Here is a 115343-nt window from a genome sequence, read left to right as displayed (position 1 = left end):
GACGCTGATGTACTTCAGGCCGGCCCTCAGGTCGGCGTCGTTGCGCATCCGGATGACCAGGGGGAACTCGGCCAGCGCGGTGGTGTCGAACAGGCCCGTGGTGTACAGGAGCTGCACGCCCAGGGCGTCCGACACCGCCCGCTGCAGCTCCAGCAGGTACGTGGCGTTGGCGCGGCCGATGGGGTTGTCGAGGAACAGCGTGCCGGCGTGCCGGTGCTTGTCGCGGCCCCGGTCGTTCGAGCGCAGGGCGGCCATCGTGCAGTACAGGGCGATGGCGGCGGTGAGGAGCTGGCCGCCGGAGAAGACGTCGCCCATCTGCCCGACGGGGACGCGCTCGGCGCGCAGCACCGCGTCCGGCTTGAGGATCTCGACGGCGACGCCCTTGGGCTGCAGGGCCGCGGCGACACCGCGCAGCAGCAGGGACATGCCGTCCCGCCGGAGGTCGGAGTTCTTCTTCACGGCGGCGCGGGTGGCCTCGTCGACGACCTCGCCGAGCCGCTCGGTGAGCACGGCCTGGTCGGGCTCCTCGAAGCGGATGCGGAGGAACTCCTGCCCCGACCACTCGCCGAGGCCCTCCGGCAGCCGGGAGAGCCGCTGGGCGGAGCGCAGGGTGGCCAGGGCGGACTCGACCAGTCCGCGCAGCCGGTCCACGATCGAGTCGCGGTTGCGCTCCAGTTGCTCCAGCTCGTCGGTCAGGACGCGGAGCCGGGGGGCGAAGGCGTCCGCCCACTTCTGGGCGTGCTCGGGCAGCGCGGAGGCGGGCAGTTCGCGGATCTGCTGGCGTGCCGGGGTGCGGACCTGTTCGTAGCGCGTGGAGTTGGCGTGTCTGACGAGGATGTCGCTGGCCTCGCGGACGGCCGCCTCGGCGGCGGACAGGTCGGCGGCGCAGCCGCGCAGGGAGCGGCGGGCCTCGGCGGCCGCCTGCCGGGCCTCCTCCGGGCTGCCTGGGTACGGCTCGGTCTCCTCCTGGTCCTCCTCCGTGGTGTGCTCGCGCAGCAGGTCGCGGAGCATGGCCGCGATCTCGTCGAAGCCGCTCGCCGCGTCCTCGGCGGCGCGGTGCGCGTCGAGGAGTTCCGCGTGCGCCTCGCGGGCCTGGTCGAGCGCCTCGGTGCGGGAGGCGAGTTCGGCCGTGGCGGTGCGCAGCAGGGTCTGCGCGTGCTCGGCGTTGCGCGGCCGGAGTTCCTCGGGCAGGTCGGTGTGAGCCTCGCCGTCCTCGGGTGCCAGCCGTTCGGCCTCGCCGCGCAGCCGGCCGAGCTGCTCGCTGGCGCTGGACATCCGCGTCTCCAGGAGCTGCACCAGCTCCTCGGCGCGGGCGGCGGCGGCCTGGCGGCTGGGGCCGTCGGATCCGTCGGGGGATTCGAGGAGCTGCTCCGCGCGCGTGCGGACCTTGTTGCTCAGCCGGTCCAGCTCGGCGCGGGCCGCGCTCTCGTCGCTCTCGGCGCGGGCCTGTTCGGCCCTCAGGTCGGCTCCCACGCCGACCTTCTCGTACACCTGGGACGCGGCCCGGTAGGCCTCGCGCAGGGCGGGCAGGGAGGCTTTCGGGGCCTGGGCGTCGTCCTCGGGCACGTCGTCGGGGGCGCCCGCGATCTCGGAACGCTCGGCGCGCAGGGCGCGGGCGGTGCGGCGGGCGTCGTCGGCGGCCCGCTGGGCGGCGCGCCGGTCCTCGTCGGCGGCTCGGGCCCGCTCCAGGCAGGCCTGGGCGCCCGCCTCGGACTCCGCCGCCTCGTCGGCCAGTTCGCGCAGCTTGACCTGCCAGCCGGCCCGCTCGCGCAGCCGGAAGGCGAGTCCGGCGAGCGCGTCGGCGGAGCGGCGGGCCTTCTGGGCGGCCTCCTGCCGCTCGTCGCGGACCCGGGCGGCCTCGGCGGCGGCCTCGTCGGCCTCGGCCCGCACGGTGCGCGCCTCGGCCAGTTCGGCCTCGGACTCCTCGGCGAACGCGCGTGCCTCCTGTGCGGTGCGGGCCAGTTCGGCCAGCCGCCCGGCGGGGCAGCCGGTGCGCCAGGAGGCGAGCCGGGCGGCCAGCTCGCGGTCCTTGCCGAGCCGGGCGGCGAGCCTGCGGATCTCCTCGTCGCGCTCGGTCGCCCGGGCGCGCAGGGCCTGCCGCTCCTCGTCGGCGGCGTGCTCGTCGTGCATGGCGGGGTTCGGCGGGACGAGGAAGACGTCGCCGCCGTCGGTGTCCGGGGCGGGTGTCGGTGCGAGCAGGGCGGCGGCGGTGCCGACCGCCACGGCGGAGCGCGGCAGCAGCGCCGCGTCGCTCAGGGCCTGACGGGCGCGTGCGTGGGAGTCCGGGTCGGTGATGATCACGCCGTCGACGAGTTCGGGCCGGGCGGCCAGCACGCGCGCGTGGTCGGCCGGGTCGACGGCCTGGGCGAGGTAGCGCCAGCCGGGCAGCGCCGGGATGCCGTGCTCGCCGAGGAACTCGACCGTGGCCAGCACGTCCGGGCCGGGCGGCAGCAGCCCGCCGTCGCCGAGCGCGCCGAGGATGCGGGAGTCGTCGGCCGCGGCCGTACGCAGCTCGAACAGCTGGCGTTCCGCGGAGGAGACGGCATCGTCGAGCAGGTCGCGCAGGTCGTCGGCGCAGCGGTCGAGCTCCTCGGGGCTGAGCCCCTGCTCGCCGGGGCCGGACGGGGCGGGCGGTTCGCTGCCGGTGGCGTGGCGGGGCTGCGGGATGCCCGGGCGGGCCTCGGGGGTCAGACCGAGCAGGTCGGCCAGCCGCTCCTCCGCCGCCAGCGCCTCGGCGGTGCGGCGCTCGGCGTCGTACGACCGCTCCGCCGCCGTCGCCGCGTCGGCCGCGCGGGCCGCGGTCAGTTCCGCGCGGGTCTCGGTGGCGGCGGCCTCGCGCGCGTGCTCCGTGGCGCGGTGGGAGGCCTCACGGGCCGAGTCCCAGGCCGCGACGGCGGTCTTCTCGGCGTCGCTGGCGGCGAGGGCCGCGCGGGCCGGGTCGGCGTCCGGCGCGCTGTCGTCGAGCCAGCCGGCCCGGACCGCCTCGGCGGTCTCCTGCTCGACCTCGGCGAGGCGCTGCTTGAGGTGCCCGATCTCACTGCGGGCGCGCTGGGCCTGCGTGGCGGCGGCGGTGGAGTCGCGGTAGGCCGCGTCGCTGACCTCCTGGAGGGCGGCGGACCGCTCCTCCTCCTCGTTGGCCCGGTGCTCGGCCTTCTCCGCGGCGGCGTGCAGCGCCCGTACGAGGTCGACGGCGGCCCGTGAACGGGCGGCCAGGGCGGGGGCGGCGTCCCGCTCCGCCTCCTGGATGGCCGCCGAGACGCGGGTGACCCGGTCGGCGGCGGCGCGGTGGCGCAGGACGGCCTCGGCGGCCTGCCAGGCGGCGTACAGCGTGCGGGCGTCGGCGAGTTCGCGCTTCTGGGCGGCGGCGGACTTCTCGGCGGCGGCGAGCGCCAGGGAGGCGTGCCGGTAGGCGAGTTCGGCGGCGATGAGCGCGCTGCGCTCGCGGGCCGCCTCGGCGTGTGTGACCGCGTACGCGGCGGCGGTGACCCGCTGGGCCAGGTCGGCGGCCCGGACCCGCTCCCGCACTCCGCGCGCGGACAGCCTGCGGGCCAGGGTCCGGGTGCGGCGCTCGGCCCCGGCGTGGATGTCCCGCGCGCGGGAGCGGGCCCCGGCGGCTTCGACGATGCGCCCGAGCAGGTCGACGGACCCGGCGGTGAAGTCGCGTTCGGCCATCAGCTCGGCCCGTCGGCCCAGCTTGTTGCCGAAGCCGCTGACCAGGTCGGCGAGCCCGTCGGTGTCGCGGGTGTCGGTTACGGCGCGCAGCAGCAGGTCGGTGAAGTCGGCGTCCTTCTTGACCGCGAAGAGGCCGGCGGCCTCACCCTCGTCGGCGTTCATCTCGCGCTGATAGCGGAAGAGTTCGGGGTCCAGGCCCAGGTCGCCGAGGTGCTCGATCCAGCGGTCGTGGATCTCCTCCCAGTGCACCTCCAGGTGCGGGTAGGTCCGGCCCGCCTCCGTGAGCGCGTCACGGAAGCCCTTCATGGTGCGCCGCCGCCCGCGGGCGCCCGACTGGCCCTCGGCGGGGGGCCGCACGGCGGTGGACTCGGCGACGGGCAGGTTGTCGAGGCTCAGCCCGGGCCCCGGCCGGAAGGAGTACCAGGCCTCGGCGAACTTCCGCGGGTCGTTGGAGACCTGCCGGCCGCGCCACTCGCTGACCTTGCCGACGACGACGCACTCGCCGGTCAGCACGTGCTGCCACTCCAGCGCGACGTGCCCGCAGTCGTCGGCGAGCAGGAACTTGCGCAGCACGCCGGAGCTGGCGCCGCCGAGGGTGTTGCGGTGGCCCGGCAGCATCACCGAGAAGATCAGCTTGAGCAGCACCGACTTGCCGCCGCCGTTCTCCAGGAAGAGCACGCCGGCGGGCGCGGGACGGCGCGGCGGGCCGACGGGCTCCTCCTCGAAGAACTCCGCCTGCGTGGGCGCGGGGTCGGGCACGATCTCGCCCACGCCCCGCAGGTCGAGCACGGTGTCGGCGTAGCGCGCACCGGCGGGCCCGATGGAGTAGAGGCGGACGCGGGACAGCTCGTACATGGCGGACTCTCGTATGGCTTCGTGAAGTGGGGGGTCAGGAGGAGTGGAAGGGCAGCCCGGCGTCGGCGACCAGGTCCAGGGCGTCGCCGTCCTCGGGGGGCAGCAGCGTCGCGGTGCCGTCGGTGACCGGGACGACGCCCAGCTCCAGCAGCTCGGCCAGGGCGGCGCTGCCGGCCATGTCGCGCACCTGGAGCTGGTAGCGGGCGGTCGTGCGGTACGTGCCGCCGTTGTCGTCGCCGGTGCGCTGCAGGAAGCCGGAGTCGGTGAGGAACGCGACGGCCTTGGCGACGATGCCGGTGGTCGAGCCGGCGAGCCGGCGGGCGTCCTTCGTGGCGCCGGTCGCGCTGCGCCGCACCCAGATCCGCCAGGCGGCCTCCAGGCCGGGCGCGTCGGTGGCCGGGTCGGTGTTCTCGCCCTGCTCGGCGGCGCGCTCCTCCAGGCGGCGGCAGGCCTGGCGCACGAAGGCGTCGACGCCGTTGACGGTGACCCGGCCGATGTAGCCGTCGTCGGCGAGGTCCTCGGGGCGCGGGAACGCCATGGCGGCGACGGCGAGATGGGCCAGTCCGTGCAGGAACCGGTCGCCGCCGTCGGCGGAGGTGCGACGCGCGTAGTCGCCCATGCGGACGGCGAACACGGAGTCCTCGGCGGCGGTCACGGCCATGCCCGCGCGCGGGGACACCTCCAGCACGATCAGGCCCAGTCCGGTCGCCACGGCGTCGGCGAGCCGCGCGAACGGCGGGTCCTCGCGGTAGCGCCGCAGCAGGTCGGCGTACTCCTGGTCGCGGGCGGGCTGCAGTTTGGGCTGGAGTCCGAAGGACACGAGCCGGGCCGCGTCGGCGGCGTCGGCGGGAGTGACGGCGGCGGTGACAGCGGGGGCCGCCGTGTCCGGCTCGCTCCACTCGACATGCTCGCTCACGGTCGGGACTCCTTGTGCCACTCGTACTGACTCATGCTGCTTCCGTCCGGTCCGCGGCCATCCCCGCCGCGTCCAGCAGGGCGGTGCCGACGATCAGGTCCGCGCCGCCGAACTCCGGGTCGTCGAGCTCGGTCCCGTCGTCCACGGCGAACAGCAGCTTCTGCTCGCCCTGGCGGTAGGCCGTGCCGACCGGCGGGCTGGCCGCGTGCACCGCCAGCAGCGCCACCAGGTACGGCAGCTCGGGGTCCTGCCGGCGCGCCTGTGCCAGCAGCCCCGACAGCCGGCGCGGGGCGTCCGCGGGCAGGTCGAGCAGCTCCTGCGCCGCCGCCATCTGCTCCTCGCTGAACCGGCTGTCGTCCGGGGTGGCGATGAGGTCCGGCTCGGGCATCTCGGCGCCCAGGTGCTCCCGCTCCACCGGCGGCGTCAGCAGGATGTCGACGAGGTCCGCGACCCGGACGGACACCGGTGTGCGCAGCCCGGTCCCGCGGCCGAAGAACGCGTCCGTGACCCGTACCGCCTGTTCCAGCGGCAGGGGCAGGACGGGCGAGAGGAGATGGCCGTAGAGGTCCGTCCCCGAGGTGGTCGTCGGTGTCGCGAAGGCCTGGCGGTCCTGCTCGGCGCGGAACAGCGGCCCGGCCTCCAGCAGCCGGGACTGCAGCTGGGTGTGGCGGCGGATGCAGTCCTTGACGATGTCGACCAGCTCGGCGGCGCGGCGCTTGTGCTCGGGGTCCTCGGACTCGTCGCGCGCCTTGCGGATGTTGGTGAGGATCGCGTTCTCGTGGCGGTAGCGGTCGGCCACGTGCTCCAGGGCCTCGGCGATCATGTCGGGCACGGCCGTGAGCCAGTCCACCGCGCGGACGTTGCGCCGGGTGGCGTCCAGGGCCCTGCGGAGGGTCTCCGAGTACTGCACGGTGCGGTAGCGGGCCTGCTCGGCCGCGAGCTGGGCGTCGGCGAGCCGGCCGCGGCTGATCAGCACCTCCAGCTTGACCTCGGCGGCGATCTGCGCGCTGGTGACGTCCGTGTCGAGGGCGCCGACGAGGACGTTGACCGCCTCGTCCGTCGTGCGCAGGTACACCGTGCCGCCGGGGCCGGGGACCTCCTCGATGAGCTTGAAGTCGTAGTCACGGCGCACATAGGTGCCGTCCGCGCCGAACGTGCCGTACACCGCGCGGAAGCCGCGGTCGACACTGCCCACGTTGATCAGGTTCTCCAGGACCCAGCGGGCCACGCGCTCGTGCTCGGCGGCGGGGCGCTGCGGGGCCTGGGCGGCGATGCGCGGGACGAGCCGGGCGACGATCTGGTCGTGGTCCGCGCCCGTGTCGAAGTCCATGTTGAGGGTGACGAGGTCGATGGCCGCGAGCGCGACCTCCGCCATGCCGTACACCGAGTACTCACCCGCGAGGTTGGCCTTGCGCACGTCCAGGTCGTGCAGCGGCGCGGTGCAGGCGAGCGCGCGCAGGCGCCGCGCCAGGCCCTCGTCGGCGGCCGGCCCCGGTGCGGGGCGCGGCCCCGCGCTGAGCTGGGGCGGAACGCTGTCCGTGGATGCAGGCGAAGTCACGGTGCACAGACTAGGTCCTGGGTCCGACATCGACCCAAACGGCGCGGTACGCCTCCGGGCCGCCCCGTCTCAGCCGTCCTCGCCCACCCGCCGACGGTAGACCTCCACGACCCGTTCCAGCGAGTCGTCGAGGTAACCGGCGAGGAGGTTCTCGGCCTCTTCGCGGTCTCCGCCCTGAAGCGCCTGAAGTATCGCGACATTTCGCGCGATGTACGGCTCGTGCAGCCGTTCCGGCTCGTCCACCACGTGGAAGGCCAGCCGCAGTTCGGCGAAAACGCTGCGCATCAGCTCGGCCGTGCGCTCGCTCCCGGCCAGCGCCACCAGTTCCCGGTGGAAGTGGATGTTGGCCGTACCCACACCCTTCCAGTCACCTTCGCGGGCCGCCCGGCGCCCCTCCTCCACGGCACCCGCGAGCCCGTCGAGCCCGTACGGCGGCTCGCCCAGGCCGCGCACCACGGCGCACTCCACCAGCCGGCGGGTGCGGTAGATGTCCTCGACGTCCTCCACGGTCAGGACCCGGACGAAGACGCCCCGGTTCAGCTCGTGGACGAGCAGCCGCTCGTGTGTGAGCAGCCGGAACGCCTCGCGCAGCGTGTTGCGGGAGACTCCGAGCGCACCGCCGATGCTGTCCTCCGACAGCCGGGTGCCGGGCGGGAAGTACCCCTCCGCGATGCGGCTCCTGAGGATGTCCGCGACCCGTTCCGCGGTGCTGGTGCGCCCCAGCAGGGCCCGGTCGTCGGCGAGGTCCTTCAGCTGCTCTGCCATGCCGGAATTCAATCGCAGATCCCAAGAACGAACCAACATGGGTATTGAGGGATCGTTGAACAATCCTCTACGGTGCTACGCACGGCGCCGCCTCCGCTCCAACGGCGCCGCACCGCTTCCGCACGGCACGGCTCCTTCCAGCACCCTCCGTCCTCCCTCTGCGAGGTGCCCATGAGCACGACCCCTCCACCGCCGGCGCTGACCGACGACACACGCCCCGCGCACGCCGAACACGCCTCGGACGACGGGGCGTTCGGCTGGCTGAGGGCCCTGGGCCCGCGTGGCCGCCGCGCGTTCGCCGGCGCCTTCGGCGGCTATGCCCTGGACTCGTACGACTACTTCACACTGCCGCTGAGCATGGTCGCGCTGTCGGCGTACTTCGGCCTGAACAGCGGTCAGACCGGCCTCTTCACGACGGTCACGCTGGTGGTCTCCGCGGTCGGCGGCGCCCTCGCGGGCATGCTCGCGGACCGCATCGGCCGTGTGAAGGCGCTGATGCTCACGGTCATCACCTACGCGGTCTTCACGGTCGCCTGCGGCTTCGCGCCCAACTACGAGACACTGCTGGTCTTCCGGGCCCTGCAGGGCCTCGGCTTCGGCGGCGAGTGGGCGGTCGGCGCGATCCTGGTCGCCGAGTACGCGAGCGCGAAGAACCGGGGCCGTACGCTCGGCGTGATCCAGAGCTCCTGGGCCGTGGGCTGGGGCCTGGCCGCGCTCGTCTACACCCTCGTCTTCACCGTGGCCGACGACGACCTGGCCTGGCGCATCATGTTCTGGACCGGGGCGCTGCCCGCGCTGCTCGTGATCTGGGTCCGGCGCAGCGTGCACGACGCGCCCGAGGCCGCCGCGGCGCGCGAACAGAGCGCGGAGAAGGGCTCGTTCAAGGCCATCTTCAAGCCCGGCCTGCTGCGGGTCACGATCTTCGCCGGGCTGCTGTCGACCGGTGTCCAGGGCGGCTACTACACGCTCGCCACCTGGGTGCCGACGTACCTCAAGACCGAGCGCGACCTGTCGGTCGTCGGCACCGGCGGCTACCTGACGTTCCTCATCTCGGGCGCCTTCATCGGGTACCTGACCGGCGGCTACCTCACCGACAAGCTCGGCAGGCGGCGCAACATCTGGCTCTTCGCGCTGCTGTCGGCGATCTGCATCGTGGCGTACGCGAACATACCGAGCGGCGCCAACACCCTGGTGCTGGTGCTCGGTTTCCCGCTCGGGTTCTGCATGTCGGCCATCTTCAGCGGTTTCGGCTCCTACCTGAGCGAGCTGTACCCGACGGCCGTGCGCGGCACCGGCCAGGGCTTCACCTACAACACCGGGCGCGCGGTGGGTGCCGTGTTCCCGACGACGGTCGGCTTCCTGGCGGACAGCTGGGGCGTGGGCGGCGCGCTGGTCTTCGGGGCGATCGGCTACGGCATCGCGGCGCTGGCCCTGCTCGGGCTGCCGGAGACCCGCGGCAAGGAACTGACGTGAGCCGCGCGGGCACCGAGGACCGCCCCGTGGTCCTCACCGACGAGCACGCGCGCGCGTGGAGCCCGCGAACGGCCCGCGCCCGCTTCCGCGACGGCCTCACCGGCCCCACCGCCGGGGTCGCGGCGGGCCACACCCAGGTCAACCTGATCTCCGTGCCCGCCGACTGGGCCTACGACATGCTGCTGTTCTGCCAGCGCAACCCCAAGCCGTGCCCGGTCCTCGACGTCACCGACGCCGGTTCCTTCTCGACCGTCCTCGCCGAGGGCGCGGACCTGCGCACCGACCTGCCGCGCTACCGGGTGTGGCGGGACGGCGAGCTGGTGGACGAGCCGACGGACGTGCGCGCCCACTGGCGGGACGACCTGGTGTCGTTCCTGATCGGCTGCAGCTTCACCTTCGAGTGGGCGCTGGGCGAGGCGGGCGTGCCGATCCGCCACGTCGAACAGGGCCGCAACGTCCCGATGTACGTGACGAGCCGGCAGTGCCGTCCGGCGGGGCGGCTGCACGGGCCGCTGGTGGTGTCGATGCGGCCGGTGCCGCCCCGGCACCTGTCGGCGGCCATCCGGGAGAGCAGTCTGCTGCCGGCGGTGCACGGCAGCCCCGTACACTGCGGCGACCCCGCGGGCCTCGGCATCGGCGAGCTCGACCGCCCCGACTTCGGCGACCCGGTGGTCGCAGAAGCCGACGACATCCCGGTGTTCTGGGCGTGCGGAGTGACCCCGCAGGCGGCCGTCATGGCCTCGCGTCCGCCGTTCGCCCTCACCCACGCCCCGGGGCAGATGTTCCTCACCGACGCCCGCGACGAGCAGTACCGCGTGGCCTGACAGGAGACACGACCGTGACCTCGATCGACCTCAACGCCGACCTCGGCGAGGGCTTCGGCCGCTGGCAACTCACCGACGACGAACGGCTGCTGTCCGTCGTCACCAGCGCCAACGTGGCGTGCGGCTTCCACGCCGGGGACGCGGCCACCATGCGCCGGGTGTGCGAGCTGGCGGCCGAGCGCGGGGTCCGGATCGGCGCCCAGGTGTCCTACCGGGACCTGGCCGGGTTCGGCCGGCGCGCGATGGACGTGCCGCCGGCCGAGCTGACGGCCGAAGTGGCCTATCAGGTCGGCGCGCTGGAGGTGTTCGCCCGCGCGGCCGGTGCCCGCGTGTCCTACGTCAAACCGCACGGCGCGCTCTACAACCGGGTCGTGCACGACGAGGAGCAGGCCGCCGCGGTGGTCGACGGCGTGCTCCTCGCGGACGCCGCCCTGCCCGTGCTCGGCCTGCCCGGCTCGCGCCTGCTGGAGCTGGCCGGGAAGGCCGGGCTGCCCGTCGTCGGCGAGGCGTTCGCGGACCGCGCGTACACCGACGCGGGCACGCTCGTCCCCCGCACGCAGGAGGGCGCCGTGGTCACCGACCCCGACGCCGTCGTGGAGCGGTCCCTGGGCCTGGCCCGCTCCGGCGAGGTCGTCTCCCGCTCGGGGGCGCGCGTCGAGGTGCGCGCGCGGTCCCTGTGCCTGCACGGCGACACACCGGGCGCGGTGGATCTGGCGCGCCGGGTGCGCGAGCGGCTGGAGGCCTCGGGGGTCCGGGTGGAGGCCTTCACATGAGGGTCCTGCCCGTCGGCGAGGACGCCCTGCTCGTCGAGGTCTCCTCGGGCGAGGAGGCGCAGGCCCTGCACGCGGAGCTGCTGCGGCGCCGCGCGGAGGGCTCGCTCACGGCCCGCGAGATCGTCCCGGCGGCCCGTACGGTCCTCCTCGACGGCCTCGACTCCCCCGCCCGGCTGGCGGCCGAACTGACCGCCGCCGACCTGCCGCCCGCCCCTCCCCGCGCGCGTGAGGTGGTCGAGATCCCCGTGCGCTACGACGGCCCGGACCTGGCCGACGTCGCCGCGCACTGGGGCGTGCCGGAGCGGGAGGTGGCCCGCGTCCACGCGCGGACCGAGTTCCGGGTCGCCTTCTGCGGCTTCGCTCCCGGCTTCGGCTACCTCACCGGCCTGCCGCCCCGCTACGACGTCCCCCGCCGGTCCACCCCGCGCACGGCCGTGCCGGCCGGCTCGGTGGCGCTGGCCGGCCCCTACACGGGCGTGTACCCGCGCTCGTCGCCGGGCGGCTGGCAGCTGATCGGCACGACCGACGCCGTGCTGTGGGACCACGCGCGCGTGCCGGCCGCTCTGCTGTCCCCCGGCACGTGCGTGCGGTTCGTCCCCGAGGCGGGCGCATGACGGACCGCGCGCTGGCCGTCGTACGGGCCGGGGCCCTGACCACCGTGCAGGACCGGGGGCGCCCGGGGCACGCCCACCTCGGGGTGCCGCTTTCCGGGGCGCTGGACCGTCCCGCCGCTGACCTCGTCAACCGGCTGACCGGGAATCCGCCCGGCGCGGCCGTGCTGGAGACGACCCTCGACGGCTGTGCCGTGCGCCCTCGTTCCACCGTCACCGTGGCGGTGGCGGGCGCGCCCTGCCGGGTCACCCTGGACGGCCGGCCGGTCGCCTGGGGCGCTCCGGTGCGCGTGCCGGCCGGGGCGCTGCTGGACGTGGGCCCGGCCCTGTCGGGCGTACGGGCCTATGTGGGGGTCTCCGGGGGCATCGCCGTCGAGCCGGTCCTCGGCAGCCGCTCGACCGATCTGCTGTCGGGGCTGGGCCCGGCCCCGCTCACGGACGGCACGGTGCTGCCGCTGGGCCGGCCGGGCGTGGCGCACGCGCGCGTGGACGTCGCCCCGCAGCCCGCGCCTCCGGCCGAGCTGGTGCTGCGGGTGACGCTCGGCCCGCGCGACGGCTGGTTCACCCCCGGGGCCGTCCGCACCTTCGTCTCCCGCTCCTACCGGGTGTCTTCGTCGAGCAACCGGATCGGGCTGCGCACGGAGGGACCCGCCCTGGAGCGCGCCCGGCCGGGTGAACTCCCCAGTGAGGGCATGGTGCTGGGAGCCGTCCAGGTGCCGCCCGACGGCAGGCCGGTGGTGTTCCTGGCGGACCATCCGACCACCGGGGGCTACCCGGTGATCGCGGTGGTCCGCCCCGCCGACCTGCCGGCCGCCGCCCAGGCGGTTCCCGGCACACCGGTGCGGTTCGTGGCCGTACGCCGCCGCTAGCCCGGGCCGCGCCGGCACGCCGGGCGGCCGGGCGTCACGCGGTGGCGGAACCGGTCAGGCCACGCCCTGCCGCTCCGCCACCGGCAGGGCGGTGAGGGCGGCCGAGACGGCGGCGGAGGCCCGCAGGTCGAGCCGGGCGCTGGTTCCCCGGGCGCGGTGGCGGAGTTCGTCGACGGCGAGGGCGAGGAGCTGGGGCAGCAGGTCGGTGCAGCGGCGGGCGACCCAGCCGGTGCCGGCCGTGGCCAGCCACCACAGGCTCGCCGCCCTGCCCGGGGCGGGGGACTCCGGCTCGGGCGACGGCGCGGGCCCGGTCGCGAGGCCGTGCGCGGCCAGCAGCGTGTGGAAGCGCAGGGCGAGTTGCCGGTGTCCCCGCTCCGCGGGGTGCAGCCGGTCCGCGCTCCACATCGCCCGGTCGGTGATCCAGTCGCCCGCGCAGGCGTGCAGATGCAGGGCCCCGTACCGCTCGGACAGCGCGTGCACCACCGTGTTGACCGCGCGTTGCCGCCGGGCCAGCGGACGGGCCAGCGGCCCCGGCAGCCCGAGCATGGTGCCCGGATCGGGCAGGCAGGCGGTGAGCAGGATCGCGCCCTGCCCGGTGAGCGCCGCGTAGACCCGGTCGAGCCGGGCGGCCACGGCCCGGATGTCGAAGGTGCAGCGCAGGGTGTCGTTGACGCCGACGACCACGGACGCCAGGCCGGGCCGCAGCTCCAGCGCGACGGGCAGCTGCCGCTCCAGCACGTCCCCGGTCTGCGCCCCGCTCACCGCGAGGTTGGTGAAGCCGGCCCGCCGCTCGGCGAGGCCGTCCGCGAGCAGCGCCGCCCATCCGCGCCACACCCCGTCACCGGCGGGGTCCCCGACGCCCTCGGTGAGGGAGTCACCGAGGGCCACGAAGCGCGGGGGCACGCCGGACCGCACAGGTTCCCGCGAGCCCAGGGCTCTCATCCCACACCCCCGGGCACGGACGGGCGCGCGGGCCGCACGGGAACAGCCGCGTCGTGGGCGGCGAGGAACGCGTCGACCGCCGCGTCCCAGCCGAAGCCCTCCGCACGCGCGCGTGCCGCCTCGCGCCGGTCCGCCTCCGGGCGTCGCAGCAGCAGGTCCACGGCGTCCGCGAAGGCCTCGCCGTGGTCCGCCGCGGCCGCCCCGGCCGAGCCGATCACCTCCGGCAGCGCGGAGGACGCGCTCGCCACCACGGGCGTACCGCACGCCATCGCCTCCAGCGCGGCGAGCCCGAAGGTCTCGGCGGGCCCCGGTGCCAGGGCCACGTCGGCGGACGCCTGGAGCGCGCCGAGCCGTGCCCGGTCGCGGACATGGCCGAGGAAGGTGACCGGCAGGGCCCGCTCGCGCGCCCGCTGGACGAGGCGGGCCCGCAGCGGACCGTCCCCGGCCACCACCAGCACCACCCGGCGTCCGCGCCGCCGCAGCGCCTCCAGGGTGTCCAGGGCCGTGCCGGGCCGCTTCTCCACGGACAGCCGCGAGCACATCACCAGCAGCGTCTCGTCCACGCGCGCGTGCCGTGCCCGCACCCGCGGATCACGCAGCCCCGGGTGCCGCTGCACCAGGTCCACACCCAGCGGGGCGCGTACCACGTTGCGCGCCCCGATCCGCACGAACTCCCGCTCGGCGAACTCGGTGGTGCACACCACGCGCGCGTACGCGTGCGCGGTACGGACGTTGAGGGCGTCGGCGGCGCGCCGGGCGGCCCCCTCGGGCAGGCCCCAGGTGCGCAGCACGCCGTCCGCGGTCTCGTGGGAGACCATCACCGCCGGGATCCGGGCGCGCCGCGCCCAGGTGCCGGTCCACCTCAGGGTCGTACGGTCGGACACCTCAAGCCGGTCGGGCGCGAGTTCCTCCAGCAGCCGGGCCACGCGCCGTCTGTCGGCGAGGACGCGGTAGCCGCCCGTGCCGGGCAGCAGCGGCCCGGGCAGGGTGATCACCCGCCCTTGCTCGGTCTCCTGGTCGGTCAGCCGCTCACCGGGGACGACCAGCACGGGCTCGTGCCCGGCCGCCGTGAAGCCCTTGCCGAGTTCGCGCAGCGCGGTGCGCAGCCCGCCGGACGCCGGCGCGACGAAGTTCGCGAGCCGGACGATCCGCAGCGACGGACCGTCGCCGCCCCGCACGCCGGCCCCGCCGCTGTTGCCGCCGCCCGCGCTCACGCAGGCCCCGCCGCTGTTGCCGCCGCCCGCGCTCACGCCGCCACCGCCGTCCGGCGCCCGGCGAGCACCTTCGCGTAGTGCCCGATCAGCTGGTCGCCGACGGCGGCCCAGGTGCGCCCCTCGACCATGGCGCGTCCGGCGGCCCCGAAGGCGGCCCGCAGCCCGGGCCCGGCGGCCAGGGCGCGCACCGCCTCGCGCACGGCGTCCGCGTCGCGCGGCGGCACCAGCAGCCCGGTGTGCCCGTGCGCGACCAGGTCCAGCGGTCCGCCCGCGGCGGGCGCCACCACGGGCAGGCCGCTGGCCATGGCTTCCTGAACGGTCTGGCAGAAGGTCTCGAAGGGGCCGGTGTGCACGAACAGGTCGAGCGAGGCGAAGACCCGGGCGAGGTCGTCACCGGTGCGCCGGCCCAGGAAGAGGGCGCCCGGCAGTGCCTGCTCCAGGGCGGGCCGGCTGGGGCCGTCGCCGACGATCACCAGGCGTACGCCCTCCAGCCCTGCGGCACCGGCGAGCAGCTCGACCTGCTTCTCGGGGGCGAGTCTGCCGACGTAGCCGACGATCAGCTCACCGTCCGGCGCGAGGGCGCGGCGCAGGGCCTCGTCGCGGCGGCCGGGCCGGAAGCGTTCGGTGTCGACGCCGCGCGGCCACAGCTCCACCCGGGGCACACCGTGCGCCCGGAGGTCGTGCAGGGCCGCGCTGGACGGGGCGAGCGTGAGGTCGGCGGCACCGTGCACGGAGCGGATGCGCCGCCAGGCGGCGGCCTCCCCGGCACCCATGTAGGTACGGGCGTATCCGGCCAGGTCGGTCTGGTACACGGCGACGGCGGGGACACCGAGCCGGGCCGCCGCGGCCATGCCGCGCACGCCGAGGACGAAGGGACTGGCGAGGTGGACGACGTCGGCGCGATGCTCGGCGATCGTGGCGGCCAGGCGGCGGCTGGGCAGGGCGACGCGGACCTGGGGGTAGCCGGGGAGCGGGAGGGAGGGGACGTGGACGACGGGGCAGGGGGCGCCCGCGTCGGCGCTGCTGCCGGTCGGGGGTCCCCCCTGCTTGAGCGAAGCCGAAAGCTCGGGGGAGGGGGCCGGGGCGACGACGACGGGGGCGTGACCGCGGTCGACGAGATGCCGGGCGGTCTGGAGCGCGCAGTGAGCCACGCCGTTCACGTCGGGGGGAAAGGATTCGGTCACGATGACGACACGCATACCGGTGTTGTCGCCGTGCCGGACGTGGACGCGTCAACGTCGATCTTTCCGGACGAGGAACGTCCCATGAGCGTTCCGAGGCGCACCCGCGCAGGTCAGGCGGTGTCCACGCCCTCCTGACCGGCCAGTCGCCCCCTGTTCACCTCGGCGGCCCGGATCCGCCCCGGCAGCATCGCGCAGGGGGTCACACCGCGGTCTCCCCGGGCCCGATCCGGCTGCGTACGGCCGTCTGCACCTCGTCCTCCTCGGCCGGGTCGGCGGCGAGCCGGCGCAGTCGCTCGACGACGCGGGCGTCTCCGGTCTCGGCGTGCCGGGCGGCGAGTTCGCGGGTGGTCTCCTCGCAGTCCCACAGGCACTCGACGGCGAAGCCGGTGGCGAAGGAGGGGTCGGTGGCGGCGAGGGCGCGTGCGGCCCGGCCGCGCAGGTGGGAGGAGGCGGTCTCGCGGTAGACGTGGCGCAGGACGGGGGCCGCGCAGGCGATGCCGAGCCGTCCGGTGCCGTCGACGAGGGTCCACAGGGTCTGCGCGTCGGGGCCCTCGCCCCGTACGGCCTCGCGGAGCGCGGCGAGGACAAGGTCGCGATCCCGCGCCCCGCCCCGGCAGGCGAGGACGCGTCCGGCGGCGGCGCCGAGCGCGTCGGGGCGCCGGGCCCAGCCGCGGGCCCGGTCGACGGCGGCGAGGGAGCGCATCCGTTCGAAGGCGTCGACGGCGGCGTCCACGACGACGGTCGAGCCGGTGGCCACGGCGCCCTCGATCAGGTCGAGGGCGGCGGGATCGCCCGCGTCGGCGAGGTAGCGCAGGGCCGTGCAGCGGGCTCCGTCGGTGCCGTCCTGGGCGGCCCGGACGATCTCGGCCCGGTCCTCGGGGCCCGCGACGGCGGTGAGACATCGGGCCGCCGGCACATGGAGCGCGGCGCCCCGGTCGAAGCCCTGCTGGGCCCATTCGAAGACGGCCCGCACGCTCCACCCGGGGCGGGGTCCGGCCGGCCGCATCTGCCGCTGCCAGCGGTCGAAACAGCCGGTCTCATGAGCGGCACGCACGCGCGTGGCCACCGATGGGCGCGGATCCTCGGCCCACAACCGCCACGGGCGGGGCTCGAAGGCGTCCCGGACGGCCGCGGCCAGCTCGGCGTCGCCCTCCGGACCGGCCGGGAAGCGGGCGAGCACGGGGGCGGCGAGGGCACGCAGGCCCGCGTCGTCGTCCCGCAGGGCCAGTTCGTCGAGGGCCCAGGCCCAGTTGGAGCCGTGGGCGGCGTACCTGCGCAGCAGTTCGAGCGCGTCCCGCCTGCCGTAGGAGGCGAGGTGCCCGAGGACGGCGAGGGCGAGTCCGGTGCGCGACTCGTCCGTGTCGAGGACGTCCTGGGCGTCGAAGAGATGGGCCTCGACCTCGTCCAGCTCGCCGTTCAGGTCGAGGTAGAGGCGGGCGTAGTAGAGGGAGCGGTTCTCCACCTGCCAGTCGTGGCGGGGATCGCGCAGCACGCAGTGGTTCAGCGCCGCGAGCGCCTCGGGACGCGGGGCGGTGAGCGCGTGCAGCGTGCCGTCGCCGCGGCCCCGCTGGAGCAGGCCGAGCAGCGTACCGCTGGGCGCTATGACCGGATCGAACATGGGAAACAGCCTCACATCAAGCGTCGACGCAACCGGGGACGTGAACTACCTGGCCGCGCGACAACACGTCGGAGTGCCCGCCGTTTCCTGCTTGCTGTAGACCATCTTCCTCTGCCTCTCGTCGGTGGCCCTTGCGGACCGCGTCACGGTCCGCGCGGTGCGGCAACACCTGCCCAACCATCACGTCCGTGAACCACGTCGTCATGATGACCCGGCGCTTCCGTCTGCCGCGACCGAAATTTCGGCGGCCCTGTACCGCCTCCCCCGTTGTGTGTGTCGTTGCAGGTCAGACCGGTCGGCTCAGTTCCCGCCGAACAGTTCGAGCAGTTCCGTCCGGCCGAACATCCGGGCCGTGTCGACGGCCGACGGCGTGCCGGCGGACGGGTCGGCGCCGCCTTCCAGGAGGGCCTTGATCACGTCCGTCTCGCCCTTGAAGACGGCTCCGGCGAGCGGGGTCTGGCCGCGGTCGTTCACCCGGTCGGCCTCGGCGCCGCGGGCGAGCAGCGCCCGTACCGCCTCGGAGTGGCCGTGATAGGCGGCGAGCATCACGAGCGAGTCGCCGCGGTCGTTGGTGAGGTCGGCGGGGACACCCGCGTCGACGTACGCCACGAGTTCCCCGGTCCGTCCCCGCCGGGCCAGATCGAAGATCCTGGTCGCCAGCTCCACGACCTCGGGGTCGGGGACTTCGGTCATCGTCCGGACCGCCTCTCCAGTGCGCGTCAGTCGGGTGCGTACGCCTGCGGGTGGCGCAGCCGTACGAGTGAATCGCCAGGGTACTGGCTCGCGCCGCACATGACCCGATGTGCCCGAGGTAAAGATCACCGCAGACCCGGCGAAGCGCAACAGCCCAGCTCAACCCGGGTCAGGGACCGCTCCGCCGACTGGGGGAAATCGTCCAGTTTTAACCCAGTTGCACCTTTTATCGTATGGATACATCCTGTGAGCCTGGAAGTACTCATGGTGACTGTCCCCGCAAACCAGGAGAACTCAAATGATCCTCTCGATCTCAGGCGTGGTCCTGCTCGGCATCGTCGTCTTCATCTTCTTCCGCAAGGACGGCCTGAAGGCCTCGCACGCGGTGGTGGCGATGCTCTTCGGCTTCTACCTGGCGAGCACGGCCATCGCCCCGAGCATCAAGGCGGGCGGCGAGAGCCTGGCGAGCCTCCTCGGCGGCATCAAGTTCTGACGACCCCCCACCCCGTACGCATCCCGCCCACAGGCACCTTCTGGAGGCAGCAGTGGCCCGGCGCCCCCTCCCCCGCATCCTGAGCAACGGCAGCGCGCAGCTCGCCCGGAGCCGGGAGCTGGCCCGGACGGCCGCCGACGGCGCCACGGACGTCCTCCACCCGCTGATCACGATCGCGCGGGGTCTGCGCCGGCTGGCAGCGGCCGGACGGCGCAGATGGACCGAGACCCCGAAGGAGAAACGGGGGGCGCTGCTGTTCCTGGCGGCCTCCGTGATCCTGGTCGTGGCGCTGGTGCCGTACGGGCCGCTGCTCGCCGCCATCACCCTGATGGCGGCGGCGGCCTGGCAGGGCCGGGACCGCTCCCCGGGGGCGTCCGACGGGCCCGACGAGCCGCAGACCGAGCGCCTGAAGTCCCTGTACGAGGCGCTCGTGCCGTACTTCTCCTCCGCCGACGACCCGGAGCCGCTGTACGCCCACGGGGGCGCGTGGGACAAGGTCTTCCCCACCTACTCCTTCGACGGCGGCGGCCGCGTCTCCCACCTCGTGGTCCGCTACCCGGCGTACTTCACCGACGGCGAGGCCGAGGCCCGGACCCGGATCGAGCACCTCCTCGTGGCCAAGTCGGGCCGGGGCCGCGAGTACCACTTCGTCTGGGACGAGGAGGGCAACCAGCTGACGGCCGACGTCCTGCCGCCGCTCCCCGTCGACATCACCGCCCAGCGTTTCGTCACCACCCCCGGCGAGACGGTCCTCGGCTTCACCGACGCGACCCGGGTCCGCCGCACGCTGCCCCTCACCCACGGGGGCCGGCAGCGCGACGTGCCCCCGGTCGTCTGGCGCACGGGTCTGCGCTCCACCGAGCCGCACCTGCTCGCCCTCGGCCAGCCCGGCAGCGGCACCTCCACCCTGCTGCGGTCGATCGCCCTGCAGGCCCTCCAGCACGGCGACGTGGTGATCGTCGACGGCGGCGGCACCGGCGAGTACGCCTGCCTCACCGGCCGGGACGGCGTCCTGGCGGTCGAGTGCGGGCTCGCCGGGGCGACGGCGAGCCTGGAGTGGGCCGCGACCGAGACGGAGCGCCGTCTCATCGCCGCGAACCGGGCCCACCAGGCGGGCCACCCGCCGCCCGACGACACCAAGCGCCCGCTGTGGATCCTGCTGGACCGCCCCACCGCGTTCACCCACCTGGCCGCCGCGGCCGAGGAGGACCGCAAGGATCCGCAGGCGCTCCTCCAGGTCCCCCTCCGGCACGGCCGCCCGGCCAACGTGACGGTGGTGGTGGCCGACCAGCTGGACAGCCTCGAATCACTCAGCGAACCGGTACGCCGCCACACGCGGGCGCGCGTGCTGCTCGGCCCGGCGACGGCGGGCCAGATCGAGTCGGTCCTGGGCGCGCCCCCGCACACCACCCCCGTCGACGAGGTCCCGCCCGGCCGCGGCTACGCCCGCCTGGGCACGGGCCCGGTCCACCGCGTCCAGGTCCCCGCCACCCCGAACCCCTACGACGACGCGACGCCCGACGCCCACCGCGAGGCGGTGCTGGCCCTCCTGCCGCCGCGCACGACCCCGGCGGACGGCGAGACGGTCCCGGACCCGGCACCGGCGTCGGCTGCGGCATCGGCGGACCTGGAAGCGGAACCGGAGGAGGCGCTCACCGAGACTCCGGAGGAGGCGCTCACCGAGACGTCGGAGGCGGCACAGGCACCGGATCCCGACCGTGGTCCGGAACCGGTCCTGACCAAGGACCCCCTGCCGGACCCGGCGCCGGTCCTGACCGAGGAGCCCTTCCCGGACCCCGCGCCGGTCCTCGCCAAGGAGCCCCTCCCGGACCCCGCGCCGGTCCTGACCAAAGAGCCCCGCCCCGACCCGGTACCGGTCCTCACGAGGGAGCCCCTGCCCGACCCGGTGCCGGTGCTCACCAAGCCGACGGAAGCGAAGTCGAACTAACCAGGGCAACGTGGCCCGGATCGCCTAACCGCCGGACGTCCTCAGGCCACGAACGAGCGCGGCGCCTCCGCGCCGCCCACCCCGCCGCTCTCCACCAGCGAGGCCGCCGCGGCCAGCCGCACCGCCGCCTCCTCGGCCACCGCCCCGCCCACGGTGAACGGCAGCCGCACGTATCCCTCGAACGCCCCGTCCACCCCGAACCGCGGCCCGGACGGCACCCGCACGCCCACACGCTCCCCCGCCTCCGCGAGCCGCGACCCGGAGAGGCCCCCGGTGCGCACCCACAGCGTCAGGCCGCCCCGGGGCACCTCGAACTCCCACCCGGGCAGCGCCCGGCGCACAGCGGCGACCAGCTCGTCGCGGTTCTGCCGCGCCTGCTCCCGCCGCACCTCCACGGCCTGCTCCCATCCGCCGGTGCCGAAAAGCCAGTTGACGGCCAGCTGCTCCAGCACCGGCGTGCCGAGGTCGGCGTAGGCGCGCGCCGCGACCAGGGAGCGGATCACGTCGGGCGCGGCCCGCACCCAGCCGATCCGCATGCCGGCCCAGAACGCCTTGCTCGCCGACCCGACCGTGATCACGGTGGACCCGGCCGGGTCGAAGGCGCACACCGGCCGCGGCATCCGCACGTCCGGGTCGAGCCACAGCTCGGTCATCGTCTCGTCGGCGATCAGCACGGTCCCCGCGGACCGCGCCGAGTCCACCAGCCGCCGCCGCTGGTCCTCGTCGGCGAGCGCGCCGGTGGGGTTGTGGAAGTCGGCGACGACGTACGCGATGCGCGGCGCGGCGTCGCGCAGCACCTGCCGCCAGCGGTCCATGTCCCACCCGGCGAGTCCCTCGGCCATCGCCACGGGCACCAGGCGCGCCCCGGCCTCCCGCATCAGCTGCAGGATGTTGGCGTACGAGGGCGACTCGACGGCGATGCGCTCGCCCCGGCCGCCGAACAGATGGCAGATCGCGTCGATGGCGCCCATCGCCCCGGTCGTCACCATGATCTGCTCGGGCATGGTCGGGATCCCGCGCGCGGTGTAGCGCTCGGCGATCATGGAACGCAGCGCGGGCAGCCCGGCGGGGTAGTCGCCGTGCGTGTGGGCGTAGGGCGGCAGTTCCTCCAGGGCGCCCTGGACCGCCCGGGTCAGCCACGGCTCGGGCGCGGGCAGCGCGGCGCAGCCGAGGTCGATCATCGAGCCGAGGGCCTCCGGCGGCAGGGGCTCCAGCCCCCGGGCGGGCAGCGGGTTCCCGGCGGGTACGGCCGTCCAGCTGCCGGCGCCCCGGCGCGACTCCAGGAATCCCTCGCCGCGCAGCGCCTCGTAGGCGGCGGCCACCGTCGTGCGGCTGACGGAGAGGGAGAGGGCCAGTTCCCGCTCGGCGGGCAGCCGGGCGGCCACCGGTACGCGGCCTTCGAGCACCAGCAGCCGGATGCCGTCGGCGAGCGCGCGGTAGGCGGGCGGGCGGCGGGTGCCGGGCCCGGCCGGCCGGTCCTGCTGGGACTTGAGCAGCCGGGCGAGCTGCGCCGCACCCACGGCTGAGGTCCACTGCGCCATCGGAATCAGTCCACCTTCCCCGGATTGGCCCTGGATGGCCTCTCCATCCAAGCCACAGGGTGTCATGCGGCAGTCCACAACCACCACAGGGGGGCACATCATGTCCACGCGGGGGAGTCTCGCCCGGCGGCTGATCCAGCTCTACGCCGGTCTCGCTCTGTACGGGGCGAGTTCGGCGCTGCTCGTCCGGTCCGGGCTGGGGCTGGAACCGTGGAACGTGCTGCACCAGGGCCTCGCCGAGCGCACGGGGCTGTCGATCGGCGTCGTCCTGACGATCGTGGGCGCCGCGGTGCTGCTGGCATGGATCCCGCTGCGCCAGCGGCCCGGCCTGGGGACGATCTCCAACGTCCTGGTCATCGGCATGGCGATGGACGCGACGCTGGCTCTGGTCCCCGACGCGCACGGCTGGGTGCTCCGCGTGTCGCTGATGGCGGCGGGGATCGTGCTGAACGGCGCGGCGACCGGCCTGTACATAGCGGCCCGCTTCGGCCCGGGCCCGCGCGACGGCCTCATGACCGGCCTGCACCAGGTCACCGGCGTCTCGGTCCGCCTGGTGCGCACGGGCATCGAGCTCACCGTCGTGGCGACCGGCTTCGCCCTGGGCGGCACGGTCGGGGCCGGCACCCTCCTGTACGCGGTGGCGATCGGCCCGCTCGCCCAGCTGTTCCTGCGCGTGTTCGCCGTCCCCCCGGCACCCGGCGGCAGCACGGTCGTTGCCGCCGGTCAACCCCGAGGAGCGATACTGCGTCCGTGAGCTCACGGACCCGCCACCCCTACCTGGACCATCCCGGCCCGATCCCCTTCGCGCACCGGGGCGGGGCGGCGGACGGCCTGGAGAACACCGTGCGGCAGTTCCGGGCCGCCGTGGCGGCGGGCTACCGGTACATCGAGACGGACGTCCACGCCACGCGGGACGGCCGTCTGGTCGCCTTCCACGACGCGACCCTGGACCGGGTGACGGACGGGGCGGGCCCGATCGCGGGGCTGCCGTGGCAGGAGGTGCGCCGCGCGCGCGTGGGGGGCGTCGAGCCGGTACCGCTCTTCGAGGAGCTGCTGGAGACCTTCCCCGGGGTGCGCTGGAACGTCGACGTGAAGGCGGAGGCCGCGCTGCTGCCCTTCCTGGACCTCGTGGAGCGGACGAACTCCTGGGACCGGATCTGCCTCGGCTCGTTCTCCGAGGCCCGTTTGGTGCGCGCCCAGCGGCTGGCGGGCCCGCGCCTGGCCACGTCGTACGGCACGCGGGGCGTGCTCGGTCTGCGGCTGCGTTCCTGGGGACTGCCGGCGGCGGTGCGCCGTTCGGCCGTCGCGGCCCAGGTACCGGAGGTGCAGTCCGGCATCCACGTCGTGGACCGGCGCTTCCTGCACACCGCCCACGCGCGCGGGCTCCAGGTGCACGTGTGGACCGTCAACGACGCGGCGAGCATGCACCGGCTCCTGGACCTCGGAGTGGATGGCATCATGACCGATCACATCGACACGTTGCGCAAGGTCATGGAGGACCGCGGCGTCTGGGTCTGACGCCCGGGCACGGTGCCTTCGCGCGCTCACGGGGAAGCGAGGGCACGGGTGGGCACCGACACCCTGCGGACACCGCCCGCCGACGGGGCGGACCTCAGGCGCGAGCAGCGCGGCTGGTACTTCTACGACTGGGCGTGCTCCGTCTACTCGACGAGCGTGCTCACCGTCTTCCTCGGTCCCTACCTGACGTCGGTCGCCGAGTCGGCCGCCGACGCCGACGGGTACGTCCACCCGCTGGGCATCCCGGTGCGTGCCGGGGCCTTCTTCGCCTACTCGGTGTCCCTGTCGGTGGTCGTGGCGGTCCTGGTGATGCCCCTGGTGGGCGCGGCGGCCGACCGCACCGGACGCAAGAAGCCCCTGCTCGCGGCCGCCGCCTACCTCGGTGCCACGGCCACGGCCGCCATGTTCTTCCTGGACGGCGACCGCTACCTGCTCGGCGGCGCCCTCCTGGTCGTGGCGAACGCCGCCCAGTCCGTGGCGATGATGCTGTACAACTCCTACCTGCCGCAGATCGCCCCGCCCGAGCAGCGGGACGCGGTGTCCTCGCGCGGCTGGGCCTTCGGCTACGCGGCGGGCTCCCTGGTGCTGGTCGGCAACCTCGTCCTCTACACCGGGCACGACGGCTTCGGCCTCTCGGAGAGCATGGCGGTCCGCATCTGCCTCGCGTCGGCCGGCCTGTGGTGGGGCGCCTTCGCCCTGATCCCGCTGACCCGGCTGCGCGACCGCAGGTCCGCCGCGCGGGAGGCGGCCCTCCCGGGCTTCCGGCAGCTCGCCGCGACCGTCCGCGACATGCGCCGCCACCCGCTGACCCTCGCCTTCCTGCTCGCCTACCTCGTCTACAACGACGGCATCCAGACGGTGATCTCCCAGGCCTCCGTCTACGGCTCCCAGGAACTCGGCCTCGGGCAGTCCACCCTGATCGGCGCCATCCTGCTCGTGCAGGTCCTGGCGGTGGCCGGAGCGCTGACGATGGGCCGGCTGGCCCGCAGGTACGGGGCCAAGCGCACGATCCTCGGTTCGCTGATCGCCTGGACGGGGACGCTCGCGGCCGGTTTCTTCCTGCCGGCCGGGGCGCCGATGTGGTTCTTCGTCCTGGCCGCCGGGATCGGCCTGGTCCTCGGCGGCAGCCAGGCGCTGTCCCGCTCCCTGTTCTCGCATCTCGTCCCGCCGGGCAAGGAGGCCGAGTACTTCTCCGCGTACGAGATGAGCGACCGCGGGATGAGCTGGCTGGGGCCGCTGCTTTTCGGGCTCACGTACCAGCTGACCGGGAGCTACCGGGACGCGATCATCTCGCTGGTGGCCTTCTTCGTGCTGGGATTCGTCCTGCTCGCGCGGGTCCCGGTGCGGCGTGCGATCGAAGAAGCGGGGAACCCGGTTCCCGAAAGGATTTAGCACTCGACGCGAAAGGGCTGTAGTGTACGCGTTTGGCCTGCCAGGCGTACCGTTACTGCGCGTCAAAGATGCCGAAACGCTGGGTTACATCTGCTAGCAGATGTGACAAACCGGGCGCTGGTGGGTACAACAAGGGCGGCTACGACGGCGACGCATGACCCGGAACGGGACTCGGAACGGGAATCTTTACCGCCGACCGGACGTTGACCGGATGACGACGACAGCGACACCTGTCCTGTGGGCGACAAGCCCGGGAGGCACGATTCATGAGTGAGCGAGCTCTTCGCGGCACGCGCCTCGTGGTGACCAGCTACGAGACGGACCGCGGCATCGACCTGGCCCCGCGCCAGGCCGTGGAGTACGCATGCGAGAAGGGGCACCGCTTCGAGATGCCCTTCTCGGTCGAGGCGGAGATCCCGCCGGAGTGGGAGTGCAAGGTCTGCGGGGCCCAGGCACTCCTGGTGGACGGCGACGGCCCGGAAGAGAAGAAGGCCAAGCCCGCGCGTACGCATTGGGACATGCTGATGGAGCGGCGCACCCGTGAGGAACTCGAAGAGGTCCTCGAGGAGCGCCTGGCGGTTCTGCGCTCCGGTGCGATGAACATCGCTGTTCATCCCCGCGACAGCCGCAAGTCGGCGTAAGTCCCTCCAGGGACCCGGCCGAAGCAGCAGCGCGTCAGACGACCGCGGGCGCCGTACTCCGTGTACGGCGCCCGCGGTCGTCTGCGTGCCTGCATCCGCATCCCGGTGACCCCGGCGCGGCCTCAGTGCGTCAGCGGGGGACGCTGGTGCTGCTCCGGGCGGTCCGACGGCTCGTCCCTGATGACCTCGCCCTGGACGACCTTGCCGTCGGGCCGGCGCATCCGGGCCTGCTGGAAAGCGCCGCCCAGGGTGCCCGGGTCGACCTCGCGGAGCCTGCGCTCGAAGGCACGCTCGGCGGAGCGGCTCACGGCCTTCTGGACCGGGGGCAGCAGCAGGAGCAGCCCCACCGCGTCCGACACCAGGCCGGGGAGGATCAGGAGCAGACCGCCCAGCATCGTCAGGCCGTTGCCCTCGCTGTCCGGCCGGCGGCCCGCCTCGGGCATCACACCGCTCTGCTGCTGTTGCAGCGCCTCGGACAGCTTCCGGAAGGCGCGCCGCCCGGCCCGCTTGATCACCACCGAGCCGAGGGCGAGGCCCGCCAGCAGGATCAGCAGGACCACGAGCCCGTTCGTCGCGCTCGCGACCATCGTGAGCAGCCAGATCTCCAGCACGAGCCACGCGGCGAGCCCCAGCGGCAGGAACGTGCGCAGCCGGGAGCGCCGGGGCCGGGCGGGGGTCCTGGGGGTCTGAGCGCCAGTCGTCATACCTCCAGTGTGCCTGGCCCCGGCTCAGCGCGGGATAAGGCCACGATCAGCGGTTTCGGCACGGGGGCGGTCGTGCGCGCGGCTAGGGCTTCGCCGGCTTCGCGCCGCGACCGGTGACCTTGCCGACCCGCTCCCCCACGCCCCACGCCGTGACGCGCCACAGCGCCTCGACGAGGATGTCCCGGCTCATCTTGGAGTCGCCGAGCTCCCGCTCGACGAAGGTGATGGGCACCTCGACGACGTGGTAGCCGGCCCTGACCGCGCGGCGGGCGAGGTCGACCTGGAAGCAGTAGCCCTGGGAGGCGACGTCGTCGAGGCCGAGGCCCTCCAGGGTCTCGCGGCGGAAGGCCCGGTAGCCGCCGGTGATGTCGCGCAGCGGCAGGTCGAGCGCCAGCCGGGAGTACAGGCTGCCGCCCCGGGAGATCATCTCGCGGGACTTCGGCCAGTTGACCACCCGGCCGCCCGGCACCCAGCGTGAGCCCAGCACCAGGTCGGCGCCCTTGAGGGCGGTGAGCAGGCGGGGCAGTTCCTCCGGCTGGTGGGAGCCGTCGGCGTCCATCTCGACCAGGACGCCGTAGTCGCGCTCCAGGCCCCAGCGGAAGCCGGCGAGATAGGCGGCGCCCAGGCCTTCCTTGCCCTTGCGGTGCAGGACGTGGACGCGGTCGTCCTCGACGGCCAGTTCGTCGGCCAGCTTGCCCGTGCCGTCCGGGCTGTTGTCGTCGGCCACGAGCACGTGCGCCTCGGGGACGGCCTCCCGCACCCGGCCGACGACGCGCTTGATGTTCTCCGCCTCGTTGTAGGTCGGGATGATCACCAAGGCCGTGCCGAGCGGGCCGAACTTCCTCCCCTGGGCTCTTGCCGCCGGGGTTCCGTCGCCGTCGTTCACTGCTGCCCCTTCATGTCCGTACGCAGGGGTCCACCATAATGGCCCCCGCCTGCGCTGACGTGACAGGACGTTCGAATCGTGGTGTCGAATCCGCGGGCGGCGCGCCCGCGGGTGGGAACGTTCGGCGGATGGGGGCCCGGCGCCCTTCGGGCCGACCTGGGACCCGCTGGCTGCGGATCGACCGAAAGCCGTTGTCTACTGAGCGCCCGGGCCCCACCCGGGTCACACCTTCCCGACCGTCGGGAGCGTTCCCTCGGCGCTGCGCCGGCCTGAGCCTGGCGTCCAGTGGCGGTGCCCCGGTGCGGCACACCGTCCCTGACCCGGCGGTGCCGCGGCGAGTACGCGGACGGTCCCCGGTCGGGCGTCCGGTGGTGGACCCGGCCGAACCTACCGGCCCCCGGCTGTCGCCTGTCAACAGTCCTTCGACCTGCGCTTTGTCCGGCAAAGCGCAGGTCAGCGCGGAGGATGCGCAGGTCGCGTACCGGGGGTGCGGCGCGCGACTTCGTGCCCGCCGCACCCGTAGATCACTCGCCCGGCCGTACGAAGACCGTGCGTCCGCCCACCACGGTGCGCAGGCAGACGGGCAGGTCGGAGCCGGGGGTCAGGTCGGGCAGGCCCGGGGTGCCGGAGCGGGGGTCGGTCGACCAGCGGGCCACCCGGTCGTCCGGGGCCTGGACGACGAGTTCGCCGGTGCGCCACACGGCGTAGTCGGCGGGGGCGCCCGGTACCAGGACGCCCGCGTCGTCCCGTCCGACGGCCCGCCAGCCGCCGCGCGTGTGCGCCGTGAACGCGGCGCGCACGGAGACGCGGTGCTCCGGGGTGCGGTGGAAGGCGGCGGCGCGGACCGTGCCCCAGGGGTCGAGCGGGGTGACCGGGCTGTCGGAGCCGAACGCGAGTGGGACACCGGCCCGCAGCAGCGCCGCGAAGGGGTTCAGACCGCGGGCCCGTGCCGCGCCGAGCCGCTGCGCGTACATGCCGTCGTCGCCGCCCCAGAGGGCGTCGAAGGCGGGCTGCACGGAGGCGGTGAGGCCGAGTTCGGCGAAGGCGGCGACGGACTCGGGGGTGAGCATCTCGGCGTGCTCGACCCGGTGCCTCGCGGCCCGGATCCGGGCGAGGCCGAGCTTCTCGGCCGCGGCACGCACCCCCTCCACCACGGCGTCCACGGCCGCGTCCCCGATGGCGTGGAAACCGGCCTGGAGGCCCGCCTCGGTGCACGCCACGACGTGTGCGGCGACCGCGGCGGCGTCCAGATAGGCCCTGCCGGTGTGCGCGGCGTCGCTGTACGGCTGGTGCAGGCAGGCCGTGTGGGAGCCGAGGGCCCCGTCGACGAACAGGTCGCCCGCCGCGCCGAGGGCGCCCAGTTCGCGCGCCTTGGCGACGTCCCGCTCGGCCCAGTAGCCGACGACGCGCGGCCCGGGCTCCTGCGCGGCGAGGCGCAGCAGGCCGGTGAAGTCGTCCTGGGAGGAGATCTCCGGCCCGGCGCACTCGTGGATGCTGCCGATGCCGAGCGAGACGGCGTGCGCGAGGGCGGCCCGCTGCGCCTCTTCGCGCTGGCGAGGCGTGACGGCCCCGAACGCGGCGGCCCGGACGGCGTGGTGGGCGTCGGCCGTGAGCGGCCCGTCCTCGCGGCCGGCGTCGGGGACCAGGTCGAGCAGGGCCGTCGAGACGACCGCCGAGTGCACGTCGATGCGGCTGAGGTAGAGCGGCCGGTGCCCGGTGGCCTCGTCGAGTTCGGCCCGGGTCGGGGGCCGCCCGCCGGGCCAGCGCGCGGCGTCCCAGCCGTGCCCGAGCAGCACCCGGTCGCCGGGGCGGGCGGCGGCGAAGTCCCGTACGAGGGACAGGGCTGTCTCGAGGGAGTCGGCGTGCGACAGGTCGAGTCCGGTCAGGGCGAGGCCGGTGGCCGTGGTGTGCACATGCGCGTCGGTGAAGGCCGGTGTGACGAGCGCGCCGTCGAGGTCGACGACCTCGTCGACGCCCTCCGCGAACGCGTCGGCGGCCCCTTCGGAACCGACCCACGCGACCTGCCCCCGCTCGACGACCATCGCCGTGGCGAAGGGGTCGGCGGGACTGTGCACCTCACCGCGACGAAGCAGAACGGTCTTCGCCGACGCACTGGACTCACTCATGGAGGACAGTTTCACAGGCGGGCGTCCGGCACCCCGCAAAGGGGCGGGGGGAACGGCCCGACCGGTCGCGCCGGGGAGCCGGTGATCAGATCCTGGGCGGCCGTGCCTCGTACGGTGTGGACAGCACCACGGTGGTCCGGGTCGACACGCCCGCCAGCGACCGCACCCGGGCGAGCAGTTCCTCCAGTTCGTGCGGCGTGGCCACCCGCACCTTGAGGATGTAGTTCTCGTCCCCCGCCACGCTGTGGCAGGCCTCGATCTCCGGGACGCCGGCCAGCCGGTCCGCGATGTCGTCCGGCGCGCTCGGGTCGAACGGCTTCACCGAGATGAACGCCGTCATCGGCAGCCCCACGGCCTCCGGGTCGACGACCGCCGCATAGCCCCGGATGACCCCCCGCTGCTCCAGCCGCCGCACCCGCTGGTGCACGGCCGACGTGGACAAGCCCGTGGCCTTGCCCAGGTCGGTGTAGCTCATCCGCCCGTCCTTGACGAGCAGCTGCACGATCTGTCGGTCCAGCTCCTCCATGGCGCAAGAACCTACAGGGCCGCTGATCGCCTCCGATACCTCGGCCGCCGGGGCCATGTCCGGTTCGTGACACGGGCGGAAGGCGACCGCCGGACCTTACGGGGGGACAAACACGCCGGAGCGGGCACCTTCGAGTGGCATGTGACGAACGCCACACCCTTCGAACAGGCTCCGTGATGTTCTCGTGATTACCACCCAGGGGGGACGGGAAGTGCTTGCTGTGGTCGAGGCCGCAGCGCCTGAACGGCCCAGCCCGAGGGGGAGAACCCAATGCAGAGTCTTAAGCGCCCTGGCCGCACCGCGCCCAAGCGGCACCAGCTCGTCGTCGAGCCCGAGCCGGAGGGCGTCGAACCGGACGCCTTCGACGACGAACTCGACGCCTACGACACCTTCGAGATGTTCCGGGTCGTCTGCCCGGACTGCGCGCAGCCCATCGCCCTCCTGGCGGACGAGGAGGTGCTGCCGGAGCACGCGCTGTGCGCCTCGCCGTGGAACCCGTTCGGCCTCACGGTCTGTGCCGGAACCGGCCGCAGGGCCGGCGACGCCCGCCCCGCGGACGAGTCGGTGGAGCCGCAGGAGCAGGACACCGCCCTGCTGCTGACGCTCCCCCAGGGGCTCGACTGGCGGACCCAGCCCTTCTCGCACGTCGGCGGACCGGGTTCACGCCCCCTCAGGGTCCCCGTGATGCGCCGCCAGGCGGCCTGAGCCCGGGTCTCACCGCCCGCTCGCTCCACTCCAGCGACTGACCCGCGCCACGGACGGCGGACCGCCGTGGTGCGGGACCGGTGCGCCCGCTCACCGGAGCGCGTCCGGCCGGGAGGCACGACGGACCGGACGCCGCTGAACGCACGCCCGATTCCCTCCGCGGGTGACCTGTCCGGCCTCCGTCGCGTTGCCCTGGTATGACCCCCATCTCCTCAGCGACCGGGCGTCAGCGCCTCCTGTACGTCCCGCCGCCCGCTGAATCGGTTCGGCCGGGTCCGCCGCGGTATCAGGACCCGCCCATCTACCGCGATTTGATGCGCACCTGGGCCGAGGGTGGCCGCACCCTGCCGGGCCGGCACGACCCTGAGTGGATGCGGCTCGCGGCGCCCTGGCGGGGCCTGGACCAGTTCAGCGATGCTCCGGACCCACGAGATGGCGGGCGATGACCATCCGCTGGATCTGGTTGGTGCCCTCGACGATCTGCAGCACCTTGGCCTCGCGCATGTAGCGCTCGGCCGGGAAGTCGGCGGTGTAGCCGTAGCCGCCGAGGATCTGCACGGCGTCGGTGGTGACGCGCATCGCCGTGTCCGTGCAGTGCAGCTTCGCCATGGCCGCCTGCCGGGCGAAGGGCCGCCCGGCGTCGCGCAGCCGGGCCGCGGCGAGGTAGAGCGCGCGGCCCGCCTCGATCTGCGTCGCCATGTCGGCCAGCATGAAGCGCAGCCCCTGGAAGTCGGCGATCGGCTTGCCGAACTGGCGCCTCTCGGTCGCGTACCGCAGCGCCTCGTCGAGCGCCGCCTGGGCCACGCCGATCGCGCACGCCGAGATGCCGAGCCGCCCGGCGTCCAGGGACGACAGCGCGATCGCGAAGCCGTGGCCCTCCTCGCCGATGCGCCGGTCGTCGGAGACCCGGACGCCGTCGAAGTGGACCTGGGCCGTGGGCGAGCCCTTCATGCCCATCTTCTTCTCAGGGGCCGCGGCGCTGACCCCTTCGGCGTCGCCGGGGACCAGGAAGGCGGTGATGCCGCGCGGTCCCTCCGCGCCGGTGCGTGCCATGACCGTGTAGAAGTCGGCGATCCCGCCGTGGGTGATCCACGCCTTGGTGCCGGTGATCACCCAGTCGTCGCCGTCGCGCACGGCCCTGGTGCGCAGGGCCGCCGCGTCCGATCCGGAGTGCGGCTCGGAGAGGCAGTAGGCCCCGAGCTTCCCGCCGCCGAGCATCGCGGGCAGGTGCTCGACCTGCTGCTCCTTGGTGCCGTAGGCGGCGAGGGCGTAGGAGGCCAGGGTGTGGACGCTGACGCCGAGGCCGACGGTGAGGCGGGCCGCGGCGAGCTCTTCGAGCACCTGGAGGTAGACCTCGTAGGGCTGGTCGCCGCCGCCGTACTCCGCGTCGTAGGGCAGGCCGAGCAGGCCGGACCGGGAGAGCAGGGTGAACAGCTCGCGCGGGAAGCGGCCGGCTTCCTCCTCCTCGGCCGCGTGCGGGGCGATCTCCTGGGCCGCGATGTCGCGGACGAGTGAGATCAGGTCCCGGGCCTCCTCCGTGGGCAGTTGCCGGTCCACCGGCTGCGGGGCGCGGTCGGGCATGGCGACGCTCTCCTCCCTGTCGGGCACTGGCGGTCGGGCCCGTGGGTGGGGGCGGCGCCGCCTGGTCGTTCTGGTGCCTGGCCGATGCTTGCAGTCCCGGGTCGCGGAAGCTGCTGACCAGCGGCTGTGCGCTGTGAGTATGCCCGATCGGAGGCATCACGTCACCAGTTAACGACCGCTTACTTCAAGAATGGCCGACCATCCCCCTGCCGGGGAAATTGGTACGCACCATTGACCCAACTGGTCTAGTCCTCCTACCGTTTGGCCCACCGTTTCACCGCGTCCATGCCAATGGCCGCGCGCTCTCCCCTCCCCCCACGAGGAGACACCGGATGCACTACCCCCACACCTCCCGCTTCCGGGCCGTCGTGTCCGCGGCCTGCTGCGCCGTCCTCGGCGCCGGTCTGCTGGCCGGCGCGGGCACCACCTCCGCCACCGCGGCGACCTCGGCTCAGGAGGCCGCCGCGGACGCGAAGGCCGCCCCCGCCGCCCGGGCCGCCGGGTCCAAGGTCATCGGGTACTTCACGGAATGGGGCACCTACGACCGCAAGTACTACGTCAAGAACATCGAGACGTCCGGCTCGGCGGACAAGCTCACGCACATCAACTACGCCTTCGGCAACGTCACCGGCGGCAAGTGCGCCATGGGCGACGGCTACGCGGCCACCGACCGGGCCTACACCGCCGCCGAATCGGTCGACGGCCAGGCCGACACCTGGGACCAGCCGCTGCGCGGCACCTTCAGCCAGCTGCGCAAGCTGAAGCAGAAGCACCCGGACCTCAAGGTCCTGTGGTCCTTCGGCGGCTGGACCTGGTCGGCCGGCTTCGGGGAGGCCGCCAAGAACCCGGCCGCGTTCGCCCAGTCCTGCTACGACCTGGTCGAGAACTCCCGGTGGGCCGACGTCTTCGACGGCATCGACATCGACTGGGAGTACCCGAACGCCTGCGGCGCCACCTGCGACACCAGCGGCAAGGCAGCCTTCCGGGACCTGATGCAGGCGCTGCGCGCCAAGTTCGGCTCGCAGAACCTGGTCACCGCGGCGATCACCGCCGACGCCACCCCGGGCGGCAAGATCGACGCGGCGGACTACGCGGGCGCCGCGCAGTACGTCGACTGGTACAACCCGATGACGTACGACTTCTTCGGCGCCTGGGACGCCGCGGGACCGACCGCCCCGCACTCCCCGCTGACCTCCTACTCCGGCATCCCGAAGGCGGACAACCACAGCTCGGCGACCATCGCCAAGCTCAAGGGCCTCGGCGTCCCGGCCTCGAAGCTGCTGCTCGGCATCGGCTTCTACGGCCGCGGCTGGACCGGCGTGACCCAGCAGGCGCCGGGCGGCACCGCGACCGGCCCGGCGGCGGGCACGTACGAGCAGGGCATCGACGACTACAAGGTGCTCAAGGACAGGTGCCCGGCGACGGGGACGGTGGCCGGCACGGCGTACGCCAAGTGCGGCGGCGACTGGTGGAGTTACGACACCCCGGCGACCATCGCGGGCAAGATGGACTACAAGGACCGGCAGGGGCTGGCCGGCACCTTCTTCTGGGAGCTGAGCGGCGACACCGCGAACGGCGAGCTGATCAAGGCCATCAGGTAGGGCACCGGGCGAGGGGCGGAGGTCCGCTGCGGACCCTCCGCCCCTTTCTCATGCGCCCCGGCGGGCCGGCTGCGGGGCGGGGTAGGCGGGGTCGAGTTCCTCGATGGCGCGCAGGGCGCCGCCCAGTGTCTTCACCAGGAGTTCGCGCATGGTCTCGCGGGGCAGTTCGGGGCCGTCGATCCATTCGAGGGTGGCGCCCTCGACGCTGCACACCCAGGCCAGCAGGCCCATGCGCGCCAGCGGCGCGATGTCCAGCCGGCCGTACGCGCCCTCGGCGATGGTGGTGACGACCGCCTCGCGCACCCCGTCGCGGATGGCGTGCACCTCGGTGTCGAAGCCCACCCCGCCGCTGACGATCGTGCGGTACGCCGCCTGGTTGTGCTCGGCGTAGCGCAGATAGCTGTCGATGGTGCGCTGGACCCGGTCGACGGGGGGCAGTTCGGGACCGCCGGCCGCCAGGGTGAGCAGCTCGGCGACGGAGTCCTGGATGATCGCCAGGTAGTAGCCGCGCTTGGACTGGAAGTAGTAGTAGATCAGCCCCTTGGCGACGTGCGCCTGCCGGGCGATGTCGTCCATCGACAGCGCGTCGTACGACGTGTCGGCGAACAACCTCCGCCCGATGGCGATCAGTTCGGCTCGGCGCGCCGTCGAGCGCTCGGTGCCGCGGGCTCTGGGGCGCGCGGCAGGCTGTGGGCTGCTCTTCAATTTCGACCCTGGTCTCACGGGCGGGGGCGGGACATCCGCAGTATGGCAGGTCCCACACCCGTGCCGTGGGTCAGGTCACAGTGCCCCGGGGGGCCGGCCGCAGCGGCCCGGGCCGGGGCACGGGCCGTGCCACGACGGGTGGTTGGGGCGGCCGCGCGTGACCTCGGGACGGCCGCGCGGGGTCACGCGCGCACGCCCACCGCCGCCAGTGCCCTGCGCTGCGCCGCGCTCGGGCGCGCCGGGAAGTAGAGGTAGCAGACGCCGCCGGTGCCGGAGACGACCTTGCCGGAGGCGTTGTACCGCTTGGTCCGCAGCCAGATGTTCTCCCACTCGCGCCGCCGGTAGACGCGCCGCACGGCCTCGTTGCTCTCCGAGGCGGGGTCGTTGGCGATCACGTCGCCGTCGGCGGTGAAGCCGATGACGGTCATCAGGTGCCCGGCCGTGCCGTACCCGGCCCCGCTCAGCTCCTCCTTCAGGAAGGACTGGGAGGTGATGGCCGGGATGCCGGCGGCGATCAGCGTCTCCAGGTCGGTGAGCGAGCCGAGCCGGGTGACCACGCCCCGCAGGTCGTCGAAGGTGGCCGCGTAGGCGGCGTTGAACGGCCAGTTGCCGCAGCCGGCGTACTGGTAGTCGTAGGTGAACCGGGCCGCGTGGCACACCTGCGGGTCGGCGTACGACGGATCGACCCAGGCCAGTTGCTCCGGGGTGAGGCGGCCGCCCCAGTACTCGATGATCATCTGGGAGGACGTCGGGCTGCACCAGGCCTCGCCGCCGTTGTCGTACTCGGGGTACTGGCCCTTGTGGATCTCCTGCGAGTACCGCGGGACGTCCAGCTCCCCGGCGAAGCCGGGCACGGACGCCGGGACGGTGAACCGGTCGGGCACGTCCGAGCCCATCGCGCCGAGCCGCCACACGGTGGGCGTGGCCTTGGTGCCGGGCTTGCGGTACAGGGTCAGGCGCAGCCGGTACGAGGCGAGGCGCAGGCCCGTCGACGGGTCGTCGACCGCCAGGGTGTCGGTCCAGACGGTGCTCTTGCCGTCGCTCTGGTCGTCGACCGAGGTGCGCCGGATGTCCTGGTCGCCGGAGGCCCAGCGGCCCATCACGTACCAGGGGGTGCTGGTGCCGTCGGTGTAGGTGCCCTTGAGCTCGGCCTGGATCCAGGTGCCGGAGGGGGTGTGCGCGTTCCAGGAGACGACCGCTTCCGTCGCGGGGACGGCGAGCCGGTGGGTGGCGGACGTCCAGGTGCCGTACTCCCAGCGGGCGCTGGTGCCGGTGTGCGGGTCGGTGTAGCCGACGGTGCCGGCGGGCTTCGCGATCACCAGGCCGGGACGGGCACCGGCGACCGCACGGGTGCCCCGGCGGGTGCCGGCGTGCCAGTCGGCGTACGACCGCCACGCCCGGTTGTCGACCGTGCGGGACGGGACCGCCCGGCCGGCGTCCGCGGGGTGGGTCTTCATGGGGGCCTCGGGGTCGGCGGCCGCCGGTCCCGCGCTCGCGGTGACGGCTGCGGCGACGGCGGCGGCCAGGACGGTTCTGCGGGACGGCTGTTCGACTCTGCTCATGGCGGGTCCCCGGTGGTCGGAGGCGGGCAGGGCGGGCAGGTCCGTTGCACGGTCGGTCGCACACGTGTGTGCGCCGTATATGGCTGTGCGCCACATATGAGCACAGCCCGCCCGGTCCTGCCAGCACTTCGACCCGCGTCGCGCCCACCAATATTGGCGTCGACCAGTGGCACCGGCGGCGGCCGCGGCACGCCACCGCGGCGGCACGGCGGCGTCCTGCCGTCGTTAGAGTGCTCGCGAGATGAATCCGACCTTCCGCCCGTCACCGGGATCCGCCGTCCGCGAGCTGGCCCGCCGGATCCGCCGCCTTCCCCCGTCCTGCGGCCCGGTCCGGCTCGTCGGCGTCGACGGCCACGCCGGATCCGGGAAGAGCACCTTCACCGCGGAGCTGGCGGCCGGGCTGGGCGGCGCGCCGGTGCTGCGCCTGGACGACATCGCCAGCCACGGCGAACTGTTCGACTGGACGGGGCGGCTGCTGGAGCAGGTGATCGAGCCGCTGTCCCAGGGCCGGACCGCGCACTACGCCCCCTACGACTGGCGGACCCGCCGCTTCGGTCCCCCGCGTCCGCTGCCGCCCGCCCCGGCGGTCCTCCTGGAGGGCGTCGGCGCGGGACGCCGGGTGCTGCGCCCCAGCCTCGCCCTGCTGCTGTGGATGGAGCTGCCGTGCGAGGAGGCCTGGGCGCGGGGCCGGGCGCGGGACGGGGAGGAGCAGCGGGACTTCTGGGACGGGTGGATCCCGGCGGAGCGGCGGCACTTCGCCGGCGACCCCTCGCGGCCCTTCGCGGACCTCTTGGTGCGGCAGCGAAAAGAGGGATATGAGGTGCTTTCGGGGCCCGCGGGAACCGTTGAATCGAACCAGTCCGTCACGCACGGTGACGGACCGCCCGCAGTGTGCTGAACATGTGAAGGGCCGTGCCGGACAACTCGCCGGAGTGCCTCAACTCCGCTTGACCGGGGGCCCGTACAGGTCTTACGTTCTCAATGTGCGGCCTCGGAGCCGCCCAGAGACGCGAAGCCCCCGGTTGTTCCCCCGTGATCGGGGGCTTCGTTCTGTCCTCGTCCGGCTTTCCGCCCCCCGCGCGGCGCCGAACGCTCACCCTGGGTCACCGTCCACGGCCCGCCCGCACCGCTCCCACCTCCCCGAACGACCCGTGCGGCCCTCTACGGACGCGCCGCCCCCGCAGGTACGATGCCCTCGTCGCGACCTGCGGACGGTTGCTGCGTGCACGGCAACTCCGGTCCGTGGCACAGCGGTTCGAACAGGGCAGCCGGTCGGGGGACGGCTCGTTGGCATACCGACGGGGGCACGGTTCGTGGGGGACGGGATGGACTTCGGCACGCAGGGCCCTCAGGCCCCGGCCGACCTCGCCTGGCTGCGAGGCGTCGACGCCTACACCATGGGCGCCTACCCGCAGGCGGAGGAGGAGTTCCGCGCCGCGGTGCGGATGGACCCCGCCATGGCCGACGGCTGGCTGGGGCTGCACGCGCTGCGCGTCGACACGACGACCGCGCTGCTCAGGATGTTCCGCCACCGGGAGCGCTTCGGCGAGCAGCGCACCCGCTACCGCCGCACCCTCAACTCCTGGTACTGGCTGGGCTGGTGGGTGCAGCCGGTGCTGGAGAGCCCCCGGGACCTGCTGCTCGCGCACGCCTCGCACTGGCTGGACGGGCGGCACGTCCCCGAGCTGGACCGGGCCCTCGCGGGGCTGCCCCCGGTGGACGCCGACCACCAGGTCCGCTTCCTGCACGCCTGCCGCGCCTACCTCGTCAAGGACTGGGAGCAGCTGGTCCGCCACACCGACCCGCTCCTCGACGACCCGATGCTCGGCATCGAGGCGGGGCTGTTCGGCGGGATGGCCCGGGTCCGGCTGGAGATGTACGGGCAGGCCGAACCGCTGCTGTCCGCCGCGCTGATGCGCTGCCGCAGCGAGCAGCCCCAGCGCAAGGAGCTGCGCTACTGGCTGGCCCGGGCCCACGAGGGCACCGGCCGCAGCGCCGCCGCACTCCCCCTGTACCGGGCCGTGCACCGCGTCGACCCGGCCTTCATGGACACCTCGGCCCGGCTCGCCGCGATCGCCGAGGGCGACGGCTACGACGACTCCGCCGACCTCGCGGCGATCACCCTCACCGGTGTCGGGCAGGACGCCGGGGACGGGCCGGACGGGTTCGACGCGCTGTTCGGCCTGGAGGGGCGTGATCTGAGGCTGCCCGACCCGGAGCCGCCGGTCTCCGCTCCGCTGCCGCCGATGACGGGCCCGGCCGTCCGCGCCAAGGCCGGCCCGGTGCCGTCCCTGCCCACCGGGCCGACCGACCCCGCGTTACTGGAGGAGGCGCTCGCCGAACTCGAGCGCATGGTGGGCCTGGAGCCGGTGAAGCGCCAGGTCAAGGCCCTCTCCGCGCAGCTGAACATGGCCCGGCTGCGGGCCGGGCAGGGCCTTCCGGTCCAGCCGCCGAAACGGCACTTCGTCTTCTCCGGCCCCTCCGGCACCGGCAAGACCACCGTCGCCCGCATCCTCGGCCGCGTCTTCTACGCCCTCGGGCTGCTCGGCGGCGACCACCTCGTGGAGGCCCAGCGCGCCGACCTGGTCGGCGAGTACCTCGGGCAGACCGCTGTGAAGGCCAACGAACTGATCGACTCCGCCCTCGGCGGTGTGCTCTTCGTCGACGAGGCGTACGCGCTGTCCAACTCGGGCTACGGCAAGGGGGACGCCTACGGGGACGAGGCCCTGCAGGTGCTGCTGAAGCGGGCCGAGGACAACCGCGACCACCTGGTGGTGATCCTGGCCGGCTACCCGGAGGGCATGGACCGGCTGCTCGCGGCGAACCCCGGGCTGTCGTCCCGCTTCACCACCCGCGTCGACTTCCCCTCCTACCGGCCGCTGGAACTCACCGAGATCGGCAAGGTGCTCGCGGCGGAGAACGGCGACCTGTGGGACGAGGAGGCCCTCGACGAGCTGCGGTCCATCGCCGGCCACGTGGTGGAGCAGGGGTGGATCGACGAGCTGGGCAACGGGCGGTTCCTGCGGACGCTGTACGAGAAGAGCTGCGCGTACCGGGATCTGCGGCTGTCCGTGTATCCCGGGGCGCTGGGCCGGGACGACCTGGCGACGCTGCGGCTGCCCGACCTGATGCAGGCGTACGGGGAGGTGCTGTCCGGGCGGGGCCCGCAGGATCCGCCCGGACCGTGACGTACCGGCGAGAGGGCCGGGCGCTACGTCGCCAACACCTCCTCGCCCGACCTCGGCTCGGTCAGCCGTACCTCGTGCACCTGGCGATGCGCGGGATCCCGCACCTCTCCCACCAGCAGCTCCAGTACGTCCTCCAGTGCCACAAGACCGAGCACCTTCCCGGACTTGTCGGCCACCTGGGCCAGGTGCGTCGCCGCCCGCCGCATCACGGTCAGCGCGTCGTCCAGCGGCAGCTCCGGCCGCAGGGTCGTCATCGGCCGCCACAGCTGCTGCGGCACGGCCCGGTCCGAGTCCTCCAGGTCCAGGACGTCCTTGACGTGCAGGTAGCCCATGAACGCGCCGCTGTCCGCGGCGACCGGGAAGCGGGAGTAGCCGGTGCGGGCGGTGAGTTCCACGATCCGGCCGGGCGTGACCGACGGGCTGACCGTCACCAGGCACTCGCGCCGGAGCAGGACGTCCGTCACCGGGCGGGAGCCCAGCTCCAGGGCGTCCTCCAGGCGCTCGGCCTCCTCGGGGTCGAGCAGGCCCGCCTGGCCCGCGTCCTCCACGAGCCGGTTGAGCTGCTCGCTCGTGAAGACGGCCTCCACCTCGTCCTTGGGCTCGACGTTGAACAGCCGCAGGATGCCCTGGGAGCAGGCGCCGAGGGCGGCCGTGATGGGCCTGCAGAAGCGCGCGAACCAGACCAGTCCGGGGCCGAGCCACAGCGCGGCCCTCTCCGGCGCCGCCATCGCCAGGTTCTTCGGCACCATCTCGCCGATGACGAGGTGGAAGAAGACCACGGCGGCGAGGGCGATGACGTAGGTGAGCGGATGGATCACGCCGTGCGGCAGGTGGACCCACTCGAAGACGGGCTCCAGCAGATGCGCGACCGTCGGCTCGGCGACCGCGCCGAGGGTCAGCGAGCACACGGTGATGCCGAACTGGGCCGCCGCCATCATCTGCGGCAGCCGCTCCAGACCGTGCAGGACCTGCCGGGCCCGGGCCGTGCCGAGCGGCTCGATCTGGCTGCGGCGTACCGAGACCAGCGCGAACTCGGCGCCGACGAAGAAACCGTTGGCGAGTACGAGCAGCGCGGCGAAGAGGAGTTGCAGGACGCTCATCGGGCGGCCTCCGCCCTGGCGGCCACGGGGGCGGTCCGCACGAGCCGGACCCGCTCCGCACGGTAGTGGCCGACCTGGCGCACCGCCAGGCGCCAGCCGGGCAGCTCCGCCCGGTCGCCGACGGCCGGGATGCGGCCCAGCAGGTCGGCGATCAGGCCGGCGACCGTCTCGTACGGGCCCTCCGGGACGTCCAGGCCTATGCGCTGCAGGACGTCGACCCGGCAGCTGCCGTCGACGTCCCAGGCGGGCCTGCCGTCCTCCGGCGGGGCGGAGACCAGCTCGGGCAGGTCGTGCCCGTCGTGCTCGTCGCGGACCTCGCCGACGAGTTCCTCGACGATGTCCTCCAGGGTGACGACCCCGGCGGTGCCGCCGTACTCGTCGACGACGACCGCGATGGGCTGTTCGCTGCGCAGCCGGGCCAGCAGCGGGCGCACGGGCAGGGTCTCGGGGACGAGCAGCGCCGGGCGGGCGATCCGGCCGACGGGCGTGCGCAGCCGGTCCTGCACGGGCACCGCGAGGGCGTCCTTGAGGTGGACCATGCCGACGACCTCGTCGATCCGCTCCCGGTAGACGGGGAAGCGGGACAGGCCGGTGGCGCGGGTCAGGTTGACCACGTCCTCGGCGGTGGTGGAGGACTGCAGGGCGCTGACCTTCACGCGCGGCGTCATCACGTGCTGCGCGGTCAGCTCGCCCAGGGACAGGGTCCGCACGAAGAGGTCGGCCGTGTCCTGCTCCAGGGCGCCGGCGCGGGCGGAGTGGCGGGCCAGGGAGACCAGTTCGCCGGGGGTGCGGGCGGAGGCCAGTTCCTCGGTGGGCTCGATGCCCAGCGCCCGTACGAGCCGGTTGGCCACGGCGTTCAGGCCCGCGATGACCGGGCGGAACAGCCGGGCGAAGACGTGCTGCGGGCCCGCGACGAAACGCGCGACCTGCAGCGGCCGGGACACCGCCCAGTTCTTGGGCAGGAGCTCGCCGATCACCATCTGCACGGCGGAGGCCACCAGCATGCCGACGACGACCGTGACCCCGGGGACGGCTCCTCGGGGGATGCCGAGCGAGGTGAACGGGCCGTGCAGCAGCCCGGCGAGCGCCGGTTCGGCGAGCATGCCGACGACGAGGGAGGTGATGGTGATGCCGAGCTGGGTGCCGGAGAGCTGGAAGGACAGTTCCTTGAGTGACGCGACGACGCGCCGGGCGCGCCGGTCGCCCTCGGCGGCGGCCTTCTCGGCTTCCGCCCGCTCGACCGTCACGAGGCCGAATTCGGCCGCCACGAAGAATCCGTTGGCGAGAATCAGCAGGAACGCGGCTGCCAGGAGCAGCAGGGGGATGGTCATGATGCCGCCGCCTCCGCACGGTCGCGGACGCGGTCCGCGCTATGTCGGCAGGGGGCGGCGCAGGTACTGCAGGACGATCCGTCCATCGCCGGAGAGGGTCACTCCTCGGTTAGCAGGAGCCCCTGGCGCACCGGGCGGGGCGGCAGGGGCGGAGGCGCGTCCGTTCGCGCCTCCGCCAACAGATTAATCAAGACACGGCCCGGTGCGGCAGTGGCGGCCGCCCGCGGGCTCCGCCGGTCAGTCCTGGCGCGGCTCGGGGCGGGCGACGGAACGGGCCTCGGCGAGCGCCCGCAGGGCCCGGGCGTCGGTGAGGGCGCGCTGCCTGGCGATGCCGGGCTGGATGCCGAGGGCGGGCAGGCTGGTGCCGTCGCTGAGGTTGAGGAACACCCAGGGGTCGCCGGGCCGGAGGGTCACCTGGAGGATCTCCGCCCACTCCAGCCGGCGCTTGTTGGTGAGATTGACGACAGTGACGCCGTCCTCGTCGGCGACGACCTTGGGCCGCGCCAGCAGGAGCAGCACGGCGTCCAGCAGGAGCGCCGTGAAGACGAAGCTGAGCCGCTCGCCGGGGCTGAGCTTCAGCAGCATCGCGACGGCGGTGATCACCACGAAGATCGCGACGGCGGCACCGATCAGCACCGCGCGGGTGCTGCCCGGCCGGAAGGTGACGGGCAGGGTGGGCAGGTCGGACATCGGTGGGCGCCCCTCAGAGCCGGCAGGCGTGGATGGCCGTGGTCAGGATGGCCCGGGCGCCGATGTCGTACAGGTCGTCCATGATCCGCTGCGCCTCCTTGGCGGGGACCATCGCGCGGACGGCGACCCAGCCCTCGTTGTGCAGCGGGGAGACGGTCGGCGACTCCAGGCCGGGGGTGAGCGCGACGGCCTTCTCGAGCTGCTCGACGCGGCAGTCGTAGTCCATCATCACGTACGTCCGGGCGACCAGGACGCCCTGCAGGCGCCGCAGGAACTGCTGCACCTTGGGGTCGTCGCCGTCGGCGCCGGTGCGGCGGATGACGACGGCCTCGGACTGCATGATCGGCTCGCCGACGACCTCCAGGCCCGCGTTGCGCAGGGAGGTGCCGGTCTCGACGACGTCGGCGATGACCTGGGCGACGCCGAGCTGGATGGCGGTCTCGACGGCCCCGTCGAGGTGCACGACGGAGGCGTCGATGCCGTGCTCGGCGAGGTGCCTGTCGACGATGCCCTCGTAGGAGGTGGCGATCGTCCTGCCCTTGAGGTCCGCCAGGTCGCCGCCGACGGTGCCCGGCCTGGTGGCGAACCGGAAGGTCGAGCGGGCGAAGCCCAGCGGCAGGATCTCCTCGGCGTCGGCGCCGGAGTCGATCAGCAGGTCCCGGCCGGTGAGGCCGATGTCGAGCTGTCCGGACGCGACGTAGATCGCGATGTCGCGGGGGCGCAGGTAGAAGAACTCGACCTCGTTGGTCGGGTCGACGATCCGCAGTTCCTTGGAGTCGCGGCGCTGCTGGTAGCCGGCCTCATGCAGCATCTCCGCCGCAGGGCCTGACAGGGAACCCTTGTTGGGGACGGCGATGCGCAGCATGAGGTCGGCTTCCTTTGCGTATGTGTCGTGCGGGGACGGGTGCGGCTTACAGGTGGGCGTAGACGTCGTCGAGGGAGATGCCGCGGGCGACCATCATCACCTGGACGTGGTAGAGCAGCTGCGAGATCTCCTCGGCGGCTGCTTCCTTGCCCTCGTACTCGGCGGCCATCCACACCTCGGCGGCCTCCTCGACGACCTTCTTGCCGATGGCGTGGACGCCCTTCCCGACCAGTTCCGCGGTACGGGAAGTGGCGGGGTCGCCCTGAGCGGCCTTGTGCTGGAGCTCGGCGAAGAGCTCCTCGAACGTCTTCTTGGACATGGTGACGCTCAGCCTATGCCACAGGTGGCTTCCGTCAGCGCCAGGGTTCGGATACTGAGCGGAGCGTCGCCGCGGTCGCCACCGCCGCCGTCACCGCCTCGTGCCCCTTGTCCTCGCTGGAGCCCTCGATTCCGGCGCGGTCGAGGGCCTGCTCCTCGGTGTCGCAGGTCAGTACGCCGAACCCGACGGGGACGCCGGTGTCGACGGACACCTGGGTGAGGCCCTGGGTCACGCCCTGGCACACATAGTCGAAGTGGGGGGTTCCGCCGCGGATGACGACGCCGAGGGCGACGATCGCGTCGTAGCCGCGGCCCGCGAGGACCTTGGCGACGACCGGGAGCTCCCAGCTGCCGGGGACCCTGAGCAGGGTCGGCTCGTCGATGCCCAGGTCGTGCAGGGCGCGCAGGGCGCCGTCGACCAGACCGTCCATCACCTTCTCGTGCCACTGCGCCGCGATGACGGCGACCCGGAGGTCACCCACATTGCGTACGGTCAGCTCCGGTGCACCCTTGCCGCTCACGTCTCTCCCTTTGCGCTCTCTTACTGGTTGCCGCAGGCCGGCACGGTGGTCGTGTCCAGCCAGGGCAGGTCGTGGCCCATCCGGTCCCGCTTGGTGCGCAGGTAGCGGAGGTTGTGCTCGCCGGCGCTCACCGGCATCGGCACACGGGCCTTGACCGTGATGCCGTGGCGGACGAGCGCGTCGGTCTTGTCGGGGTTGTTGGTCAGCAGGCGGACGCCGCGCACGCCGAGGTCGGCGAGGATCTGCGCGCCGGCGGCGTAGTCGCGGGCGTCGGCGGGCAGGCCGAGTTCGAGGTTGGCGTCGAGGGTGTCGCGGCCGCGCTCCTGCAGTTCGTAGGCGCGCAGCTTGGACATCAGACCGATGCCGCGGCCCTCGTGTCCGCGCAGGTAGACCACCACGCCGCGGCCCTCGGACTGGATGCGGGCCAGGGAGGCGTCCAGCTGGGGGCCGCAGTCGCAGCGGGCGGAGCCGAAGACGTCGCCGGTGAGGCATTCGGAGTGGACGCGCACCAGGACGTCGTCGCCGTCGCCGATCTCGCCGTGCACCAGGGCGACGTGCTCGACGCCGTCGACCGTGGAGCGGTAGCCGTAGGCGGTGAACGTGCCGTGCGCGGTGGGCAGTTGGGTCTTCGCCTCGCGGCGCACGGTCGGCTCGCTGCTGCGGCGGTAGGCGATCAGGTCCTCGATGGAGATGATCGTCAGGCCGTGCTTGCGGGCGAAGGGCACCAGCTCGGGCAGGCGCAGCATGCGGCCGTCCTCGCCGGCGATCTCGACGATGGCGCCGGCCGGGCGCAGGCCCGCGAGCCGGGCGAGGTCGACGGCGGCCTCGGTGTGGCCGTTGCGGGTGAGGACGCCGCCGGGCCGGGCGCGTAGCGGGAAGATGTGGCCGGGGCGGACGAAGTCGTCGGGGCCGGAGACCCCGTCGGCGAGCAGCCGGAGCGTGGTGGCGCGGTCGGAGGCGGAGATGCCGGTGCTCACGCCGTGCGCGGCGGAGGCGTCGACGGAGACCGTGAAGGCGGTCTTCATCGACTCGGTGTTGTCCTCGACCATCTGCGGGAGCCGCAGGCGGTCCAGTTCGTCGCTCTCCATGGGGGCGCAGATCAGGCCGCGGCACTCGCTCATCATGAAGGCGACGATCTCGGGCGTGGCCTTCTCGGCGGCGATGACGAGGTCGCCCTCGTTCTCCCTGTCCTCGTCGTCGACGACCACGACCGGGCGGCCCGCCGCGATATCGGCGACGGCCTGCTGGACGGGGTCGAGCGCGAGGTCCTCGAACGCACCGTCGGTGCTGTACAGGATCGGTGCCGTGCTCATGCCGGCGCTCCTTCCAGGGTGGGCCGCGCGGCCTGACGCGAGCGCAGCCACCAGTCGCGCAGGCCCCACAGGACGAGCGCGCCGTAGATGACGTAGACGAAGCCGGAGAAGGCGTAGCCGTTGGCGAAGTTGAGGGGGACGCCGACCAGGTCGACGAGGAGCCAGGCGAACCAGAACTCGACCATGCCGCGGGCCTGGGCGTACATCGCGACGATGGTGCCGACGAAGATGTAGGCGTCCGGCCAGGGGTCCCAGGACAGGGTGGGGTACGCCGTGAACAGCAGCGCCACCGCGACCGTGCCCGCGGCGGCGGCCGCGGCCATCGCGGCGCGCTCGCGCCGGGTGGCGAACCGCACGGCGATCTGGCCGTCCTCCGCCCGGCCCTTGCCGCGCTGCCACTGCCACCAGCCGTACAGGGCGACGAGCATGACGACGGCCTGCTTGCCCGCGCTGCCGGTGAGGTGGCCGAAGAAGGCGCCGAAGAGGATGAGCCCGGCCAGGAACTGCACGGGCCAGGTCCAGAGGGAGCGTCGCCAGCCGAGGGCGAGGGCGGCCAGGCCGAAGAGGTTGCCGACCATGTCGGACCAGAGGATGTGCTGGCCGAAGAGGACGAACGCCTCGGAGTTCAGCGTGTTCACCGGGCCGCCCCCTGCGCGCGGTCGCCGAGCATGCGCTCGACGTACTTGGCGATGACGTCCACCTCGAGGTTGACCGGGTCGCCGGGCTGCTTGTGGCCGAGCGTGGTCAGGGCGAGGGTGGTGGGGATGAGGCTGACGGTGAAGTGGTCGGGGGCGGCGTCGACGACGGTGAGGCTGATGCCGTCGACGGTGATGGAGCCCTTCTCGACGACGTACCGGGTGAGGTCCGCGGGGAGGGAGATCTTCACGATCTCCCAGTGCTCCGACGGCTCGCGCTCCAGGATCTCGCCGGTGCCGTCCACGTGGCCCTGCACGATGTGCCCGCCGAGGCGTTCGCCGACGGCCATGGGGCGTTCGAGGTTGACGCGGGAGCCGGCCCGGAGGGCGCCGAGGCTGGAGCGGCGGAGCGTCTCGGCCATGACGTCGGCGGTGAACTCGTCGCCCTCGTGGTCGACGACCGTGAGGCAGACGCCGTTGACGGCGATCGAGTCGCCGTGCTTCGCGCCCTGGGTGACGACGGGGCCGCGCAGGCGGAAGCGACAGGCGTCGTCGAGGGTCTCGACGGCGGTGACCTCGCCCAGCTCTTCGACGATTCCGGTGAACACTTCCCGGGTCCTCCTGCCTCTTCGGGCACGGACTCCGGGGCTGCCGAGGACGGCAGAGAACACGAGCGGGGACACCGGGGACGACGCCGGAACGGAGACCGCCCAGAGGACGGACTTCATCGGCGGCGCGCATGGATGCCCGCTCGCCGCGCACTGCCTCCCATCCGGACTTTAACCGTCGGTCCAGGAATTTCACCTGGTCAACCGGCCGCTGGAGGCGACCGGGTCGCGGACTGTAACCGCCGGTTCGGACTTTCACCGACCCCGGAGTGCGCTGCTACTGGTACAGGGCCAGTGTGCCACGCCTGATCCACGTTCAGAGAGGCAGGGGGTGTGGGGTGGCTCACAGACCGTGTCCCCACCCTTCCCGTGCGCGACGGGTGCCCCGACGTCCGCTGCGGCGGCGGGGATTGACGACGCGTTGTGGTACATACCTATTGACTCAGTGGTCTAGTCCTTTCTAGGGTCGTCGCCGGGCTCGGCACCGCCCCTGTGACCGGCCCGGCGGCGGTGACGACGGCCCTTGCCCGCCGTCGGGCCTTCCACGCCTCGCGGCCCTACCGCCCGGCCGGCGGCCGCCCCGGCCGCTCCCCCGCCGTGAACAGCTCCTCCTGGGCGCGGTCGCGTGCCGTCAGGAGGGCACCGCGCAGAACGGCGCCGCCCCCGAGCCGGGTCGGCCGCACCTCGGTCGGCAGCGGTGTCATCCGGGCGAGGTGCTCCTGCACGCGCCGGGCGAGCTCCTCGCCCCCCGCCCGGCCCACCTCGCCGCCGAGCACCACGCAACCGGGGTCGAGGATCGCCACGACCGAGGCGGCACCTACGGCGAGACGGCCGGCGAGGGCGTCCAGGAAGCGGGTGGCGGGGCCGGCGCCCGCGTCCTCCTCCCCCACCAGCTCCGCGGCCGACCGCACCACCGCGGCCGCCGCGCGCACCACAGCCGGCTCCTCCCCCGCCGCCGGAGCCCCGTGGCCCTCCACGGCAAGCCCGCACTCCGCCGCCGCGTGGCCCCCCAAGGGAAGCCCGCACTCCGCCGCCAGCTCCACCACCGCGGCCGACGAGGCCAGCGAATGGAAGCCCCCCTCGCAGTCGGTCGCGGACGGCAGCGCGCTCGTGCCGGGCACCGGCAGGAAGCCGATCTCGCCGGTGCCGCCGGAGGCGCCGCGGCGCAGCGCCCCGTCGAGGACGACCGCGGCGCCCGTGCCGTGGCCCAGCCACAGCAGGACGAACGTGTCGCGGTCCCGGGCCGCCCCGTCGCGCTGCTCGGCGAGCGCCGCGAGGTTGGTCTCGTTCTCCACGCTCACCCGGGCCTCGGGCAGCCGCTCCTGCAGGGCGGCGACGAGGCGGCGGTGCCACTCCGGCAGCCCGGAGGAGTCGCGGAGTTCGCCGCTGGCCGGGTCGATCAGCCCGGGCGCCCCGATGCCGACGGTGTGCAGCCGGTCCGCGCCGGCCTCCTTCACCGCGCGCTCGACCAGCGCGACCGCCTGCTCGACGGCGGGACCGGTCCCCGCGTCGTCGCCGATCGGCACCGACGCCTCGGCCAGCACCCGGCCGACCAGGTCCGCGACGGCCAGGGCGACACCCTCCGTCCGCACGTCCAGCGCCGCGAGGTGCGCCCGGTCCGCGACGATGCCGTACACCTTGGCGTTGGGACCGCGCCGCTGCTCCCCCGCCTCGCCGACCACCGCGATCAGGCCGGCGGCGGTGAGGCGTTCGACGAGGTCGGCGACGGTCGGCCGGGACAGACCGGTCAGCTGCTTCAACTGCCCTGCCGTCAGCGGGCCCTCCTGCTGGAGCAGACGCAGGGCGAGCCGGTCGTTGATGGCCCGGGCGGTGCTCGGGGATGCGGGCATGCCGGGATCCTTCCAGATCGGCGGGTCCGCGGGCCGGGTCCGCCGGGAAACCTCTTATTATCAGGCAGGGTTCCTGATAGTTTACGCGCGCACGTCGTGTGCGCACCGCGGAGAGACCGGAGGGGGGCCGCAGAATGGGCAAGGTGGTCGACGAACTGCGCGAGGTGAAGCGGTCGCGGTACGCCGTGGCCGCCGTCTTCGCCGTGCACGGGGCGGTGACCGGTTCCTTCGCCACTCGGGTGCCGTGGATCCAGGACCACGCGGGCGTGAGCGCGGGCCAGTTGGGGATCGCGCTCGCCTTCCCGGCGCTGGGCGCGTCCGTCGCGATGCCGCTGGCCGGCAGCATCAGCCACCGCTTCGGCGCCCGCAACGCGCTGCGCGGGCTCATCGCCCTGTGGACGATGTCGCTGGTGCTGCCCTCGCTCGCCCCGAACCTGATCACGCTCTGCCTGGCCCTGTTCGTCTACGGCGCCACGGCGGGCATGGCGGACGTGGCGATGAACGCGCTGGGCGTCGAGGTCGAGAACCGGCTGCGCCGTTCGATCATGTCCGGGCTGCACGGCATGTGGAGCGCGGGCGCCCTGATCGGCTCGGCGGCCGGCACGCTCGCCGCGCACCTCGGCTCGGACGCCCGGCTGCACCACGCCCTGGCCGCCGTGGTCCTCACGGCCGTCGGTGTGCTGTGCTGCCAGTGGGTGCTCGACCTGCAGCCCGCCGAGGACGAGGCGCCGCCGCCGCGGTTCGCGCTGCCGCCCCGGTCGGCGCTGCTCATCGGCGCGATCGGGTTCTGCGCGGTGTTCGCGGAGGGCGCCAGCCTGGACTGGTCGGCGGTCTACCTGCGCGAGCAGCTGGAGACCTCGGCCGGTCTGGCGGCGGCCTGCACGACCGGTTTCACGCTCACGATGGCCCTCGCCCGGATCGCCGGTGACAAGGTCGTGGACCGCTTCGGCGCCGTGCGGACGGTGCGGGCGAGCGGGGTGTTCGCCGTGCTCGGCGGAGTGCTGATCGTCGTCGCGGAGCACCCGGCGACGGCCATGACCGGGTTCGCGCTCATGGGGCTGGGCATCGCCGTCGTCGTGCCGCTGTGCTTCGCGGCGGCCGGGCGCAGCGGCTCCAACCCGAGCCTGGCCATCGCCGGTGTCGCGACGATCACGTACACCTCGGGCCTGATCGCGCCGAGCGCGATCGGCATGCTGGCCCAGGCGACGAGCCTGATGGTGTCGTTCTGCCTGGTGACGGTGCTGTCGGGTGGCCTGCTGGCGTTCGCGGGGGTGCTGCGCCCCGGCGAGCGGTCGAGGGTCAGCCGGCCGGAAGCAGCAGTTCCCGACCCGCGGCCCTGAACTCCTCGCTCCAGGGGGCCGGGCGCAGGGTGGCGGCGTCCAGCCGGACCAGCACCCGGCTCCCCCGGGCGTACGTGGTCGCCCCGTCCGCGGAGCAGAAGCGGAAGCCGTACGTCAGCCCGGTCGTGCCCAGGCGCTCCAGCCAGAGGTGGACGGCGTAGGTGCCCGGGCGGTTCACCGGGGCCTCGTAGCCGATCCGCAGTTCCCTGACCGCGTTGCAGGCGTCGCCGGCGGCCGCCCAGTCGCCGTCGAAGCGGATGCCCCGCTCCTGCCACAGCTCGACCCAGGCCCGCTCCACCAGCAGCGGGTAGCGGGCGTTGTGCAGCAGTCCGAGCGCGTCGAGGTCGTCGAAGTGGACGGTGACGGGGACCAGCCGGCCGTGGGACAGGGCGGGGGTGGACAGGGCTTCGGCGGTCACGTGCGGGGCTCCTGGCGTGCGGGATCGGTGCTCACTACAGCGAACATCATCCTAAGCGGACGCTCACGTGTGCGAAGCACACCCGGACAGCGTCGACAATGGTCCGGACTCAGCTGCCCGCACGACGAAAGCGACACCCCCATGGATCTCGGCGTCCGCTGGAAAATTCACGGCGACGGACGCTCCCCGGCGCCCGGCGCGGTGGTCCGGCCCGATGAGCGGCTCTCCTGGCCCCGCACCGCCGGGCTCGGCGCCCAGCACGTGGTGGCCATGTTCGGGGCGTCGTTCGTGGCTCCGGTCCTGATGGGTCTGGACCCCAACCTGGCGATCATGATGTCGGGCGTCGCGACCGTCGTGTTCCTGCTCGCCACGCGTGGCCGGGTGCCCAGCTACCTCGGCTGCTCGCTCTCCTTCGTCGGGGTGGCGGCGGTGATCCGCGCGCAGGGCGGCAGCAGCGCCACGGTCACCGGCGCGGTCTTCGTCGTCGGGGCCGCGCTGTTCCTGGTGGGGCTCGCCGTGCGGCGGTTCGGGGCGCGGATCATCCATGCCGCGATGCCGCCGATCGTCACCGGCGCGGTGGTCATGCTGATCGGCTTCAACCTGGCGCCGGTGACGGCCGCGACGTACTGGCCGCAGGACCAGTGGACGGCCCTGCTGGTGATGCTGTTCACCGGCCTGGCGGTCGTCTGCCTGCGCGGGTTCTGGTCCCGGATCGCGATCTTCCTGGGCCTGGTCTTCGGCTACGGCGTCTCCTGGGTGTTCGACCTGGTCTTCGGGAAGATCCACTCGGCGGACGGCAGCGGCAAGGTCACCGACCACTGGCGGCTGGACCTGTCCGGCGTGGGCCAGGCGGACTGGATCGGGCTGCCGACGCTGCACGGCCCGTCCTTCGAGTGGTCGGCGATCCTCGTCGCCCTGCCGGTCGTCATCGCGCTGGTCGCGGAGAACGCCGGGCACGTGAAGGCGGTCGGCGAGATGACCGGCGACCCGCTGGACGACAAGCTCGGCACGGCGATCGCGGCCGACGGCGTCGGCTCGATGCTGTCCACCGCGGTCGGCGGCCCGCCCAACACCACGTACTCCGAGAACATCGGCGTGATGGCCGCGACCCGCGTCTACTCCACGGCCGCCTACTGGGCCGCCGCCGGCTTCGCCCTGCTGTTCGGCCTCTGCCCGAAGTTCGGCGCGGTCGTCGCGGCGATCCCGGGCGGGGTGCTCGGCGGCATCACCGTCATCCTGTACGGGATGATCGGCCTGCTCGGCGCGCAGATCTGGATCAACGCCGAGGTGGACCTGCGCAATCCGCTGAACCTGGTCCCGGCCGCCGCGGGCATCATCATCGGCGTCGGCAACGTCTCCCTGGAGTTCACGGACACGTTCTCGCTGAGCGGCATCGCGCTCGGCACCCTCGTCGTCATCACCGGCTACCACGCCCTGCGGGCCTTCGCACCGGCCCATCTGAAGACGCAGGCCCCGCTGCTGGACGAGGGCACCTCCTCCTACGACGACGCCAAGTCGTAGGCGTAGGACGGCGTGAACGTCCCCGGCCTGCCCCTGCAGCCGTCCGACTCGCCCGGCAGCTTGACCCACAGGCAGGCGTCGATACGGGCCTCGCCGGTGTCCAGGGTCGGGGTCCGGCCGAGCTTGCGGCCGGCCGGGTCGCACCACTCGCCCCCGGCCGGGGCGCCGTTGCCGTTGCGGCTGGTGTCGATGACGGCGCCGAGGCCGGCCGGTCCGCCGAGCGCGTCCAGGACCCTCCGGTCGTAGGCGGCTTCGTCGGCGGTGGTGTGGAAGTTGGAGACGTTGCTGAAGATCCCGTCCGAGGAACCGGGCGAGGCGGCACCGGCCTGCCGCAGCCAGGCGGCCTGCTTGCCGGGCGCGTTCCAGCCCGAGTGGCCCGCGTCGAAGTACACGCGGGCCCGCGGGCCGGCATCCTTCAGGACGCGTCCGGCCCGGGCCAGGGAGGCGAAGCGGTCGGCACGCTCAGCGGCGGAGAGGCAGGCGGCCTGGGCGACCGAGTCGGGCTCCAGGACGACGATGACCTCGCCGGAGCCCAGCCCGGCGGCGAACCGGTCGATCCAGGCGTCGTAGGCGTCCGGACCGGGCGCTCCGCCCTGGGAGTGGCCGCCGCAGTCGCGGCCGGGGATCGCGTACGGCACCAGGACGGGCACCCGGCCCTGGGCGGCTGCGCCCGAGGTGACGGCGGCGACCCGGGCGGTGACGGTGTCCGGCGCGTAGTCGGCGAACCAGACCGCGGCCGGCTGCTCGGCGATGCGGGACGCGATGACCGCGTGCCGGGGGTCGCCGGAGTGGGTGCGGACCCAGTCGAGCACCTGGGAGCCGGGATGGCGGTAGAGCCGTCCGGCCGGCGCGGTGCCGTGCCGCGGCCGCACCGCCCCGCTCCTCGACGGGGACGGCGAGGGACTGGCGCTCGCCGATGCGGGAGCCGACGACTCGGCGTCGGACGCGGACGGGGACGGCGACGGCAGCGCGGGCAGCGGCGCCAGGCGCGGGGAGGCGGTCACCTCGGGAGTCCTGGCCCGCTCCGGACCGCGCCGGTCGCCGTCGAAGGCGGACAGAGTCCCGGCGACGACTCCCGCCGCGACCACGAACGAGGCCGCCGCGACCATCGCGCCGCGCCGGGCGGCACGCCCGCGCGCGGCCCGGCGGGCGGCCAGGCGCTGCGCACGCGAGCCTGACACGGTGGTGCTCCCCCTCCCCCTGCGGCGGGCGGTGGTCCCCCGTTTCGGGGAAGCGCCGGGCCCACCGGTGCTCCCGGCAGTCTGAAGCTGGGACTCTGCCCGCATGCCGCGATGCGAACAAGTCCCCCCAGCCGTGGACACACCGGTCGACGGAGTCATCCGCCGTATGCGCGCCCTCGACGCGGCCCTGCACCCGCGGGACGGGGTGGCGGTCTTCAACCGCGTCTACCTCGCCGTGACGGAGGAGGTGGACCGGTACGTCGACACCGGGCGGTTCGCGGACCCGCGCGCCGCGATCACGCTGGACGTACGGTTCGCCCAGCGATATCTGGACGCCGTCGGGGCGGTGGCGGAGGAGCGGCTTCCGCCGGCCTGCTGGAGACCGCTGTTCCAGTTCCGCCGGCATCCCGGGGTACGCCCGTTGCAGTTCGCGCTGGCGGGCATCAACGCGCACATCGGGCATGATCTCGCGCTGGCCGTCGTCGACACCTGCCGTACGCTCGGCTGCGCTCCCGCCGAGCTGGAGGACGAGTTCGACACCGTGGGCGATCTCCTCGTCTCGTTGGAGGAGCGCATCCGCGAAGATCTGATGCCGGGCCCCGATCTCCTCCAGATCGCCGACCCGCTGACCCACCTGCTGGGCTCCTGGAGCCTGGAGCGGGCCCGCGACGCGGCCTGGACGGCGGCCCGTACCCTGTGGGCCCTGCGTGAACTCCCCGACATCGCCGGGGAGTTCACCGAGCGGCTGGACACGGCGGTGGGCTTCGCGGGGCGCATGCTGCTCACGCCCCTGGGCGGACCGCCGCTGTGCCGCTAGTCCTCCGGCAGCTCCACCGGCGCGATCTCGTCGTACACGTCGCCGGGCCCCGGGTTGGTCGGGTCGGTCGTGCCGCCGAGGTGGTGCATGACGCCCCAGACCGCGTTGAGGGCGGTCTGGATCGCGCCCTCGGCCCAGCCGGCCGTCCAGGAGATGTCGTCGCCGGCGAGGAAGATGCCGCGCTTGTCCTCGGGCAGCCGGTCCTGCATGAAGTGCGTGAACAGGCGCCGCTGGTAGCGGTAGTGGCCGGGCAGGTTCGCCTTGAACGCGCCCATGAAGTAGGGCTCGTTCTCCCAGGAGACGGTCACCGGGTTGCCGATGATGTGGCTGCGGATGTCGACCTTGGGGTAGATCTCGCCGAGCGACTTCAGCATGACCTCCATCCGCTCGTTCGCGGACAGCGGCAGCCACTTCAGGCTGTCGTCGCACCAGGTGTACGACAGGCAGATGACGGCGGGCTTGTCCGGGCCGTCGTCGAGGAGGTAGGTGCCGCGCGTCATGCGGTCGGTGAGCGTCATCGACATGACGTCCCGGCCGGTCTCCTCGTCCTTGTCCAGCCAGAAGGGCCGGTCGACGGGGACGAAGAGCTTGCTTGACTCCATGTAGTGGGTGCGCTCGATCGCCGTCCAGTGGTCGATCGGGAAGAGCGAGTCGTCGCAGGCGATCTTCGACAGCAGCATCCAGGACTGGGCGGTGAAGATCGCCGCCTTGTAGGTGCGGATGTCGCCGTCGGCGTCCGTCACCGTGATCCGGTTGCCGGCGGTGCGGTGCAGACGGGTCACGGCCGGGCGGGGCTCGCCGCCCTCGTGCAGGGTCGCGAGCGAGGTGCCGAGGGCCCAGTGGACGATCTTCCGCGGCTCGCGCTCCCACAGGCGCAGCGGCAGCTGCTGGGAGCCGCCGACGATGCCGCGGTGGTGGTCGTCGGCCTCGGTGTAGACGACGCGCAGGATCTCCAGGATGGAGTTCGGGAAGTCGGTGTCCCAGCCGCCGGTGCCGAAGCCGACCTGGCCGAAGATCTCGCGGTGCCGGAAGGACTTGAACGCCTCCGAGTCGCACAGGAAGCCGTAGAAGGTCTGGTTGTCGAGCTTCTCGACGAGCCGGGACCAGATCTCGCGGATGCGCGGCACGTCCCGCTCGCGCAGGGCCCGGTTCATGTCGGAGAAGTCGGCGCCCTCCTCCAGGCAGCGGTTCCAGGCCTCGGCGACGTCCCGGTAGACCTGCGGCAGGTCGTCGATGGTCTCGGCGTAGTGCGACTCGCCCTTGAGGTCGACGACGGTCGACGGGGTCGCCTCCGCGAGGGGGTTGGGGAACGGCCGCGTCTGAAGGCCCACCAGGTCGATGTAGTGCTGCAGGGCCGTGGAGGACGGCGGGAAGCGCATCGCGCCCATCTCGGCGGTGAGGGAGGTGTCGCACCCGTCGAAGCCGACGGTCCGCAGCCGGCCGCCGATCTGGTCGGCCTCGTAGACGACGGGCTTGAGGCCCATCTTCATCAGCTCGTACGCGGCGACGATGCCGGAGAGCCCGCCGCCGATGACCGCGACCTCCGTGCCGTGCTCGGTCGCGGGTATCTGCCCGAGACCCGCGGGGTGGGCGAGGAAGTCGTCGTAGGCGTACGGGAAGTCCGGGCCGAACATGGTGATCGGCGGCTGCTGCGCGTCTGCGTGCTCGACGGCGTTGGGCACGGTGGACGTCATGGGGTACGGACTCCTTGCACGGGGACGAACGGGCGGTTCAGGAAGGGGGGTTCAGACGAGCGGCCCGTAGAGGCCGGGCCGCCGGTCGCGCAGATACGGGTTGGCCTCGCGGGAGGCGGCGAGGAACTCCGGGTCGGCGTCGGCGAGGACGAGTTCCTCACCGCGCCCGGCCCGGGTCCGGGCGACCCCGTCGGGGCCGGCGAGCGTGGACAGCCCCACGAACTCGAACTCGCCTTCCCTGCCGACCCGGTTGACGTACGCGACGTACATCTGGTTCTCGAAGGCCCGCACCGGGATCACCGACTCCGGGACGAACTGGAACGGGTGCATCTGCGCGGTCGGGACGACCAGCAGGTCGGTGCCGGCAAGGGCGTGGGCGCGGACGTTCTCCGGGAACTCGACGTCGTAGCAGATCACGACGCCGACGCGCAGACCGCCGATCTCGGTCTGCACGACCGGCTGGTCGCCCGGCGTGAAGTGGTCGCGCTCGAAGCAGCCGAAGAGGTGGGTCTTGCGGTAGTTGGCGAGCCGGGTGCCGTCGGCGGAGATCAGCTGGGCGGAGTTGAAGACGGCGTCGCCGGACCGCTCGGGGTAGCCGTAGGCGATCGCCAGGCCGTGGCGGGTCGCGGTCTCGGCGACCGCGTCGGCGCAGTCGCCGTCGGCGGGCTCGGCGAGCCGGCCGATCCCGTCGCCGATGGCGTACCCGGTCAGGAACATCTCCGGCGTGACGAGCAGCCCGGCACCCGCGGCGGCGGCCCGGCCCGCGGCCTCGTCGAGCACCTTGAGGTTCTCGACGGTGGAGCCGGGGCTGCCGGAACTCTGGAGCAGGGCGGTGCGCATGCGTGTTCCTCACCGGGCGGAAGGGGGGGCGGAGGGCCTTTTGCGGGGCCATGTAGACGGTACGGGCGGCTGACCAGCGGGGACAAGGAGGAGCCGTTGCGCGCCGGTGGACTGTTCGTTGCGTGCGCCGGCGCCCGGGCGGCGATTCGTTGCGCGCCGTGAGGCGTAGCCCGGGTCCTCCCGGAGGCCCGGTCCGGTGCCGTCCGCCCCGCCGTGCGGCGGAGGCGGCAGCCCGCCCTGAGCCCGATGCCCGGTCCGTGCCGGGCCGGGAGAGTGAGGGCTGTCCACTCGGCCTGCGGAAAGGACGGACATGAAGCGCCGTACGAAGATCGCCGTACTCGGCCTCGCGCTGGTACTGCTCACCACCGGCGCGGCCTCGGACGCGCCGGCCCCGGACGCGCCCCGGCCGCGGGAGGCCGCGGCCCTCACCGGCACGGCCAAGCTGTACCGGTCGGCCGGGGACGACATCACGTTCTCGTTCGACGCGCATCTGGCCGCGAAGGACAAGGCCGACCCGTCGAAGGCCACCGGCACGTTCACCTTCAGCCACTACCTGAACGACTTCGGCGCCCGGGCCGAGGTGACGGTCGACTGCCTGGTCACCGGGGGCAGCGTGGCCGTCGTCTCGGGGATCGTCACCGAGTCCGACCTGCCCGGCGCCGAGGGCCGGCGGGTCGGCGTCACCGTCCACGACCTCGGGCGCCACGACCGGCTCGGCTACAGCTGGGCCGCGACGGGCAGCCCCGCCGAGGGCGACCAGCCGCCCAAGTGCGTGAGCTCCGCCCCCTTCGAGAAGGTCAGGAAGGGGACGGGCGACTTCACGGTCGTGCCGTGGCGGCCCGAGCTCTAGCCAGGGCCAGCGCGGTCACGAGGTAGGGGATCGCCAGCACCGCGAAGACGGTGCCGTGCGCCCGGTCCGTGCCGAGCAGCGCGTAGACGCCGAACGTGGCGACGGTGACCAGTTCGGTGCCCAGGCCCGCCACGGAGGTGAGCGTGGCCCGCCGGGACTCGTCGATGCGGTGCTGCAGGCGGACGTCGGCGAGCACCTCGGCCAGCTGGAACCCGGCGAAGGCGAGGCCGACGAGGGCGACACCGGGCAGGGAACGGGCCACGGCTCCCACGGCCAGGGCGAGCGCGGCGCCCGCGAGCAGGGCGGCGAGGCCGGCCGTGCCGAGCCGTTCGGCCCGTCCCGCCAGGAGGCTGCCCGCGGTCGCGCACGCCCAGATCAGCATGATCAGGTAGGGCACCGTCGCCTCGTCGACGCCGATGTCCCGGACCAGCAGCGGGGTGTACTCGTCGAGCGCGCCCCACACCGCGGCCACGGCCGGGACCAGCAGCAGGGCGCCGCGCACCGCGCGGTCCCCGCGGGCCTGGGCGAGTCCGGTCCGCAGGGTCGCCGCCCAGCCGTCGCCGGTGGTCTCCGGCCGTACCCGGTGCTCCGGGAACCGGGTCGCGAGGGCGGCGGTCAGCACGCAGGCCAGGAAGCTCGCGGCGCCGACGGCCGCGTACCCTCCCCCGGCGAAGACGGGTCCCGCGAGGCCGATCGAGGCCACGGTTCCGGCGAGCCGCGCGGCGCGGGCCCGGCCCATCACCCCGGCATAGCGGTCCGCGGCGCCGAGCCGGTCCAGCTCGTCGTACACCAGCGCCTCCAGCGCGCCGGAGCCGAGGGCGCCGCCCGCGCCCCACAGGACGAAGCCGGCCGCGAAGGCCCCGTACGACGGGACGAGCACCCACAGCGCGAAGCCGGCGGCGGTCAGCAGCGGCCCGATCCACAGCAGCCGGCGGCGCGACACGGCGTCGGCCCAGGCGCCGGACGGCACTTCCAGCACCACGGCGGTGATCGACCACAGGGCGAACAGGGAGGAGATCTGCCCGAGGGACAGGCCGGTGTCGGCGAACAGTAGCGCGTACACCGGGTAGAGCAGGACGAAGTCGTCGAGGAACGCGTAGCCGTACAGCGTGGTGGTCAGCCGGCGGACCCCGGCGGCGGGCACGCGTGCGGGTGAGAGTGTCATGAGGCCTTCCCGGAAGGGCTGGTCGGATGCCGGAGGTACGGCGTCCGAGGCGGTCCTCGGGAGGCACGGCGGGTGGATCAATGTCGCCAGGTCATGACACCGATGCTAGGCCCCGTCGGCGCGGCGCGCCGCCGATTTCAGGTGGGCGACCCCGACGAGAAGCGGCGCAGCAGCGGCGACAGCACGAGCACGGACTTGGTCCGCTCGACGAACGGCTCCCCGGCGATGCGCTCCAGGACCCGTTCGAAGTGCCGCATGTCGGAGGCGAAGACCTGGGCGATCGCGTCCGCGTCCCCGGTGACGGTGGACGCGGCCACGACCTCCTGGTAGCGCTCCAGGCCGCGCTGGATGGTCTCCGGGGAGGTGTTGCCGCGGCAGTAGATCTCGACGAACCCCTCGGTCTCCCAGCCGAGGGCGCCCGGGTCCACCCGTACGGTGAACCCGGTGATCGCTCCGGTGGCGCGCAGCCGGTCCACGCGCCGCTTCACGGCGGGCGCGGACAGGCCGACGAGGTGGCCGATGTCGGCGTAGGAGCGGCGGGCGTCCTCGGCGAGGGCGTGCACGATGCGTTCGTCGAGATCGTTCAGCACTGTGGGTCGTTCACTTCTCGGATGGTGCCAGTCGGGAGCGGCGGTAGCCGTACCCGAAGTAGAACACGAGACCGGCGGCCATCCAGACACCGAAGACCACCCAGGTCACGGTCGGCAGGCTGCCCATCATCCAGACGCAGAAGCCGAAGCCCAGTGCGGGCATGAGCGGGGAGAGCGGCACGCGGAAGGTGCGGGGCAGGTCCGGCTGGGTCCGGCGCAGCACCACGACGGCCACGTTGACCAGCGCGAAGGCGAACAGGGTGCCGATGCTGGTGGCGTCGGCGAGCTGCCCGAGCGGGATCGCGGCGGCCAGGACTCCGCAGAACAGGGAGACGATCAGGGTGTTGGCGCGGGGCGTGCCGGTCTTCGGGTGGACCTTGCCGAACACCTTGGGCACGAGCCCGTCGCGGGACATGGCGAACAGGACGCGGGTCTGGCCGTAGAGGACGGTCAGGACGACGCTCGCGATGGCGATGACGGCGCAGAACGCCAGCAGGGTGCCCCAGAAGGTCTGCCCGGTGACCTCGCGCATGATCTGGGCGAGCGCGGCCTCGGAGTCGGTGAAGCCCTCCCACGGCTTGGCGCCCACGGCGACGGCGGCGACGAGGACGTAGAGCGCGGTGATGATGACCAGCGACAGCATGATGGCGCGCGGCAGGTCGCGCTGGGCGTTCTTCGCCTCCTCGCCGGCGGTGGAGGCGGCGTCGAAGCCGATGTAGGAGAAGAACAGCGTGGCTCCGGCGGCGCTGACGCCGGCCATGCCGAGCGGCATGAAGTTCTCGTAGTTGCCGGAGCGGAAGCCCTGCACGCCGATGGCGCAGAACAGCACCAGCGCGCCGATCTTCACGATGACCATGATCGTGTTGGCGCGGGCGGACTCGCGGGCGCCGCCCAGCAGGAAGGCCATCGCCAGCAGGACGACGATCAGCGCGGGCAGGTTGAACACCCCGCCGTCGCCGGGCGGGGCGGACAGGGCGGCCGGGATGGTGACGCCTATGGTCCCGTCGAGCAGTTCGTTGAGGTACTCGCCCCAGCCGACCGCGACGGCGGCGACGGACACGCCGTACTCCAGGACCAGGCACCAGCCGCAGATCCAGGCGATCAGCTCACCCATCGTTGCATATGCATACGAGTACGAGGAGCCGGAGACCGGGATGGTGCCGGCCAGTTCGGCGTAGGACAGGGCCGAGAACAGGGCGGTCAGACCGGCGATGACGAAGGAGAGCGTGACCGCCGGGCCCGCCTTGGGGACGGCCTCGCCGAGGACCACGAAGATGCCGGTGCCGAGGGTGGCACCGATGCTGATCATGGTGAGCTGCCACAGCCCGAGGGAGCGGCGCAGCGACCCTCCCTCGCCCTGTCCCCCCTCCGCGACCAGGCGTTCCACCGGCTTGCGGCGCATGAGGCGCGCGCCGGTGCCGGGGGACGCGGGGGCGGCTGTCTGGCCTTGGTTCTGCGGGGGTGCGCCTTGGTCGAGCACGCGCTGGCTCCTTTTCGCTGCCGGTCAGGGCGGCGGGGACCGTGGGCACCCTTGAGCAGGGACCCACCGAGCGGAGTCCCCGCCACGCCACGTTCGAGGCGACAGCCTATGAGCATCGGCGTTGCTGTCGAAATGCAGCAACCTTGCGCATGAGTGCAAGATCATTGCGTTCCCGCGGGTTCGGCGGGTGTTCGTTGCGGGGTGGGTGCCGACCGTTGCACGCGGCCTCGCCGGAGGGGTTCGCGCAGGATCGTGCGAGGGGCGGCCCGCACAACGCCGAACGGCCCCCGTACGACCGCGCAGCGGTCCGGCGGAGGCCGTTCGCAAGGGTGGGCGAGGAGTGCGTCAGCTCCAGCTGGCGTGCAGCGGCTTGCCCTCGGCGTAGCCTGCGGCGCTCTGGATGCCGACGATGGCCTTCTCGGCGAACTCCTCCAGCGAGCCGGCGCCGGCGTAGGTGCAGGAGGAGCGGACGCCCGCGATGATCGAGTCGATCAGGTCCTCGACGCCGGGGCGGGCCGGGTCGAGGAACATGCGGGAGGTGGAGATGCCCTCCTCGAACAGCGCCTTGCGGGCCCGGTCGTACGCCGACTCCTCCGAGGTGCGGTTGCGCACGGCACGGGAGGAGGCCATGCCGAAGGACTCCTTGTAGGCGCGGCCCTGGGCGTCGTGCTGGAGGTCGCCGGGGGACTCGTAGGTGCCCGCGAACCAGGAGCCGATCATCACGTTGGACGCGCCGGCGGCGAGCGCCATGGCCACGTCGCGCGGGTGGCGGACACCGCCGTCGGCCCACACGTGCTTGCCGTACTTCCTCGCCTCGGCGGCGCACTCCAGGACGGCGGAGAACTGCGGCCGGCCGACGCCGGTCATCATGCGGGTCGTGCACATGGCGCCGGGGCCGACACCGACCTTGACGATGTCCGCGCCCGCCTCGACGAGGTCGCGCACACCGGCCGCGGCCACCACGTTGCCCGCGACGATCGGGACCTGCGGGTCGAGGTCGCGCACCAGCTTCAGGGCGCTGATCATCGACTCCTGGTGGCCGTGCGCGGTGTCGATGACGAGCGTGTCGACGCCCGCGTCCAGCAGCTGCTGGGCCTTGCCCGCGACGTCGCCGTTGATGCCGACGGCGGCGGCGATGCGCAGCCTGCCGCGGGCGTCGGTGGCCGGGGTGTAGAGGGTGGCGCGCAGGGCGCCCTTGCGGGTGAGGATGCCGGCGAGCGTGCCGTCCTGGTACACGGCCGGGGCGTAGCGCCGGTTGGCGTGGTCGAGGGTGCCGAAGGCCTCGCCCGGGTCCATGTCCGCGTCGACGAGCAGCAGGTCGCGGGACATGACCTCGGCGAGCTGGGTGAAGCGGTCCACGCCGGACAGGTCGGAGTCGGTGACCACGCCGACCGGCCTGTGGTCCTCGTCGACGACGACACCGGCGTTGTGCGCCCGCTTCGGCAGCAGCGACAGGGCGTCCGCGACGGTCTGGTGCGGGGACAGGATGATCGGGGTGTCCAGCACCAGGTGCCGGCTCTTCACCCAGGAGACGACGTCGGTGACCACGTCGATCGGGATGTCCTGCGGTATCACCACCAGGCCGCCGCGGCGGGCCACGGTCTCGGCCATGCGGCGCCCGGCGATGGCGGTCATGTTGGCGACGACGAGCGGGATGGTGGTGCCCGTGCCGTCCGGGGAGCTGAGGTCGACGGCCTGCCGCGAGCCCACCGAGGAGCGGCTCGGCACCATGAAGACGTCGTCGTACGTCAGGTCGTACCCGGGCTGGATGTCATTGAGGAAACGCACGTGCTGCACATCCCAGTCGATCAGAGGTGACCCCCCGACCGGCCGGCCAGGGGGAAAGAGCACGTACTTCATTCTCCCATGCCCAGGGCGCGGCTGACCCCCAGCGGATCATCCAGGCTGGTCAGGGCCCTGTTCGGAGGATTCTCCAAGGCCGAGGGTGACGAAGAGGCCGGGGCCGCGGTCCGTCGCCTCGGCGAAGATCTCCTCGGCGACCTGCCACTCCTCGGGCCGCGTCTCGGCGTACTTCCGCCACCCCTGGACGACGAGCAGGAGCCCCCGGTCCCGGGCCCCCTCCGGCCAGAGGCCGGGGTCGGAGAGGCAGTCGGCGAGCGCGTCCCAGTTGCGGCCGAACCAGTCGGGCAGGGCCAGGTCACGGGCGCAGCGGCCCATCAGGCCCGCCTTGTCCGTGACCCCGTCGAGGTCCAGAACGACCACGATCCGGCCCGCCGGGTCGTCCGGTACTCCGCGCCGGCGCCCGTCCACCCGTCAGACCCCGTCCGGGTCGGCCCGGTTGAGCGCGGACCTCGGCGTGGGGCCCGCCGTCATGAGGTAGTCCGCGGCCGAGGTGTCCGTCACCAGGCTGGTGACGAGCCCGGAGCGCAGCACCGCGTCGATCGCCGGACCCTTGCGCTGCCCGCCCGCGATCGCGACGACCTCGGGGATCCGGCGCAGCTGGTCGGCCTTGACGGTGATGCACCGCTCGCCCAGGTCGCGTCCGACGCGGCGGCCCTCGGCGTCGAAGAGGTGCGCGGACATCTCGGCGGCGACACCGAGGGAGGCGTAGTGCGCGCGCTCCTCCTCGGTGAGCATGTCGTGCACCGTGGAGATGCCCGGCTCCCAGGAACCGATGGAGACACAGGCGACGGTGACCTTGTCGAAGTGCTCGAAGGCCCGCGCGATCCCCGTCTGGTTGCGCAGGGCCGAGGCCGTGGCCGCGTCGGGCAGCAGCATCGGCGCGTAGATGGGGTAGGCGTCGCCGCCGGCCACCTGGGCGGCGCGGCGAACCGCCTCGACGGAGCCGCGCTCGGCGGTCCCGGCGTCGTACACGCCCGTCAGCTGCACCACCGTGCACGGAGGCAGCCGGTCGAGCGCCGCCGCCATGTGGATGGTGGACCGGCCCCAGGCCAGCCCCAGCACATCTCCTTCGTCGACCAGTTCGCCGAGCAGGTCGGCGGCCACTTCTCCCAGGTTCTCGGGGTCGGGTGTCTCCTCGGCCTCGGCCGGGGACTCGACCACCACGGCGTGCCTGAGGCCGTAGCGGGCGCGCAGCGCGTCCGAGCGCTCGGCGTCCAGCTCCGCAGGCACACGGATCTCGATACGTACGAGATCCCGTTCGAGGGCGGTCTCCAGGACCCGGGCCACCTTGAAGCGGCTGACGCCGAACTCCTCCGCGATCTGGATCTTGGACTTCCCCTCGAGGTAGAAGCGGCGGGCCATGGCCGCCGCCTGCACCAGCTCAGCGGGTCCCATCCGCATGGCTGACCGGCCCGCCGACATACCCGACACGGCGATCTCCTCACTGCTGTTCACACTCTGGATTCGCCGTTCATCCTTGCAGATCCGGCGCGGATGATCAGCCCTGATGAGAGCCGTTCACTTTGCTGTGGTTCAGTGGTCGCAGGCCCAGGAGGCCTTCGCCGTCGCCGCCTCGGCCTGGGTGCGTAGTGCACGTACCGCCTCTGCCGGGTCGTTTGCCCCGTAGACCGCCGATCCGGCCACGAAGACGTCGGCTCCGGCGTCGGCGCAGCGCTCGATGGTGGACGCGGAAACTCCGCCGTCGACCTGGAGCCAGAGCTCCAGTCCGTGCTTGCTGATCAACTCGCGGGTGCGGCGAATCTTCGGAAGCATGATGTCGAGGAAGGCCTGTCCCCCGAAGCCCGGTTCGACCGTCATGATCAGGAGCATGTCGAGCTCGGGGAGCAGGTCCTCGTACGGCTCGACCGGGGTCGCGGGCTTCAGCGCCATGGAGGCGCGGGCGCCCTTGGCGCGGATCTCCCGGGCGAGCCGGACCGGGGCGGCGGCGGCCTCGACGTGGAAGGTGACGGAACCGGCCCCCGCCTCCACGTACTGGGGCGCCCAGCGATCGGGGGCCTCGATCATCAGATGGCAGTCCAGCGGAGTGTCCGTCGCACGGGCGAGCGACTCCACGACCGGTACACCGAGCGTGAGGTTCGGGACGAAATGGTTGTCCATGACGTCGACGTGGAGCCAGTCGGCTCCCTCCACGGCCTTCGCCTCGTCCGCGAGGCGGGCGAAGTCGGCGGACAGGATGCTGGGGTTGATCTGCACGGCCATGGCCCAAGCCTATGCGGTGCACCGCGTGTGAGCGGTCGGGGTCCCGGAAGGCGGACGGTTCCGTTCGGCCGTGCGACCGGCGCGGCCGGTGACGTGGTTCCCCGCGCCGGTGCGGGGGCTCCTTCGCGGAGGGGGTTGCCATGAAAGGCGGCGTCGCACATCTGGTCTGCGGACGGCGGGCGAAGTGGCTGGTCCTGGCCCTGTGGCTGGTCGTGCTGCTGGTGACGGCCCCGTTCGCCACGAAGCTGACCGACGCCCAGGACAACGACGCGGCGTCCTGGCTGCCCGGGTCCGCCGAGTCGACGCGGGTGCTGGAGATCTCCAAGGACTTCCGGCCGGAGCAGATCCCGGCGGTGGTGATCTACGCGCGCGACAGCGGGCTGACGGCGCAGGACCGGGCGGAGATCGCCGAGGACGTCGCGCAGCTCGAGCAGTTGCGCGACCACGGCATCCTGGGCGGGCAGACCCGGGGTCCGGTGTTCGACCGGCAGGCCGATCCGCGGGCGGCGCAGGTCTACGTGCCGATCACCATGGACGAGAAGGGCTGGGAGCGGATCTCCCCGGCCGTGGACTCGATGCGGGACGTGGTCGGCGAGGGCGGCGGCGGGCTGGCCGTGCACGTCACCGGCCCGGGCGGTACCTCGGCGGACTTCGCGGAGAGCTTCGAGGGCATCGACTCGACGCTGCTGTTCGCGGCGATGGCCGTGGTCATCGTCATGCTGCTCATCACCTACCGCAGTCCCACGCTGCTGCTGGTGCCGCTGCTCGGGGTGATCTGCGCGCTCTTCACGGCCCAGGCGCTGATCTACCTGCTGGCGGAGAACGGGGCCCTGACGGTCAACGGCCAGAGCGCCGGCATCCTCACCGTGCTCGTCTTCGGCGCGGGCACGGACTACGCCCTGCTGCTGGTGGCCCGTTACCGGGAGGAGCTGCGCCGGCACGAGGACCGGCACGAGGCGATGGCCCTGGCGCTGCACCGCGCGGGCCCCGCGGTGCTGGCCTCGGGCGCGACGGTCGTGCTGAGCATGCTCGTGCTGCTGGGGGCCGAGATGAACTCGACCAGCAGCCTGGGCCCGGTCGCCGCGATCGGGGTCGCGGTCGCCCTGCTGGCGATGATGAGCCTGTTCCCGGCCCTGCTGGTGATCTTCGGCCGGTGGATCTTCTGGCCGGTGATCCCGCGCCTGGGCTCCCCCGATCCGACCGAGAGCGGCATCTGGGCGCGCGCGGGCCGCCGTATCGCCCGCCGCCCCCGCACGACCTGGGCCGTGACGGCTCTGGTGCTGGCGGTCTGTTCGCTGGGCCTGATCCAGCTGCGCGCGGAGGGCATCGGCAACGCGGACGCCTTCACCGGCAAACCCGACTCCATCACCGGCCAGGAGGTGTCGGCGCGCTACTTCCCGGCGGGCAGCGGCGATCCCCTGGTCATCGTCAGCAACCAGGCCCAGGCGATGCAGGTGGGCCGCACCGTCGCCGCGACCGAGGGCGTGGTCCCCCAGTCCCTCGGCCTGCCTCCCGGGGCGAAACCGGGCTTCGAGGGCAAGGTCCTCTTCGAGGCCACCATGACCGCCCCGGCGGACAGCGAGGCCGCCAAGCAGACGGTGGAGCGCGTCCGCGACGCCGTGCACGCGGTGCCGGACGCCGACGCCCTGGTGGGCGGCGGTACGGCGGCCCTGCTCGACATGGACCGGGCGACCACGCACGACAACATCCTGATCATCCCGCTGGTGCTGGTGGTCGTGCTGCTGATCCTCTGCGTCCTGCTGCGCGCCCTGATCGCCCCGCTGCTGCTGATCGGGACCGTGATCCTGTCGTTCACGGCGGCCCTGGGCATCAGCGCCCTGGCGTTCCGGTACGTCTTCGACTACGCGGGCGAGGCGACCGACTTCCCGCTGTTCGTGTTCGTGTTCCTGGTCGCCCTGGGCATCGACTACAACATCTTCCTGACCACCCGCATCCGCGAGGAGGCGACCCGTCAGGGCACCAGAGCGGGCGTCGTCACGGGCCTCGCGGCCACCGGCGCGGTCATCACCTCCGCCGGCCTGGTGCTGGCCGGGACGTTCGCCGCCCTCGGCACCCTCCCGATGGTCGCCTTCGCCGAGATCGGCTTCGCGGTCGCCCTCGGCGTCCTGATCGACACCTTCATCGTCCGCTCGATCCTGGTGACCGCGCTGTTCCTGGACGTGGGCCCGAAGGTGTGGTGGCCGCACCGGCTGGCCCGGGAGGACGGCGGCGGGTCCGTCCGGAAGGGCGTCGCGGCGGGGGTCAGCCGGTCCGGCGAATGAGCGCCAGGTACATCGCGTCAGTCCCGTGCAGATGCGGCCACAGCTGGACGTCGGGCCCCTCGCCCAGCTCCGGCACGCCGGGCAGCAGCGGCCGGGCGTCGAGGAGATCGGCGTCCGGGAACTGCTTGAGCACGTCGGCGACGACGGCCCGGGTCTCGGCGAGGTGTGGGGAGCAGGTCGCGTAGCCGACGACGCCCCCGACCCGGACCGACTCCAGGGCGGTGCGCAGCAGGCCGCGCTGCAGCGGCGCGAAGCCCTCCAGGTCCTCCGGGCGGCGCCGCCAGCGCGCCTCGGGGCGCCGCCGCAGGGCGCCCAGGCCGGTGCACGGCACGTCGACCAGCACCCGGTCGAAGCTGCCGGGCCGCCACGCCGGCCGGGTCCCGTCCGCCGCGATCACCTGGTACGGCCCGGGGTTGCCCTCAAGGGCCCTGGCCACGAGCCCCGCCCGGTGGGTCTGCTTCTCCGAGGCGACCAGCGCGGCGCCCCGCTGGGCGGCGAGGGCAGCGAGCAGCGCGGCCTTGCCGCCGGGCCCGGCGCATCCGTCCAGCCAGCGCCGGTCCGGCCCGTCCAGGGGCGCGTTGGCGAGGGCGATCGCCACGAGCTGGCTGCCCTCGTCCTGCACACCCGCGCGCCCGTCCCGCACGGCCGGGACGGCGCCCGGCTCCCCGCCCTCGCTCAGCCGCACGGCGTACGGCGACCAGCGTCCCGGCACGGCGGCGTCCTCTTCGAGCAGCTCCTCGGAGGTGGCCCGCCCGGGGCGCGCCACCAGGGTCACCTCGGGCCGCTCGTTGTCGGCGCGCAGCAGTTCCTCGATGCCGGTGCGTCCGCCGCCGAGGGAGTCCCACAGCGCGGAGACGACCCAGCGCGGGTGCGAGTGCACGACGGCCAGGTGGTCCTCGGGGTCGTCGTCGTAGGGCGGGGCGACCCGCTCGAGCCAGCCGTCCAGATCGTGCTGCGCGACCTTGCGCAGCACGGCGTTGACGAACTTGGCGCGCCCGTCGCCGAGCACGACCCGCGCGAGTTCCACGGTGGCGGACACCGCCGCGTGCGTCGGGATCCGGGTGCCGAGCAGCTGGTGGGCGCCGAGGCTGAGCACGTCCAGCACCGGCGGGTCGACCTCCCCGAGCGGCCGGTCCACGCAGCTCGACAGGACCGCGTCGTACGTCCCCTGCCGTCGCAGCGTCCCGTACACCAGCTCGGTGGCGAGCGCCGCGTCCCGCGCGTCGAACGTCTCGGGCCCCTCCTTCTCCCGCGCCTTGCGCAGCAAGGGCGGCAGCACGAGGTTGGCGTAGGCGTCCCGCTCGTCCACCGCCCTCAGCGCCTCGAAGGCGAGGATGCGGACGGGGTCCTTCTTGGGCCGGCGGTAGGTCTTGCCGGACGGGCGGGGACGACGGGGCTGGTCGCTCACGAAAAAGGTGCTCCGGTGGTGAGATGAAGTGCGCCGTCCAGCCTACGCCGCCGCGGGTGCGGGGCAGCAGCCGGAGGGCGGCGGCCCGAGCGCGTGGGCTGCCGCCCGCCGGCTCAGACCCCGAGCCGCTCCGCCTCGGCGATCCGCACCCCGCGCGCCCAGTCCGCCGCCCGCATCGGCTTCTTGCCCTGTGCCTGCACCCACAGCAGCTCGACCGCGTAGGAGCCGGTGCCGACGAACACGTTGTTCTTCCCGGCGGCGATCCGCCCCGGGGAGAGGTCCGTCCGCTCGGGCACGGGCACGGCCTGGATCAGCTTGAGCCGCTCCCCGCGGAACGTCGTCCAGGCGCCGGGCGCGGGGGTGCAGCCCCGCACCACCCGGTCGACCCGCAACGCGGGCGCGTGCCAGTCGAGGTGGGCGTCCTCCACGGTGACCTTCGGCGCCAGGCTGACGCCCTCGGCCGGCTGCGGGACGGGCTTCAGCGTGCCGTCCTCGATGCCGTCCATGGTCGCCGCGAGCAGCCCGGCCCCGGCGAAGGCGAGCCGCGTCAGCAGGTCCCCGCTGGTGTCGGTGGGCCGGATCTCCTCGGTGACCGTGCCGTACACCGGGCCGGAGTCGAGCCCTTCCTCGATCAGGAAGGTCGACGCCCCGGTGATCTCGTCCCCGGCCATGATGGCGTGCTGCACGGGTGCGGCACCCCGCCAGGCCGGCAGCAGCGAGAAGTGCAGGTTGACCCAGCCGTGCGCCGGGATGTCGAGGGCGACCCGGGGCAGCAGGGCGCCGTAGGCGACGACGGGACAGCAGTCCGGCGCGATCTCGCGCAGCCGCTCCAGGAACTCCGGGTCCCTCGGCTTCGCCGGCTTCAGCACCTCGATGCCGGCCTCCTCCGCCCGCTCGGCGACGGGCGACGCGACGAGCCTGCGCCCGCGCCCGGCCGGTGCGTCGGGCCGCGTGACGACGGCGGCCACCTCGTGCCGCCCGGAGGCGAGAAGAGCGTCCAGGGCGGGAACGGCGACCTCGGGTGTACCGGCGAAGACCAGCTTCATGGGGTGGTGGGGGCCTCTCGGGCGGGGGTCGGTGCGGGCAACGCCCAAGTCTATGAGCCGCACCGCGGAAACCCGCCGACGGATACGCGCGGTGGCGGGTGGGAGACCTCGCCGGGGGCCGCGGACCGAGGCGCACGCCCCGCGCAAACAGGCGCACGCAGATGCTCCTACGCCCCACACCGTGACCCCGGGAGCGAATCCGCGTTGGTCAAGACACAGTTGACCACAGAGGGCCGCGAGCGCGGCCCATTCCTTTCAACGCCGGTTCGAGAGGCTTGTTCATGGCCGACCACGCAACCCACGACGCCCAGGCTCGGGCCAGCCTGCACTTGCTGGTGCGGGACATCGAGCGGGTCCGCCGGCAGGTGGACGCACTGCGCACCCTCACTGCCCAGTTGGGCAACGTCTACCGCCCGCGCCGCTCCGGCCCGTCCACGGGCTTCGTCGTGTACGGGCGCGCCCCCGCCCCGACGGTACGCCTCGCCCAGGAGCTGCGGGACAGTGTCGAGACCCTGGTCACCGCGGCCGTGGACTTCGACCGCTCGCTCGGCTTCTCGTGGGACGCGGTGGGCTCCGCACTCGGCGTCACCAAGCAGGCCGTGCACCGCCGTTACGGCGCCCGCCGCGCCACGGCCCAGACGGCCGCACCCGAGCCGGACCGCACGCCGGAGCCGTCGGGCACGCGGACGGTCAACGTGCCCGCCGGCCTCCCCGCGGTCCCGACGGTCCCCGCGGCCCGCTCCATGCCGACGCAGCCGACGGCGGGCAGCCCCGCCCTCCGCGAGGAGGCACGGCCGACGGTCTTCCCCGGCCCGCGCAACGGCTGACCCCCTCCCCCCTCCCCCACCGCTCCGCCCTCCCGGGACGTCTCCGGGAGGGCGATCGCGTGTGCGGCGGGGCTCGATGGCCGGCTCGAACGGGCCGGGCGGCCCTCCCGTTCCCCCCCCACCGCTCCGCCCTCCCGGGACGTCTCCGGCAGCCGCACGCGTGTGCGGCGGGGCGGGACCGTCGGCTCGGACGGGCCGGGCGCCTGACGCGAGGCGAACGGCGCCGCCGCTCACCCGATGTCGGCCGGATCGATCCGCACCCACACCGGGGCACCGCCGCCCCCGCTGCCCCGGGCCATCCGGGCGGCCTGCGCGGCCTTGAGCGACGCGGCCAGCGCCGCCCCCTTCCCCGGGGGCACCCGCAGCAACGCCCGCTCCCACTGCTCCCCCGGCGGCGGCGCTCCCGTCCGCCGCGGGCGCCCCGCGGGGGTCACGGGCAGCGGCACCGGGCCCAGCACCTCGGCATCCGGCGGCAGCCGGGCCGCACGGAGGAACTCGGCGACCGCTTCCGCCGGACCCGACACGGCCGCCATCCGGGACACCGGCGGAAACCCCAGCTCGGCCCGCTCGGCCAGTTCCCGCACCGCGTGCCCGACGGGATCCCACCGGACGAGCGCCTGCACGGGCCGGAGCGTCGGCTCGGCCACGACCACCACCGTGCCCCCCGCCGGCTGGGGCCGGACCAGCGCGCCGGCCGCCATCCACCGGCGCAGCGCGTCCTCCCCGGCCCGCAGATCGGGCCGGGTGAGCATGGCCCACCCGTCGAGCAGCAGCGCCGCCGCGTAGCCGCCCTCGGCGACGGGCTCGGCTCCCGGCGTGCTCACCACGAGGGAGGGCGTCCCCGGCACCGTGTCGAGCACGTGCTCGCGTCCCGAGGTCCGCACCGGGACCGCGGGGAAGGCCCGTCCGAGTTCCTCGGCGGTCCGCCGCGCCCCGACGACCGAGGCGCGCAGCCGGAAGGAGCCGCACTCCGGGCAGTGCCAGGCGCTCTCCTCACGGCCGCACCAGCCGCAGCACAGGGCCCCGCCGTCCCGCGCCTGAAGCGGCCCGGAGCAGTGCCGGCAGCGCGCGGGCTCCCGGCAGGTGGCGCACGCCATGCGCGGCACGTATCCCCGCCGGGGCACCTGCACCAGCACGGGCCCCTGCCGCAACCCCTCCCTGACGACCTGCCAGGCGAGGGTGGGCAGCCGGGCGGCCCGGGCGGCCTCGTCCCGCGCGAGGTCCCCGTCCCCCACGGTGCGCACGAGCGGGGCGGCTGCCCGCACCTGCTCCCGGGTGGCGACGATCGGGCCCGCCCAGCCGGTCTCGACGAGTTGCGCGGCCTCGACCGTGCAGGCCCAGCTCCCCAGCAGGAAGCCGCACTGGTCCTGGGCTGCCCGCAGCAGGAGCACCTCGCGGGCGTGCGGCTGGGGGGCGTGCAGCTCGCTGTGGCTGTCGTCCCCGTCGTCCCAGAGGGCGACGAGCCCGAGGTCCTGGACCGGCGCGAACATCGCGGCCCTGGTTCCGATCACGGCCCGTACCGAGCCGCGCCGGACCGCGAGCCACTGCGCGTACCGCTTCTCGGGACCGGCGTCGGCGGTGAGCACGGCGTGCCGCCCCTCCCCCAGCAGGGCGGTCAGGGCGGCGTCGGCCCGGGCGACGGCCCGCCCGTCGGGCAGCACGACGAGCGCGCCGCGCCCGGAGGCCAGCGTCGCCGCGACGGCCCGGGCCAGCTCCTCGCTCCACTGCGGACCCGGCAGCGCGTTCCACACGGCCCGGGGCGCACCGCCGCAGGCCAGGGACTCCAGGAAGGCCGGACCCCGCTCGTACCGCTGCCAGGACCCGGGCCCGGGCGGCGGGGGCGGCGGGAGCGGCTCGGGCGAGGGGCGCTGCTCGGCGCGGGCGTTGCGCGGCGGTACGGCGAGCTGCAGGACGTCGGCGAGGCTGCCCGCGTACCGGTCGGCGACCGCACGGGCCAGTCCCAGCAGCTCCTCGCTCAGCACCGGCTCGGGCGAGACGACCTGGGCGAGGGCGGCCAGCGGCCCGGAGTAGTCGGACTCGGCCAGCCGCTCGACGAGGAACCCGTCGATCAGCCCGCCGCCCTCCCGGCGGCCGTCCCGCACGCGGTGCCGCCCGGCCCCGAACCGCACCCGCACCCGGACGCCCGGCTGCGCCTGCTCGTCCAACTCCTCGGGCACGGCGTAGTCGAAGTACCGGTCGAGGTGGAGCACGCCCTTGTCGACGAGCACCCGGGCGACGGGCCGCTCCTTGGCGAGCGCGGCCCCGCGCCACGTCCGCGGCTTGGCACGCGGCGTCGCGGCCTTGCGCACACTCTCCCGGATGAGCGCGAGCTGCTCGGGCGGCGCGCCCTCCGCACCGCCGTCCACCTGTTCGTTCTCGCTGCTCACGCTTGCATTCTTACCAAACCCCACTGACAGGCGGCGGCGCCCGGCGGGGAAGCACCCGGACACGACGAGGCCCGGCCCCCCACGGGGAGCCGGGCCTGAGGCCGTGGAACCGGACTACAGCCCGGCAGCCTGCCGCAGCGCGTCCACGCGGTCCGTGCGCTCCCACGTGAAGTCGGGGATCTCGCGGCCGAAGTGACCGTACGCGGCGGTCTGGGAGTAGATCGGGCGGAGCAGGTCGAGGTCGCGGATGATCGCGGCCGGGCGGAGGTCGAAGACCTCGTCGATGGCCTTCTCGATCTTCTCCGTGTCGACCTTGGCGGTGCCGAAGGTCTCGACGAACAGACCGACCGGCTCGGCCTTGCCGATGGCGTACGCCACCTGGACCTCGCAGCGGGAGGCGAGGCCCGCGGCGACCACGTTCTTCGCGACCCAGCGCATCGCGTACGCCGCGGAGCGGTCGACCTTGGACGGGTCCTTGCCGGAGAAGGCACCGCCGCCGTGGCGGGCCATGCCGCCGTAGGTGTCGATGATGATCTTGCGGCCGGTCAGGCCGGCGTCGCCCATCGGGCCGCCGATCTCGAAACGGCCGGTGGGGTTCACCAGCAGGCGGTAGTTCTCCGTGTCGATCTTGATGCCGTCGTCCAGGAGCGCCTTCAGCTCCGGCTCGACCACGAACTCCTTGATGTCCGGAGCCAGGAGCGAGTCCAGGTCGATGTCGGAGGCGTGCTGGGAGGAGACCACGACGGTGTCCAGACGGACCGCCTTGTCGCCGTCGTACTCGATGGTGACCTGGGTCTTGCCGTCCGGGCGCAGGTAGGGGATCGTGCCGTTCTTGCGCACGTCGGACAGGCGCTTGGACAGGCGGTGGGCCAGGAAGATCGGCAGCGGCATCAGCGTCGGCGTCTCGTCCGTCGCGTAGCCGAACATCAGGCCCTGGTCGCCCGCGCCCTGCTTGTCGAGCTCGTCCTCGTCGCCCTCGACGCGGGACTCGTACGCGGTGTCCACGCCCTGGGCGATGTCCGGGGACTGCGCGCCGATCGACACGGACACGCCGCAGGAGGCGCCGTCGAAGCCCTTCTTCGAGGAGTCGTAGCCGATTTCGAGGATCTTGTTCCGGACCAGCGTCGCGATGTCCGCGTACGTCTTGGTCGTGACCTCGCCGGCCACGTGCACCAGGCCGGTCGTGATCAGGGTCTCGACGGCGACCCGGGAGGCCGGGTCCTCGCGCAGCAGCGCGTCGAGAATGGTGTCGCTGATCTGGTCAGCGATCTTGTCGGGGTGACCCTCGGTCACGGACTCCGAGGTGAACAGGCGACGGGACACAACGCTCCCTGGGGTTGCAGCGGCTGCTGGCTGATCATTGGCGGACGGCGGGGGCTGCACCCGAACGCCGTCCGTGGAACAGTTTATCGGTCACGCTTCGGCCACGGCCCACCTGTCTCGCCACTCGGGAGCGCTGTGACCTGCGGCACGGGCATTCTGCCCAATGCCGAGCGACGTTGGCCAGAGGCGCCACGCCCGGATCGACCCGGTTTCAAGGGGGAGGCTCAAGAGCGGGCTGTCAGGGCAGCCGGTCGGCCACCAGGTCCCACACGGTTTCGGCCAGGGCTTCCTTGGGGCCGTGCGCCACGGGGGTCTCACTGCCGTCGGCGCCGAGCACCACGGCCTCGTTGTCCTCGGAGCCGAAGGTCTTGCGCTCCCCCACCTCGTTCACCACCAGCAGGTCGCAGCCCTTGCGCTTCAGCTTGGCGCGGCCGTTGGCGAGGACGTCGTCGGTCTCCGCGGCGAAGCCGACGACGACCTGCCCGGCGCGGGCGCGGTCGGCGGAGATCTCCGCGAGGATGTCCGGATTTCGCACCAGGGTGATCGGCTCCGGCTCCTGGTCGTCCTTCTTCTTGATCTTCCCGGCCGCGTAGGCGGCGGGGCGGAAGTCCGCGACCGCCGCGGCCATGACCACGGCGTCGGCGCCTGCGGCCGCCTTCAGGACCGCCTCGCGCAGCTGCACGGCCGTGCCGACCGGGATCACGTCCACGCCGGCGGGGTCCGGCAGGGCGCTGTTGGCGGCGATCAGGGTGACCCGGGCGCCGCGGGCGGCGGCGGTGCGGGCGAGGGCGTAGCCCTGCTTGCCGGAGGAGCGGTTGCCGAGGAAGCGGACGGGGTCCAGGGGCTCTCGGGTGCCGCCGGCGCTGACGACGACGTGCCGGCCCTTGAGGTCCGGCTCCCGCACGCCGCGGGCGAGCACCCGCCGGCAGACCTCGAAGATCTCGGCCGGGTCGGGCAGCCGGCCCTTGCCGGTGTCGACGCCGGTGAGGCGGCCCACGGCCGGTTCGATGACGAGGGCGCCGCGGCGGCGCAGCGTCGCCACGTTCTCCTGGGTGGCCGGGTGCTCCCACATCTCCGTGTGCATGGCGGGGGCGAAGACGACCGGGCAGCGGGCCGTGAGCAGGGTGTTGGTGAGGAGGTCGTCGGCGATGCCGTGGGCCGCCTTGGCGAGCATGTCGGCGGTGGCGGGGGCGACGACGACCAGGTCGGCGTGCTGGCCGATGCGGACGTGCGGCACCTCGTGGACGTCGTCCCAGACCTCGGTGGAGACCGGGTGCCCGGAGAGGGCGGACCAGGTGGCGGCTCCGACGAAGTGCAGCGCGGAGGCGGTGGGCACCACGCGCACGTCATGGCCCGACTCCGTCAGCCGCCGCAGCAGCTCACAGGCCTTGTACGCGGCGATCCCGCCACTGACCCCCAGAACGACCTTCGGCTTGTCCACCGTCTCTCCCCGAACCTCGGCAACCGGCACAGCCTACGACTCCATGACACACCACAGGCCCGGCAGAGGGCCTGCCGGGCCTGTGGAAAAGTCAGCGTCAAGCTGCTGATACTACTTACTGCGCCGGGCCCTCGACGGCCTCGGACGTCAGGAGCCCCGCGTTGATCTCCCGGAGGGCGATCGAGAGCGGCTTCTCGTGGACGTGGGTGTCGACGAGAGGACCGACGTACTCGAGGAGACCCTCGCCGAGCTGCGAGTAGTACGCGTTGATCTGGCGGGCCCGCTTGGCCGCGTAGATCACGAGGCTGTACTTCGAGTCGGTGGCCTCGAGGAGCTCGTCGATCGGCGGGTTGATGATGCCCTCGGGCGCGGAGATGGAAGAGGACACGCTCTACCTTCCGATGGATGGGAAAGATTCTGTCGGGATGATCAGCGAGGACCGGAACGATCAGCGATGGTCACACGACGTTCATCAAGGCTAGCAGCTCGCGTGCCACGTCCTCGACGGAGGTGTTGACCAGGGTCGTGTCGAACTCCGGTTCGGCGGCCAGTTCGATCTTCGCCGCCTGCAGCCTGCGCTCGATCACCTCGGGCGGTTCGGTGCCCCGCCCGGTGAGCCTGCGCACCAGTTCCTCCCAGGAGGGAGGGGCCAGGAACACCAGCTGGGCGTCGGGCATCGACTCCCGGACCAGCCGGGCGCCCTGCAGGTCGATCTCGAGGAGGACGGGCTCGCCCTTCTCCAGGCGTTCCTGCACAGCCCCGCGCGGCGTGCCGTAGCGGTTGCCGGCGAACTCGGCCCACTCCAGCAGCTCGCCGTTGGCGATCAGCTTGTCCATCTCGTCGTCGGTGACGAAGAAGTAGTGGACGCCGTGCTGCTCGCCGGGGCGCGGCTTGCGGGTCGTCGCCGACACCGAGAGCCAGACCTCGGGGTGTTCCTTGCGCATATGGGCGACGACCGTGCTCTTGCCGACCCCGGAAGGGCCGGAGAGCACGGTCAGCCGCGGACGTGCGTCCGGGGGTACGGGGGTCGTCCCCCGGGGTGTTACAGCCATGCAGCGATTATCCAGCAATCCCGGAGTGCCCGGGACTCACCGTCCCGGGCCGACCCGGTTCAGGAGCCGGTGCTGCCGAATTCGCGCTCCAGGGAGGCGATCTGGTTGGAACCGAGACCGCGCACCCGGCGGCTCTCGGAGATGCCGAGTCGCTCCATGATCTGCTTGGCGCGGACCTTGCCCACGCCCGGCAGCGACTCGAGGAGGGCGGAGACCTTCATCTTGCCGATGACGTCGTTCTCCTGGCCCTGCTTGATGACCTCGTGAAGGGAGGCGCCGGAGTGCTTGAGTCGATTCTTGACCTCGGCCCGCTCCCGGCGAGCCGCGGCGGCCTTTTCGAGCGCGGCTGCGCGCTGTTCAGGGGTAAGGGGCGGAAGAGCCACGCCTACGTCACCTCGGATGTCGAACTGTCGGATACGGACCGGTGAGGAACCTAGTCGCCCCACACCTGGGGAGCCACGAGCAACACACGCTTGCCCGCTCTCTCGTCGGAGACTAGCGGGCAAGTGCGCCAGAGTCAGCGAGAACAGCGGAAAAGTCCTGGTCAGCCTTCATCTGAACGGACATTTAGGACATACTGCCCCGGATTTGAGGATGTATTCAGACTCAGGCGGGCCCCGGACCACTCATCGGAGGTCTCGCGGTATGGTCTGGACCGCCTCACGAGGACGTCACGGCGTGCCGGATGTCCTCTGCGAAGCGTTCCGTCGCGTCACGCAGAGCGACCGCGTCGGGACCGTGGCGCAGCACGCCCCGGCTCACGTTCGGCACGACGTTGCGCACGGCCGTCCCGAAGACCGCCGGAAGATCGGCCGGGGTGGCCCCCTGCGCGCCGATGCCGGGCGCGAGGAGCGGGCCGTTGATGTCCAGGTCGTACGTCGACAGGTCACCGAGGGTGGCGCCGACGACCGCGCCGAAGGAGCCCAGCGGCTCCTCCCCCGCGTTCTCGGCGGCCAGGTGCGCGAGCATCGTCGCTCCGACGTTCCGGCCGTCGGCGCGCACGGCGTGCTGGACCTCGCCGCCCTCCGGGTTCGAGGTCAGCGCCAGCACGAACAGCCCGGCACCGCTCTCCCGGGCCAGCGCGACGGCCGGGCTGAGGGAGCCGTAGCCCAGGTAGGGCGAGACGGTCAGGGCGTCGGAGAACAGCGGCGCGTCCTTGTGCAGGAAGGACTCGGCGTAGGCGGCCATGGTCGAGCCGATGTCGCCGCGCTTGGCGTCCATCACGACCAGGGCGCCGGCCGCCCGGGCCTCGGCGACCGCCTTCTCCAGCACGGCCACGCCGCGCGAGCCGAAGCGCTCGAAGAACGCGCTCTGCGGCTTGAGCACGGCGACCCGGTCGGCGACCGCCTCGACGACCGTGCGGCTGAACCGCTCCAGGCCCGCGACGTCGTCGTTCAGGCCCCACTCGGCGAGCAGGGAGGCGTGCGGATCGATGCCGACGCACAGCGGGCCGCGCTCGTCCATGGCCCGGCGCAGACGCGCGCCGAAGGGTTCGAGACCACTCATGCCGTCTTCCTCACGTCGGCGCCCACCGCGTCGGCGAGCGTGGCGTACGGGCTGGTGCGCAGGCGCGCGGCGAGGCCCTTGTGGATCGCGCGGGCGTAGAACGGCCCCTCGTAGACGAACGCGCTGTAGCCCTGGACCAGCGTGGCACCGGCCAGGATGCGCTGCCAGGCGTCCTCGGCGCTCTCGATGCCGCCGACGCCGACCAGGGTGATGCGGTCGCCCACGCGCGCGTAGAGGCGCCGCAGGACCTCCAGGGAGCGTTCCTTCAGGGGCGCGCCGGAGAGGCCGCCGGTCTCCTGGACCAGGGCGGGGCCGGACTTCAGGCCGAGGCCCTCGCGCGCGATGGTGGTGTTGGTGGCGATGATCCCGTCCAGGCCGAGCTCCACGGCGAGGTCGGCGACGGCGTCGACGTCCTCGTCGGCGAGGTCCGGCGCGATCTTGACCAGCAGCGGGACGCGCCGCGCGGACGCCGAGCGGTCGGCGGCCTCGCGGACGGCGCTCAGCAGCGGGCGGAGCGCCTCCGTCGCCTGGAGGTTGCGCAGACCCGGCGTGTTCGGCGAGGAGACGTTGACGACCAGGTAGTCGGCGTACGGGGCGAGCCGCTCGGCGGACTTCACGTAGTCCGCGACGGCCTCCTCCTCCGGCACGACCTTGGTCTTGCCGATGTTGACGCCGACGACCGTCCTGAAGACGGGCGTACGGGAGGCCAGGCGGGCGGCGACCCGGAGCGAGCCGTCGTTGTTGAAGCCCATGCGGTTGATCAGCGCCCGGTCCTCGACGAGGCGGAACAGCCGCTGCTTGGGGTTGCCGGGCTGGGGCTCGCCGGTGACCGTGCCGATCTCGACGTGGTCGAAGCCCAGCATGGCCATGCCGTCGATGCCGACGGCGTTCTTGTCGAAGCCGGCCGCGAGCCCGAAGGGGCCGTGCATGCGCAGTCCCAGGGCCTCGGTGCGCAGCTCCTCGTGGCGGGGCGCGAGGGCGGCCGCGAGGAAGGTGCGCAGCACGGGGACGCGGGCGGCAAGGCGGATCCAGCGGAAGGCGAGGTGGTGGGCCTGCTCCGGGTCCAGCCGTTTGAAGACGAGACGGAAGAAGATCTTGTACATGGTGTCCTCACGAGGACGGGCGTCCTCACGAAGAGGGGGACACCGTTTCCGGTGTCCCCCTCGGGGCTGCTAGTCGCGGGCCGCGGTCAGGTGTTCCGCGTGTTCCTGGAGCGAGCGGACGCTCACGTCGCCGCGGTTGAGGGCGTCGATGCCCTGGACCGCCGCCGCGAGGGCCTGCACGGTGGTCAGGCAGGGCACGGAGCGTGCCACGGCCGCCGTGCGGATGTCGTAGCCGTCGAGGCGGCCGCCGGTGCCGTACGGGGTGTTGACGATGAGGTCGACCTCGCCGTCGTGGATGAGCTGGACGATGGTCTTCTCGCCGTTGGGGCCGGGGCCCTCGGACTGCTTGCGCACGACCGTGGCGTTGATGCCGTTGCGCTTGAGGACCTCGGCGGTGCCGGAGGTGGCGAGCAGCTCGAAGCCGTGCGCGACCAGCTCGCGGGCCGGGAAGATCATCGAGCGCTTGTCGCGGTTGGCGACCGAGATGAACGCGCGGCCCTTGGTGGGCAGCGGCCCGTAGGCGCCCGCCTGCGACTTGGCGTACGCCGTGCCGAAGACGGAGTCGATGCCCATGACCTCGCCGGTGGAGCGCATCTCCGGGCCGAGGACCGTGTCGACGCCGCGGCCGTGGATGTCGCGGAAGCGCGACCACGGCATGACGGCCTCCTTGACGGAGATCGGCGCGTCCAGCGGCAGCTCGCCGCCGTCGCCGTTCGCCGGGAGCAGGCCCTCGGCGCGCAGTTCGGCGATGGTCGCGCCCAGCGAGATCCGGGCGGCCGCCTTGGCCAGCGGCACCGCCGTCGCCTTCGAGGTGAAGGGGACGGTCCGGGAGGCGCGCGGGTTGGCCTCCAGGACGTAGAGGATGTCGCCCGCGAGCGCGAACTGGATGTTGATCAGGCCGCGTACGCCGACGCCCTTGGCGATGCCCTCCGTGGAGGCGCGCAGGCGCTTGATGTCGAAGCCGCCGAGGGTGATCGGGGGCAGGGCGCAGGCCGAGTCGCCGGAGTGGATGCCGGCCTCCTCGATGTGCTCCATGACGCCGCCGAGGTACAGCTCCTGGCCGTCGTAGAGGGCGTCGACGTCGATCTCGATGGCGTCGTCGAGGAAGCGGTCGACGAGCACCGGGCGGGTGGGGCTGATCTCGGTCGACTCGGCGATGTACGCCTCCAGGCGCGTCTCGTCGTAGACGATCTCCATGCCGCGTCCGCCGAGGACGTAGGAGGGGCGGACCAGGACCGGGTAGCCGATCTCGTCGGCGATGGCCTTGGCCTCGGCGAAGGTGGTGGCGGTGCCGTGCTTGGGGGCCGGCAGGCCCGCCTCCTTCAGCACCCGGCCGAAGGCGCCCCGGTCCTCGGCGGCGTGGATGGCCTCCGGGGAGGTGCCGACGATCGGCACGCCGTTGTCCTTCAGCGCCTGCGACAGGCCGAGCGGGGTCTGACCGCCGAGCTGGACGACGACGCCCGCGACGGGTCCGGCCTGCTGCTCGGCGTGGACGATCTCCAGCACGTCCTCCAGCGTCAGCGGCTCGAAGTACAGGCGGTCGGAGGTGTCGTAGTCCGTGGAGACGGTCTCCGGGTTGCAGTTGACCATCACCGTCTCGTAGCCCGCGTCGCTCAGCGCGAAGGAGGCGTGGACGCAGGAGTAGTCGAACTCGATGCCCTGGCCGATGCGGTTCGGGCCGGAGCCCAGGATGATGACGGCCGGCTTCTCGCGCGGCGCGACCTCGGTCTCCTCGTCGTAGGAGGAGTAGAAGTACGGCGTCTTCGCGGCGAACTCGGCGGCGCAGGTGTCGACCGTCTTGTAGACCGGGCGGATGCCCAGCGCGTGCCTCACCTCGCGGACGACGTCCTCGCGCAGGCCGCGGATCTCGCCGATCTGCTGGTCGGAGAAGCCGTGCCGCTTGGCCTCGGCGAACAGGTCGGCGGTCAGCTCGGGCGCCCCGGCCAGCTCGTCGGCGATCTCCTTGATCAGGAAGAGCTGGTCGACGAACCAGGGGTCGATCTTCGTGTAGTCGAAGACCTCCTCGGGCGTGGCACCGGCGCGGATCGCCTGCATGACGGTGTTGATGCGGCCGTCGGTGGGGCGGACGGCCTGCTCCAGCAGCTGCGTCTTGTCGCCCGGGTCGCCGACGAAGGTGAACTGGCTGCCCTTCTTCTCCAGCGAGCGCAGCGCCTTCTGGAAGGCCTCGGTGAAGTTGCGGCCGATGGCCATGGCCTCGCCGACCGACTTCATGGTGGTGGTGAGGGTGGAGTCGGCGCTGGGGAACTTCTCGAAGGCGAACCGCGGGGCCTTCACGACCACGTAGTCGAGCGTCGGCTCGAAGGAGGCCGGGGTCTCCTGCGTGATGTCGTTCGGGATCTCGTCCAGCGTGTAGCCGACGGCGAGCTTGGCGGCGATCTTGGCGATCGGGAAGCCGGTCGCCTTGGAGGCCAGGGCCGAGGAGCGGGACACGCGCGGGTTCATCTCGATGACGATGACCCGGCCGTCGGCGGGGTTGACCGCGAACTGGATGTTGCAGCCGCCGGTGTCGACGCCGACCTCGCGGATGATCGCGATGCCGACGTCGCGCAGCACCTGGTACTCGCGGTCGGTCAGCGTCATCGCGGGAGCGACGGTGATCGAGTCGCCGGTGTGCACGCCCATGGGGTCGAAGTTCTCGATGGAGCAGACGACCACGACGTTGTCGTGCTTGTCGCGCATCAGCTCCAGCTCGTACTCCTTCCAGCCGAGGATGGACTCCTCCAGGAGCACCTCGGTGGTCGGCGAGAGGGTGAGGCCCTGCCCGGCGATGCGGCGCAGCTCCTCCTCGTCGTGCGCGAAGCCGGAGCCGGCGCCGCCCATGGTGAAGGAGGGGCGCACGACGACCGGGTAGCCGCCGAGCTCCTCGACGCCCTTGAGGACGTCGTCCATGGAGTGGCAGATGTAGGACCGGGCGGACTCGCCGTGCCCGATCTTCTTGCGGACCTCCTCCACGACCTCCTTGAACAGGTCGCGGTCCTCGCCCTTGTGGATCGCCTCCACGTTGGCGCCGATCAGCTCGACGCCGTACTTGTCGAGGACGCCGTTCTCGTGCAGCGAGATGGCGGTGTTGAGGGCCGTCTGGCCGCCCAGGGTGGGCAGCAGCGCGTCGGGCCGCTCCTTGGCGATGATCTTCTCGACGAACTCGGGGGTGATCGGCTCGACGTACGTGGCGTCGGCGATCTCCGGGTCGGTCATGATCGTCGCCGGGTTGGAGTTCACCAGGACGACCCGCAGGCCCTCGGCCTTCAGGACACGGCACGCCTGGGTGCCGGAGTAGTCGAACTCGGCGGCCTGGCCGATGACGATCGGGCCGGAGCCGATGACCAGGACGGACTGGATATCGGTGCGCTTAGGCACGCTGGCCCTCCATCAGGGAAACGAAGCGGTCGAACAGGTAGGCGGCGTCGTGCGGGCCGGCTGCCGCTTCGGGGTGGTACTGGACGCTGAAGGCGGGGCGGTCGAGGAGCTGCAGCCCCTCCACCACGTTGTCGTTCAGGCAGACGTGCGACACCTCGGCGCGGCCGAACGGGGTCTCGGAGACCTGGTCGAGCGGGGCGTCGACGGCGAAGCCGTGGTTGTGCGCGGTGACCTCGACCTTGCCGGTCGTACGGTCCTGCACCGGCTGGTTGATGCCGCGGTGGCCGTACTTCAGCTTGTAGGTGCCGAAGCCGAGGGCGCGGCCGAGGATCTGGTTGCCGAAGCAGATGCCGAACAGCGGGGTGCTCCGCTCCAGGACGCCCCGCATGACGGAGACGGCGTGGTCGGCGGTGGCCGGGTCGCCCGGGCCGTTGGAGAAGAACACGCCGTCCGGGTTCACCGCGTAGACGTCGTCGACGGTGGCGGTGGCCGGCAGGACGTGCACCTCGATGCCGCGCTCGGCCATGCGGTGCGGGGTCATGCCCTTGATGCCGAGGTCGACGGCGGCGACGGTGAACTTCTTCTCACCGATCGCGGGCACGACGTACGGCTCGGTGGTGGCGACCTCGGCGGAGAGGTTCGCGCCCTTCATCTGCGGTGCTTCCTGCACGCGGGCGAGGAGCGCGCTGTCGTCCTGGACGGCGTCGCCGCTGAAGATGCCCACGCGCATGGCGCCGCGCTCGCGCAGGTGGCGGGTGAGGGCGCGGGTGTCGATGCCGGAGATCCCGACGACGCCCTGCGCGGCCAGCTCCTCGTCCAGCGTGCGCCGGGAGCGCCAGCTGGAGGGCACGCGCGCGGGGTCGCGCACGACGTAGCCGGAGACCCAGATGCGCCGGGACTCCATGTCCTCGTCGTTGACGCCGGTGTTGCCGACGTGCGGGGCGGTCATCACCACGACCTGGCGGTGGTACGAGGGGTCGGTGAGGGTCTCCTGGTAGCCGGTCATGCCGGTGGAGAACACCGCTTCGCCGAAGGTCTCCCCCACGGCCCCGTAGGCACGGCCGCGGAAGACCCGGCCGTCCTCCAGGACGAGTACGGCGGGAGTTTTGGCTCCCCTGGTGGAGGTGGTCATCGTTCGGCGCCTTCCGTGCTGTTCGTTTCGATCATGGTGGTGAGGGCTTCGACCCACTCGTTGTGCTCGGCCGCGTGGTCGGAGCGGAAGCCGGAGTCGATCAGCCGGTCGCCGTGCGCCCAGGTGACGACCAGCAGGCCGCCCTCGGTGAGCACCTTGCCGGCGATGCCCTTGTCGAGCCGGGCCTCGCGCAGGGCGGCGGCCGGGACGAAGAAGTCGTTCGCCCCCGGGCGTACGACGTCCAGGCCGGCGTCCGTCAGCGTGAGCTCGGCGCGGCTGCGGGTGCCCAGGCCGTGGGCGACGATCCGGTCGAGCCACTGCCCGGCGGTGGTGGAGCCGTGGTAGCGGCCGGTCAGGGTCAGGCGCGCCGGGCCCGGGTCGTCCGGGGTGACGGGCAGCTCGGGCAGGTCGCCCTGGAGGGTGCCGCGCCACTTCCAGCCCTCGCGCATCAGCCAGTAGACGAGCGCGACGAAGAGGGCGAGGCCGACGACCCAGCCGATGCGGGCGGCCCAGTCGGTCACTTCCGCCGATTCCTTCCCGGCGGCCAGCAGGATTACAGGTGTCACGTGAGCTTCCCGTCGACGAGCGTGGCCTTGCCCCGCAGCCACGTGTGCGTCACACGGCCCGGCAGCTCGCGGCCCTCGTAGGGGGTGTTGCGGCTGCGCGAGGCGAAGCCCGCGGGTTCCACGAGCCCACGGTATGCCGTGTCGACCAGGGTGAGGTTGGCGGGCTCACCTGCCGAGACGGGACGGCCGTGGCCCGTGGCCTGTCCGATCTGCGCGGGCTTGAAGGACATGCGGTCGGCGACGCCGGCCCAGTCCAGCAGGCCCGTGTCGACCATCGTCTCCTGCACCACCGACAGCGCGGTCTCCAGGCCGACCATGCCCATGGCGGCCGCGGCCCACTCGCAGTCCTTGTCCTCGTGCGGGTGCGGGGCGTGGTCGGTGGCGACGATGTCGATCGTGCCGTCGGCGAGCGCCTCGCGCAGGGCCATCACGTCGCGCTCGGTGCGCAGCGGCGGGTTGACCTTGTAGACGGGGTTGTAGGAGCGGACCAGTTCGTCGGTGAGGAGCAGGTGGTGCGGAGTGACCTCGGCGGTGACCTGGATGCCGCGGGACTTGGCCCAGCGGACGATCTCGACGGACCCGGCGGTCGACAGGTGGCAGATGTGGACGCGGGAGCCGACGTGCTCGGCGAGCAGGACGTCCCGGGCGATGATCGACTCCTCGGCGACCGCGGGCCAGCCCCCGAGGCCCAGCTCGGCGGAGACGACGCCCTCGTTCATCTGGGCGCCCTCGGTGAGCCGCGGCTCCTGCGCGTGCTGCGCGATGACGCCGCCGAAGGCCTTCACGTACTCCAGGGCCCGGCGCATGATCACGGCGTCGTGGACGCACTTGCCGTCGTCGGAGAAGACGGTGACGCCGGCGGCCGACTCGTGCATGGCGCCCAGCTCGGCGAGCTTCCTGCCGTCGAGGCCGACGGTGACGGCGCCGATGGGCTGCACGTCGCAGTAGCCGTGCTCCTTGCCGAGCCGCCAGACCTGCTCGACCACGCCGGCGGTGTCGGCGACCGGGAAGGTGTTGGCCATGGCGAAGACGGTGGTGTAGCCGCCGGAGGCGGCGGCCCGGGTGCCGGTGAGGACGGTCTCGGAGTCCTCGCGGCCGGGCTCGCGCAGGTGGGTGTGCAGGTCGACCAGGCCCGGCAGCAGCACCTTGCCGCCGGCCTCCACGACCTCGGCGCCCTCGGCGGACAGCCCGCTGCCCACCTCGGCGACGGTCCCGCCGTCGATCAGCACGTCCTGCGGCTCGCCGCCGAGCACCTTCGCACCACGGATCAGGGTCTTGCTCATCTGTCTTACTTCTCCTCGGCCGCAGAAGGGGTGTGCGCGGAGCGCTCGCTGGAAGGGTGGTGGTGGGCGACGGGCGGGCGGGTGACGGCGGGCTCGTTTCCACCGAGCAGCAGGTACAGGACGGCCATGCGGATGGAGACGCCGTTGGCGACCTGCTCGACGACCGTGCAGCGGTCGGAGTCGGCGACCTCGGCGGTGATCTCCATGCCGCGGACCATCGGGCCGGGGTGCATCACGATGGCGTGCTCGGGCATCCGCGCCATGCGCTCGCCGTCGAGGCCGTAGCGCCGGGAGTACTCGCGCTCGGTCGGGAAGAACGCGGCGTTCATGCGCTCGCGCTGGACGCGCAGCATCATCACCGCGTCGGACTTGGGCAGCGTGCTGTCGAGGTCGTAGGAGACCTCGCAGGGCCAGGTCTCGATGCCGACCGGCAGCAGGGTCGGCGGGGCGACCAGGGTGACCTCGGCGCCGAGGGTGTGCAGCAGGTCAACGTTGGAGCGGGCGACGCGGCTGTGCAGCACGTCGCCGACGATCGTGATGCGCCTGCCCGCCAGGTCCTGGCCGAGTCCGGCGTCGTGGCCGACCAGGCGGCGGCGCATGGTGAAGGCGTCCAGCAGGGCCTGGGTGGGGTGCTGGTGGGTGCCGTCGCCGGCGTTGACGACGGCCGCGTCGATCCAGCCGGAGTTCGCCAGGCGGTAGGGGGCTCCGGAGGCGCCGTGCCGGATGACCACGGCGTCGACGCCCATGGCCTCCAGGGTCTGGGCGGTGTCCTTCAGGGACTCGCCCTTGGAGACGCTGGAGCCCTTGGCGGAGAAGTTGATCACGTCCGCGGACAGCCGCTTCTCGGCGGCCTCGAAGGAGATCCGGGTGCGGGTGGAGTCCTCGAAGAAGAGGTTGACGATCGTGCGGCCGCGCAGGGTCGGCAGCTTCTTGATCGGCCGGTCGGCGACCCGGGCCATCTCCTCGGCGGTGTCGAGGATCAGGACGGCGTCGTCGCGGGTGAGGTCGGCGGCCGAGATGAGATGACGCTGCATCTGTCAGGCTCCGTAAGGCAGTTCAAACGGGAGATTCGGGGCAGACGGGCGCGCGCGAGCGCGCACTGAGCCGGCGTACGACGGCGGCGTACGCCTGAGGCGCTACTGGGCGGCCGGCTTGGCGCCGAGCAGCACGGTGTCGCGACCGTCCTCCTCGGCGAGCTGGACCTTGACCGTCTCCCGCAGCGACGTGGGGAGGTTCTTTCCGACGTAGTCGGCGCGGATGGGCAGTTCGCGGTGGCCGCGGTCGACGAGGACGGCGAGCTGCACCGCGCGCGGGCGCCCGATGTCGTTCAGCGCGTCGAGGGCGGCGCGGATGGTGCGGCCGGAGAAGAGCACGTCGTCGACGAGGACGACGAGCTTGCCGTCGATGCCGTCACCGGGGATCTCGGTGCGGGCCAGCGCACGCGGCGGGTGCATGCGCAGGTCGTCGCGGTACATGGTGATGTCGAGCGAACCGCACGGAACCTTGCGCTCGGTGATCTGCTCGAGCTTGTCGGCGATCCGCCGGGCGAGGAAGACGCCCCGGGTCGGGATGCCGAGGAGGACCACGTCGTCGGCGCCCTTGGCGCGTTCGACGATCTCGTGGGCGATGCGGGTCAGCACCCGCGCGATGTCGGGCCCTTCGAGAACGGGCCGGGCATCGGACTGCGTGTCGTGCGTGTCCATACGAAACGGACCTCCTTCTCCGCCTCACGGGACGGACCTTAAAGGACGTCGGGATGTGCGCCATCCACCGTAGCAGGCCCCCGGGATCGCCCGAACGGCCCCCTCGGATCACCCGTTCGGCCCAGCGCCGCGTCGATACCACGGAAGAGTCGGTGCGGACCATTCGGCTTGACGCAGCAGAGTAACGCTGCGTAACCTCACAGTGAGTTACCAGCCGCGCGGCACGGCAACACTGCCGGCCGCGTCGACACAGTGCCGGGGAGCTATATGTCCAGCGAATACGCCAAACAGCTCGGGGCCAAGCTCCGGGCGATCCGCACCCAGCAGGGCCTTTCCCTCCACGGTGTCGAGGAGAAGTCCCAGGGACGCTGGAAGGCGGTCGTGGTCGGTTCGTACGAGCGCGGCGACCGTGCCGTGACCGTGCAGCGCCTTGCCGAGCTGGCGGATTTCTACGGCGTTCCGGTGCAGGAGCTGCTTCCGGGCACCACCCCGGGCGGCGCCGCCGAGCCGCCGCCGAAGCTGGTCCTCGACCTGGAGCGGCTGGCCACGGTGCCGGCCGAGAAGGCGGGCCCCCTGCAGCGCTACGCGGCCACGATCCAGTCGCAGCGCGGTGACTACAACGGCAAGGTGCTCTCCATCCGCCAGGACGACCTGCGCACACTCGCCGTCATCTACGACCAGTCGCCCTCGGTGCTCACCGAGCAGCTGATCAGCTGGGGCGTCCTGGACGCGGACGCGCGCCGCGCGGTCGCGACCCACGAGGACGCCTGACCGCTCGGCGGTCACAGCAGAAACGTGCCGCCGGGGTGGCCGGAACCATCGGGTTCCGGCCACCCCGGCGCCGTTGTGCGGGCCTGGCGGCGACCGAGCGTACAGGGACCGCCGGGGACGCCGGAGGGCCCGCAGCGTGGGTGCTGCGGGCCCTCCGGCGTTCTGTCGTGCTCCGGCCTTCGTCGCCGGCCTCCAGAGGGCCGTCCCGGGCCTGGTCCTCAGGCCTCGTCGCGGCGGAGCGAGGGCTTGAGTTCCTTCAGCCGGCCGAGCAGGCCGTTCACGAACGAGGGCGACTCGTCCGTGGAGAACTCCTTCGCGAGCTGCACCATCTCGTCCAGGACGACGGCGTCCGGCGTGCCATCGACCCAGATCAGCTCGTAGGCGCCGAGGCGCAGGATGTTCCGGTCGACGACGGGCATCCGGTCGAGCGTCCAGCCGACCGAGTACTGGGCGATGAGCTCGTCGATGCGCTTCGCGTGCTTCGCGTAGCCCTCGACCAGCTCCATCGTGTACTCGCTCACCGGCGGCTGCCGGGTGTCGGCCCGGGAGAGCCGGACCCAGTCCGCGAGGACCGTCAGCACCTCGGCGCCGCGCTGGTCTCCCTCGAAGAGGATCTGGAAGGCGCGCTTGCGGGCCGTGTTGCGGGCAGCCACGGTTAGCTGTTCACCCGGCCGAGGTAGTCGCTGGTGCGGGTGTCGACCTTGATCTTCTCACCGGTGGTGATGAAGAGCGGGACCTGGATCTGGTGGCCGGTCTCCAGGGTGGCGGGCTTGGTGCCACCGGTGGAGCGGTCGCCCTGGACGCCCGGCTCGGTCTCCTGGACGGTCAGCTCGACGGCGGCCGGCAGCTCCACGAAGAGCACCTCGCCCTCGTGCTGGGCCACGGTGGCCGTGAAGCCCTCGATGAGGAAGTTGGCCGCGTCGCCGACGGCCTTGCGGTCGACCATGAGCTGGTCGTAGGTCTCCATGTCCATGAAGACGAAGTAGTCGCCGTCCATGTAGGAGAACTGCATGTCGCGCTTGTCGACGGTGGCCGTTTCGACCTTGACGCCGGCGTTGAAGGTCTTGTCGACGACCTTGCCGGAGAGCACGTTCTTGAGCTTGGTGCGCACGAAGGCCGGGCCCTTGCCGGGCTTGACGTGCTGGAACTCGACGACGGACCAGAGCTGGCCGCCTTCGAGCTTGAGCACCATGCCGTTCTTGAGGTCGTTCGTGGAAGCCACGGTTGCGGAATCTCCTGGACTGACGTACGACCCCGGGGCACGCACCTGCCTACAGGGCGAGCAGCTCCTTGGTCGTGATGGTGAGTAGCTCGGGTCCGCCGTCCGCCTCGGGGCGGACGACGAGCGTGTCATCGATCCTGACACCGCCCCGGCCCGGGAGGTGGACCCCCGGTTCGACGGTGACCGGCACGCAAGCGTCCAGTTTACCCATGGCCGCGGGGCCCAATTGAGGGTCCTCGTCGATTTCGAGTCCGACCCCGTGTCCGGTCAGGGCCGTGAGGCCCTCCTTGTACCCCGCGGAGTCCAGGACCTGGCGTGCGGCGCGGTCGACGTCGCGGCAGGCCACGCCGGGTACGAGGCTCTCCCGGCCGGCCCGCTGCGCGGCGAAGACCAGGTCGTACAGCTCGATCTGCCAGTCCGCGGGTGCGGTGCCGATGACGAAGGTGCGGCCGATCTCGCAGCGGTAGCCGCGGTAGGTCGCGCCGAGGCAGACGGAGAGGAAGTCGCCCTCCTCCACGCGGCGGTCGGTGGGGCGGTTGCCCGGGCGGCCGGCGTGGGGGCCGGTGGCGACGGAGGTCGGGAAGGCCGGTCCGTCCGCCCCGTGGTCGACGAGGCGCCTTTCCAGTTCCAGGGCGAGGTGGCGCTCGGTGCGGCCGACGAGGATGGACTCCAGCAGTTCGCCGAGGGCCTGGTCGGCGATCTCGGCGCCGATGCGGATGCAGGAGATCTCCTCCTCGTCCTTGACGACGCGGAGTTGCTCGACCGCGTGGCCGAGGTTGGTGAGGCGCAGGCCGGGGGCGACCGAGTGCAGGGCTCGGTGCCGGGCGACGGTGAGGTGGTGCTCCTCGACGGCCAGGGAGTCGGCGCCCTGGCCCTTGGCGGTGTCGGCCGCGGCCACGGCCGGGTCGCCGCCGCCGGAACCCGGCAGGGTCAGTACGCGCAGGTTCTCGTCGGGGCGCTCCTGGGCGGGGCGCTCCGCGTCCGGTCCGGCGCGGACGAGGAGGTCTTCTGTCTTGCCCAGCAGCAGGACGGCGCCGTGCGGGGCGGCGCCCGCGAGATAGCGGACGTTGGCGGGGCGGGAGACGAGCGCCGCCGCGCTGCCGCCCGCGTTGCAGTATTCCCTCAGGCGCGTCCGGCGGGCCGCGTACACCTCTGACATGACCCGAGCCTACGAGCGCTGGGGGGATGTCGCCGGTCGGGTGGGGCCGAGTGGGGGTGACTGGGGGTGGGCCGGGGGTGGGGTCGGGAACGGTGGGGCGGTGAGGGCTGGTGCGCCTGTTGTGGGCCGAGGGCGTGGCGGTGCGGCGAGTCCTCCGCGGGGCGCGCCCCGCAGCGCGCTGCCGGGCTTGTGCCGATGGAGACCGGCTGATCGGCGGGCTGCGCCGCACCGGCACGCCCCGCGCGCTGCGCCGGCGGCTGCGGCCTCGCCGTACTCCCCGTGCCGGGCGGGCTCCCGGCGTCACCAGGCCGGCGGGCTCGCTATCGATCGTGCCAGGACTTCGTCCAGGACCCTCGCCGTCTCGGGGACGTCCAGCTGGGAGTTGTCGATGATGGGCAGGCCCGAGCCGTACCAGCCGGCCATGCGGCCGTGGATGCGGGCGACCTCCTCGTCGGTCAGCCGGCGGTTGCCCGAGCGCTCCGCGTTGCGCTCCAGGACGATGTCCAGTCCGGGCAGGAGGACGACCGGCAGCAGGCCGGGGCCCACGTGGCGCTTCCAGCCGCCGAGGCCGACGACCGGGCGGTCGGGGAAGACCGCGTCGTCGAGGACGCAGGAGATGCCGTTGGCCAGGAAGTTGCGCGCGGCGAAGCCGCAGGTGCGGCGGGCGAGGCGGTACTGGGCCTCGCTGTTGTCGTTCCAGCCGGACTGGGGGTCGGCGAATCCGGAGCGGACCCATTCGCGTACGTCGTCGAGGCTGATGTGCGCGGTGGGGACGCGGCGGTGGTCCGCCCAGTACTTGGCGACGCTGGTCTTGCCCGCGCCCGCGGGGCCGATCAGCAGCACCGCGAGCGTCGTGCCCGTGGGGTCCAGGGCCGTCGGGGCGCTCGGCACGGCGACCGGGCCGCCCGGCGGCAGCGGGACGTGGCCGGTGGTCTCCGGGGCGGGGGGAACGTGCCCCTGCGGGAGCGGTGCGGGAGGGGGCGCGGGATAGCCCGGCGCCGGGGGCGGCGGGGGCACCGGCGCGGGGCCCTGGTGGTGCGGACCCGGGTGGTGTGCGGCCGGCGACCAGCCGGCGGCCGGTCCGTGCCCCGACTGGTGGGGCGGCGGCAGCGGAGAACCCACTGCGTGCTGCATCCGGTGCCACTCCGTCTCGTACAGGCGATGGGCGCTGACAGCGGGGCGGAACCCGCTGGTACCGAACGGTACCGCCCCCGGTCGTCGATGTGTGAACGGCCGGGGGCGGTCCGAAGTGCCCGCCCCGCGAGGCGATTTCGGGCGGAAGGCGCGCTGCGGGACTTACTGCCCGACCTCGCCGTACGCGGCGAGCAGCACGGCCGGGTCGGGGCCTTCCAGGACGGTGGGCTTGGCCAGGCCGTCGAGGACGATGAAGCGCAGCAGGTCGCCGCGGGACTTCTTGTCGACCTTCATGGTCTCCAGCAGCTTGGGCCACTGGTCGTGCCGGTAGTGCAGGGGCAGCCCGACCGATTCGAGGATGGTGCGGTGGCGGTCGGCCGTCGCGTCGTCCAGCCTGCCCGCCAGGCGGCCGAGTTCGGCGGCGAAGTGCATGCCGACCGAGACGGCCGCGCCGTGGCGCCACTTGTAGCGCTCGTTCTTCTCGATGGCGTGGCCGAGCGTGTGGCCGTAGTTGAGGATCTCCCGCAGGCCCGACTCCTTCAGGTCCGAGGAGACGACGTCGGCCTTGACCCGGATGGAGCGCTCGATGAGCTCGGCGGTGTGCGGCCCTGCCGGGGTGCGGGCGGCCTCGGGATCGGACTCGATGAGGTCCAGGATCACCGGGTCGGCGATGAAGCCGGCCTTGATGACCTCGGCGAGGCCGGAGACGTAGTCGTTGACCGGGAGGGAGTCCAGCGCGGCCAGGTCGCACAGGACCCCGGCGGGCGGGTGGAAGGCGCCCACCAGGTTCTTGCCCTCGGCGGTGTTGATGCCGGTCTTGCCGCCGACGGCCGCGTCGACCATGGCGAGGACGGTGGTGGGGATGGCGATCCAGCGCACCCCGCGCAGCCAGGTCGCGGCCACGAAACCGGCCAGGTCCGTGGTCGCGCCGCCGCCGACGCCGACGATGACGTCGGTGCGGGTGAAGCCGGACTGGCCGAGCGCCTTCCAGCAGTAGGCGGCGACCTCGGCGGTCTTGGCCTCCTCGGCGTTGGGCACCTGGATGGCGACCACCTCGTAGCCCTGCTCGGCCAGGTCGGCGCGCAGCGCGTCGCCGGTCTCGGCCAGGGCCTCGGGGTGGACGATCGCGACCCGCTTGGCCTTGTCGCCGATCAGTCCGCCGAGCTCGCCGAGGAGCCGGCGGCCCACCAGGACCTCGTAGGGGTCGGTGCCCGCGGTGCCGCCGATCCGGATCCGCGTCACTGCCTCGCTCATGCTTCCTTCAACTCCAGTGCGTCCAGGGCGGCTTGGGTGACCTCTTCGGGGGTGCGGCCGTCGGTGGCGACCACGGCCGTGGCGACCTCCTCGTAGAGGTGCCGGCGGGCCTCCATCAGCTCGCGCCACTGCTTGCGCGGGTTGACCGCGAGCAGGGGGCGGGCCGCGTTGAGGCCGGTGCGCTTGACCGCCTCCTCGACGTCCATCGACAGGTAGACCACCCGCTGCCCGGCGAGCAGCACACGCGTGCCGGGGTCGAGGATCGCTCCGCCGCCGAGCGCCAGGACGCCGTCGTGCTCGGCGAGCGCCCGCCGCACGGCCGCCTTCTCGACGGCCCGGAAGGCGGGCTCGCCGTCGTCGACGAAGATCTCGGCGATGGTCCGGTTCTGCTCGGCGACGATGTCGTCGTCGGTGTCCCGGTAGGAGACGCCGAGCCGTTCGGCCAGCAACTGCCCCACGGTGGACTTGCCCACGCCCATCGGGCCGACCAGGACGACCAGCGGCCCGCTCATCGGATGGCGAGGTTGTCGAGGTACGAGGTGACGTTGCGGCGGGTCTCGGTCACCGAGTCGCCGCCGAACTTCTCGGCCACCGCGTCGGCGAGGACGAGGGCCACCATGGCCTCGGCGACGATGCCGGCGGCCGGGACCGCGGAGACGTCGGAGCGCTGGTGGTGGGCCTGCGCGGCCTCGCCCGTGGTGACGTCCACGGTCTGCAGGGCGCGCGGGACGGTCGCGATGGGCTTCATCGCGGCGCGCACGCGCAGCAGTTCACCGGTGGTCAGGCCGCCCTCGGTGCCGCCGGAGCGGCCGGAGGTGCGCCGGATGCCCTCGTCGGTCTTCACGATCTCGTCGTGGGCCTGGGAGCCCGGGACGCGCGCCAGCTCGAAGCCGTCGCCGATCTCGACGCCCTTGATCGCCTGGATGCCCATGAGCGCGCCGGCCAGCCGGGCGTCGAGCTTGCGGTCCCAGTGCACGTGCGAACCGAGGCCGACGGGCACGCCGTAGGCGAGGATCTCGACGACGCCGCCCAGGGTGTCGCCGTCCTTGTGGGCCTGGTCGATCTCGGCGACCATCGCCTTCGACGCGTCCGCGTCCAGGCAGCGCACCGGGTCCGCGTCCAGCTTCTCCACATCGGCCGGCGTCGGGTACACGCCCTTCGGCGCCTTGGCGGCGGCCAGCTCGACGACATGGCTGACGATCTCGATGCCGGTGGTCTCCTTCAGGTACGACCGGGCCACCGCGCCCAGCGCCACCCGGGCGGCGGTCTCACGCGCCGAGGCCCGCTCCAGCACCGGCCGGGCCTCGTCGAAGCCGTACTTCTGCATACCGGCGAGGTCGGCGTGGCCGGGCCGCGGGCGGGTCAGCGGGGCGTTGCGGGCGAGACCGGCGAGAACGTCCGGGTCGACCGGGTCGGCCGCCATGACCTGCTCCCACTTCGGCCACTCGGTGTTGCCCACCATGATCGCGACCGGGGAGCCGAGGCTCAGGCCGTGCCGGACGCCGCCCAGGAAGGTGACCTCGTCACGCTCGAACTTCATGCGCGCACCGCGTCCATAGCCGAGCCGGCGCCGGGCCAGGTGGTCCGCCACCATGTCCGTGGTGATCGGTACGCCGGCGGGAAGTCCCTCCAGCGTCGCGACGAGTGCGGGACCGTGGGACTCCCCCGCGGTCAGCCAGCGCAACCTGCTCAACGGTGCTCCTCAGTGCTCGCGCCCTGGTACTGCCCGGCGTACGCACCTGATCGCGTACGGCGACGGCCCGACCGGGTGCGCGGCCCGGTCCGCCTCATCCGATCCTCCCACGTCCGGGCCGTCCGCCCGGTGGGCGGTCCATCAAGCGGACGCGTTCGCGGACGGACCCTCACCCGGGCGCCGCTGCGGCGCGTACGCCCCCAGGAGGTCGGCACCGCTGGGCTGCGGCGCGGGCTGCGCCTGCTGCGGGGCGTACGCGCCGAGGTGGTCGGCCCCGCTGCCCTGCTGAGGCTGCGGCTGCGGCTGCGGCGCGTACTGCCCCAGGTGGTCGGCCCCGCGCCCCTGCCCGTACCGGGCCGCCGCGTGAACCGGCTGCCCGGTGCGGACGGCGCGACGGTAAGCGATCTTCCGCTTGATTTTGACGGCCCAGGACACGACGACGGCGAGCACGATCAGCGCGAGCACCGTGATCTGCACCCAGTCGGGCAGGAACCCCAGCACGGCGTCGAATATCTGGGTCTTGACCGATGCCTGGGTCAGGCCTGCGGACATGACGTGGTCTCCCCTCCCCTGTTCCGCCCCCTGCGGAACCGAGAGCGGATCCTAGCGGTCGGCGAGCGCCGTCTCGCCCGCTTTTCGCATGGCGTCCAGGGGCGCCGGGGCCAGCCCCGTCATCTGCTCCACCTGCAGCACGGCCTGGTGCACCAGCAGGTCGAGACCGCTGACCACAGCGCCGCCGTGCGCCGACCAGCGGGCGGCGAGGGCGGTCGGCCAGGGGTCGTAGAGCACGTCGAAGAGGGCCGCCGGCCGCTCCGGGACGGACCGGGCGAGGGCGTCGGTGACGCCTGCGGGCGTGGTGCTGATCACCAGGGGCGCGCGCAGGGCCCGCCCGGCGTCCGCCCAGTCCGCGACGCGCACCGCGACGCCCAGCCGCTCGGCCCACCGCCGCATCTCGGCTGCCCGGGCCTCGCTGCGCACATAGGCGGTGATCTCGCCCGGGCAGATCCGGGCCAGCGCGGCCAGCGCGGAGGACGCGGTGGCACCGGCGCCGAGGATCGCGGCGGACTCGGCCTTGTCGATGCCGTGCTCGCGCAGCGCGGCCACCATGCCGGGGATGTCGGTGTTGTCGCCGGTCGCGCGGCCGTCCTCGGTGAAGACGACCGTGTTGACCGCGTCGACCGAGGCGGCGGTGTCGCTGATCCCGTCGAGCAGCGGGATCACGGCCCGCTTCAGCGGCATGGTGAGCGACAGCCCCGCCCACTCGGCGCCGAGCGTCCGGAAGAAGCCGGGCAGCCCTTCCTCGTCGACCTCGAACCTGTCGTACGTCCAGCCGGCCAGGCCGAGTTCGCGGTAGGCGGCGCGGTGCAGGACCGGGGAGAGCGAGTGGGCGATCGGGGAGCCGAGTACGGCGGCCCGGCGTGGTGCGGCCATCGAAGGTTTCCTCAGTTGTTCCGCGAGGCGTTGAACTGGTCGACCAGCTTCTGGTGGTCGGCGTTCGTCTTCGTGAACTTGCTGGTCTTGCCGTCGAGCGAGATGAAGTAGTACCAGCCCTCGTCCGTCGGATCGAGTGCGCCCTTGATGGCGTCCTCGCCCGGGTTGTCGATCGGACCGGGCGGCAGCCCCTTGTGGAAGTACGTGTTGTACGGGTTGTCGTACGTGCGCAGTTCGCTGAGGCTCAGGTCGATCTTGCTCTGGTTCTTGATGTAGTTGTAGGTGGAGTCGAACTCCAGCATCCCGTTGGTCTGCGGGTTGCCCGCCTTCATCCGGTTGTAGACGACCTCGGCCATCTTGCGGAAGTCGTCGTGGCTGGTGCCCTCGGCCTGGACCAGGCTGGCGATGGTGACCAGCTGCCAGGGGTCCTCGAGTCCGAGGCTCTCCGCCTTCTCCACCACGCCGAGCTTCTCGTACGTCTGGCTGGCCCGCTTCACCATCTGCTTCAGGACGTCCGCGGGCTTCTGCCCCTCGCTCACGCCGTAGCTGGAGGGGTAGAGGAAGCCTTCCAGCGGGTCCTTGACGTTCGCGTGGCCCTGCGCCCAGCTCGGCAGGCCGAGCTTCTTGTAGTCCTTCTTGGCGACCGCGGCGGTGGTGCCCTCCTCGACCTTCAGCCGCTTGTCGATGAGGCGGTAGATGTCGGCGTTGCGCTTGCCCTCGGCGATGATCAGGTTGTCGCGGCTCTCGGGGCTGAGCATCAGGTCGACCGCGCTGGCGGCCGACATGTGCTTCTGCAGCGTGTAGACACCGGCCTGGATGTTCCGGCCGTCGGGGTGGCCGGCCTGGGCCGAGACGAAGGCGTCCACGCTCTTGACGACACCGGCGGCCTTCAGCGCCCGGCCGATGGCGTAGCCGTCGGAGCCCTCGGGGATCTCGACGGACACCTCCTGCCCGCTGCCGTCGCCCGCGAAGTCCGGGGCGTCGCCGAAACGATCCTGGAAGAACTGGTAGCCGAAGTAGCTGACGCCCACCAGACCGCCGCCGAGGACCAGCACGACGACCAGGCAGGCCATGCCGTTGCGCCGCTTCTTCGGCTTGCCGCCGCGTCCGCGCTTGTCCTCGCGTCCGCGCCGGCCGTCCGGCTCGTCGTCCTCGTCGTCGTCCCCGCCCGCGAAGAAGGCGTGTTCGCCCTGGTCGGGGCCGGGGTCCCAGTCGGTCTCCGGTTCGGGAGCGGCCTCGCGGCGGCTCTGCGGCCCGGCGGGCGGATACGCCTCGGGCGTGCCGTAGTAGTCCTGCCGGCCCTCGTCGTAGGAGCCGGACTGCTGCCCGTAGGGGTCCGGGGAATCGCCCGGGTACGGCACCTGCTGGTGGGCGCCGGTGCTCCAGCCGCCGTCGTCGTACTGCTGCTGGTGGTACCCCTGGTCCTGCGGGTGCCCGTGGCCCTGCTGTCCGGGGTACTGCTGATGCCCTTGGTGCTGTGCCGCGTACTGCTGCTGGTCGTACGGGTACTGCTGCGCCTGACCGTAGCCGGGCTGCTCACCGGTGCCCCAGTCGCCGTACTGCGGCTGCGGCTGCTGCGGATAGTGCTGCGGCTGGCCGTCGTAGGGGGACTGCTGACCCTGGTGGGCCTGCTGGCCTCTCCATCCGCCGTCCCCGTACAACGGGTCCTCCGGATGCCACGGTTCGGAGCCTGGGCCCCGGCCATACTCAGTCATCGATCCCCTAGAGCCGCGAGGCGGCGGTCGCGGCTCGCTTCCGGCTCCGCTCCCGTTCCGCCTCTTGCTGTGCGGTGGCTGTTCGAACGCCGCCGCATCGCGCGGAACGTTACCGTATCGCGATCAGATGACCACTTCGACGCCTTCGCCGGGTGCTTTACCTGACACCCGTTCGGATTCGAGGGCCTGTTGCAGGATGATCACGGCCGCTGCCTGGTCGATGACGGACCGCCCCTTCTTGGATTTCACGCCGGAAGCGCGCAGTCCCTGACCGGCGGTGACGGTCGTCATCCGTTCGTCCACGAGTCTGACCGGGATCGGCGCGATCATGCGCGCCAGTTCCTGGGCGAAGCCGCGCACCTTGACCGCGGCCGGCCCCTCGCCGCCCTTGAGGGAGCGCGGGAGGCCGACGACGACCTCGATCGGCTCGTACTCCTCGACGAGTTGCCTCAACCGCCGGTGAGCGGCGGGGACGTCCCGCCCGGGGACCGTCTCCACCGGGGTGGCGAGGATCCCGTCGGGGTCGCACGAGGCGACCCCGATGCGGGCGTCCCCGACGTCGATCGCGAGTCGACGTCCTCTGCGCATGCTTGCGGCCCGTCCCTTACTTGGCGGTCTCGACGACCAGGCGCTCGACGGCGTCGACGGCGTCCCCAATGGCGGCCGGGTTCTGGCCACCGCCCTGGGCGACGTCCGGCTTGCCGCCACCGCCGCCGCCGAGGGTCTTGGCGGCCGTGCGGACCAGGTCGCCGGCCTTCAGGCCGCGCTCGCGAGCGGCCTCGTTGGTGGCGATGACCGTCAGCGGCTTGCCGTTCGCCACCGTGAACAGGGCGACCACGGCGGCCCGTCCGCCCTGGATGCGCCCGCGCACGTCGAGCACGAGCTTGCGCAGGTCGTCGGCGGTCGTGCCGTCCGGGACCTGACCGGTGACGACGGCGACGCCCCGGACGTCCTTGGCGGACTCGGCGAGACCGGCGGCGGCCTGCAGGACCTTCTCGGCGCGGAACTTCTCGATCTCCTTCTCGGCGTCCTTCAGCTTGCCGAGCATGGCGGAGACCTTCTCCGGGAGCTCCTCCGGGCGGCCCTTGATCAGCTCCTGGAGCTGGGCGACGACCGTGTGCTCCCGGGCGAGGAAGTTGTAGGCGTCCACGCCGACCAGGGCCTCGATCCGGCGCACACCGGAGCCGATGGAGGACTCGCCGAGCAGCTTCACCAGGCCCAGCTGGGCGGTGTTGTGCACGTGCGTGCCGCCGCACAGCTCCTTGGAGAAGTCGCCGATGGTCACCACGCGCACGCGCTCGCCGTACTTCTCGCCGAACTCGGCGATGGCGCCCTGCTTCTTGGCCTCGTCGATGCCCATGACGTCGGCGCGCACGTCGAGGTCGCGGGCGAGTACCTCGTTGATCTTCTGCTCGACGTCGGTCATCACGGCCGTCGGAACGGCGGACGGGGAGCCGAAGTCGAAGCGGAAGCGGCCGGGCTGGTTCTCCGAACCGGCCTGGGCGGCCGTCGGGCCGAGGGCGTCGCGCAGGGCCTGGTGGGTCAGGTGCGTGGCCGAGTGGGCGCGGGCGATGGCCTTGCGGCGGCGGTCGTCGATGGCGGCGTGGGCCTTGGCGCCCACGGTGACCTCGCCGACCTGCACCACACCCTTGTGCACGTAGACACCCGGGACCGGCTTCTGGCAGTCGCGGACCTCGATGACGGCACCGGAGTCGACCTTGATCTTGCCGGTGTCGCCGATCTGGCCGCCGCCCTCGGCGTAGAACGGGGTGCGGTCGAGGACGATCTCGACCTCGTCGCCCTCGGTGGCGGCCGGGGAGGAGACGCCGTCGACGAGGATGCCGACGATCGTGGACTCGCCCTCGGTGTCGGTGTAGCCGATGAAGTCGGTGGCACCGGCGCGGTCGGCGATCTCGCGGTAGGCGCCCATGTCGGCGTGGCCGGTCTTCTTGGCCTGGGCGTCGGCCTTGGCGCGCTCCCGCTGCTCCTTCATCAGGCGGCGGAAGCCGTCCTCGTCCACGGACAGCCCCTGCTCGGCGGCCATCTCGAGGGTGAGGTCGATCGGGAAGCCCCAGGTGTCGTGGAGCAGGAAGGCCTTGTCGCCGGGCAGCACGCTGGAGCCGGCGGCCTTGGTGTCGCTGACGGCCGTGTCGAGGATGTTGGTGCCGGCCTTCAGCGTCTTGAGGAAGGCGTTCTCCTCGGCGAGGGCGACCTTCTCGATGCGCTCGCGGTCGGTGATGAGCTCCGGGTACTGCTGGCCCATCATGCCGATGACGACATCGATCAGGTCCTTGACCACCGGGCCCGTGGCACCGAGCAGCCGCATGTTGCGGATGGCGCGGCGCATGATGCGGCGCAGCACGTAGCCGCGGCCCTCGTTGCCCGGCGTGACGCCGTCGCCGATGAGCATGGTGGCGGTGCGCATGTGGTCGGTGACCACGCGCAGGGAGACGTCCGAGGCCTGGGCGTCGCCGTAGCGGACGCCGGTCAGCTCGGTGGCCTTGTCGATGACGGCCATCGAGGTGTCGATCTCGTACATGTTCTGCACGCCCTGCAGAATCATGGCGAGGCGCTCGAGACCGAGGCCGGTGTCGATGTTCTTGCTGGGCAGTTCGCCGAGGATCTCGAAGTTGTCCTTGCCGGTGCCCTCGCCCCGCTCGTACTGCATGAAGACCAGGTTCCAGATCTCCACGTACCGCTCGTCGTTGACGGCGGGGCCGCCCTCGGCGCCGAACTCGGGGCCGCGGTCGTAGTTGATCTCGGAGCACGGGCCGCAGGGGCCGGGGACGCCCATGGACCAGTAGTTGTCCTTCATGCCCAGGCGCTGGATGCGCTCCTTGGGCACGCCGACGACCTCGTGCCAGATGCGCTCGGCCTCGTCGTCGTCCTTGTAGACGGTGATCCACAGGCGCTCGGGGTCGAGGCCGTAACCGCCCTTGTCCTGAGGGCTGGTGAGCAGCTCCCAGGCGAGCTTGATGGCGCCTTCCTTGAAGTAGTCGCCGAAGGAGAAGTTGCCGCACATCTGGAAGAACGTGCCGTGCCGGGTGGTCTTGCCGACCTCTTCGATGTCCGGCGTGCGCACGCACTTCTGCACGCTGGTGGCGCGGGCGAAGGGCGGCTTGACCTCGCCCAGGAAGTAGGGCTTGAAGGGCACCATGCCGGCCGGGACGAGCAGCAGAGTCGGGTCGTCCGCGATGAGCGACGCCGAAGGGACGACGGTGTGACCGCGCTCCTCGAAGAAGCTCAACCAGCGGCGGCGAATCTCAGCCGACTCCATCAGTGGTCCTCATTCCGGTTGTACGGGTTCGTCTGGTACGCCGAGCCCTCGACGTACTTCGGATGGTTGCGGTTCTCGATGGCGGCGTACCGCCGGGGTCCGGGGAGTTCGGGGTTCTCGTTGATCCCGAGGGCGTCACCCAGCTCGGCCTCGCGGACGGCCATGTTGTCCCGGACGTCGAGCGCGAAGCCCACGGCTCGGTCCTTGAGGCGGTGACCGGCCTCGATCGCCTTGTTCCCCGCGGTGCGTGCCAGGCTCTCGGGCGTCAGCTGCTTGAGCTTGCGGTTGACCTTGGTGGTGGCCCACACACCGGCGGCGACGCCCGTGGTGAACCAGAAGGTACGGCGGAACATCGCTGGCTCTCAGTCCCTCTTCCCTCGGGCGCCGCGCCGCGAGACCGTACGCCCCACGATCACGGTGCGCCTCGACGCCTGGGCGGGCACGTCGTCCTTGCGGCCGCCGAGGGCCCGGCGCACGCCGTAGCCGAAGGCGGCGACCTTGACCAGGGGGCCGCCGAAGGTGGAGGCGACGGTGGTCGACAGCGCGGAGGCGTTCGACGTGACCTCCTGGACGTCGGAGGCGATCGCGTCGACCCGGTCGATCTGGGTCTGCGCGGAACGCACCGCCGTGGAGGCGTCTGCCAGGAGCGGGACGGCCTGGTCGGTCACCTCCGCGACGAGCTTGGTGGTCGCCTTGAGCGTCTGGGCCAGCCTCGCCAGCGCGACGGCGAGGAAGGAGACCAGGATCGCCCAGAAGACGGCCACCAGGATCCCGGCAACCTCTCCACCGGACACTGTGTGCACCCGCTCCCTGAAACGTGCCTGAACATCGAAAAAGTCGTGCGACGAGCCTATCGCGCCGGGGATGGCGCTCCGTACCGGATTACCGCCCGGCGGCGGCGCAATCGCCGAAGCCCGCCGCCTCGCCCGCCCGGAGGGGCGGGGAGACGGCGGGCTGAGGTACCGCGTGCCTGCCGTGGATCAGCGGGCGTAGTACTCGACGACGAGCTGCTCGTCGCAGATCACCGGGATCTCCTTGCGGTTCGGCTCGCGGTCCAGGCGGAACGCCAGGGCCTTGAGGTTCACCTGGAGGTAGCGCGGGGTCTCACCGTCGGGGGCGAAGCCACCCTCACGGGCGATCGTGAAGAGGGTCTTCTCCTTGGAGCGGTCGCGGACCTGCACGACGTCGTCCGGGCGGACACGGAAGGACGGCTTGTCGACCTTCGTGCCGTTGACCTGGATGTGGCCGTGCGTGACCATCTGACGGGCCTGGTAGATCGTGCGGGCGATGCCCGAACGCAGGACCAGGGCGTCGAGACGGCGCTCGAGCTCGATGATCAGGGCCTCACCGGTCTTGCCCTGGACCTTGGAGGCACGCTCGTAGGCGCGCACGAGCTGGCGCTCGGACACGTCGTACTGCGCACGCAGACGCTGCTTCTCGAGCAGACGGACCTTGTAGTCCGAGTTCTGCTTGCGGCCGCGGCCGTGCTCACCCGGCGGGTAGGGACGGGCCTCGAAGTACTTGACGGCCTTCGGGGTCAGCGCGATGCCGAGAGCACGCGACTTCTTGACCTTGGGGCGGGACTGGTTCGCCACTGTCTCTGTCTCTTTTCCTAATTTTCCGGCTTGTCAGGGTTGAGGGAGGTCGCATCCGCAGCCGGGGAGACCCGCCACGCCCTCTCGGGCGGGGTGGGCAGCCGCTCCCCTGATCTGGGCACATACGTGCAGCACGCGAGTGGCCCACCGACCGTGGCCGCCTTGCGGCGGATGGTGGTGGGCTGCCCGCGACACCGTTCGACGGTGCGCGACGCTCCTGGAGCCGGTGGCCGGGACTGCGTCCCTGGCCGGCTCCGGCCGGATGTCCCGTTCTGACTGCACGGGACGCGGCACTCCGACCGAGTTTACAGGGTGCTCAGGACCGCTTTCGACCGAGGTTCTTCCGGGTCCACTCGACCGCGTCCGCGTAGCGGGCCTCCGCGCCGTGCCGGGTCGGCGCGTAGTACTCGCGGTCCTTCAGGGCGTCCGGGGCGTACTGCTGGGCGGCGATGCCCTCGGGCAGGTCGTGCGGGTAGACGTAGCCCTGGCCGTGGCCGAGCTGGCCGGCGCCCTTGTAGTGGCTGTCGCGCAGGTGCGCGGGGACGGGTCCGGCCAGGCCCTTGCGGACGTCCTCCAGGGCGGCGCCGATGGCGGTGGTCGCGGCGTTGGACTTGGGGGCGAGCGCGAGGGCGATCGTGGCGTGGCTGAGGGTGAGGGCGGCTTCGGGGAAGCCGATCAGGGCGACGGCCTGGGCGGCGGCGACGGCCGTCTGCAGGGCGGTGGGGTCGGCCAGGCCGATGTCCTCGCTGGCGGAGATCATCAGGCGCCGGGCGATGAACCGGGGGTCCTCTCCGGCCTCGATCATGCGGGCCAGGTAGTGCAGCGCGGCGTCGACGTCGGAGCCGCGGATGGACTTGATCAGGGCGCTGGCCACGTCGTAGTGCTGGTCGCCGTCGCGGTCGTACTTCACGGCGGCCCGGTCGACCGTCTCCTCCAGGGTGGTCAGGGCGATGTCCGTCTCGCCCTTGTCGAGGGCGGCTCCGGCGGCCGCCTCCAGGGCGGTCAGGGCGCGGCGGGCGTCGCCGCCGGCGATGCGCAGGAGGTGGCTCTCGGTCTCCTCGGGGAGGGCGACGGCGCCCTTGAGACCGCGCTCGTCGGTGAGGGCGCGCCGCAGGAGGCCCCTGATGTCGTCGTCCGAGAGCGGTTCGAGGGTGAGCAGCAGGGAGCGGGACAGCAGGGGGGAGATCACCGAGAAGTACGGGTTCTCCGTCGTCGCCGCGATCAGGGTGACCCAGCGGTTCTCGACGGCCGGGAGCAGGGAGTCCTGCTGGGCCTTGCTGAAGCGGTGGATCTCGTCGAGGAAGAGGACGGTGTCCTTGCCGAATCCGCCGGAGGCGCGGCGGGCGCCGTCGATGACCGCGCGGACCTCCTTGACGCCGGCGGTGATCGCGGACAGCTCCACGAAGCGGGCGTCGGTGGCCTTGGAGACGACGTAGGCCAGGGTGGTCTTGCCGGTGCCGGGCGGGCCCCAGAGGAGCACCGAGGAGGGGCCGGCCGGGCCGGAGGCGGCCTCGCCGACCAGTCTGCGCAGGGGCGAGCCCGGCTTCAGCAGGTGCTGCTGGCCCACGACCTCGTCGAGGGTGCGCGGGCGCATGCGCACGGCCAGGGGGCTGCTGGACGGCTCCTTCTCCTGGCGTTCTTCGGCTGCGGCGGTGAACAGGTCGGGCTCCACGACTGAAACCCTAAAGGACGGCACTGACAGTCCGGCCGGGCCCCGCGACGGGCCGGGTCAGCTGAGCCAGAAGTCCCACCAGCGGGTCAGGATCAGCATGCCGATGACGCCGATGTGCAGCACGGGCATGACCCAGGTGAACTCGCCGAAGAAGCTCTTGAGCCAGCCCGGCGCGGGCAGGAAGCCCGTGCGGATGTTGAACGACGTCACGTACCAGAACATGAGGATCGTGGCGACCCAGGCCAGCGAGCACCACAGGCACAGGGCGTTGATCCGGTACAGGGACTGGAAGGTCAGCCAGGCGCAGAAGACGACGCCGAACAGGCAGCCGGCGTTGAAGGTGAGCCAGTACCAGCGCGGGAAGCGGGCGCCGGCGAGCAGGGCCACGCCGACGCCGATGACGATGCCGTACGTGACCAGGCCGAGCATCGGGTTCGGGAAGCCGAAGACCGAGGCCTGCTCGCTCTCCATGACGCTGCCGCAGGAGACGACGGGGTTGAGGCTGCAGCCGGGCGTGAACGTCTTGCCCTCGACCTTGGCCTCGAGGATCTTGAACTTGTCGATCGTGATGACCCACGCGGCGAGCAGTCCGGCCGCGCCGGTGAGCACCAGCAGCAGGGCGAGGGCCCGGCCGGCGCCTTCCGCGCGGGGCGCGGTCGAGGCGCGCTCCGGCTCGCGCTCCGTGGAGACGTCCTTGACTGTCGTCTTGCTCATCACGCCGATTCCGTCACTTGAGACCTGGGGAACTTCGGGCAGGGCCATTGTGCCGCACAGCCTCGTTGATCCACCGTTCGCAGGACATAAGGAGGTGTGCGCGGTCGCCCCTGAGGGTTGTGTTTCGGCCGACGTGTGTGCCCCCTGCGCACAGGTGAGCGACAGCGCGGCGTGCGGGCCGGACGGCGGGTGCCGTCCGGCCCGCCCCCGTCACCCGAGCCGCGACTCCAGCTCGGCCACGATCTCGTTCACGCCGACCGCCGTCTGCTCGCCGGACTCCAGGTCCTTGAGCTGGACCACGCCCTCGGCGAGGTCGCGTTCGCCCAGGAGCAGGGCGTACCGGGCGCCCGAGCGGTTGGCCGCCTTCATCGCGGCCTTCAGGCCCTTGCCGCCGTAGGAGAAGTCCGCGGCCACGCCGTTCTTGCGCAGCTCGGTGACCTTGGCGAACAGGATCCGGCGGGCGTCCTCGCCGAGCGGGACGGCGAACACACTGGTGCTCGCGGGCAGTTCGAGCTCGACGCCCTCCGCCTCCAGGGCCAGGACCGTGCGGTCGACGCCGAGGGCCCAGCCGACGGACGGCAGCGCGGGGCCGCCGATCATCTCGGACAGACCGTCGTAGCGGCCGCCGCCGCCGACGGCGGACTGGGAGCCGAGGCCGTCGTGGACGAACTCGAAGGTGGTGCGCGTGTAGTAGTCCAGGCCGCGCACCAGCTTGGGGTCGTCCTCGAAGGCGACGCCCGCGGCCGTGATCAGCTCCCGGACCTCCTCGTGGTACGTCTTGCAGGCGTCGCAGAGGTAGTCGCGCAGCAGCGGGGCCTGGCCCAGCTGCTTCTGCACCGACTCGCGCTTGTCGTCCAGGACGCGCAGCGGGTTGATCTCGGCGCGGCGCAGGGTGTCCTCGTCGAGGTCGAGTCCGCGCAGGAAGTCCTGGAGCGCGGCCCGGTAGACCGGCCGGCACTCCTTGTCGCCGAGGCTGTTGAGCAGGATGCGGAAGTCGCTCAGCCCCAGCGAGCGGTACGCCTGGTCTGCCAGGATGATCAACTCGGCGTCCAGCGCCGGGTCCTCCGCACCGATGGCCTCGGCGCCGACCTGCGAGAAGTGGCGGTAGCGGCCCTTCTGGGGGCGCTCGTAGCGGTAGTACGAGCCGGAGTACCAGAGCTTGACCGGCAGGTTGCCCGCCTTGTGCAGGTTGGCCTCCAGCGCGGCGCGCAGCACCGAGGCCGTGCCCTCGGGGCGCAGGGCGAGCCGGTCGCCGCCCTTGGTCTCGAAGGCGTACATCTCCTTGGTGACGATGTCGGTGGACTCGCCGACGCCGCGCGCGAAGAGCTCCACGTTCTCGAAGCCGGGCGTCTCGATGTAGCCGTAGCCGGAGTTGCGCAGGGGGGCGGCGATGGCCTCGCGGACGGCGAGGTACTTCGCGCTGTCCGGCGGGATCAGGTCGTAGGTGCCCTTGGGGGCCTTGAAGGTGCTCACGGAAGGTCTCGTCACATTCCTCGTCGGGGAGCCGGGGATGCTCCCTGGCCGGCCGCCACCTGCCGCAAGTACGGGTTGGTGGCGCGCTCCTGGCCGATGGTGGTCTGGGGGCCGTGGCCGGACAGCACCACGGTCGAGTCGTCGAGCGGCAGGCACACGCGGGCCAGCGAGTCGAGTATCTCGGCCATGTCGCCGCCGGGCAGGTCGGTGCGTCCGATGGAGCCGGCGAACAGCAGGTCGCCCGAGAAGAGGATCGGCGGGATGTCCGCCGCCTCGGGCAGGCCGAAGGTCACCGACCCCTTGGTATGGCCCGGCGCGTGCGCGACGGACAGCTCCAGGCCGGCGAGTTCCAGCTTCGCCCCGTCCGTCAGCTCCTTGACGTCGTCCGGCTCCCCGACGGTCAGCTCGCCCAGCAGCGGCATGCCGATGGACCGGCCGATCCCCTTCGCGGGGTCGCTCATCATGTAGCGGTCGTCGGGGTGGATCCAGGCCGGCACGTCGTGCGCGCCGCACACCGGGACGACCGAGGCCACATGGTCGATGTGGCCGTGGGTGAGGACGACGGCGACGGGCTTGAGCCGGTGCTTCGCGATCGCCTCCGCGACGCCGTCGGCGGCCTGATGGCCGGGGTCGATGATCACGCACTCCTCACCGGCGGCGGGGGCGACGAGGTAGCAGTTCGTCCCCCAGGCCCCGGCGGGGAACCCGGCAATGAGCACGATCGTCCTTCGTTGTGTCGATACGGGAGGCTGCGGCTGCCGTCAGAGCCTACCGGCGCTGCCGATTCCACAGCGAACCCATATACGGTACGGGGCACACGCAGGCGGTCGGCGCACAGGACCCGCGCGTACCGGTCGACGTATCAGACGCATAGGAGAGAACCCGGTGGTCAGCCAGGAACAGCGGCGGCGTCAGCTCGCCCGGGAGAAGTACCTGCGGCAACAGCAGCGACGCACCGACGCGCGGCGCAAGTCCCGCATCCGCAACTCCGTGATCGCCTCGGTCCTCGGTGTGGTCGTGGTGCTCTCGGTGACGGTCTTCCTGACGAAGCCGTACGAGGACGACGGCAAGGAGAACGCGAACGCGGAGGTCACCCCGAGCGCTTCGCCCAGCAAGGCCCCTGACCCGTGCGAGAAGCCCGCCCCGGGCAAGGTCAAGTCGGAGACCTGGAAGAAGGAGCCGGCGATGACCATCGACAAGTCGGCGACGTACACGATGAAGCTGGACACGACCTGCGGCGGGATGGACATCGCGCTGAAGGCGTCGGCGGCGCCGCGCACCGTCAACTCGTTCAACTTCCTGCTGGACAAGGGCTATCTCGACCACACCAAGTGCCACCGGCTCACCGACCAGGGCATCTACGTCCTGCAGTGCGGTGACCCGCAGGGCACCGGCATGGGCGGGCCGGGCTACACCATCCCGGACGAGAACCTGAAGGACAAGAGCCTCAAGGGCGGCGTCTACCCGGCGGGTACGGTCGCGATGGCGAACCAGTACAACGCGCAGACGAAGCAGGGCCGCGACAGCGGAGGCAGCCAGTTCTTCCTCGTCTACCAGGACAGTCAGCTGCCGCCCGACTACACACCGTTCGGCACGGTGTCCGAGGCGGGCATGAAGGTGCTGCAGAAAATCGCCAAGGCCGGGGCGCAGGCTCCCGACCCTCAGACGGGCAATACGGCGCCCAACGCGACGGTCGTGATCAACAAGGCCACGGTCACCCGATCCTGACCCTCATCTGCGTAATTTCGGTCGCGCGGGATGCGGACAGGCCCCCCGCCGGTCGCCTATGTTGGCCGTGACGAAACTGTGGACGATGCCCGGGGGTGCTGAGGCCCCTCGCAGGCATCATGTGGAGGAGGCGCTGTGAGCAGCGACCCGTGGGGCCGCGTCGACGAGACGGGGACCGTGTACGTGCGTACGGCCGACGGCGAGCAGGTCGTCGGTTCCTGGCAGGCAGGCTCCCCCGAGGAAGCACTGGCCTACTTCGAGCGCAAGTACGAGGGCCTGGTTGTCGAGATCGGCCTCCTCGAGAAGCGAGTGAAGACCACCGACCTGTCGGCGAAGGACGCCCAGGCCGCCATCGACCACATCAGGGAGCAGGTCGACGCGCATCACGCGGTGGGCGACCTGGACGCCCTGCGGGTCCGGCTGGACAAGCTCGTGGAACTGGTGGAAGCGCGCCGCGAGGAGCGCAAGGCGCAGCGGGCGAAGCAGTCCGACGAGGCCCGCAAGGCCAAGGAGGCTCTGGTCGCCGAGGCGGAGGAGCTGTCGCAGTCCGACCAGTGGCGGGCGGCCGGTGAGCGGCTGCGGGCCCTGGTGGACACCTGGAAGGGCCTGCCGCGGCTGGACCGCAAGTCCGACGACGAGCTGTGGCACCGGTTCTCGCACGCCCGGTCGGCGTTCTCCAAGCGGCGCAAGCAGCACTTCGCGCAGCTGGACGCGCAGCGCGAGGAGGCCCGGCGCACCAAGGAGCGGCTGGTCGCCGAGGCCGAAGCACTGTCCGGTTCGACGGACTGGGGTGTCACGGCCGCGCGCTACCGCGAGCTGATGGCCGAGTGGAAGGCCGCCGGCCGTGCTCAGCGCGAGCACGAGGACGATCTGTGGAACCGCTTCCGCGGTGCCCAGGACGTCTTCTTCGCGGCCCGCAGCTCGGTCTTCGCCGAGCGGGACGCCGAGCAGGCGGAGAACCTCAAGCTCAAGGAGGAGCTGGCCGAGGAGGCCGAGAAGCTCCTGCCGATCACGGACCTGAAGGCGGCCCGGGCCGCGTTCCGGAACGTGAACGAGCGCTGGGAGGCCATCGGCCACGTGCCGCGCGACGCCCGGCCGAAGGTCGAGGGCCGTATGCACGCCGTCGAGCGGGCCATCCAGGAGGCCGAGGAGGCCGAGTGGCGCCGGACGAACCCGGAGGCACGCGCGCGTGCCGAGGGTCTGACCGGTCAGCTGCAGGCCGCCGTGGACAAGCTGCGGGGCCAGATCGAGCAGGCCCGTGCGCAGGGCAACAACGCCAGGGCCGACAAGCTCGAGCGTGAGCTCGAGGGCCGCCAGGCGCTGCTGGACCAGGCGCTGAAGGGCCTGCAGGAGTTCGGGGGCTGACAGCCGGCCGGAGAAGGGCTCCCGTACACGCCGTACGGGAGCCCTTTTCGTATGCCCGCTACGGGCTGTTACGTCCGGTTGCGCGCCGACGTCACCCGGTACACGTCGTAGACGCCCTCCACGCCCCGGACGGCCTTCAGGACGTGGCCGAGGTGCTTCGGGTCGCCCATCTCGAAGGTGAAGCGCGAGGTGGCGACGCGGTCGCGGGAGGTCTGCACGGCCGCGGAGAGGATGTTGACGTGCTGGTCGGACAGCACGCGCGTGACGTCCGACAGCAGCCGGGACCGGTCGAGGGCCTCGACCTGGATGGCGACCAGGAACACCGAGGACTGGGTGGGCGCCCACTCGACGTCGAGGATGCGCTCGGGCTCCCGGGACAGCGAGTCGACGTTCACGCAGTCGCTGCGGTGAACGGATACGCCGCTGCCGCGGGTGACGAAGCCGATGATCGGGTCGCCCGGGACGGGGGTGCAGCAGCGGGCCAGCTTGACCCACACGTCCTCGACGCCCTTGACGACGACGCCCGGGTCGGCGCTGGAGCGGCGCTTGCGGCTGCGGCCCCGGGCCGGCGGGACCGACTCGTCGATCTCCTCGGTGGCGGCCTCCTCGCCGCCGAGCGCCTGGACCAGTTTCTGCACGATGTTCTGCGCGGAGACGTGGCCCTCGCCGATCGCCGCGTAGAGCGCGGAGATGTCGGCGTAGCGCATCTCGTGCGCGAGGGTCACCAGGGAGTCGCCGGTGAGGATGCGCTGGATCGGCAGGTTCTGCTTGCGCATGGCGCGGACGATGGCGTCCTTGCCCTGCTCGATCGCCTCGTCGCGGCGCTCCTTGGAGAACCAGGCGCGGATCTTGTTGCGGGCACGCGGCGACTTGACGAAGCCCAGCCAGTCGCGGGAGGGGCCGGCGCCGGGTGCCTTGGAGGTGAAGACCTCGACCAGGTCGCCGTTGTCGAGGGTGGACTCCAGCGGGACGAGGCGGCCGTTGACGCGGGCGCCTATGGTGCGGTGGCCGACCTCGGTGTGCACGGCGTAGGCGAAGTCCACGGGGGTGGCACCCGCGGGGAGCGCTATGACGTCGCCCTTGGGGGTGAAGACGAAGACCTCGTTGCGGGACAGGTCGAAGCGCAGGGACTCCAGGAACTCGCCCGGGTCCTCGGTCTCCTTCTGCCAGTCCAGGAGCTGCCGCAGCCACGCCATGTCGTTGATGGCGTCCTTGTCCTTGCCGGAGGACTTGGGGGCGTCGGTGCGCACCTTGGAGGCGCCGGCGACGGCCTCCTGCTTGTACTTCCAGTGCGCGGCGATGCCGTACTCGGCGCGGCGGTGCATGTCGAAGGTGCGGATCTGCAGCTCGACGGGCTTGCCGCCGGGGCCGATGACCGTCGTGTGCAGCGACTGGTACATGTTGAACTTGGGCATCGCGATGTAGTCCTTGAACCGGCCGGGGACCGGGTTCCATCGCGCGTGCACCGTGCCGAGGGCCGCGTAGCAGTCGCGGACGGTGTCCACGAGGACGCGGATGCCCACCAGGTCGTAGATCTCCGCGAAGTCACGGCCGCGGACGATCATCTTCTGGTAGACGCTGTAGTAGTGCTTGGGGCGGCCGGTGACGGTCGCCTTGATACGGGCCGCCCGCAGGTCCTGCTGGACCTCGTCGGTGACGATGGCCAGGTACTCGTCGCGCTTGGGGGCCCGCTCGGCGACCAGCCGGACGATCTCGTCGTACATCTTGGGGTAGAGGATCGCGAAGGCGAGGTCCTCCAGCTCCCACTTGATGGTGTTCATGCCCAGGCGGTGGGCGAGCGGCGCGTAGATCTCCAGGGTCTCGCGCGCCTTCTTCTCCTGCTTCTCGCGCTTGAGGTAGCGCATGGTGCGCATGTTGTGCAGGCGGTCGGCGAGCTTGATGACCAGGACGCGGGGGTCCTTGGCCATGGCGACGACCATCTTGCGCACGGTCTCGGCCTGGGCGGCCTCGCCGAACTTGACCTTGTCCAGCTTGGTGACGCCGTCGACCAGCAGCGTGACGACGTCGCCGAAGTCGCGGCGCAGGTCCTCCAGCCCGTACTCGGTGTCCTCGACCGTGTCGTGCAGCAGCCCGGCCATCAGCGTGGCCGGATCCATGCCCAGCTCGGCGAGGATGGTGGTGACGGCGAGGGGATGCGTGATGTACGGGTCGCCGCTCTTGCGCTTCTGACCGCGGTGCCAGCGCTCGGCGACCTGGTAGGCGCGCTCGATCTGGCGCAGCGTCGCCGTCTCGATCTTCGGGTCGTTGCTGCGCACTATCCGCAGCAGCGGCTCCAGCACCGGGTTGTACGGGTTCGCGCGCTGCACGCCGAGCCGGGCCAGCCGGGCGCGGACGCGGTTGGAGGAGCCGGAGCGGGACGGCTGGCCGCCGGCCTGGCGGACCGCGGGCGGGACCGGCTTGGGGCGGGACTGCTCGGCGGGCTTGTCGACCGGGGCCGACGGGGCGTGCTCGACCGCCCCGCGGGAGTCGTTCTTCGCGTGGGGCGCGCTCGGCGCGGGCTTGGCCGCGGCAGCCGAGGCGGACTCGGGCTTGGCGGCGGTCAGGTGCTGGGCCTCGTCTGGCAAGAGGACTCCTCGTGCGCGATCCGGGTCCCCCGGTCAGGCTCCGGAGACCCCATGGTAGCCATCCTGGGCCTCGGGATCGCCTTCAGGCCACTGTGAGGACCGTCAACCCGGGAAACGCGAGGGGCGGGCTCCCGATTCCCGGGGGCCCGCCCTTCGCGGTGTCGTGCCGGTCCGCGCCGGGCTGCTCGGGGCGCTAGACCGTGAGCAGTGCCTCCAGCGGGGCGCCGTTCAGCGCCGGTTCCAGGCGGCCGCGGCCGCTGAGGAAACCGAGCTCCATGAGGACGGCGAGTCCCGCGACCTCGGCGCCGGCCCTGCGGATCAGCTGGATCGAGGCCTCGGCGGTGCCGCCGGTGGCGAGGACGTCGTCGACGATCAGCACACGGTCGCCGACGGCGAGGTCCTCGGCGTGCACCTCGATCTCCGCCGAGCCGTACTCCAGGTCGTAGGCCTGGGCGAGGGTGGCGCCGGGGAGCTTGCCCGCCTTGCGCACGGGGATGAAGCCCAGCCCGGCGCGGACGGCGACCGGGGCGCCCAGGATGAAGCCCCGGGCCTCCAGGCCGACGACCTTGGTGGCGCCGCTGCGCTGGGCGATCTCGGCGAGGGCGTCGGTGAGCGCGGTGAACGCCGACGGGTCCGCCAGGAGCGGGGTGATGTCCTTGAACATCACGCCCGGCTCCGGGTAGTCGGCCACGTCCCGGATGCGGCTGAGCAGCAGCTCCCTGATGTCGGTCATCGGCGCTTCCCCGAAGGGCGGCCCCGGCCGCGGTTGCGGGCCGCGGGCTGGTTGCGGGGGCCGACGACCGCGGGCGCGGCGTCCTCCGGCTCCTCGGCGTAGCCCTCCTCGCCCGCCGCGTCCTGCGGGCTCTCGCCCTTGGCCTCGGCCTGGGCGCGCTTGGCCAGGACGCGCTTCTTCAGGGCCTTCATCGCCGGCTCGCGCTCCTTGAGGTCGGCGACGAGCGGCGTGGCGATGAAGATCGAGGAGTACGCACCGGCGGCGAGACCGACGAACAGCGACAGCGAGATGTCGTTGAGCATGCCCGCGCCGAGGACACCGCCACCGATGAACAGCAGGCCCGCGACCGGCAGCAGCGCGACCACCGTGGTGTTGATGGAGCGGACCAGGGTGCTGTTGATCGAGCGGTTGGCGATGTCGCTGTACGTCCAGCGGGTCTGCTTGGTGATGTCCTTGGTCTGTTCCTTGAGGCTGTCGAAGACGACGACCGTGTCGTACAGCGAGTAACCGAGGATCGTGAGCAGACCGATCACCGTGCCCGGGGTGACCTCGAAGCCGACCAGGGCGTAGATGCCGACCGTGATCGTGATGTCGTGGATCAGGGCGACGAACGCGGCGAGCGCCATGCGCCACTCGAAGGCGATCGCCAGGTAGATCACCACGAGGACCATGAAGATGCCGAGGCCCTGCCAGGCCTTGTTGGCGATCTGGTCACCCCAGCTGGGGCCGACCAGTTCGGCGTTGATCTGCTCCGGGTCGATCTTGAGGTCGTCGGCGAGCGTGTTCTTGATCTCGTTCGCCGCGCCCGTGTCGATGCCGGCGACCTGGATGCGCAGGCTGCCGTCGCCGAGCTTCTGGACGATCGCGTCGTGGCCGGAGGCCTCTTCCGCGTACTCCTCCGCCTGGGACACCGAGACGCTGGTGTTCTTCGGGGTGTTGAAGACGGCGCCGCCCTGGAACTCGATGCCCATGTTCAGCCCGCGGACCGCCAGGCCGACGATGGCCGTGATGGTGATCAGGATCGACAGGCCGTACCAGATCTTGCGGTTCTTGACGAAGTCGTAGCCGATCTCGCCACGGTGCAGCCGGGCGCCGAGGTTGCCGAGTTTCGACATCTCAGGCCTCCTTCGGGTCGACGGGGGCGGCGGGACGGCGGGTGCGGCGCAGCGGCGGCTGCGCACCCAGGCTCTTCGGGTCGAGACCGGACCACTTGTGGCCGCTCGCGAAGAACGGGCGCCGGGCCATCAGCGTCAGCAGCGGCTTGGTGAAGAGGAACACGACCACCACGTCGAGCAGGGTGGTCAGGCCGAGCGTGAACGCGAAGCCCTGGACCTTGCCGACGGTGACGATGAACAGCACCGCGGCGGCGAGGAACGACACGAAGTCGGAGACGAGGATGGTGCGCCGGGCGCGCGGCCAGGCACGCTCGACGGCGGGCCGCAGCGAGCGGCCCTCCCGGATCTCGTCGCGGACGCGTTCGAAGTAGACGATGAACGAGTCCGCCGTGATGCCGATGGCGACGATGGCACCGCACACCGCCGGCAGGTTCAGCGCGAAGCCGATGGCCGGGCCGAGCAGGGACATGAGCGTGTACGTGAGCGCGGCGGAGACCAGCAGCGACAGGATCGCGATGAAGGACAGGCCGCGGTAGTAGACCAGCAGGTAGATGACGACCAGCGCGAGGCCGATGGCGCCGGCGATCAGGCCCGCCTCCAGCTGGTCACCGCCCAGCGCGGCGGTCACGGTCGTCATGCTGTCGACCTTGAACGTCAGGGGCAGCGCGCCGTACGTCAGCATGTTGGCCAGTTCCTGGGCCGACTGCTGGGTGAAGTTGCCGGAGATCTCGGCGTTGCCGCCGGTCAGGGCCTGCCGGACGTACGGGTCGGAGACCACGTCGCCGTCGAGGACGATCGCGAACTGGTTCTGCGGCGACTGGTTCTGCGCCAGCTTGCCGGTGATGTCCGCGAACTTCTTGGCGCCGCCGTCCGTGAAGTCCATCGTGACCGTCCAGCCGGCACCGGTCTGCGTGTTCAGCACGGCCTGGGCCTTGTCGACGTCCGTGCCGTCGACCTCGGCGGGGCCGAGGATGTACTTCTGCCACTGGCCCTGCGCGTTCTTGCCGCAGGCCAGCGTCGCGTCGGTGGCCTTGGCGCTGTCGCCCACGGTGGAGCGGGTCTTGGCGTCGGTGCAGTCGAGCTTGGCGTACTGCTCCTGGAGCTTGCTCGCGTCGTCCCCGGAGGTGCCGCCGGTCGCGGACGGGGTGGGGCTGGCCTTCGCCTGGCCGGAGGCGGCCGCGGACGGCGTCGCGTCGGCCTTCAGGGCGTCCGTGACGGCGCGGCCCTGCGTGGTGGGCGAGGCCGACGGGGAGGCGGAGTCCTTGTCGGTGGCCTCGGGCTTGTCGGTGGCCGCGGGCTTGTCGGTGGCCTTGCCGGACGGCGTGCCCGAAGGGCTTCCGGTGGGACTCGGCGAGGGGACCGTGCCGCCGCCGGAGACCTCGGTGGCGACGACCGGGCGGAAGTAGAGCTTTGCGGTGGTGCCGACCTGCTTGCGGGCCTGTTCGGAGTTCGTCCCCTTGGGGATGTTGACGATGATGTTCTCGCGGCCCTGCGTCTGGACCTCGGCCTCCTGGACGCCCAGACCATTGACACGGCGCTCCATGATGGAGACGGCGGTGTCCATGTTGGTCTTGTTGATCGCCGCCTCGTTGCCGGCCTCGGGGACCGCCCGGAGCGTGATGCTCGTACCGCCGGCGAGGTCGATGCCGAGTCGCGGTTTCGTGTGCCCCGAGGCGAACATCCCACCGGTGAGCGCCACGAGCGCGATCAGGATCAGGGCCAGCGAGCGCCCCGGCTTGCTCTGGGCGCTCGCGCTCCGGCCCTTTTTAGGTGTGGCCACCTTCTCGTACTCCCTCTCGGGCCACCTCGCTCCACGGTCGGCGGACGGGCGGCCATGACTAAGGTCGGGATTCCGTGCGAGCTGGGCGTGGGCCGGGGGGGGGGGGGCCGGGCGCGGGCGCCCCCCCCCCGCCCACAAGGAGCCACCGACGGCGCGGGGGGGGGGGGGCTGGGGGGTGCCGGGCGGCCCCCCCCCC

101 protein-coding genes and 1 riboswitch (1 of these 102 running past the window's edge) are annotated in these 115343 nt (G+C 72.7%); of the genes, 24 read left to right on the top strand and 77 right to left on the bottom strand.

What is annotated here, in order from left to right; translation table 11 throughout:
* The 4 genes from ABZY20_RS29130 to ABZY20_RS29115 form a co-directional block, all read right to left on the bottom strand.
* A protein-coding gene (locus ABZY20_RS29130) for a hypothetical protein (RefSeq protein ID WP_356445195.1) crosses the window boundary here: on the bottom strand, positions 1-4527 show its 5' portion. It extends 102 nt beyond the left edge of the window; 4527 of the gene's 4629 nt are visible here — the first part of the coding sequence; its start codon is at positions 4525-4527; its stop codon lies off the left edge, out of view.
* 34 nt (positions 4528-4561) lie between these two features.
* Entirely contained in the window at positions 4562-5443 is an 882-nt protein-coding gene (locus ABZY20_RS29125) for a hypothetical protein (protein ID WP_356445193.1), read from the bottom strand.
* Between the two features lie 31 nt (positions 5444-5474).
* Complete coding sequence (locus ABZY20_RS29120; RefSeq protein ID WP_356445191.1) at positions 5475-7001, bottom strand: hypothetical protein; 1527 nt, start codon at positions 6999-7001, stop codon at positions 5475-5477.
* Positions 7002-7070: 69 nt separating this feature from the next.
* Positions 7071-7766, bottom strand: a complete 696-nt coding sequence (locus ABZY20_RS29115; RefSeq protein WP_356445189.1) for a GntR family transcriptional regulator — start codon at positions 7764-7766, stop codon at positions 7071-7073.
* A gap of 171 nt (positions 7767-7937) precedes the next feature.
* Here ABZY20_RS29115 and ABZY20_RS29110 point away from each other — a divergent pair, with 171 nt between their 5' ends.
* Genes ABZY20_RS29110 through ABZY20_RS29090 form a run of 5 tightly spaced genes read left to right on the top strand, consistent with a single transcriptional unit; the run spans position 7938 to position 12316 of the window.
* The gene (locus ABZY20_RS29110; protein ID WP_356445187.1) at positions 7938-9239 is read left to right on the top strand and encodes an MFS transporter; all 1302 of its coding nucleotides are present in this window, start codon (positions 7938-7940) and stop codon (positions 9237-9239) included.
* On the top strand, positions 9236-10063 hold the full coding sequence (locus ABZY20_RS29105; protein ID WP_356445185.1) for a putative hydro-lyase: 828 nt from the start codon (positions 9236-9238) through the stop codon (positions 10061-10063). Before ABZY20_RS29110 ends, ABZY20_RS29105 begins: the two co-directional genes overlap by 4 nt.
* A 14-nt stretch (positions 10064-10077) precedes the next feature.
* Positions 10078-10836, top strand: a complete 759-nt coding sequence (locus ABZY20_RS29100; RefSeq protein ID WP_356445184.1) for a 5-oxoprolinase subunit PxpA — start codon at positions 10078-10080, stop codon at positions 10834-10836.
* Positions 10833-11450, top strand: coding sequence for an allophanate hydrolase subunit 1 (locus ABZY20_RS29095; RefSeq protein ID WP_356445183.1), 618 nt, complete (start codon positions 10833-10835; stop codon positions 11448-11450). The genes ABZY20_RS29100 and ABZY20_RS29095 overlap by 4 nt, the downstream gene beginning before the upstream one ends.
* Positions 11447-12316 carry a biotin-dependent carboxyltransferase family protein gene (locus ABZY20_RS29090; RefSeq protein WP_356445181.1) on the top strand — a complete coding sequence of 290 codons (870 nt, stop codon included), beginning with the start codon at positions 11447-11449 and terminating at the stop codon, positions 12314-12316. The genes ABZY20_RS29095 and ABZY20_RS29090 overlap by 4 nt, the downstream gene beginning before the upstream one ends.
* 54 nt (positions 12317-12370) lie before the next feature.
* Here ABZY20_RS29090 and ABZY20_RS29085 read toward each other — a convergent pair whose 3' ends face one another.
* The 5 genes from ABZY20_RS29085 to ABZY20_RS29065 form a co-directional block, all read right to left on the bottom strand.
* Positions 12371-13219 carry an SGNH/GDSL hydrolase family protein gene (locus tag ABZY20_RS29085; RefSeq protein ID WP_356445179.1) on the bottom strand — a complete coding sequence of 283 codons (849 nt, stop codon included), beginning with the start codon at positions 13217-13219 and terminating at the stop codon, positions 12371-12373.
* 35 nt (positions 13220-13254) lie between these two features.
* Positions 13255-14436, bottom strand: a complete 1182-nt coding sequence (locus ABZY20_RS29080; RefSeq protein WP_356445241.1) for a glycosyltransferase — start codon at positions 14434-14436, stop codon at positions 13255-13257.
* A 68-nt stretch (positions 14437-14504) separates the two neighbouring features.
* A complete protein-coding gene (locus ABZY20_RS29075) occupies positions 14505-15671 on the bottom strand; it encodes a glycosyltransferase family 1 protein (protein ID WP_356445177.1) in 1167 nt (388 codons plus the stop codon).
* A gap of 184 nt (positions 15672-15855) precedes the next feature.
* Complete coding sequence (locus ABZY20_RS29070) at positions 15856-17274, bottom strand: HEAT repeat domain-containing protein (RefSeq protein WP_356445176.1); 1419 nt, start codon at positions 17272-17274, stop codon at positions 15856-15858.
* 300 nt (positions 17275-17574) lie between these two features.
* The gene (locus ABZY20_RS29065; RefSeq protein ID WP_356445174.1) at positions 17575-17967 is read right to left on the bottom strand and encodes an ankyrin repeat domain-containing protein; all 393 of its coding nucleotides are present in this window, start codon (positions 17965-17967) and stop codon (positions 17575-17577) included.
* 298 nt (positions 17968-18265) lie between these two features.
* On the opposite strand from ABZY20_RS29065, the gene ABZY20_RS29060 reads away from it, so the two are divergent.
* Both ABZY20_RS29060 and ABZY20_RS29055 read left to right on the top strand, forming a co-directional pair.
* Positions 18266-18460: a hypothetical protein gene (locus ABZY20_RS29060; protein ID WP_030843336.1), complete on the top strand. Its 195-nt coding sequence runs from the start codon at positions 18266-18268 to the stop codon at positions 18458-18460.
* 52 nt (positions 18461-18512) lie between these two features.
* The gene (locus ABZY20_RS29055) at positions 18513-20408 is read left to right on the top strand and encodes a hypothetical protein (protein ID WP_356445172.1); all 1896 of its coding nucleotides are present in this window, start codon (positions 18513-18515) and stop codon (positions 20406-20408) included.
* 41 nt (positions 20409-20449) lie between these two features.
* Here ABZY20_RS29055 and ABZY20_RS29050 read toward each other — a convergent pair whose 3' ends face one another.
* Complete coding sequence (locus ABZY20_RS29050) at positions 20450-21949, bottom strand: PLP-dependent aminotransferase family protein (RefSeq protein WP_356445170.1); 1500 nt, start codon at positions 21947-21949, stop codon at positions 20450-20452.
* Between the two features lie 100 nt (positions 21950-22049).
* Here ABZY20_RS29050 and ABZY20_RS29045 point away from each other — a divergent pair, with 100 nt between their 5' ends.
* The 4 genes from ABZY20_RS29045 to ABZY20_RS29030 all read left to right on the top strand — a co-directional run bounded on the left by ABZY20_RS29045 (position 22050) and on the right by ABZY20_RS29030 (position 25500).
* Positions 22050-22703 (top strand): hypothetical protein, encoded by a 654-nt coding sequence (locus ABZY20_RS29045; protein ID WP_356445169.1) that lies wholly within the window; start codon positions 22050-22052, stop codon positions 22701-22703.
* Entirely contained in the window at positions 22700-23467 is a 768-nt protein-coding gene (locus ABZY20_RS29040; RefSeq protein ID WP_356445167.1) for a glycerophosphodiester phosphodiesterase, read from the top strand. Before ABZY20_RS29045 ends, ABZY20_RS29040 begins: the two co-directional genes overlap by 4 nt.
* A gap of 48 nt (positions 23468-23515) precedes the next feature.
* Complete coding sequence (locus ABZY20_RS29035) at positions 23516-24859, top strand: MFS transporter (RefSeq protein WP_356445165.1); 1344 nt, start codon at positions 23516-23518, stop codon at positions 24857-24859.
* Between the two features lie 266 nt (positions 24860-25125).
* Positions 25126-25500 carry an RNA polymerase-binding protein RbpA gene (locus ABZY20_RS29030; RefSeq protein ID WP_003977404.1) on the top strand — a complete coding sequence of 125 codons (375 nt, stop codon included), beginning with the start codon at positions 25126-25128 and terminating at the stop codon, positions 25498-25500.
* A 122-nt stretch (positions 25501-25622) separates the two neighbouring features.
* On the opposite strand, the gene fxsA is transcribed toward ABZY20_RS29030, so the two are convergent.
* The 4 genes from fxsA to ABZY20_RS29010 all read right to left on the bottom strand — a co-directional run bounded on the left by fxsA (position 25623) and on the right by ABZY20_RS29010 (position 29742).
* Entirely contained in the window at positions 25623-26204 is a 582-nt protein-coding gene (gene fxsA / locus ABZY20_RS29025) for an FxsA family membrane protein (RefSeq protein ID WP_356445163.1), read from the bottom strand.
* 82 nt (positions 26205-26286) lie between these two features.
* Positions 26287-27090, bottom strand: coding sequence for a polyprenol monophosphomannose synthase (locus ABZY20_RS29020; RefSeq protein ID WP_356445161.1), 804 nt, complete (start codon positions 27088-27090; stop codon positions 26287-26289).
* 524 nt (positions 27091-27614) lie between these two features.
* Positions 27615-29216, bottom strand: a complete 1602-nt coding sequence (locus ABZY20_RS29015) for an amidohydrolase (protein ID WP_356445159.1) — start codon at positions 29214-29216, stop codon at positions 27615-27617.
* Positions 29217-29301: 85 nt separating this feature from the next.
* Positions 29302-29742 carry an Lrp/AsnC family transcriptional regulator gene (locus tag ABZY20_RS29010; protein ID WP_006136660.1) on the bottom strand — a complete coding sequence of 147 codons (441 nt, stop codon included), beginning with the start codon at positions 29740-29742 and terminating at the stop codon, positions 29302-29304.
* Between the two features lie 270 nt (positions 29743-30012).
* On the opposite strand from ABZY20_RS29010, the gene ABZY20_RS29005 reads away from it, so the two are divergent.
* Entirely contained in the window at positions 30013-30447 is a 435-nt protein-coding gene (locus tag ABZY20_RS29005) for a hypothetical protein (protein ID WP_356445157.1), read from the top strand.
* Positions 30448-30855: 408 nt separating this feature from the next.
* On the opposite strand, the gene ABZY20_RS29000 is transcribed toward ABZY20_RS29005, so the two are convergent.
* Complete coding sequence (locus ABZY20_RS29000; RefSeq protein WP_356445156.1) at positions 30856-32028, bottom strand: acyl-CoA dehydrogenase family protein; 1173 nt, start codon at positions 32026-32028, stop codon at positions 30856-30858.
* 332 nt (positions 32029-32360) lie between these two features.
* Between ABZY20_RS29000 and ABZY20_RS28995 the strand changes: the two genes are divergently transcribed.
* Positions 32361-33629: a glycoside hydrolase family 18 protein gene (locus ABZY20_RS28995; RefSeq protein ID WP_356445154.1), complete on the top strand. Its 1269-nt coding sequence runs from the start codon at positions 32361-32363 to the stop codon at positions 33627-33629.
* A 48-nt stretch (positions 33630-33677) separates the two neighbouring features.
* On the opposite strand, the gene ABZY20_RS28990 is transcribed toward ABZY20_RS28995, so the two are convergent.
* Both ABZY20_RS28990 and ABZY20_RS28985 read right to left on the bottom strand, forming a co-directional pair.
* Positions 33678-34334: a TetR/AcrR family transcriptional regulator gene (locus tag ABZY20_RS28990; protein WP_356445152.1), complete on the bottom strand. Its 657-nt coding sequence runs from the start codon at positions 34332-34334 to the stop codon at positions 33678-33680.
* Between the two features lie 182 nt (positions 34335-34516).
* Entirely contained in the window at positions 34517-35896 is a 1380-nt protein-coding gene (locus ABZY20_RS28985; RefSeq protein ID WP_356445150.1) for a peptidase C39 family protein, read from the bottom strand.
* A 241-nt stretch (positions 35897-36137) separates the two neighbouring features.
* On the opposite strand from ABZY20_RS28985, the gene ABZY20_RS28980 reads away from it, so the two are divergent.
* Together ABZY20_RS28980 and ABZY20_RS28975 are read left to right on the top strand one after the other, a co-directional pair.
* Positions 36138-36794, top strand: coding sequence for a hypothetical protein (locus ABZY20_RS28980; protein ID WP_356445148.1), 657 nt, complete (start codon positions 36138-36140; stop codon positions 36792-36794).
* 427 nt (positions 36795-37221) lie between these two features.
* Entirely contained in the window at positions 37222-39084 is a 1863-nt protein-coding gene (locus tag ABZY20_RS28975; RefSeq protein ID WP_356445146.1) for an AAA family ATPase, read from the top strand.
* Positions 39085-39107: 23 nt separating this feature from the next.
* On the opposite strand, the gene ABZY20_RS28970 is transcribed toward ABZY20_RS28975, so the two are convergent.
* From ABZY20_RS28970 to ABZY20_RS28925, 10 genes are all read right to left on the bottom strand, one after another.
* A complete protein-coding gene (locus ABZY20_RS28970; protein WP_356445145.1) occupies positions 39108-40184 on the bottom strand; it encodes a hemolysin family protein in 1077 nt (358 codons plus the stop codon).
* Entirely contained in the window at positions 40181-41515 is a 1335-nt protein-coding gene (locus tag ABZY20_RS28965) for a hemolysin family protein (RefSeq protein ID WP_356445143.1), read from the bottom strand. The genes ABZY20_RS28970 and ABZY20_RS28965 overlap by 4 nt, the downstream gene beginning before the upstream one ends.
* Before the next feature lie 237 nt (positions 41516-41752).
* Positions 41753-42205, bottom strand: a complete 453-nt coding sequence (locus ABZY20_RS28960; protein ID WP_356445141.1) for a PH domain-containing protein — start codon at positions 42203-42205, stop codon at positions 41753-41755.
* Between the two features lie 13 nt (positions 42206-42218).
* Positions 42219-43070, bottom strand: a complete 852-nt coding sequence (gene hisG / locus ABZY20_RS28955) for an ATP phosphoribosyltransferase (protein WP_356445139.1) — start codon at positions 43068-43070, stop codon at positions 42219-42221.
* Between the two features lie 46 nt (positions 43071-43116).
* The gene (locus ABZY20_RS28950; protein ID WP_070030020.1) at positions 43117-43389 is read right to left on the bottom strand and encodes a phosphoribosyl-ATP diphosphatase; all 273 of its coding nucleotides are present in this window, start codon (positions 43387-43389) and stop codon (positions 43117-43119) included.
* 34 nt (positions 43390-43423) lie between these two features.
* Positions 43424-43909: a 6,7-dimethyl-8-ribityllumazine synthase gene (gene ribH / locus ABZY20_RS28945; RefSeq protein WP_356445137.1), complete on the bottom strand. Its 486-nt coding sequence runs from the start codon at positions 43907-43909 to the stop codon at positions 43424-43426.
* 20 nt (positions 43910-43929) lie between these two features.
* Positions 43930-45222, bottom strand: a complete 1293-nt coding sequence (locus tag ABZY20_RS28940) for a bifunctional 3,4-dihydroxy-2-butanone-4-phosphate synthase/GTP cyclohydrolase II (RefSeq protein WP_356445135.1) — start codon at positions 45220-45222, stop codon at positions 43930-43932.
* Positions 45219-45860, bottom strand: a complete 642-nt coding sequence (locus ABZY20_RS28935) for a nicotinamide mononucleotide transporter family protein (RefSeq protein ID WP_356445133.1) — start codon at positions 45858-45860, stop codon at positions 45219-45221. The genes ABZY20_RS28940 and ABZY20_RS28935 overlap by 4 nt, the downstream gene beginning before the upstream one ends.
* Positions 45857-46465, bottom strand: coding sequence for a riboflavin synthase (locus ABZY20_RS28930; protein WP_356445132.1), 609 nt, complete (start codon positions 46463-46465; stop codon positions 45857-45859). The genes ABZY20_RS28935 and ABZY20_RS28930 overlap by 4 nt, the downstream gene beginning before the upstream one ends.
* 146 nt (positions 46466-46611) lie before the next feature.
* Positions 46612-46742: riboswitch (FMN riboswitch) on the bottom strand.
* A gap of 280 nt (positions 46743-47022) precedes the next feature.
* Positions 47023-48315 carry an ROK family transcriptional regulator gene (locus ABZY20_RS28925; RefSeq protein WP_356445130.1) on the bottom strand — a complete coding sequence of 431 codons (1293 nt, stop codon included), beginning with the start codon at positions 48313-48315 and terminating at the stop codon, positions 47023-47025.
* 134 nt (positions 48316-48449) lie between these two features.
* On the opposite strand from ABZY20_RS28925, the gene ABZY20_RS28920 reads away from it, so the two are divergent.
* The gene (locus tag ABZY20_RS28920) at positions 48450-49655 is read left to right on the top strand and encodes an MFS transporter (RefSeq protein WP_356445129.1); all 1206 of its coding nucleotides are present in this window, start codon (positions 48450-48452) and stop codon (positions 49653-49655) included.
* On the opposite strand, the gene ABZY20_RS28915 is transcribed toward ABZY20_RS28920, so the two are convergent.
* Positions 49615-50073 carry a thioesterase family protein gene (locus ABZY20_RS28915; protein ID WP_356445127.1) on the bottom strand — a complete coding sequence of 153 codons (459 nt, stop codon included), beginning with the start codon at positions 50071-50073 and terminating at the stop codon, positions 49615-49617. The genes ABZY20_RS28920 and ABZY20_RS28915 overlap by 41 nt on opposite strands.
* 141 nt (positions 50074-50214) lie before the next feature.
* Here ABZY20_RS28915 and ABZY20_RS28910 point away from each other — a divergent pair, with 141 nt between their 5' ends.
* Positions 50215-51594 carry a solute carrier family 23 protein gene (locus tag ABZY20_RS28910; protein WP_356445125.1) on the top strand — a complete coding sequence of 460 codons (1380 nt, stop codon included), beginning with the start codon at positions 50215-50217 and terminating at the stop codon, positions 51592-51594.
* Here the strand turns inward: ABZY20_RS28910 and ABZY20_RS28905 are convergent.
* The gene (locus tag ABZY20_RS28905; RefSeq protein WP_356445239.1) at positions 51573-52703 is read right to left on the bottom strand and encodes a glycoside hydrolase family 6 protein; all 1131 of its coding nucleotides are present in this window, start codon (positions 52701-52703) and stop codon (positions 51573-51575) included. The genes ABZY20_RS28910 and ABZY20_RS28905 overlap by 22 nt on opposite strands.
* Before the next feature lie 175 nt (positions 52704-52878).
* Here ABZY20_RS28905 and ABZY20_RS28900 point away from each other — a divergent pair, with 175 nt between their 5' ends.
* The gene (locus ABZY20_RS28900) at positions 52879-53592 is read left to right on the top strand and encodes a DUF5995 family protein (protein WP_356445124.1); all 714 of its coding nucleotides are present in this window, start codon (positions 52879-52881) and stop codon (positions 53590-53592) included.
* Here the strand turns inward: ABZY20_RS28900 and ABZY20_RS28895 are convergent.
* Together ABZY20_RS28895 and ABZY20_RS28890 are read right to left on the bottom strand one after the other, a co-directional pair.
* Positions 53589-55286 carry an NAD(P)/FAD-dependent oxidoreductase gene (locus tag ABZY20_RS28895; RefSeq protein WP_356445122.1) on the bottom strand — a complete coding sequence of 566 codons (1698 nt, stop codon included), beginning with the start codon at positions 55284-55286 and terminating at the stop codon, positions 53589-53591. The genes ABZY20_RS28900 and ABZY20_RS28895 overlap by 4 nt on opposite strands.
* A 51-nt stretch (positions 55287-55337) precedes the next feature.
* Complete coding sequence (locus ABZY20_RS28890; protein WP_356445120.1) at positions 55338-56126, bottom strand: carbon-nitrogen hydrolase family protein; 789 nt, start codon at positions 56124-56126, stop codon at positions 55338-55340.
* 310 nt (positions 56127-56436) lie between these two features.
* On the opposite strand from ABZY20_RS28890, the gene ABZY20_RS28885 reads away from it, so the two are divergent.
* The gene (locus ABZY20_RS28885; RefSeq protein WP_356445118.1) at positions 56437-56976 is read left to right on the top strand and encodes a Repetin; all 540 of its coding nucleotides are present in this window, start codon (positions 56437-56439) and stop codon (positions 56974-56976) included.
* Here ABZY20_RS28885 and ABZY20_RS28880 read toward each other — a convergent pair.
* The 7 genes from ABZY20_RS28880 to rpe form a co-directional block, all read right to left on the bottom strand.
* Positions 56945-58141 carry an MFS transporter gene (locus ABZY20_RS28880; protein ID WP_356445116.1) on the bottom strand — a complete coding sequence of 399 codons (1197 nt, stop codon included), beginning with the start codon at positions 58139-58141 and terminating at the stop codon, positions 56945-56947. The two genes, ABZY20_RS28885 and ABZY20_RS28880, sit on opposite strands and share 32 nt — an antisense overlap.
* A 137-nt stretch (positions 58142-58278) precedes the next feature.
* Complete coding sequence (locus ABZY20_RS28875) at positions 58279-58731, bottom strand: Lrp/AsnC family transcriptional regulator (RefSeq protein ID WP_031116678.1); 453 nt, start codon at positions 58729-58731, stop codon at positions 58279-58281.
* A gap of 10 nt (positions 58732-58741) precedes the next feature.
* The gene (locus ABZY20_RS28870; protein WP_356445114.1) at positions 58742-60211 is read right to left on the bottom strand and encodes an amino acid permease; all 1470 of its coding nucleotides are present in this window, start codon (positions 60209-60211) and stop codon (positions 58742-58744) included.
* A gap of 345 nt (positions 60212-60556) precedes the next feature.
* A complete protein-coding gene (locus tag ABZY20_RS28865; protein WP_356445112.1) occupies positions 60557-61999 on the bottom strand; it encodes a GuaB1 family IMP dehydrogenase-related protein in 1443 nt (480 codons plus the stop codon).
* Positions 62000-62107: 108 nt separating this feature from the next.
* Entirely contained in the window at positions 62108-62482 is a 375-nt protein-coding gene (locus ABZY20_RS28860) for a barstar family protein (protein WP_356445110.1), read from the bottom strand.
* Between the two features lie 3 nt (positions 62483-62485).
* On the bottom strand, positions 62486-63529 hold the full coding sequence (locus ABZY20_RS28855; protein ID WP_356445108.1) for a sugar-binding domain-containing protein: 1044 nt from the start codon (positions 63527-63529) through the stop codon (positions 62486-62488).
* 78 nt (positions 63530-63607) lie between these two features.
* Positions 63608-64294, bottom strand: a complete 687-nt coding sequence (rpe, locus tag ABZY20_RS28850; RefSeq protein WP_356445106.1) for a ribulose-phosphate 3-epimerase — start codon at positions 64292-64294, stop codon at positions 63608-63610.
* A 140-nt stretch (positions 64295-64434) separates the two neighbouring features.
* Here rpe and ABZY20_RS28845 point away from each other — a divergent pair, with 140 nt between their 5' ends.
* A complete protein-coding gene (locus tag ABZY20_RS28845; RefSeq protein WP_356445104.1) occupies positions 64435-66576 on the top strand; it encodes an MMPL family transporter in 2142 nt (713 codons plus the stop codon).
* Here the strand turns inward: ABZY20_RS28845 and ABZY20_RS28840 are convergent.
* Together ABZY20_RS28840 and fmt are read right to left on the bottom strand one after the other, a co-directional pair.
* Positions 66557-67984 carry a transcription antitermination factor NusB gene (locus tag ABZY20_RS28840; RefSeq protein WP_356445103.1) on the bottom strand — a complete coding sequence of 476 codons (1428 nt, stop codon included), beginning with the start codon at positions 67982-67984 and terminating at the stop codon, positions 66557-66559. The genes ABZY20_RS28845 and ABZY20_RS28840 overlap by 20 nt on opposite strands.
* 113 nt (positions 67985-68097) lie before the next feature.
* Entirely contained in the window at positions 68098-69030 is a 933-nt protein-coding gene (fmt, locus tag ABZY20_RS28835) for a methionyl-tRNA formyltransferase (protein WP_356445101.1), read from the bottom strand.
* Positions 69031-69311: 281 nt separating this feature from the next.
* Here fmt and ABZY20_RS28830 point away from each other — a divergent pair, with 281 nt between their 5' ends.
* Positions 69312-69857: a hypothetical protein gene (locus ABZY20_RS28830; RefSeq protein WP_356445099.1), complete on the top strand. Its 546-nt coding sequence runs from the start codon at positions 69312-69314 to the stop codon at positions 69855-69857.
* A 230-nt stretch (positions 69858-70087) separates the two neighbouring features.
* Here the strand turns inward: ABZY20_RS28830 and ABZY20_RS28825 are convergent, their stop codons facing one another.
* The 14 genes from ABZY20_RS28825 to pyrR form a co-directional block, all read right to left on the bottom strand.
* Positions 70088-72244, bottom strand: a complete 2157-nt coding sequence (locus ABZY20_RS28825) for a primosomal protein N' (RefSeq protein ID WP_356445097.1) — start codon at positions 72242-72244, stop codon at positions 70088-70090.
* Positions 72245-72358: 114 nt separating this feature from the next.
* On the bottom strand, positions 72359-73567 hold the full coding sequence (gene metK, locus ABZY20_RS28820; protein WP_356445095.1) for a methionine adenosyltransferase: 1209 nt from the start codon (positions 73565-73567) through the stop codon (positions 72359-72361).
* 238 nt (positions 73568-73805) lie between these two features.
* The gene (gene coaBC, locus ABZY20_RS28815; protein ID WP_356445093.1) at positions 73806-75008 is read right to left on the bottom strand and encodes a bifunctional phosphopantothenoylcysteine decarboxylase/phosphopantothenate--cysteine ligase CoaBC; all 1203 of its coding nucleotides are present in this window, start codon (positions 75006-75008) and stop codon (positions 73806-73808) included.
* Between the two features lie 115 nt (positions 75009-75123).
* Positions 75124-75396 carry a DNA-directed RNA polymerase subunit omega gene (gene rpoZ, locus ABZY20_RS28810; protein ID WP_003988945.1) on the bottom strand — a complete coding sequence of 91 codons (273 nt, stop codon included), beginning with the start codon at positions 75394-75396 and terminating at the stop codon, positions 75124-75126.
* Positions 75397-75466: 70 nt separating this feature from the next.
* Positions 75467-76060 carry a guanylate kinase gene (gene gmk / locus ABZY20_RS28805; protein WP_356445091.1) on the bottom strand — a complete coding sequence of 198 codons (594 nt, stop codon included), beginning with the start codon at positions 76058-76060 and terminating at the stop codon, positions 75467-75469.
* Between the two features lie 59 nt (positions 76061-76119).
* Positions 76120-76443, bottom strand: a complete 324-nt coding sequence (locus tag ABZY20_RS28800; RefSeq protein ID WP_003977346.1) for an integration host factor — start codon at positions 76441-76443, stop codon at positions 76120-76122.
* A 277-nt stretch (positions 76444-76720) separates the two neighbouring features.
* On the bottom strand, positions 76721-77566 hold the full coding sequence (pyrF, locus tag ABZY20_RS28795; protein WP_356445088.1) for an orotidine-5'-phosphate decarboxylase: 846 nt from the start codon (positions 77564-77566) through the stop codon (positions 76721-76723).
* Positions 77563-78669, bottom strand: a complete 1107-nt coding sequence (locus ABZY20_RS28790) for a quinone-dependent dihydroorotate dehydrogenase (RefSeq protein ID WP_356445087.1) — start codon at positions 78667-78669, stop codon at positions 77563-77565. Before ABZY20_RS28790 ends, pyrF begins: the two co-directional genes overlap by 4 nt.
* Positions 78670-78738: 69 nt before the next feature.
* Entirely contained in the window at positions 78739-82047 is a 3309-nt protein-coding gene (gene carB / locus ABZY20_RS28785) for a carbamoyl-phosphate synthase large subunit (protein WP_356445085.1), read from the bottom strand.
* Complete coding sequence (gene carA, locus ABZY20_RS28780; protein ID WP_356445083.1) at positions 82040-83179, bottom strand: glutamine-hydrolyzing carbamoyl-phosphate synthase small subunit; 1140 nt, start codon at positions 83177-83179, stop codon at positions 82040-82042. The genes carB and carA overlap by 8 nt, the downstream gene beginning before the upstream one ends.
* Complete coding sequence (locus ABZY20_RS28775; protein WP_356445081.1) at positions 83176-83745, bottom strand: hypothetical protein; 570 nt, start codon at positions 83743-83745, stop codon at positions 83176-83178. The genes carA and ABZY20_RS28775 overlap by 4 nt, the downstream gene beginning before the upstream one ends.
* Positions 83742-85028, bottom strand: a complete 1287-nt coding sequence (locus ABZY20_RS28770; protein WP_356445079.1) for a dihydroorotase — start codon at positions 85026-85028, stop codon at positions 83742-83744. Before ABZY20_RS28770 ends, ABZY20_RS28775 begins: the two co-directional genes overlap by 4 nt.
* A gap of 5 nt (positions 85029-85033) precedes the next feature.
* Positions 85034-86062, bottom strand: a complete 1029-nt coding sequence (locus ABZY20_RS28765) for an aspartate carbamoyltransferase catalytic subunit (RefSeq protein ID WP_356445077.1) — start codon at positions 86060-86062, stop codon at positions 85034-85036.
* Positions 86063-86164: 102 nt separating this feature from the next.
* Entirely contained in the window at positions 86165-86731 is a 567-nt protein-coding gene (gene pyrR, locus ABZY20_RS28760; RefSeq protein ID WP_356445075.1) for a bifunctional pyr operon transcriptional regulator/uracil phosphoribosyltransferase PyrR, read from the bottom strand.
* A 267-nt stretch (positions 86732-86998) separates the two neighbouring features.
* Between pyrR and bldD the strand changes: the two genes are divergently transcribed.
* The gene (gene bldD, locus ABZY20_RS28755) at positions 86999-87502 is read left to right on the top strand and encodes a transcriptional regulator BldD (RefSeq protein ID WP_020938842.1); all 504 of its coding nucleotides are present in this window, start codon (positions 86999-87001) and stop codon (positions 87500-87502) included.
* A 218-nt stretch (positions 87503-87720) separates the two neighbouring features.
* On the opposite strand, the gene nusB is transcribed toward bldD, so the two are convergent.
* From nusB to ABZY20_RS28660, 19 genes are all read right to left on the bottom strand, one after another.
* Positions 87721-88155, bottom strand: a complete 435-nt coding sequence (nusB, locus tag ABZY20_RS28750) for a transcription antitermination factor NusB (RefSeq protein ID WP_356445072.1) — start codon at positions 88153-88155, stop codon at positions 87721-87723.
* Positions 88156-88157: 2 nt separating this feature from the next.
* Positions 88158-88724 (bottom strand): elongation factor P, encoded by a 567-nt coding sequence (gene efp, locus ABZY20_RS28745; protein ID WP_070030057.1) that lies wholly within the window; start codon positions 88722-88724, stop codon positions 88158-88160.
* Between the two features lie 49 nt (positions 88725-88773).
* Positions 88774-89883 carry an aminopeptidase P family protein gene (locus ABZY20_RS28740; RefSeq protein WP_356445070.1) on the bottom strand — a complete coding sequence of 370 codons (1110 nt, stop codon included), beginning with the start codon at positions 89881-89883 and terminating at the stop codon, positions 88774-88776.
* Positions 89884-90183: 300 nt separating this feature from the next.
* A complete protein-coding gene (locus ABZY20_RS28735; RefSeq protein WP_356445067.1) occupies positions 90184-91017 on the bottom strand; it encodes a Pro-rich N-terminal domain-containing protein in 834 nt (277 codons plus the stop codon).
* Positions 91018-91179: 162 nt separating this feature from the next.
* A complete protein-coding gene (gene aroB / locus ABZY20_RS28730; RefSeq protein WP_356445065.1) occupies positions 91180-92271 on the bottom strand; it encodes a 3-dehydroquinate synthase in 1092 nt (363 codons plus the stop codon).
* Entirely contained in the window at positions 92268-92783 is a 516-nt protein-coding gene (locus ABZY20_RS28725) for a shikimate kinase (RefSeq protein WP_356445063.1), read from the bottom strand. Before ABZY20_RS28725 ends, aroB begins: the two co-directional genes overlap by 4 nt.
* Positions 92780-93964 carry a chorismate synthase gene (aroC, locus tag ABZY20_RS28720; protein WP_356445061.1) on the bottom strand — a complete coding sequence of 395 codons (1185 nt, stop codon included), beginning with the start codon at positions 93962-93964 and terminating at the stop codon, positions 92780-92782. The genes ABZY20_RS28725 and aroC overlap by 4 nt, the downstream gene beginning before the upstream one ends.
* A gap of 141 nt (positions 93965-94105) precedes the next feature.
* Positions 94106-94516 carry a hypothetical protein gene (locus ABZY20_RS28715; RefSeq protein ID WP_356445059.1) on the bottom strand — a complete coding sequence of 137 codons (411 nt, stop codon included), beginning with the start codon at positions 94514-94516 and terminating at the stop codon, positions 94106-94108.
* Positions 94517-94567: 51 nt separating this feature from the next.
* Positions 94568-95395 (bottom strand): shikimate dehydrogenase, encoded by an 828-nt coding sequence (locus ABZY20_RS28710; protein WP_356445057.1) that lies wholly within the window; start codon positions 95393-95395, stop codon positions 94568-94570.
* An 11-nt stretch (positions 95396-95406) separates the two neighbouring features.
* Entirely contained in the window at positions 95407-97110 is a 1704-nt protein-coding gene (gene mltG, locus ABZY20_RS28705; RefSeq protein ID WP_356445055.1) for an endolytic transglycosylase MltG, read from the bottom strand.
* Between the two features lie 123 nt (positions 97111-97233).
* Entirely contained in the window at positions 97234-97698 is a 465-nt protein-coding gene (ruvX, locus tag ABZY20_RS28700; RefSeq protein ID WP_356445053.1) for a Holliday junction resolvase RuvX, read from the bottom strand.
* 16 nt (positions 97699-97714) lie between these two features.
* Positions 97715-100387, bottom strand: coding sequence for an alanine--tRNA ligase (gene alaS, locus ABZY20_RS28695; RefSeq protein WP_356445051.1), 2673 nt, complete (start codon positions 100385-100387; stop codon positions 97715-97717).
* On the bottom strand, positions 100387-100740 hold the full coding sequence (locus ABZY20_RS28690) for a hypothetical protein (protein WP_356445049.1): 354 nt from the start codon (positions 100738-100740) through the stop codon (positions 100387-100389). Before ABZY20_RS28690 ends, alaS begins: the two co-directional genes overlap by 1 nt.
* Before the next feature lie 9 nt (positions 100741-100749).
* On the bottom strand, positions 100750-101190 hold the full coding sequence (locus tag ABZY20_RS28685; RefSeq protein ID WP_356445047.1) for a DUF948 domain-containing protein: 441 nt from the start codon (positions 101188-101190) through the stop codon (positions 100750-100752).
* 177 nt (positions 101191-101367) lie between these two features.
* Positions 101368-101982 carry a 30S ribosomal protein S4 gene (gene rpsD, locus ABZY20_RS28680; RefSeq protein ID WP_356445045.1) on the bottom strand — a complete coding sequence of 205 codons (615 nt, stop codon included), beginning with the start codon at positions 101980-101982 and terminating at the stop codon, positions 101368-101370.
* A 316-nt stretch (positions 101983-102298) separates the two neighbouring features.
* Entirely contained in the window at positions 102299-103654 is a 1356-nt protein-coding gene (locus tag ABZY20_RS28675; RefSeq protein WP_356445043.1) for a replication-associated recombination protein A, read from the bottom strand.
* A gap of 57 nt (positions 103655-103711) precedes the next feature.
* The gene (locus ABZY20_RS28670) at positions 103712-104368 is read right to left on the bottom strand and encodes a vitamin K epoxide reductase family protein (protein ID WP_356445041.1); all 657 of its coding nucleotides are present in this window, start codon (positions 104366-104368) and stop codon (positions 103712-103714) included.
* A gap of 210 nt (positions 104369-104578) precedes the next feature.
* The gene (hisS, locus tag ABZY20_RS28665) at positions 104579-105841 is read right to left on the bottom strand and encodes a histidine--tRNA ligase (protein WP_356445039.1); all 1263 of its coding nucleotides are present in this window, start codon (positions 105839-105841) and stop codon (positions 104579-104581) included.
* 11 nt (positions 105842-105852) lie between these two features.
* Positions 105853-106560, bottom strand: coding sequence for an MBL fold metallo-hydrolase (locus tag ABZY20_RS28660; protein WP_356445037.1), 708 nt, complete (start codon positions 106558-106560; stop codon positions 105853-105855).
* 166 nt (positions 106561-106726) lie between these two features.
* On the opposite strand from ABZY20_RS28660, the gene ABZY20_RS28655 reads away from it, so the two are divergent.
* Both ABZY20_RS28655 and ABZY20_RS28650 read left to right on the top strand, forming a co-directional pair.
* Complete coding sequence (locus tag ABZY20_RS28655; RefSeq protein ID WP_356445035.1) at positions 106727-107569, top strand: peptidylprolyl isomerase; 843 nt, start codon at positions 106727-106729, stop codon at positions 107567-107569.
* A 135-nt stretch (positions 107570-107704) separates the two neighbouring features.
* Positions 107705-108934, top strand: coding sequence for a DUF349 domain-containing protein (locus tag ABZY20_RS28650; protein ID WP_356445033.1), 1230 nt, complete (start codon positions 107705-107707; stop codon positions 108932-108934).
* Between the two features lie 68 nt (positions 108935-109002).
* Here the strand turns inward: ABZY20_RS28650 and relA are convergent, their stop codons facing one another.
* The 4 genes from relA to secD all read right to left on the bottom strand — a co-directional run bounded on the left by relA (position 109003) and on the right by secD (position 115147).
* The gene (relA, locus tag ABZY20_RS28645) at positions 109003-111519 is read right to left on the bottom strand and encodes a GTP pyrophosphokinase (RefSeq protein WP_356445031.1); all 2517 of its coding nucleotides are present in this window, start codon (positions 111517-111519) and stop codon (positions 109003-109005) included.
* A gap of 193 nt (positions 111520-111712) precedes the next feature.
* Positions 111713-112252, bottom strand: a complete 540-nt coding sequence (locus ABZY20_RS28640; protein WP_356445029.1) for an adenine phosphoribosyltransferase — start codon at positions 112250-112252, stop codon at positions 111713-111715.
* Positions 112249-113367: a protein translocase subunit SecF gene (gene secF / locus ABZY20_RS28635; protein ID WP_356445027.1), complete on the bottom strand. Its 1119-nt coding sequence runs from the start codon at positions 113365-113367 to the stop codon at positions 112249-112251. The genes ABZY20_RS28640 and secF overlap by 4 nt, the downstream gene beginning before the upstream one ends.
* Position 113368: 1 nt before the next feature.
* Positions 113369-115147, bottom strand: a complete 1779-nt coding sequence (gene secD, locus ABZY20_RS28630; RefSeq protein WP_356445025.1) for a protein translocase subunit SecD — start codon at positions 115145-115147, stop codon at positions 113369-113371.
* Between the last annotated feature and the right edge of the window lie 196 nt (positions 115148-115343).

Origin of the sequence: Streptomyces sp. NPDC006624, from assembly GCF_040611555.1 — a bacterium.
GTDB lineage: Bacteria > Actinomycetota > Actinomycetes > Streptomycetales > Streptomycetaceae > Streptomyces.
This window is presented reverse-complemented; position numbering and strand designations above follow the sequence as displayed.

Coding starts and splice junctions, on each gene's coding strand:
- ABZY20_RS29115 (WP_356445189.1), bottom strand. CDS start 7,766: ATGGCAGAGCAGCTGAAGGACCTCGCCGACGACCGGGCCCTGCTGGGG.
- ABZY20_RS29110 (WP_356445187.1), top strand. CDS start 7,938: ATGAGCACGACCCCTCCACCGCCGGCGCTGACCGACGACACACGCCCC.
- ABZY20_RS29095 (WP_356445183.1), top strand. CDS start 10,833: ATGAGGGTCCTGCCCGTCGGCGAGGACGCCCTGCTCGTCGAGGTCTCC.
- ABZY20_RS29090 (WP_356445181.1), top strand. CDS start 11,447: ATGACGGACCGCGCGCTGGCCGTCGTACGGGCCGGGGCCCTGACCACC.
- ABZY20_RS29075 (WP_356445177.1), bottom strand. CDS start 15,671: ATGCGTGTCGTCATCGTGACCGAATCCTTTCCCCCCGACGTGAACGGC.
- ABZY20_RS29070 (WP_356445176.1), bottom strand. CDS start 17,274: ATGTTCGATCCGGTCATAGCGCCCAGCGGTACGCTGCTCGGCCTGCTC.
- ABZY20_RS29065 (WP_356445174.1), bottom strand. CDS start 17,967: ATGACCGAAGTCCCCGACCCCGAGGTCGTGGAGCTGGCGACCAGGATC.
- ABZY20_RS29060 (WP_030843336.1), top strand. CDS start 18,266: ATGATCCTCTCGATCTCAGGCGTGGTCCTGCTCGGCATCGTCGTCTTC.
- ABZY20_RS29050 (WP_356445170.1), bottom strand. CDS start 21,949: ATGGCGCAGTGGACCTCAGCCGTGGGTGCGGCGCAGCTCGCCCGGCTG.
- ABZY20_RS29045 (WP_356445169.1), top strand. CDS start 22,050: ATGTCCACGCGGGGGAGTCTCGCCCGGCGGCTGATCCAGCTCTACGCC.
- ABZY20_RS29030 (WP_003977404.1), top strand. CDS start 25,126: ATGAGTGAGCGAGCTCTTCGCGGCACGCGCCTCGTGGTGACCAGCTAC.
- fxsA (WP_356445163.1), bottom strand. CDS start 26,204: ATGACGACTGGCGCTCAGACCCCCAGGACCCCCGCCCGGCCCCGGCGC.
- ABZY20_RS29015 (WP_356445159.1), bottom strand. CDS start 29,216: ATGAGTGAGTCCAGTGCGTCGGCGAAGACCGTTCTGCTTCGTCGCGGT.
- ABZY20_RS29010 (WP_006136660.1), bottom strand. CDS start 29,742: ATGGAGGAGCTGGACCGACAGATCGTGCAGCTGCTCGTCAAGGACGGG.
- ABZY20_RS29005 (WP_356445157.1), top strand. CDS start 30,013: ATGCAGAGTCTTAAGCGCCCTGGCCGCACCGCGCCCAAGCGGCACCAG.
- ABZY20_RS29000 (WP_356445156.1), bottom strand. CDS start 32,028: ATGCCCGACCGCGCCCCGCAGCCGGTGGACCGGCAACTGCCCACGGAG.
- ABZY20_RS28995 (WP_356445154.1), top strand. CDS start 32,361: ATGCACTACCCCCACACCTCCCGCTTCCGGGCCGTCGTGTCCGCGGCC.
- ABZY20_RS28985 (WP_356445150.1), bottom strand. CDS start 35,896: ATGAGCAGAGTCGAACAGCCGTCCCGCAGAACCGTCCTGGCCGCCGCC.
- ABZY20_RS28980 (WP_356445148.1), top strand. CDS start 36,138: ATGAATCCGACCTTCCGCCCGTCACCGGGATCCGCCGTCCGCGAGCTG.
- ABZY20_RS28975 (WP_356445146.1), top strand. CDS start 37,222: ATGGACTTCGGCACGCAGGGCCCTCAGGCCCCGGCCGACCTCGCCTGG.
- ABZY20_RS28970 (WP_356445145.1), bottom strand. CDS start 40,184: ATGAGCGTCCTGCAACTCCTCTTCGCCGCGCTGCTCGTACTCGCCAAC.
- ABZY20_RS28965 (WP_356445143.1), bottom strand. CDS start 41,515: ATGACCATCCCCCTGCTGCTCCTGGCAGCCGCGTTCCTGCTGATTCTC.
- ABZY20_RS28960 (WP_356445141.1), bottom strand. CDS start 42,205: ATGTCCGACCTGCCCACCCTGCCCGTCACCTTCCGGCCGGGCAGCACC.
- hisG (WP_356445139.1), bottom strand. CDS start 43,070: ATGCTGCGCATCGCCGTCCCCAACAAGGGTTCCCTGTCAGGCCCTGCG.
- ABZY20_RS28950 (WP_070030020.1), bottom strand. CDS start 43,389: ATGTCCAAGAAGACGTTCGAGGAGCTCTTCGCCGAGCTCCAGCACAAG.
- ABZY20_RS28940 (WP_356445135.1), bottom strand. CDS start 45,222: ATGAGCACGGCACCGATCCTGTACAGCACCGACGGTGCGTTCGAGGAC.
- ABZY20_RS28925 (WP_356445130.1), bottom strand. CDS start 48,315: ATGCCCGCATCCCCGAGCACCGCCCGGGCCATCAACGACCGGCTCGCC.
- ABZY20_RS28920 (WP_356445129.1), top strand. CDS start 48,450: ATGGGCAAGGTGGTCGACGAACTGCGCGAGGTGAAGCGGTCGCGGTAC.
- ABZY20_RS28910 (WP_356445125.1), top strand. CDS start 50,215: ATGGATCTCGGCGTCCGCTGGAAAATTCACGGCGACGGACGCTCCCCG.
- ABZY20_RS28905 (WP_356445239.1), bottom strand. CDS start 52,703: ATGGTCGCGGCGGCCTCGTTCGTGGTCGCGGCGGGAGTCGTCGCCGGG.
- ABZY20_RS28900 (WP_356445124.1), top strand. CDS start 52,879: ATGCCGCGATGCGAACAAGTCCCCCCAGCCGTGGACACACCGGTCGAC.
- ABZY20_RS28895 (WP_356445122.1), bottom strand. CDS start 55,286: ATGACGTCCACCGTGCCCAACGCCGTCGAGCACGCAGACGCGCAGCAG.
- ABZY20_RS28890 (WP_356445120.1), bottom strand. CDS start 56,126: ATGCGCACCGCCCTGCTCCAGAGTTCCGGCAGCCCCGGCTCCACCGTC.
- ABZY20_RS28885 (WP_356445118.1), top strand. CDS start 56,437: ATGAAGCGCCGTACGAAGATCGCCGTACTCGGCCTCGCGCTGGTACTG.
- ABZY20_RS28880 (WP_356445116.1), bottom strand. CDS start 58,141: ATGACACTCTCACCCGCACGCGTGCCCGCCGCCGGGGTCCGCCGGCTG.
- rpe (WP_356445106.1), bottom strand. CDS start 64,294: ATGGCCGTGCAGATCAACCCCAGCATCCTGTCCGCCGACTTCGCCCGC.
- ABZY20_RS28845 (WP_356445104.1), top strand. CDS start 64,435: ATGAAAGGCGGCGTCGCACATCTGGTCTGCGGACGGCGGGCGAAGTGG.
- fmt (WP_356445101.1), bottom strand. CDS start 69,030: ATGAAGCTGGTCTTCGCCGGTACACCCGAGGTCGCCGTTCCCGCCCTG.
- ABZY20_RS28830 (WP_356445099.1), top strand. CDS start 69,312: ATGGCCGACCACGCAACCCACGACGCCCAGGCTCGGGCCAGCCTGCAC.
- gmk (WP_356445091.1), bottom strand. CDS start 76,060: ATGGCTGTAACACCCCGGGGGACGACCCCCGTACCCCCGGACGCACGT.
- pyrF (WP_356445088.1), bottom strand. CDS start 77,566: ATGAGTGGTCTCGAACCCTTCGGCGCGCGTCTGCGCCGGGCCATGGAC.
- ABZY20_RS28790 (WP_356445087.1), bottom strand. CDS start 78,669: ATGTACAAGATCTTCTTCCGTCTCGTCTTCAAACGGCTGGACCCGGAG.
- carA (WP_356445083.1), bottom strand. CDS start 83,179: ATGACCACCTCCACCAGGGGAGCCAAAACTCCCGCCGTACTCGTCCTG.
- ABZY20_RS28770 (WP_356445079.1), bottom strand. CDS start 85,028: ATGAGCAAGACCCTGATCCGTGGTGCGAAGGTGCTCGGCGGCGAGCCG.
- ABZY20_RS28765 (WP_356445077.1), bottom strand. CDS start 86,062: ATGCAGCGTCATCTCATCTCGGCCGCCGACCTCACCCGCGACGACGCC.
- pyrR (WP_356445075.1), bottom strand. CDS start 86,731: ATGGACACGCACGACACGCAGTCCGATGCCCGGCCCGTTCTCGAAGGG.
- bldD (WP_020938842.1), top strand. CDS start 86,999: ATGTCCAGCGAATACGCCAAACAGCTCGGGGCCAAGCTCCGGGCGATC.
- ABZY20_RS28740 (WP_356445070.1), bottom strand. CDS start 89,883: ATGTCAGAGGTGTACGCGGCCCGCCGGACGCGCCTGAGGGAATACTGC.
- ABZY20_RS28735 (WP_356445067.1), bottom strand. CDS start 91,017: ATGCAGCACGCAGTGGGTTCTCCGCTGCCGCCGCCCCACCAGTCGGGG.
- aroB (WP_356445065.1), bottom strand. CDS start 92,271: ATGAGCGAGGCAGTGACGCGGATCCGGATCGGCGGCACCGCGGGCACC.
- ABZY20_RS28725 (WP_356445063.1), bottom strand. CDS start 92,783: ATGAGCGGGCCGCTGGTCGTCCTGGTCGGCCCGATGGGCGTGGGCAAG.
- ABZY20_RS28715 (WP_356445059.1), bottom strand. CDS start 94,516: ATGTCCGCAGGCCTGACCCAGGCATCGGTCAAGACCCAGATATTCGAC.
- ABZY20_RS28710 (WP_356445057.1), bottom strand. CDS start 95,395: ATGGCCGCACCACGCCGGGCCGCCGTACTCGGCTCCCCGATCGCCCAC.
- mltG (WP_356445055.1), bottom strand. CDS start 97,110: ATGACTGAGTATGGCCGGGGCCCAGGCTCCGAACCGTGGCATCCGGAG.
- ruvX (WP_356445053.1), bottom strand. CDS start 97,698: ATGCGCAGAGGACGTCGACTCGCGATCGACGTCGGGGACGCCCGCATC.
- alaS (WP_356445051.1), bottom strand. CDS start 100,387: ATGGAGTCGGCTGAGATTCGCCGCCGCTGGTTGAGCTTCTTCGAGGAG.
- ABZY20_RS28690 (WP_356445049.1), bottom strand. CDS start 100,740: ATGTTCCGCCGTACCTTCTGGTTCACCACGGGCGTCGCCGCCGGTGTG.
- ABZY20_RS28670 (WP_356445041.1), bottom strand. CDS start 104,368: ATGAGCAAGACGACAGTCAAGGACGTCTCCACGGAGCGCGAGCCGGAG.
- ABZY20_RS28640 (WP_356445029.1), bottom strand. CDS start 112,252: ATGACCGACATCAGGGAGCTGCTGCTCAGCCGCATCCGGGACGTGGCC.
- secF (WP_356445027.1), bottom strand. CDS start 113,367: ATGTCGAAACTCGGCAACCTCGGCGCCCGGCTGCACCGTGGCGAGATC.